92 protein-coding genes and 1 pseudogene (1 of these 93 running past the window's edge) are annotated in these 114,305 nt (G+C 72.3%); 29 read left to right on the top strand and 64 right to left on the bottom strand.

Going from position 1 to position 114,305, the window contains the following annotated elements; translation table 11 throughout:
• Positions 1-429, top strand: the 3' portion of a protein-coding gene (locus ACEZDE_RS15660; RefSeq protein WP_380536789.1) for an ornithine cyclodeaminase family protein. The gene continues 519 nt to the left of window position 1, outside the view; the window shows 429 of its 948 coding nt (coding positions 520-948); the start codon falls outside the window, past its left edge; it ends in the stop codon at positions 427-429.
• Positions 430-447: 18 nt separating this feature from the next.
• On the opposite strand, the gene ACEZDE_RS15655 is transcribed toward ACEZDE_RS15660, so the two are convergent.
• From ACEZDE_RS15655 to ACEZDE_RS15625, 7 genes are read right to left on the bottom strand one after another with little or no spacing between them, the layout of a single operon-like run.
• Complete coding sequence (locus ACEZDE_RS15655) at positions 448-1,698, bottom strand: 4-hydroxybenzoate 3-monooxygenase (protein WP_380536788.1); 1,251 nt, start codon at positions 1,696-1,698, stop codon at positions 448-450.
• Positions 1,695-2,927, bottom strand: coding sequence for a bifunctional 3-oxoadipate enol-lactonase/4-carboxymuconolactone decarboxylase PcaDC (gene pcaDC, locus ACEZDE_RS15650; RefSeq protein WP_380536787.1), 1,233 nt, complete (start codon positions 2,925-2,927; stop codon positions 1,695-1,697). The genes ACEZDE_RS15655 and pcaDC overlap by 4 nt, the downstream gene beginning before the upstream one ends.
• Positions 2,924-4,441, bottom strand: coding sequence for a 3-carboxy-cis,cis-muconate cycloisomerase (pcaB, locus tag ACEZDE_RS15645; protein WP_380536786.1), 1,518 nt, complete (start codon positions 4,439-4,441; stop codon positions 2,924-2,926). The genes pcaDC and pcaB overlap by 4 nt, the downstream gene beginning before the upstream one ends.
• Entirely contained in the window at positions 4,428-5,027 is a 600-nt protein-coding gene (pcaG, locus tag ACEZDE_RS15640) for a protocatechuate 3,4-dioxygenase subunit alpha (protein ID WP_380536785.1), read from the bottom strand. Before pcaG ends, pcaB begins: the two co-directional genes overlap by 14 nt.
• 11 nt (positions 5,028-5,038) lie before the next feature.
• Entirely contained in the window at positions 5,039-5,863 is an 825-nt protein-coding gene (gene pcaH / locus ACEZDE_RS15635; protein WP_380536783.1) for a protocatechuate 3,4-dioxygenase subunit beta, read from the bottom strand.
• On the bottom strand, positions 5,860-6,528 hold the full coding sequence (locus ACEZDE_RS15630; RefSeq protein WP_380536782.1) for a CoA transferase subunit B: 669 nt from the start codon (positions 6,526-6,528) through the stop codon (positions 5,860-5,862). Before ACEZDE_RS15630 ends, pcaH begins: the two co-directional genes overlap by 4 nt.
• Positions 6,528-7,283, bottom strand: a complete 756-nt coding sequence (locus tag ACEZDE_RS15625; RefSeq protein WP_380536933.1) for a CoA transferase subunit A — start codon at positions 7,281-7,283, stop codon at positions 6,528-6,530. Before ACEZDE_RS15625 ends, ACEZDE_RS15630 begins: the two co-directional genes overlap by 1 nt.
• 144 nt (positions 7,284-7,427) lie before the next feature.
• Here ACEZDE_RS15625 and ACEZDE_RS15620 point away from each other — a divergent pair, with 144 nt between their 5' ends.
• Positions 7,428-9,164, top strand: a complete 1,737-nt coding sequence (locus ACEZDE_RS15620; RefSeq protein WP_380536780.1) for an IclR family transcriptional regulator domain-containing protein — start codon at positions 7,428-7,430, stop codon at positions 9,162-9,164.
• Between the two features lie 48 nt (positions 9,165-9,212).
• Here ACEZDE_RS15620 and ACEZDE_RS15615 read toward each other — a convergent pair whose 3' ends face one another.
• Positions 9,213-10,319 carry a GNAT family N-acetyltransferase gene (locus ACEZDE_RS15615; RefSeq protein ID WP_380536932.1) on the bottom strand — a complete coding sequence of 369 codons (1,107 nt, stop codon included), beginning with the start codon at positions 10,317-10,319 and terminating at the stop codon, positions 9,213-9,215.
• Between the two features lie 172 nt (positions 10,320-10,491).
• Positions 10,492-11,220 (bottom strand): PRC-barrel domain-containing protein, encoded by a 729-nt coding sequence (locus tag ACEZDE_RS15610; protein WP_380536778.1) that lies wholly within the window; start codon positions 11,218-11,220, stop codon positions 10,492-10,494.
• A gap of 161 nt (positions 11,221-11,381) precedes the next feature.
• Between ACEZDE_RS15610 and ACEZDE_RS15605 the strand changes: the two genes are divergently transcribed.
• Complete coding sequence (locus ACEZDE_RS15605) at positions 11,382-11,762, top strand: hypothetical protein (RefSeq protein WP_380536777.1); 381 nt, start codon at positions 11,382-11,384, stop codon at positions 11,760-11,762.
• 40 nt (positions 11,763-11,802) lie between these two features.
• Here ACEZDE_RS15605 and ACEZDE_RS15600 read toward each other — a convergent pair whose 3' ends face one another.
• From ACEZDE_RS15600 to rhaI, 19 genes are all read right to left on the bottom strand, one after another.
• Entirely contained in the window at positions 11,803-13,320 is a 1,518-nt protein-coding gene (locus tag ACEZDE_RS15600) for a GDSL-type esterase/lipase family protein (RefSeq protein ID WP_380536776.1), read from the bottom strand.
• 121 nt (positions 13,321-13,441) lie between these two features.
• On the bottom strand, positions 13,442-13,723 hold the full coding sequence (locus tag ACEZDE_RS15595; RefSeq protein WP_380536775.1) for a DUF732 domain-containing protein: 282 nt from the start codon (positions 13,721-13,723) through the stop codon (positions 13,442-13,444).
• Positions 13,724-13,927: 204 nt separating this feature from the next.
• Positions 13,928-14,824 (bottom strand): NAD(P)-dependent oxidoreductase, encoded by an 897-nt coding sequence (locus ACEZDE_RS15590; protein ID WP_380536774.1) that lies wholly within the window; start codon positions 14,822-14,824, stop codon positions 13,928-13,930.
• A gap of 16 nt (positions 14,825-14,840) precedes the next feature.
• Positions 14,841-18,827, bottom strand: coding sequence for a family 78 glycoside hydrolase catalytic domain (locus ACEZDE_RS15585; RefSeq protein ID WP_380536773.1), 3,987 nt, complete (start codon positions 18,825-18,827; stop codon positions 14,841-14,843).
• Complete coding sequence (locus ACEZDE_RS15580; protein WP_380536770.1) at positions 18,824-21,409, bottom strand: alpha-L-rhamnosidase-related protein; 2,586 nt, start codon at positions 21,407-21,409, stop codon at positions 18,824-18,826. Before ACEZDE_RS15580 ends, ACEZDE_RS15585 begins: the two co-directional genes overlap by 4 nt.
• A 57-nt stretch (positions 21,410-21,466) precedes the next feature.
• Positions 21,467-24,223 carry an alpha-L-rhamnosidase-related protein gene (locus tag ACEZDE_RS15575; protein WP_380536768.1) on the bottom strand — a complete coding sequence of 919 codons (2,757 nt, stop codon included), beginning with the start codon at positions 24,221-24,223 and terminating at the stop codon, positions 21,467-21,469.
• A 22-nt stretch (positions 24,224-24,245) separates the two neighbouring features.
• Positions 24,246-27,107, bottom strand: coding sequence for an alpha-L-rhamnosidase-related protein (locus tag ACEZDE_RS15570; RefSeq protein WP_380536767.1), 2,862 nt, complete (start codon positions 27,105-27,107; stop codon positions 24,246-24,248).
• A 133-nt stretch (positions 27,108-27,240) separates the two neighbouring features.
• Positions 27,241-28,260, bottom strand: a complete 1,020-nt coding sequence (locus ACEZDE_RS15565) for a LacI family DNA-binding transcriptional regulator (RefSeq protein ID WP_380536764.1) — start codon at positions 28,258-28,260, stop codon at positions 27,241-27,243.
• Between the two features lie 99 nt (positions 28,261-28,359).
• Positions 28,360-28,680 (bottom strand): L-rhamnose mutarotase, encoded by a 321-nt coding sequence (locus tag ACEZDE_RS15560; RefSeq protein WP_380536763.1) that lies wholly within the window; start codon positions 28,678-28,680, stop codon positions 28,360-28,362.
• An 86-nt stretch (positions 28,681-28,766) separates the two neighbouring features.
• Positions 28,767-29,864 (bottom strand): rhamnose ABC transporter substrate-binding protein, encoded by a 1,098-nt coding sequence (gene rhaS / locus ACEZDE_RS15555; protein WP_380536762.1) that lies wholly within the window; start codon positions 29,862-29,864, stop codon positions 28,767-28,769.
• A gap of 104 nt (positions 29,865-29,968) precedes the next feature.
• A complete protein-coding gene (locus ACEZDE_RS15550) occupies positions 29,969-30,997 on the bottom strand; it encodes an ABC transporter permease (protein ID WP_380536761.1) in 1,029 nt (342 codons plus the stop codon).
• Positions 30,990-32,033 (bottom strand): ABC transporter permease, encoded by a 1,044-nt coding sequence (locus tag ACEZDE_RS15545; protein WP_380536760.1) that lies wholly within the window; start codon positions 32,031-32,033, stop codon positions 30,990-30,992. The genes ACEZDE_RS15550 and ACEZDE_RS15545 overlap by 8 nt, the downstream gene beginning before the upstream one ends.
• Entirely contained in the window at positions 32,030-33,550 is a 1,521-nt protein-coding gene (locus ACEZDE_RS15540) for a sugar ABC transporter ATP-binding protein (protein ID WP_380536757.1), read from the bottom strand. The genes ACEZDE_RS15545 and ACEZDE_RS15540 overlap by 4 nt, the downstream gene beginning before the upstream one ends.
• A gap of 425 nt (positions 33,551-33,975) precedes the next feature.
• The gene (locus ACEZDE_RS15535; RefSeq protein WP_380536755.1) at positions 33,976-34,605 is read right to left on the bottom strand and encodes a LutC/YkgG family protein; all 630 of its coding nucleotides are present in this window, start codon (positions 34,603-34,605) and stop codon (positions 33,976-33,978) included.
• Positions 34,602-36,026 (bottom strand): LutB/LldF family L-lactate oxidation iron-sulfur protein, encoded by a 1,425-nt coding sequence (locus ACEZDE_RS15530; protein ID WP_380536754.1) that lies wholly within the window; start codon positions 36,024-36,026, stop codon positions 34,602-34,604. The genes ACEZDE_RS15535 and ACEZDE_RS15530 overlap by 4 nt, the downstream gene beginning before the upstream one ends.
• A complete protein-coding gene (locus ACEZDE_RS15525) occupies positions 36,023-36,778 on the bottom strand; it encodes a (Fe-S)-binding protein (RefSeq protein WP_380536751.1) in 756 nt (251 codons plus the stop codon). Before ACEZDE_RS15525 ends, ACEZDE_RS15530 begins: the two co-directional genes overlap by 4 nt.
• A gap of 79 nt (positions 36,779-36,857) precedes the next feature.
• Positions 36,858-38,345 (bottom strand): rhamnulokinase, encoded by a 1,488-nt coding sequence (locus ACEZDE_RS15520; protein ID WP_380536749.1) that lies wholly within the window; start codon positions 38,343-38,345, stop codon positions 36,858-36,860.
• An 18-nt stretch (positions 38,346-38,363) separates the two neighbouring features.
• Positions 38,364-40,430 carry a bifunctional aldolase/short-chain dehydrogenase gene (locus tag ACEZDE_RS15515; protein ID WP_380536748.1) on the bottom strand — a complete coding sequence of 689 codons (2,067 nt, stop codon included), beginning with the start codon at positions 40,428-40,430 and terminating at the stop codon, positions 38,364-38,366.
• 399 nt (positions 40,431-40,829) lie between these two features.
• Positions 40,830-41,996: an L-rhamnose isomerase gene (gene rhaI / locus ACEZDE_RS15510; RefSeq protein ID WP_380536747.1), complete on the bottom strand. Its 1,167-nt coding sequence runs from the start codon at positions 41,994-41,996 to the stop codon at positions 40,830-40,832.
• Positions 41,997-42,224: 228 nt separating this feature from the next.
• Here rhaI and ACEZDE_RS15505 point away from each other — a divergent pair, with 228 nt between their 5' ends.
• The 5 genes from ACEZDE_RS15505 (at position 42,225) to ACEZDE_RS15485 (ending at position 46,158) form a co-directional block, all read left to right on the top strand.
• Complete coding sequence (locus ACEZDE_RS15505) at positions 42,225-42,944, top strand: hypothetical protein (protein ID WP_380536745.1); 720 nt, start codon at positions 42,225-42,227, stop codon at positions 42,942-42,944.
• A gap of 7 nt (positions 42,945-42,951) precedes the next feature.
• Positions 42,952-43,515: a TetR/AcrR family transcriptional regulator gene (locus tag ACEZDE_RS15500; protein WP_380536744.1), complete on the top strand. Its 564-nt coding sequence runs from the start codon at positions 42,952-42,954 to the stop codon at positions 43,513-43,515.
• A gap of 113 nt (positions 43,516-43,628) precedes the next feature.
• Positions 43,629-44,048 (top strand): YciI family protein, encoded by a 420-nt coding sequence (locus ACEZDE_RS15495; protein ID WP_380536743.1) that lies wholly within the window; start codon positions 43,629-43,631, stop codon positions 44,046-44,048.
• Complete coding sequence (locus ACEZDE_RS15490; protein ID WP_380536742.1) at positions 44,048-45,364, top strand: RNA polymerase sigma factor; 1,317 nt, start codon at positions 44,048-44,050, stop codon at positions 45,362-45,364. Before ACEZDE_RS15495 ends, ACEZDE_RS15490 begins: the two co-directional genes overlap by 1 nt.
• 26 nt (positions 45,365-45,390) lie before the next feature.
• The gene (locus ACEZDE_RS15485; RefSeq protein WP_380536740.1) at positions 45,391-46,158 is read left to right on the top strand and encodes a class I SAM-dependent methyltransferase; all 768 of its coding nucleotides are present in this window, start codon (positions 45,391-45,393) and stop codon (positions 46,156-46,158) included.
• Between the two features lie 17 nt (positions 46,159-46,175).
• Here ACEZDE_RS15485 and ACEZDE_RS15480 read toward each other — a convergent pair whose 3' ends face one another.
• The 6 genes from ACEZDE_RS15480 to ACEZDE_RS15455 all read right to left on the bottom strand — a co-directional run bounded on the left by ACEZDE_RS15480 (position 46,176) and on the right by ACEZDE_RS15455 (position 54,963).
• A complete protein-coding gene (locus ACEZDE_RS15480) occupies positions 46,176-46,487 on the bottom strand; it encodes an ArsR/SmtB family transcription factor (protein WP_380536930.1) in 312 nt (103 codons plus the stop codon).
• A gap of 41 nt (positions 46,488-46,528) precedes the next feature.
• Entirely contained in the window at positions 46,529-46,900 is a 372-nt protein-coding gene (locus ACEZDE_RS15475) for a hypothetical protein (protein ID WP_380536739.1), read from the bottom strand.
• A 102-nt stretch (positions 46,901-47,002) separates the two neighbouring features.
• Entirely contained in the window at positions 47,003-49,153 is a 2,151-nt protein-coding gene (locus ACEZDE_RS15470) for a cellulose binding domain-containing protein (protein WP_380536738.1), read from the bottom strand.
• Between the two features lie 125 nt (positions 49,154-49,278).
• Positions 49,279-52,089 (bottom strand): glycoside hydrolase family 48 protein, encoded by a 2,811-nt coding sequence (locus tag ACEZDE_RS15465; RefSeq protein ID WP_380536736.1) that lies wholly within the window; start codon positions 52,087-52,089, stop codon positions 49,279-49,281.
• Positions 52,090-52,273: 184 nt separating this feature from the next.
• Positions 52,274-53,914, bottom strand: a complete 1,641-nt coding sequence (locus ACEZDE_RS15460; RefSeq protein WP_380536735.1) for an MFS transporter — start codon at positions 53,912-53,914, stop codon at positions 52,274-52,276.
• 20 nt (positions 53,915-53,934) lie between these two features.
• A complete protein-coding gene (locus ACEZDE_RS15455) occupies positions 53,935-54,963 on the bottom strand; it encodes a LacI family DNA-binding transcriptional regulator (RefSeq protein WP_380536734.1) in 1,029 nt (342 codons plus the stop codon).
• Positions 54,964-55,235: 272 nt separating this feature from the next.
• On the opposite strand from ACEZDE_RS15455, the gene ACEZDE_RS15450 reads away from it, so the two are divergent.
• Entirely contained in the window at positions 55,236-55,982 is a 747-nt protein-coding gene (locus tag ACEZDE_RS15450) for an SAM-dependent methyltransferase (RefSeq protein WP_380536733.1), read from the top strand.
• 222 nt (positions 55,983-56,204) lie between these two features.
• On the opposite strand, the gene ACEZDE_RS15445 is transcribed toward ACEZDE_RS15450, so the two are convergent.
• Positions 56,205-57,011: a COG4705 family protein gene (locus ACEZDE_RS15445; protein ID WP_380536732.1), complete on the bottom strand. Its 807-nt coding sequence runs from the start codon at positions 57,009-57,011 to the stop codon at positions 56,205-56,207.
• 392 nt (positions 57,012-57,403) lie between these two features.
• Here ACEZDE_RS15445 and ACEZDE_RS15440 point away from each other — a divergent pair, with 392 nt between their 5' ends.
• A complete protein-coding gene (locus ACEZDE_RS15440) occupies positions 57,404-59,065 on the top strand; it encodes an alkaline phosphatase family protein (RefSeq protein WP_380536730.1) in 1,662 nt (553 codons plus the stop codon).
• A gap of 27 nt (positions 59,066-59,092) precedes the next feature.
• Here ACEZDE_RS15440 and ACEZDE_RS15435 read toward each other — a convergent pair whose 3' ends face one another.
• Positions 59,093-60,298: a sensor histidine kinase gene (locus tag ACEZDE_RS15435; protein ID WP_380536729.1), complete on the bottom strand. Its 1,206-nt coding sequence runs from the start codon at positions 60,296-60,298 to the stop codon at positions 59,093-59,095.
• A 157-nt stretch (positions 60,299-60,455) separates the two neighbouring features.
• Between ACEZDE_RS15435 and efeU the strand changes: the two genes are divergently transcribed.
• Positions 60,456-62,693, top strand: a complete 2,238-nt coding sequence (gene efeU / locus ACEZDE_RS15430; protein WP_380536727.1) for an iron uptake transporter permease EfeU — start codon at positions 60,456-60,458, stop codon at positions 62,691-62,693.
• Positions 62,693-63,991: an iron uptake transporter deferrochelatase/peroxidase subunit gene (gene efeB, locus ACEZDE_RS15425; RefSeq protein ID WP_380536726.1), complete on the top strand. Its 1,299-nt coding sequence runs from the start codon at positions 62,693-62,695 to the stop codon at positions 63,989-63,991. Before efeU ends, efeB begins: the two co-directional genes overlap by 1 nt.
• On the opposite strand, the gene ACEZDE_RS15420 is transcribed toward efeB, so the two are convergent.
• The 6 genes from ACEZDE_RS15420 to ACEZDE_RS15395 all read right to left on the bottom strand — a co-directional run bounded on the left by ACEZDE_RS15420 (position 63,931) and on the right by ACEZDE_RS15395 (position 70,030).
• On the bottom strand, positions 63,931-65,031 hold the full coding sequence (locus ACEZDE_RS15420; protein ID WP_380536725.1) for a bile acid:sodium symporter family protein: 1,101 nt from the start codon (positions 65,029-65,031) through the stop codon (positions 63,931-63,933). The two genes, efeB and ACEZDE_RS15420, sit on opposite strands and share 61 nt — an antisense overlap.
• A 248-nt stretch (positions 65,032-65,279) precedes the next feature.
• Complete coding sequence (locus ACEZDE_RS15415) at positions 65,280-65,948, bottom strand: response regulator transcription factor (protein WP_380536724.1); 669 nt, start codon at positions 65,946-65,948, stop codon at positions 65,280-65,282.
• A 4-nt stretch (positions 65,949-65,952) separates the two neighbouring features.
• Positions 65,953-66,516 (bottom strand): FMN-binding protein, encoded by a 564-nt coding sequence (locus ACEZDE_RS15410; protein ID WP_380536723.1) that lies wholly within the window; start codon positions 66,514-66,516, stop codon positions 65,953-65,955.
• 33 nt (positions 66,517-66,549) lie between these two features.
• A complete protein-coding gene (locus ACEZDE_RS15405) occupies positions 66,550-67,983 on the bottom strand; it encodes a ferredoxin reductase family protein (RefSeq protein ID WP_380536722.1) in 1,434 nt (477 codons plus the stop codon).
• A 97-nt stretch (positions 67,984-68,080) separates the two neighbouring features.
• Entirely contained in the window at positions 68,081-69,310 is a 1,230-nt protein-coding gene (locus ACEZDE_RS15400; protein WP_380536721.1) for an FAD-dependent monooxygenase, read from the bottom strand.
• Positions 69,311-69,397: 87 nt separating this feature from the next.
• A complete protein-coding gene (locus ACEZDE_RS15395) occupies positions 69,398-70,030 on the bottom strand; it encodes a GTP cyclohydrolase II (RefSeq protein ID WP_380536720.1) in 633 nt (210 codons plus the stop codon).
• Positions 70,031-70,131: 101 nt separating this feature from the next.
• Here ACEZDE_RS15395 and ACEZDE_RS15390 point away from each other — a divergent pair, with 101 nt between their 5' ends.
• From ACEZDE_RS15390 to ACEZDE_RS15375, 4 genes are all read left to right on the top strand, one after another.
• Positions 70,132-70,617 (top strand): MarR family winged helix-turn-helix transcriptional regulator, encoded by a 486-nt coding sequence (locus tag ACEZDE_RS15390; RefSeq protein ID WP_380536718.1) that lies wholly within the window; start codon positions 70,132-70,134, stop codon positions 70,615-70,617.
• A 188-nt stretch (positions 70,618-70,805) separates the two neighbouring features.
• Positions 70,806-71,762, top strand: a complete 957-nt coding sequence (locus ACEZDE_RS15385; protein ID WP_380536716.1) for a thaumatin family protein — start codon at positions 70,806-70,808, stop codon at positions 71,760-71,762.
• Positions 71,763-71,859: 97 nt separating this feature from the next.
• Positions 71,860-73,083 carry a cytochrome P450 family protein gene (locus tag ACEZDE_RS15380; RefSeq protein WP_380536715.1) on the top strand — a complete coding sequence of 408 codons (1,224 nt, stop codon included), beginning with the start codon at positions 71,860-71,862 and terminating at the stop codon, positions 73,081-73,083.
• An 82-nt stretch (positions 73,084-73,165) separates the two neighbouring features.
• Positions 73,166-75,133, top strand: coding sequence for a Xaa-Pro dipeptidyl-peptidase (locus ACEZDE_RS15375; RefSeq protein WP_380536713.1), 1,968 nt, complete (start codon positions 73,166-73,168; stop codon positions 75,131-75,133).
• A 71-nt stretch (positions 75,134-75,204) separates the two neighbouring features.
• On the opposite strand, the gene ACEZDE_RS15370 is transcribed toward ACEZDE_RS15375, so the two are convergent.
• The 7 genes from ACEZDE_RS15370 to ACEZDE_RS15340 all read right to left on the bottom strand — a co-directional run bounded on the left by ACEZDE_RS15370 (position 75,205) and on the right by ACEZDE_RS15340 (position 82,729).
• Positions 75,205-75,561, bottom strand: a complete 357-nt coding sequence (locus tag ACEZDE_RS15370) for an SH3 domain-containing protein (RefSeq protein WP_380536710.1) — start codon at positions 75,559-75,561, stop codon at positions 75,205-75,207.
• Positions 75,562-75,641: 80 nt separating this feature from the next.
• A complete protein-coding gene (locus ACEZDE_RS15365; protein WP_380536709.1) occupies positions 75,642-75,833 on the bottom strand; it encodes a hypothetical protein in 192 nt (63 codons plus the stop codon).
• Between the two features lie 111 nt (positions 75,834-75,944).
• Complete coding sequence (locus ACEZDE_RS15360; protein ID WP_380536707.1) at positions 75,945-77,726, bottom strand: putative Ig domain-containing protein; 1,782 nt, start codon at positions 77,724-77,726, stop codon at positions 75,945-75,947.
• 155 nt (positions 77,727-77,881) lie between these two features.
• Positions 77,882-78,637, bottom strand: a complete 756-nt coding sequence (locus ACEZDE_RS15355) for a class I SAM-dependent methyltransferase (protein ID WP_380536704.1) — start codon at positions 78,635-78,637, stop codon at positions 77,882-77,884.
• A gap of 95 nt (positions 78,638-78,732) precedes the next feature.
• Positions 78,733-80,217: a DUF2254 domain-containing protein gene (locus tag ACEZDE_RS15350; RefSeq protein ID WP_380536701.1), complete on the bottom strand. Its 1,485-nt coding sequence runs from the start codon at positions 80,215-80,217 to the stop codon at positions 78,733-78,735.
• 22 nt (positions 80,218-80,239) lie between these two features.
• Positions 80,240-81,157 carry a C40 family peptidase gene (locus ACEZDE_RS15345; RefSeq protein ID WP_380536698.1) on the bottom strand — a complete coding sequence of 306 codons (918 nt, stop codon included), beginning with the start codon at positions 81,155-81,157 and terminating at the stop codon, positions 80,240-80,242.
• Between the two features lie 21 nt (positions 81,158-81,178).
• Positions 81,179-82,729 carry a DUF1906 domain-containing protein gene (locus ACEZDE_RS15340; RefSeq protein WP_380536696.1) on the bottom strand — a complete coding sequence of 517 codons (1,551 nt, stop codon included), beginning with the start codon at positions 82,727-82,729 and terminating at the stop codon, positions 81,179-81,181.
• Between the two features lie 266 nt (positions 82,730-82,995).
• Here ACEZDE_RS15340 and ACEZDE_RS15335 point away from each other — a divergent pair, with 266 nt between their 5' ends.
• Together ACEZDE_RS15335 and ACEZDE_RS15330 are read left to right on the top strand one after the other, a co-directional pair.
• On the top strand, positions 82,996-83,670 hold the full coding sequence (locus tag ACEZDE_RS15335) for a sigma-70 family RNA polymerase sigma factor (RefSeq protein WP_380536695.1): 675 nt from the start codon (positions 82,996-82,998) through the stop codon (positions 83,668-83,670).
• Positions 83,671-83,857: 187 nt separating this feature from the next.
• Positions 83,858-84,205 carry a chaplin gene (locus ACEZDE_RS15330; protein ID WP_380536693.1) on the top strand — a complete coding sequence of 116 codons (348 nt, stop codon included), beginning with the start codon at positions 83,858-83,860 and terminating at the stop codon, positions 84,203-84,205.
• A 203-nt stretch (positions 84,206-84,408) separates the two neighbouring features.
• Here ACEZDE_RS15330 and ACEZDE_RS15325 read toward each other — a convergent pair whose 3' ends face one another.
• Positions 84,409-84,981, bottom strand: a complete 573-nt coding sequence (locus ACEZDE_RS15325) for an AAA family ATPase (RefSeq protein ID WP_380536691.1) — start codon at positions 84,979-84,981, stop codon at positions 84,409-84,411.
• A gap of 404 nt (positions 84,982-85,385) precedes the next feature.
• On the opposite strand from ACEZDE_RS15325, the gene ACEZDE_RS15320 reads away from it, so the two are divergent.
• Complete coding sequence (locus tag ACEZDE_RS15320; RefSeq protein ID WP_380536690.1) at positions 85,386-86,738, top strand: ricin-type beta-trefoil lectin domain protein; 1,353 nt, start codon at positions 85,386-85,388, stop codon at positions 86,736-86,738.
• Between the two features lie 144 nt (positions 86,739-86,882).
• On the opposite strand, the gene ACEZDE_RS15315 is transcribed toward ACEZDE_RS15320, so the two are convergent.
• A complete protein-coding gene (locus ACEZDE_RS15315; RefSeq protein ID WP_380536689.1) occupies positions 86,883-87,680 on the bottom strand; it encodes a DUF429 domain-containing protein in 798 nt (265 codons plus the stop codon).
• Between the two features lie 140 nt (positions 87,681-87,820).
• Here ACEZDE_RS15315 and ACEZDE_RS15310 point away from each other — a divergent pair, with 140 nt between their 5' ends.
• Entirely contained in the window at positions 87,821-89,179 is a 1,359-nt protein-coding gene (locus tag ACEZDE_RS15310; protein ID WP_380536688.1) for a YhgE/Pip domain-containing protein, read from the top strand.
• 118 nt (positions 89,180-89,297) lie between these two features.
• The gene (locus ACEZDE_RS15305) at positions 89,298-89,906 is read left to right on the top strand and encodes a GNAT family N-acetyltransferase (RefSeq protein ID WP_380536687.1); all 609 of its coding nucleotides are present in this window, start codon (positions 89,298-89,300) and stop codon (positions 89,904-89,906) included.
• Here the strand turns inward: ACEZDE_RS15305 and ACEZDE_RS15300 are convergent.
• A complete protein-coding gene (locus tag ACEZDE_RS15300) occupies positions 89,876-91,483 on the bottom strand; it encodes an LCP family protein (protein WP_380536686.1) in 1,608 nt (535 codons plus the stop codon). The two genes, ACEZDE_RS15305 and ACEZDE_RS15300, sit on opposite strands and share 31 nt — an antisense overlap.
• A 218-nt stretch (positions 91,484-91,701) precedes the next feature.
• Entirely contained in the window at positions 91,702-92,550 is an 849-nt protein-coding gene (locus ACEZDE_RS15295; RefSeq protein ID WP_380536685.1) for an NAD(P)H-binding protein, read from the bottom strand.
• A gap of 127 nt (positions 92,551-92,677) precedes the next feature.
• On the opposite strand from ACEZDE_RS15295, the gene ACEZDE_RS15290 reads away from it, so the two are divergent.
• Positions 92,678-93,265, top strand: a complete 588-nt coding sequence (locus ACEZDE_RS15290; RefSeq protein ID WP_380536684.1) for a MarR family winged helix-turn-helix transcriptional regulator — start codon at positions 92,678-92,680, stop codon at positions 93,263-93,265.
• Positions 93,266-93,412: 147 nt separating this feature from the next.
• Here the strand turns inward: ACEZDE_RS15290 and ACEZDE_RS15285 are convergent, their stop codons facing one another.
• The 6 genes from ACEZDE_RS15285 to ACEZDE_RS15260 are packed head-to-tail and all read right to left on the bottom strand — an operon-like array spanning position 93,413 to position 100,277.
• On the bottom strand, positions 93,413-94,114 hold the full coding sequence (locus tag ACEZDE_RS15285) for a FadR/GntR family transcriptional regulator (protein ID WP_380536683.1): 702 nt from the start codon (positions 94,112-94,114) through the stop codon (positions 93,413-93,415).
• Positions 94,101-94,979, bottom strand: coding sequence for an amidohydrolase family protein (locus ACEZDE_RS15280; RefSeq protein ID WP_380536682.1), 879 nt, complete (start codon positions 94,977-94,979; stop codon positions 94,101-94,103). Before ACEZDE_RS15280 ends, ACEZDE_RS15285 begins: the two co-directional genes overlap by 14 nt.
• Entirely contained in the window at positions 94,976-96,151 is a 1,176-nt protein-coding gene (locus tag ACEZDE_RS15275; RefSeq protein ID WP_380536680.1) for an ABC transporter permease, read from the bottom strand. The genes ACEZDE_RS15280 and ACEZDE_RS15275 overlap by 4 nt, the downstream gene beginning before the upstream one ends.
• A 23-nt stretch (positions 96,152-96,174) precedes the next feature.
• Positions 96,175-97,806: a sugar ABC transporter ATP-binding protein gene (locus tag ACEZDE_RS15270; protein ID WP_380536679.1), complete on the bottom strand. Its 1,632-nt coding sequence runs from the start codon at positions 97,804-97,806 to the stop codon at positions 96,175-96,177.
• Positions 97,807-97,831: 25 nt separating this feature from the next.
• Entirely contained in the window at positions 97,832-98,986 is a 1,155-nt protein-coding gene (locus ACEZDE_RS15265; protein ID WP_380536678.1) for a sugar ABC transporter substrate-binding protein, read from the bottom strand.
• 58 nt (positions 98,987-99,044) lie between these two features.
• Complete coding sequence (locus ACEZDE_RS15260) at positions 99,045-100,277, bottom strand: enolase C-terminal domain-like protein (protein WP_380536928.1); 1,233 nt, start codon at positions 100,275-100,277, stop codon at positions 99,045-99,047.
• Positions 100,278-100,824: 547 nt separating this feature from the next.
• Here ACEZDE_RS15260 and ACEZDE_RS15255 point away from each other — a divergent pair.
• Entirely contained in the window at positions 100,825-103,854 is a 3,030-nt protein-coding gene (locus ACEZDE_RS15255) for a glycosyl hydrolase family 95 catalytic domain-containing protein (protein WP_380536676.1), read from the top strand.
• A 72-nt stretch (positions 103,855-103,926) separates the two neighbouring features.
• Positions 103,927-104,715: a nucleotidyltransferase domain-containing protein gene (locus ACEZDE_RS15250; RefSeq protein WP_380536675.1), complete on the top strand. Its 789-nt coding sequence runs from the start codon at positions 103,927-103,929 to the stop codon at positions 104,713-104,715.
• 29 nt (positions 104,716-104,744) lie between these two features.
• Here the strand turns inward: ACEZDE_RS15250 and ACEZDE_RS15245 are convergent, their stop codons facing one another.
• Positions 104,745-105,209, bottom strand: coding sequence for a hypothetical protein (locus ACEZDE_RS15245; protein WP_380536674.1), 465 nt, complete (start codon positions 105,207-105,209; stop codon positions 104,745-104,747).
• A 248-nt stretch (positions 105,210-105,457) separates the two neighbouring features.
• Between ACEZDE_RS15245 and ACEZDE_RS15240 the strand changes: the two genes are divergently transcribed.
• A complete protein-coding gene (locus ACEZDE_RS15240; RefSeq protein WP_380536673.1) occupies positions 105,458-106,531 on the top strand; it encodes a hypothetical protein in 1,074 nt (357 codons plus the stop codon).
• A gap of 40 nt (positions 106,532-106,571) precedes the next feature.
• Here ACEZDE_RS15240 and ACEZDE_RS15235 read toward each other — a convergent pair whose 3' ends face one another.
• Together ACEZDE_RS15235 and ACEZDE_RS15230 are read right to left on the bottom strand one after the other, a co-directional pair.
• Positions 106,572-107,360, bottom strand: coding sequence for a site-specific recombinase (locus tag ACEZDE_RS15235; protein ID WP_380536672.1), 789 nt, complete (start codon positions 107,358-107,360; stop codon positions 106,572-106,574).
• A gap of 315 nt (positions 107,361-107,675) precedes the next feature.
• Entirely contained in the window at positions 107,676-108,419 is a 744-nt protein-coding gene (locus ACEZDE_RS15230; RefSeq protein WP_380536671.1) for a transglycosylase family protein, read from the bottom strand.
• 641 nt (positions 108,420-109,060) lie between these two features.
• Here ACEZDE_RS15230 and ACEZDE_RS15225 point away from each other — a divergent pair.
• The gene (locus ACEZDE_RS15225; RefSeq protein WP_380536670.1) at positions 109,061-109,744 is read left to right on the top strand and encodes a hypothetical protein; all 684 of its coding nucleotides are present in this window, start codon (positions 109,061-109,063) and stop codon (positions 109,742-109,744) included.
• A 124-nt stretch (positions 109,745-109,868) separates the two neighbouring features.
• Here ACEZDE_RS15225 and ACEZDE_RS15220 read toward each other — a convergent pair whose 3' ends face one another.
• On the bottom strand, positions 109,869-111,119 hold the full coding sequence (locus tag ACEZDE_RS15220; RefSeq protein WP_380536666.1) for a ThuA domain-containing protein: 1,251 nt from the start codon (positions 111,117-111,119) through the stop codon (positions 109,869-109,871).
• A gap of 225 nt (positions 111,120-111,344) precedes the next feature.
• Here ACEZDE_RS15220 and ACEZDE_RS15215 point away from each other — a divergent pair.
• Together ACEZDE_RS15215 and ACEZDE_RS15210 are read left to right on the top strand one after the other, a co-directional pair.
• A pseudogene (locus tag ACEZDE_RS15215) lies at positions 111,345-112,592 on the top strand (alginate lyase family protein); the annotation flags it as partial.
• A gap of 3 nt (positions 112,593-112,595) precedes the next feature.
• On the top strand, positions 112,596-113,024 hold the full coding sequence (locus tag ACEZDE_RS15210) for a ricin-type beta-trefoil lectin domain protein (protein WP_380536926.1): 429 nt from the start codon (positions 112,596-112,598) through the stop codon (positions 113,022-113,024).
• A 69-nt stretch (positions 113,025-113,093) separates the two neighbouring features.
• On the opposite strand, the gene ACEZDE_RS15205 is transcribed toward ACEZDE_RS15210, so the two are convergent.
• Entirely contained in the window at positions 113,094-113,372 is a 279-nt protein-coding gene (locus ACEZDE_RS15205) for a helix-turn-helix domain-containing protein (protein WP_380536663.1), read from the bottom strand.
• 62 nt (positions 113,373-113,434) lie between these two features.
• Here ACEZDE_RS15205 and map point away from each other — a divergent pair, with 62 nt between their 5' ends.
• Positions 113,435-114,202: a type I methionyl aminopeptidase gene (map, locus tag ACEZDE_RS15200; RefSeq protein WP_380536660.1), complete on the top strand. Its 768-nt coding sequence runs from the start codon at positions 113,435-113,437 to the stop codon at positions 114,200-114,202.
• Positions 114,203-114,305: the final 103 nt, after the last annotated feature.

Below are 114,305 nucleotides of genomic sequence, written 5' to 3'. Positions count from 1 at the left end.
CCGCACGCCACCGCGGACACCATCGAGGCGGCAGTACGCGGCTCCGAGGTCGTCCTCTGCTGCACCGGCGCCCGCACGCCGGTGGTCGAGGCGGGCTGGCTCGCCGAGGGCGCGCACATCAGCTCGGTCGGCGGCTCGTCCGGGCCCGAGCTGGGCCCGGACGTGGTCCGGGACGGCACGCTGTTCGTCGAGTGGGAGGGCGCGGTGTCGTGCGCTCCGCCTGCCGGAGCACACGAGTTGCAGGGCCTGTCGCCCGAGCGGGCCACCCTGCTCGGGGCGGTGCTCGACGGCCGACACCCGGGCCGCCGCGACACGTCCGAGCTGACCGTGTTCAAGTCCACCGGCCATGCCGCGCTCGACGTCGCAGCCGCCGCGGTGGTCCACGCCACCGCGCGCGAGCGGGGGTTGGGCAGCAGCGTCGATCTCTGAGCAGGTCCCTGTGCTCTTTCAGCCGATCGGGAGTCCGGCGTAGTTCTCCGCGAGTTCCGCCGACGCCTGCGGTGAGGCTGCGATCCGGTCCAACTGCGAGAGCTGCAGGCGGGTTTCGAACTCGCTCTGGTCCGGGTCGGTGTGCAGCATGGTGGTCATCGACCAGGAGAAGTGCTCGGCCCGCCACACCCGGCGCAGGCAGGTGTCCGAGTAGGCGTCCAGCAGCGCCGTCGAGCCGTCGGCGGCCTGCGCCGCGAACGCACGGGCCAGTACGACCACGTCGGAGGCGGCCAGGTTCAGCCCCTTCGCACCGGTCGGCGGGACGATGTGCGCCGCGTCGCCGGCCAGCAGCACCCGGCCCCAGCGCATCGGCTCGGTGACGAGGCTGCGCATCGGCAGCACGGCCTTCTGGGTCACCGGTCCGCGGTTCAGCGTCCAGCCGCCGTCCCGCGCGAAGCGGGCGTCCAACGCGAAGCGGGCGTCCAGTTCGTCCCAGATCCGCTGGTCGGGCCAGTCCGCCGGGTCGGTGCCGTTGGGCACCTGCAGGTAGAGCCGACTGACCGTGGGCGAGCGCATGCTGTGAAGGGCGAAGCCGCGCGGCGAGTGGGCGTAGATCAGCTCGTCGCTGGACGGCGGGACGTCGGCCAGCATGCCCAGCCAGGAGTAGGGGTAGACCTTCTCAAGGGTGCGCAGCACTCCGTCCGGCACCGCACGGCGGGTGACCCCGTAAAAGCCGTCGCAGCCGACCACCCAGTCGCAGACCAGGGTGCGGTCCCGGCCGCCGTGGGTGTAGTGGATCACCGGCCGCTCCTGGTGCGCGCCGGTGACCTGCCGCACCTCGGCGTCAAACAGCAGCGGCGGACCGTCGTGGAGCTGAAGCGCGATCAGGTCCTTGACCACTTCGGTCTGGGCGTAGACCCAGACCCGGCGGCCACCGGTCAGGGAGGGGAAGTCGATCCGGTGGCGGCGGCCGTCCCAGCGGAGTTCGACCCCGTCGTGCACCAGGCCCTCGCGCTCCAGCCGCGTGGCCGCTCCACAGCCGCGCAGTGCGTCGACGGTGCCCTGCTCCAGGATCCCGGCCCGCTGGCGCTGCTCGACATAGGCCCGGTCCCGGCTCTCCAGCACCACGCAGTCGACACCGGCCCGGTGCAGCAGCCGGGCCAGCAGCAGACCGGCGGGGCCGCCGCCGACGATGCCGACGGTGCTGCGGGCGGGGACGGCCTGGGCGGCGTGGTCGGCGGGGTCTGCGGGCTCTGCGGCACGGGTCATCGGTTGGTCCCCTCCTCGGCGAGGACGCGGTCGGCGACGGCGAAGGCACTGTTCGCGGCCGGGACGCCGCAGTAGATCGCGGACTGCAGCAGCACTTCGCCGATCTCCTCGGGGGAGAGTCCGTTGCGGCGCGCGGCGCGGACGTGCAGGGCCAGTTCGTCGAGGTGGCCCCGGGCGACCAGCGCGGTCAGCGTGATGCAGCTCCGGGTGCGGCGGTCCAGGCCGGGACGGGTCCAGATCTCTCCCCAGGCGTAACGGGTGATCAGATCCTGGAACGGCGCGGTGAATCCGGAGGCGCTCGCGACCGCGCGATCCACATGCGCGTCGCCGAGGACGGCGCGGCGGACGGCGGTGCCCGCGGCGTGGCCATCGGCGGCGGTGGTGCCGGTGCCGGTGCCCGTGGTAGCGGCGGCGGTCGTGCGGCTGCTGCCACCGGGCCCGTCCAGGTGGGTGAGCAGGGCGGCGAGGACCTGCTCCGGTTTCTCGGCCGGGGCGAGGTGGGCTGCGGTCGGGATCTCGACCAGGGCGGCGCCGGGGATGCCGTCGGCGAGCTCCCGGGCGTGCGCGGGCGGAGTCGCCAGGTCCTGGCGTCCGGCCACGACGAGGGAGTTCGTTTGGATCTTCGACAGCTCGTCCCGCAGGTCGAACCCGGCCAGAGCGTCACAGCAGGCGGCGTAGCCGACGGGGTCGGCGGTGCGGTGATCCTGAACCAGCGCAGCTCCGAGGGGCGTCCCGGCGAAGCCGCCGCCGGAACCGGGAGCCGCCCCCACGGTGAACCAGCGGGTCGGGGCGGTGTCCGCCAGGGCGTCGAGGCCGTCGGCGCGGACTGCGGTGGCGCGGTCGCGCCAGGCTGCCGGGTCGCCGAAGCGGGCGGAGGAGCAGACAACGGCCAGCGAGCAGACCCGGTCCGGGTGGTGCAGCGCCAGCCAGGTGCCGACGGCGCCGCCGAGCGAGATTCCGGCGTAGTCGAAGCGCTCGACGCCGAGTTGGTCGGCGAGCGCCAGCACGAGTCCGCCGAGGTCCGCGACCGTGGTGCGGCCCGGAGCGGGGTCCGGGAGGACGGATGCGGGTGTGCCGCCGTGACCGGGCAGGTCCCAGCGGATCACCCTCCTGCTCCGGGCCAGGGCCGGAACCAGCCCGTCCCAGACCCGCAGGCTGGTCCCCAGGGAGGGCCCGAGCAGCAGCGGGGCCGCGTCAAGCGGGCCGTCAATGCGGTGATGCAACGTCATGTCCACTCCTTGGCACGGCGGGTGAGCGCCCGATCGGTAAGGGCGGCAGCCGCCCCGAGATAGCGCCCGGGGTCGAGCAACTCGCGCAACTCGCCGACGGCGAGTCCCCCAGCGCACGGCCGGAAGCCACGGCCTCCGGCCCCGGCCCCGGCCCCGGCTCCGGCTCCAGCTCCGGCCTCGGCTCCGGCCCCGGCCCCACCTCCGAGCAAGTCGGCCAACGCGGGCTCGGCAGTGAGGGCCTGTTCCAGCGGGACACTGGCCGCCGCCGCGGCCCCCGCGGCTCGGGTCAGTACCCGCCGCGCCTCCTGACGCCCCAGCAGCGGCTCCAACGCCGTGACCAAACGCTCGGAGACGACCAAACCCTCGGTGAGATCGAGGTTCGCCCGCATCCGGCGGTCCCGCACCCGCAGACCCGCGACGAGTTCCGCCGCGTCCCGTGCGGCCCCGCCGGTCAGGCGCAGTGCCTGCCGCAGTGGCTGCCACTCGGCGTGCCAGGCTCCGGCCGGACGCTCGTCCTCGGCCACCATCGAGGCCAGCAGGACCGCTGCGAGCTGCGGCAACTGCCTCGCTGCCGCGGCGATCAGGGTGGCCAGGACCGGGTTGGCCTTGTGCGGCATCGCCGACGAACCACCGCCGCCACCGCTCCCCCCAACCCCACCACCCCCGCCCTCCGCCAACTCCGCAATCTCAGTGCGGGCGAGCAGCAGCACATCTGCGGCGATCTTCCCCAGCGCACCCCCAGCCAGGGCCAGCGCAGCGCCCAGGTCGGCGACCGGGGTGCGCAGCACATGCCACGGCAGCAGCGCTTCGGACAGCCCTACCTCGGCGGCGAACCGTGCGGACAGCGGCAGCGCCTCCTCCCCGAACGCAGCCAATGTTCCTGCCGCACCTCCGAGTTGAGCGGGCAGAACGACCCTGGCGAGCCGGTCCCGGGCGTCCAGGACCAGTTGGCGCCAGCCGGCCGCCTTGAGCCCGAAGGTGGTGGGGACCGCGTGCTGGGTGAGGGTGCGCCCCGGCATCGGGGTGTCCCGGTGTTCGGCGGCGAGCCGGGCCAGCGCCGCCGCCGTCCGGTCGAGGTCGGCGAGGATCAGCACCCGGGCGCGTCCGGCCAGCAGCATCAGCGCGGTGTCCAGGATGTCCTGGCTGGTCGCGCCCCGGTGCACCTGGTCGGCCGCAGCGTCACCGCCGCTGCCGCGCCGTACCTGCGCGGTGAGGTCGGCGACCAGCGGGATCACCGGGTTGCCGCCCTCCCAGGCGCGCAGCGCCAGCGAGCGGACGTCGTAGCGCTCGGCCCGCGCCGCCGCGGTGACCGCGACGGCGGCCTCGGCCGGGACCAGGCCCAGCCCGGCCTGAGCGCGGGTCAACGCGGCCTCGGCGTCCAGCAGCACCTGGAGCAGTGCACGGTCGCCGGTGGCCGCCTCGACGGCCGAACCGGCCCAACCGGGCGTGAGCAGCCCGAGATCCTCGGACGGCAGTTCGGAGAGCGACTCAGGCGGATTCTCATCGGAACTCAAGGAAGACCGTCTCCTCATCGGCTCCGCCCTGGAGCCTGAGATCGAAGCGATAGCGGCCCGCGCGTTCCTCCACCGCGAGCAGCGTGGCGCGCCGCTCCGCCGGGAGCGAGCTGAGCAGGGCATCGTCGGCGACCACGCCGGAGGCCGTTCCCGGCAGGTACACCCGGGTCTGCAACTGGTGCAGCAGACCGCGTGCGAACAGCACCACCGCCAGGTACGGGGCATCGTCGGCCGGGGGCAGGGTGCGCAGCACATAGCGCCCGTCGGCGTCGGTGGGGACCCGGCCGAAGCCGGTGAAGTCCACCCCGTCACGACCGAGCACCGCGCCGGTCACCGGGTCGCGGCGGAGCGATCCGGGCGCTCCGGCCCGTGAACCGTCCGGACCGGCCTGCCAGAACTCCAGCAGCGCGTCCGGGATCGGCTCCCCCGCACCGTCCAGCACCCGTCCGTGCACGGTGACGGTCCGGGGGTCCCCGGTCGGCGCGACCTCGCCGCCGCCCGCGAACGGGAGGGCGTAGCCGTAGAAGGGGCCGATGGTCTGCGCCGGTGTGGCGTCGAGCCGGACCGGCCCGGGGGAGGTGGTCATAGGGGTAACGGTCACGAGGCCTGCTCCTCCTCTGCTGCACTGTCCGGCTCGGTCCAGGTGGCCGACGGGCCGTCGAGGACGATGTCGAAGCTGTAGCCGAGGGACCACTCCGGCTGGGAGAGGTCGTGGACGTACGCGGCGACCAGCCGTTCCCTCGCCGCCGGGTCGGTGACCGACTGCAGGATCGGGTCGTAGCGGAACAGCGGGTCGCCCGGGAAGTACATCTGGGTGATCAGCCGCTGGGTGAAGGCGGTTCCGAACAGCGAGAAGTGGATGTGCGCGGGCCGCCAGGCGTTGCGGTGGTTCCGCCACGGGTACGCGCCCGGCTTGATCGTGGTGAACCGGTAGCCGCCCTGATTATCCGTCAGGGTGCGTCCCACGCCGGTGAAATGGGGGTCAAGCGGGGCCGGGTGCTGGTCCCGCTGGTGCGCGTACCGGCCGGAGGCGTTGGCCTGCCAGATCTCCACGAGCTGGCCCCGCACCGGACGGCCGTGCCGGTCCAGCACCCGCCCGGTGACGGTGATCCGCTCGCCCTGCGGCTCGCCCTGGTGCTGCCGGGTGAGGTCGCTGTCCAGGTCGGTGACGTCGGTGCGGCCGAAGACCGGGCCGGTCAGCTCGACCGCCTCGGGGTCCCGCAGCGCCACCAGCGGCTGCCGCGGATGCCTCAACGCGCTGCTCCGGTAGGGGGTGTAGGAGCGCGAGGGGTGCACCCGACCGCCGCCGGGCACGCCTGCGGCTGTGGTCTCCGCCTCCGCCGCCACTGCTGCTGCCGCAGCCGCCGCCGCGATCTCCGCGTCGATGGCGCCCTGGTCCGGAACCGCGTCCGTCGCACTCATCGCGCCTCCAGGACTCTGGCCGCAGTACGGGCCCGCAGCTCCTCCGCGCTGACGCCGGGGGCGAGTTCGACCAACCGCAACCCGCCCTCGCCGCCGTCCCCATCGGTGGCGTCGCCCTCCCCCATGACGTCGAGCACGCCCAGGTCGGTGATGATCCGGTGGACGCAGGCCCGCCCGGTGAGCGGCAGCGAGCACTCCTCCAGGATCTTCGGGCTGCCGTCCCGCGCGGTGTGCTCCATCAGCACGATCACCCGGCGGGCGCCGTGCACCAGGTCCATCGCACCGCCCATGCCCTTGACCGTCCGGCCGGGGACCATCCAGTTGGCCAGGTCGCCGCGTGCGGAGACCTGCATCGCACCGAGCACGGCGGCGTCGATGTGGCCGCCGCGGATCATCCCGAACGAGGCGGCCGAGTCGAAGAAGGATGCGCCGGGGTTGACCGTGACCGTCTCCTTCCCGGCGTTGATCAGATCCGGGTCAAGCTCGGCCTCGGTCGGGTAGGGGCCGACGCCGAGGATGCCGTTCTCCGAGTGAAGTACCACATCAACGCCCGGGGGAAGGAAGTTGGGGATCAGCGTCGGCAGTCCTATGCCGAGGTTGACATACGAGCCGTCGGTCAGCTCGCGGGCCGCACGCGCGGCCATCTGGTTGCGGGTCCAGGGCATCAGCCGGTCACCGTCCGCTTCTCCACGCCCTTGTCCACGGCCTGACTTGGGGTCAGTTCGACCACGCGCTGCACGAAGACGCCGGGGATGTGCACCTGGTCGGGGTCGATCTCGCCGGGCTCGACCAACTGCTCGACCTCGGCGACGGTGATCCGCCCGGCCGCCGCGGCGAGCGGGTTGAAGTTGCGGGCGGCCCGGTGCAGCACCAGGTTCCCGTGCCGGTCGCCGCGGGCCGCACGGATCAGGGCGTAGTCGGTGGTGATGCCGCGCTCCAGGACGTGGTCACGCCCGTCGTAGCGGCGCACCTCCTTGGCCGGGGACGCCACCGCGACCGTGCCGTCCGGGTGGTAGCGCCAGGGCAGCCCGCCCTCGGCGACCAGCGTGCCGACCCCGGCCGGGGTGAAGAACGCGGGGATTCCGGCGCCTCCGGCACGCAGTCGCTCGGCCAGCGTGCCCTGCGGGGTCAGCTCCAACTCCAGCTCCCCGGACAGGTACTGGCGGGCGAACTCGCGGTTTTCACCGACGTACGAGCCGGTGACCCGGGCGATGCGTCCGGCCGCGAGCAGGATGCCGAGGCCGCCGCCGTCCACGCCGCAGTTGTTGGAGACCACGCCGAGCCGGCTCGCGCCCTGCCGGAACAGGGCCTCGATCAGCACCTCGGGCACGCCGCTGAGGCCGAAGCCGCCGACCGCCAGCGACGATCCGTCGCCGATGTCGGCGACGGCCTCGTCGGCCGAGCTGACCACCTTGTCCATGGGTTGTCGTCCCATCGGTTCGCCTGGTGAACTAATGTTCACAATGAATGTCGGCAGAGTCTCCGTCCCGGATCTCCGCTTGTCAACGCCCGGCGACCCGGCGACAGCCCGGTACGGTTCCTCCCAGCACACAGACAGAGAGCGATGCCCCAGATGCCGCCCACCTCCGCCGACGCGTCGGTCGGCCCGCTGGACCGCGGGCTGGCAGTGCTGCGCGCACTCGCCCACGCCCCCGGCGGACGGATGCGGGCCAGTGACCTGGCTCGCGCCACCGGCCTGGCCCGCTCCCCGGTAGACCGGATCGCCACCACCCTGGTCCGCCTCGGCTACCTGCGCGAGGAGGACCGCGAGCTGGTGCTCGCGCCCCGGCTGATCCGGCTGGGCAGCGCCTACCTGCGCAGCAGCGGCCTCCCCGGCGCGCTGGCCGGGCATACCGTCCTACTGGCCGACGAGCTGGACGAGTCGGTGTCGCTCGCCGTCCCCGACCGGGACGCGGTCCGCTTCGTCACCCAGGCCACCCGCCGCCGCGCCCTGTCCGTGTCCTTCCGGATCGGCGACGCGCTGCCGGCCGAACGCTGCGCACCCGGTGCGATCTTCGCCTCCGGCTGGGACGGCGAGCAGTGGGCCGCCTGGTCGGCCCGGCACCGGGCCGACCCCGAGGACGCCGGGTTCCCGGCCGTACCGGGACGGCGACCCGGCGGGGCGGGCGGGTCAGACGGGTCCGGCCAGGAGAGCGCGGACGGCGGGGACCGTATCGGGGGGGAGTTCCCGCGCCGTGCCGCCGAGGCCGCCGAGCGGGGCTGGGCTGTGGACGACCAGCTGATCGAACCGGGCCTGGTCGCCGTCGCGGTCCCGGTTCGCGACCGGGCCGGGCGGCTGCTCGCCGCGCTCAGCGCGGTCAGCCACACCAGCCGCCATTCGGCCGACTCGCTACGCGACTACGCCCTGCCCGCACTGCTGCGGACTGCGGAGCGGATGACGGAGGCCCTGGCCGAGGAGACGGCTGCGCCGCCGTCGGAGCGGGACGGGACGACGGCCGCGCCGACCCTGTCGCAGGACCCCTCGCGGGACACCTCGCTGGACCCCAAGCGCGAGCTCGGCCCCGAGTACCTGCAGTCGCTGGCCCGTGGCCTGGCCGTGCTCGCCGCGCTCGGCGACCTGCCCGGCGGGATGACCCTGTCCGCCGTGGCCCAGGCCACCGCGCTGCCCCGGGCCACCGCCCGGCGCTCGCTGCTGACGCTGCAACAACTCGGCTACGTCACCGCCGACGAGCGGCTGTTCAGCCCGCTGCCGCAGGTGCTCGACCTCGGTTACCCGCTGCTCTCCGCGCTCCCGCTCGGCGAACTGGCGCAGCCGCATCTCGCCGCGCTGGTCCGCCGGGTGCACGACTCCGCCTCGGTCGCCGTCCTGGACCGGGACGACATCCGCTACGTCGGGCGGGTCGCGGCCGGGCGGATCATGAGCGTCAGCATCGCCGTGGGCACCCGCTTCCCCGCGCACGCCACCGCGATGGGCCGGGTGCTGCTGGCCGGCCTGTCTGCCTCCGAACGCCAGGCCTGGCTGGAACGGGCCGAGTTGAAGCAGCTGACCGACGCCACTGTCACCGACCGGGCCCAGCTCGCGGCCGAACTCGACCGGACCGCCCGGGACGGGTTCGCCCTGGTCGACCAGGAGTTGGAGGAGGGCCTGCGCTCAATCGCGGTCCCACTCCACGGACGGGACGGACGGGTGCTCGCCGCGGCGAACGTCTCGCTGCACGCGGGGCGGACCTCGCTCCAGGAGGCCAGGGAGACGATCCTCCCCGCCCTGCGCGAGGCCGCGGCGGCGATCACCGCCGACATCGCCCTGGTCTCCGACAGTTCACCACTCGCCCTGGACTGACATGCCGTCAATCCACTGACACAGGAGCTGTTGTCCCGCCGCGGCGGGTCAGCAGCAGCCGCGCAGCGCGCCGTAGCGGCGGAGGGTGGCGCGGGTTCCGCTGCGCAGCCGGGGGCGGGAGGTGATGAAGTCCCGGGCCGCCGACCCAGCGCTATCGCGCGCCAGGCAGGCCATCGCGGTGATCCCGGGACGCCACAACAGCCCGTGTGGGAGCGCGAGTTGACTGGTCATCAGGGCCTGCTTGTACTCCTGGTCGCCCTCGCCCAGATCGACGGTGGCGATGCCCAGATCCGCTGCTGACTCGATGATCCGACCGAGCAGGACGGTGCCCGGCGAGTGGGCCGCGTGCCGCTGGTTGTAGCCGGTGACGCAGCAGGCCATCGTGTTCTGCGAGCGCAGGGTGAGCGCGACGGCGGCCGGTTCGTCGCCCAGGTAGAGGACCGAGACCGCACCGGTGCAGCCCGGCGACCGCAGTTCGGCCAGCGACCGGGCGAGGTCGGCGCCGCGCGCGGCGGCCAGCGGGTCGGTCCAGCCGCTGGCCCGGTACTGGGCGTTCTTCCAGTGCAGCATGACCTCCAGGAGCCGTGGGTCCCGCTCCTCGAAGACGTAGCGCACCGGGGCGTCGTCGTCCCGGGCGAGGCGGCGCTCGTGCTTGCGCACGGTGCGCAGCGAGGCGGGGGCGTGTCGGCGCAGGTGGGCCAGATGGGCCTGGTAACCGGCACTGAGGTCGATCACGGGGTTGGGCGCGTGGCCGAGCAGCCGGGTTCCGGGCGGCGGCGGCCCGGTCAGCGGTCCGGCTCCGGGGTCGGCCTGGACCAGCCGCCACACCGCGAGACCACAGGCCCTGAGCAGCTGGTGGCAGTCCGGCACGGGCAAGCCCGGTTCGATGGGCAGCCCGCCCACGTCCGTGAAGCCCTTGCCGATGACCTCGCCGACGACGCCGCGGCGTCCGCGCGGCTCGAACGCCAGCCATCCGTGCAGGTCACCATCCCTCAGCACGGCGATCCTGGCCTCGGGCCTGACCCGACCGACCGCCGTGGCGAAGTCGGGCGACAGCACCGGGTGGACCGGACGGCCGCCCTCGGCCAGCGCGCGGCGCCAACGCGCGGCCTCGGCCTCACCGAGCGCGGAAGCGGGCAGCAGCTCGACATCCATCACTGCGCCCTCCTCTCGCTTCGGCTTCGGCTTCGGCCACAGGCTTTCCCGGCCGCAGGCTCCCGGCCCGCACCGACCGCTGCCACCAGGTTTCCACCTACCCGCCCCACGCGCGTCCCGGGACCTCTGGCTGATCCACGTGCGAGCGTCCGCGCAACTGCGCAGAGGCCCGTCACAGGGCGACGTCGACCGGCGGGAGATCGCCCAGCTCCGCCTTGGACAGGTCGACCAGTACGCTGCCGCCCACGTAGCTGACCGTACCGATCGGGACAGCCACGGTCTTCTTTCCCCACAGGTGCCCCTCCTGCAGGAGAACGTGGGTGACCCCGTGGTCCCTGGGGTCGATCACCAGACCCTGGACCCGGCCGATCTCGCCGTCGGTGGCCTCGACCCGCTCGCCCCTGCGGATCTGCACCTCGCCGCTGGGCACCCGGTCGTACGTCGTCGCCCGCGGACCGCCGGGGGCCGCGGCGACTCCCGGGGCGCCCATCCCGATCGCCCCGGTCACTGCACCCGGGCCCAGGCCGTAGTACGGCCACACGATGATCTGTTCCGGACCGTAGCCGAGGTGCTCCTCACCGGCGGGCAGGAAGCCGGTCTCCTCGGCCGGTTCCAGCGCCTCGAACGCGATCCGGTCGCAGCGCAGCCGCAGCTCCCCGGCGCCGTCCCAGTGGCTGCCGTGGCCCGCGCGGTCCGCACCGCCCCCGCGGCCCGCGCCGGTTTCGTCCACCAGTTCGACTGGCACCAGTCGGCGCGTGCCGTGGCCGGGGTCGACCACCAGGTGGGTGAGCCGGCCCGCCACCGGGTCGACCACCACCCGGTCCATCCGCCCGCACGGGCCGTCCGTGCAGCGGACCTCGGCCCCGATGGCGTACCGCGTCTCCGCTCCGGTGTCGCTCATGCGCCCGTCCTTCCTGCTCAGGTCACTACCGCCCGCATAGTTCGCCTTCCCTCTCACCAGCCTCCGACACGCACGCCCGGACGTAACCTGGAACGACGGACCGACGAACCAAGAACGACGGCACCACAGGTGACCGCCTCCGTACAGGAGGGACCGCGTCCATGAACGACCACAGCCCCGACCCCGGGCAGAGCCCCGGGACACCTTCCGAGCAGCGGCCCGACCCGCCGCGCACACCCGTCCGAAACAGCAGTTCCAGGGCGCTGATCCTCGGCGCGGTCCACAGCGGGGGCATGGCCGAGCTGACCCGCATCCTGCTGCACGCCCGCGGTGGCGACCAGGCCGCCGCCGACACGACCATCGGCGAGCTGGTGCGCGCTCTGCCGGACACCGGCTGGCTCGCCGCGTACGACCTGCTGCACTACGCCGACGTCCCGGAGGGCACCCGGGTCGGCGACCTCACCCCGATGCAGCGCGGCGCACTGTCCAACGCCCTGTCCCGACGGGACGGCCTCCGCACCGCCGGAAGGACCGCCGACTGACGCCACAGCCCAGCGGCCCGGCCCGGCTCGGCGCCCCGGCTCAGGGGCTGGACGTCCCGGTCGGGCTCGCGGCGGACGACGGAGCTGACGGTGCAGACGGAGCCGACGACGCCGACGACGTCGGCTCCGGGTTGCCCGCGAAGCCGGGCAGGGTGTCCAGGGCTCGCTGGTCCGCCAGGGCGATGGCGAGGTCGCCCGCCGCCGTGGGGTGCAGCGGCGCCTGGTCCGCCGTGTTCTGGACGTACGGCTGGTCGCTGCACAGCTGGTGGCCGGTGAAGTCCGGCATGGCGGAGGCGAAGTGGAAGGTCTGCGCGCCCTGCTGGAGCACGGTGTTGACGTCGGCCAGGCGCGAGCGCAGCACCGCTGTCTTCGCTGTGGTCAGCCCCTCCTTCTTCAGGCAGTCGGTGTTCGGCCCGAACGGCTCGTAGTAAGCGTTCACCAACACCGCCGGGTGCCGCGGCAGCGTGGCGAGCTGCTGCAGCAGGTCGTAGTAGTTCTGGGTGAAGGTCGCCAGCTGCTCCTGGAAGTAGGCGGTCGAGGCCTTGTCGTCGCAGACCGGGGCCGCGGCGCACAGGCCGGTCAACACCGACCAGTTCATGTCATTGGCGCCGATGCTCACGATGTACGCGGCGGCGCCGGTCGCCCGCTGGGCCACCGCGAGCTGCGGCGCGGCCACCTGGCTCCCCCGGATCTGCACGCCCACGATCCCGTCGCCGATGGTCGCCCCCTGGCAGGCCAGGTTCAGCACGTTCCAGCCGTTGACCGCGGCCAGGTCGGCGGCGTACGAGTCCGCGCTGCGCCCGCAGGCCTTGTCCAGCGCGGTGGCGTGGGCGACCGGGCGGTTGCCGAGGCCCGCCGCCGTGGAGTCGCCCAGGACCACCACTTTCACCCCGGACAGGGCCGGTCCCTTCTCGGTCGGCACCGGCTCCGCGAGGGTGCGTCCGACCAGGTCGTCGATGCTCCGGACCTGCCGCAGCGCCCGCGGCGTGCTGGAGGCCAGCAGGTAGACGCCGACGGCGTTGACCGCGCAGACGCCGACCACCCCCACCGCGAGCAGCTTCAGCACGGTGCGGCCGTGCGCCCGGCGCACTCCGGCGGCGGCGATCACGATCACCGCCGCGCAGCCGGCCGCGATCACCGTCTCCCAGACGCAGTACCGGATCCAGCCGGAGGCCAGCTGCCGACTGACCGTCAGTTCGAGACTGTCCCGGCCGCCCGCCCCCACCATCTGGTTCACCTGGGAGTCGATGGTGATCTGAGCCAGTTTCAGCCGCGGCCGGATCGGCCCGTCGAAGCGCGGCCTGGTCGGCATCGCCTGCCCGAACAGGTCCAACTCCCCCGGCCCGGACAGGCTCAGATCCGGCTGCACCGCGCCGACCTGGATACTCTGCCCGGCCGCTGAGACCGACTGCACCGGGGTGATCCGCACCGCGAGCCAGATCGACACCGCGCAGAGCAGCGCCAGCAGGACCACCCCGACCAGCCCGACCCGGCCCCACCGCAGCCCGCGTGCCCACCCCCGGCTCGACCCTCGCCCCCACCACGACGACACCCGCATCCGTCTCCTCACCGGCCCGCGCACCTCGCGCACCTGCCCCGGGGCCCCTACCCCGATTCGCCGGGCCGCTCTCGTCCGGTGCCGCCGGACGGGTGTCGGTGCGTGCGCTGTCCGGAGCGGTTCAGCTCTTCGGCGGGGTGCTCAGCCAGGCGCGGTACGCGGCGAGGGTGTCCGGGCACAGCACCTGGACCGCGATCTGCTCCACCGCGGCCTCGTCCCCGGCCGAGTAGCCGTCGGACTTCAGCGCCGAGTAGGCGGCGTCCGGCTTTCCGGACCGCAGCGTGCCGCAGGCGGCGTCCCCGTCGTCGGCGATCTGGGTGTCGGAACGCGAGGTGTGCTTGCCCGGGAGCGGCGCCAGCGCGGCACGCACCTGGGTGACGAACGAGGACTCCTTCGCGCTCAAGGAGCGCTTCGGCACCGCGCCGTCGCTGCCCGAACAACCGACCAATACGGCAACACAGGCCCCCAGCAACGCAGTTGCCCACACAACCTGCCCGCTCCTGTACCCGACCATGCTTCCCCCTGAACTCGTCCGTCTTCGCCATCGGCGCCAACCGCCGAAGGCTACCGCTTCCGAATCAACCACAGGGGCACGGGGCTTCGCGGGTCAGCGGTCCCGGTCCCGGAGCAGGGTCCCTGCCTGTTCCTCCAGCAAGGCGACCGCCAGGAGTTCGCCGTCTGCTGGGCCGTAGCGGGTCAGGGCGGCGTGGTGGAGGGCGCGGACTGCCTCGGTGATGGTGTGCGGGGTGCCGAGGTCGCGGGCCAGGGCGGTGGTGGTCGCGAGTTGCTCGTGGATGTGGTCGAGGCCGAACGAGGCCAGGTAGTCCCCGGCGAACAGCGACGGCAGGTCGCGGTGGATGAAGGCGCTGCTCGCCGCGCTGTCGGCGAGGGTGCGGCGGAGTACGCCGGGGTCGATCCCGGCCCGCTGGCCGAGCAGCAGGGCCTCGGCGGTGGCCGCCGCCTGGCCGAACCACAGCAGGTTGACCAGCAGCTTGGCGGTGTAGCCGGTGCCGGGGCCGCCGAGGTGGGCGATCCGGTCCGGGTCGGCGACCGCCGACAGCAGCGGCCGGAGCCGTTCCAGCAGTGCGGCGTCCCCGCCGACGAACAGCCGCAGCGTGCCCGCCGCCGCGTCGTCGGGGCCGCCGCCGATCGGCGCTTCGAGGACCTCGACGCCCCGGGTCAGCGCCCGTTCCCGGATCGGCGCCGCCGCGCCGGGCGCGTTGCTGGACATGTCGATCCAGACCGCGCCCGCGCCCAGCGCGTCCAGGACCGCGTCGTCCATCACCTCCGCGACCTCGGCGGCGCCGGGCAGCACGGTGATCAGCACGTCCGCGGCCCCGGCGGTCTCCGCCGCCGAGGAGCGCCAGTCCGCGCCGCTGCGACGTGCGGCCCGTTCACGCTCGGGTCGCACGTCGCAGGCGGTCACCGGGTAGCCGGCGCTCACGAGGTTGGCGCAGATGGGCGTACCCATCCGGCCGGTTCCGACCAGTCCGATCCGCAGCACCAGCGGATCGTAGGCCCTACGGGGTCAGTTCGGCGACCCTGGTGTAGCCGTCCTGGGTGGCCGTCACCACCAGCCGGACCTGACTGGTGGTCACCCCGGCGGCGAACGGGATCCAGCGGGACAGCGCTGTGTTGCCGGAGACGTCCGCCTGGGTCACCCACTGGCTGCCGTCCCAGGTCTGCACGGTGAAGGCGGTGGGGACGCCGTCGGAGATCGAGGCGAACCCCACCCCGTGCAGCGTCACCGCCGTCGGCGTGCTGACGGTGAGGGTGTCCGGGTACTGGCCGAAGGTGTCGTCGTTCCAGAAGGTCGCGAGGTTCCCGTCGATCGCGTTGCCCGCGAGATAGGTACGGGTCGCGCCGTCGACCACGTTGGGTGCGTGCTCACTCGACGCGCTCGCGGTGGTGCCCGCGGGCCAGCGCCCGAAGACCGACACCTGGACCGTCTGCTTCGCCACCGTCCCGTCCGGCGCCTTCACCGTCACCGTGACCGGGTACGCCCCGCCCGCGGTGCCGCTCGGCACGGTCACCCGCAGCGTCGCGTGGACGTCCGTGGTGGCCGGGGTGAGCGGGACGGACGCCGGGTTCGACGTCGCCGACCAGCCGGCCGGCAGGGTGGCGCCGACCACGGCCGAGCCGCCGCCGGTGGACCGGCCCTCGACCACGGCGGCGAGGTCGCCGCTGCCGCCCGCGGTGATCGGGCCCGGCTGGGCCACCGTCACCGACACCCGGCTGAAGGACGTCTTCGGCGGGGTGACCGTGAAGGTGTAGTCGCCGGAGCCCGCGGTCAGCGTCAGCGTGTCGTCGGTCGCCGGGCCGGTGGTGAGACCGGGGTCGGACTGCTGCCGGTGCCCGGCCGCGTAGACGGTCCGGCCGCCCTCGCGGACGGTGGACTGCGCGCCGCCGAGCAGCGGCAGCCGGATCGTCGCGGTCGCGCCGACCGGGACCACCGCGTGGTAGGTCAGCGTGGACCCGTCGCGCTGCCAGGAGCTGACGACCGTGCCGCGCGCCGTCTGCTGCTTCCCCGAGGCCGAGGTCAGGTCGCCGACCACGCTGGGCGCCAGGGTCAGCGTCCGGTAGCCGGAGCCGGAGCTCCCCGGCTGGATGCCGGCCAGTTGCTGGTAGAACCACTGGCCGATCGAGCCGCCGAGGCCGATGTGGTCCTTGGAGGAGGTCCCGTCCGGAGCCGAGGAGTTGGGCCACTTCTCCCAGATGGTGCCGGGGCCCTGGCTGACCATGTAGCCGAAGCTCGGGTAGTCGGTGCGCTCGGCGACGGCCAGCGCGACGTCGTCGCGCCCGGTCAGGCCGAGCGCCTGGAACACCAGCGTGGTGCCGACGAAGCCGGTGGTGAGGTGGTCGTCGTGGGCGGTGATGTCCTGCACCAGCCGGTCCGCGGTGGTCTGCTGGTGACCGGCCGGGACCAGCCCGAACACCAGCGGCATCGCGTAGGACAGCTGCGTCCCGGTGCCGAACACGCCGGTGTCGGCGTTGAAGTAGCGCTTGGTGAACCCGGCGGCGATCTGCGCCGCCAGCGCGCTGTAGTGCTGCGCGTCGGCCTTGTTGCCGATCACCGCGGCCATCTTCGCGAGCAGGGTGGTGTCCAGGTAGGAGTAGCCGGTCTGGAAGTAGTCGTGCGGGGTGCTGACCGAGGCGACCCAGTCATCGCCCCAGGAGGTCGGCGAGTTCACCACGATGTGGTCGGCGTCGCTGATCGTGCCCAGGTAGTCCACCCACGCCTTGACGTGCGCGTAGTTGGCGGTGATCGGCGCGGTGCTGCCGTACTGGGTGTAGCTGTCCCAGATGATCTGCGGATACGCGGTGCCCCAGGCCGGGTCGGTGGCCCAGGAGCTCTGGCCGCCGTTGGCCGGCGCCACCGAGGGGATGCTGCCGTCCGGGTTGATGCTGGTCGCCACGTCGCCGAGCCACTTGGTGTAGAACGACTGCATGTCGTAGTTGCTCATCGCCTCGATGTCGGAGTCCGCGGCGTCGCCGAGCCAGCCGTGCTTCTCCCGGGTCGGGCAGTCCAGCGGGATCGACTGCAGGTCGTTCAGCTGGGTCTGCGCGACGGCGGCCTGGATCGAGTTCAGCAGCGGGTTGGAGCTGCTGAACTGCCCGGTGGTGGCCACGTCGGTGTGCTCGACCTGGGCGGTGACGGTCACCTCGGCGTCGTCCGGCAGGCCGGTCAGCTCGGCGTAGCGGAAGCCGGAGTAGTTGAAGTGCGGCGCGTAGCTCTCGGTCCCTGAGCCGCTGAAGGTGTAGTGGTCGGTCTGCCGGGGCGGGTCGCTCGCCGAGAAGCTGATGTTGGCGGTGGAGACCTCCCCGGACGGGTCGAGGATCTCGCCCTTCTTGATGTCCACCGTGGTCCCGGACGGCTGGGCCGCGGTGACGGTCACCCAGCCGGTGACGTCCTTGCCGAAGTCGTAGACCCGCTTGCCCGCGGCCGGGCGGGTCTCCTTGACCGGGGTGAGCGTCTGCACCACCTCGGTCGGCGGGGTGCTGTCGACCTGCAGCCGGGTCACCCCGGAGTAGCCGATCGCCGGATGCGCACCGTAGACGCCGAGTTCGGCCAGCCGGAAGGTGCAGCTGCTGCCGATGCAGCGCAGCACGGTCGCGGTGACCCGGACGTAGCGGCCGGTGGCGTCGGTGTCCAGGACCACCGGTGCGGTGCCCGGCGACGGCTGGTCGGCGCCGGTGCGGTCGGCGACCGTGGTCGCGGTGGCGAAGGTCGGGTCGTCGCTGACCTGGACCAGGTAGCGGACCGGGAACCCGGCCGCCGGGAAGTCGCCGGCCGGGTCGTTGGTCGGCCGGGCCGGGAACAGCCGGATCTGACGGATCGCCTGGTCGCTGCCGAGGTCGGTCTGCACCCACTTGGCCGTGTCGGCGCTGGACTCGATCGCCGAGTGGTAGCCCTGCGAGGCGTCGGTGGAGCCGTCGATCCCGTCGGTCAGCGCGGACGGCGACCAGCCGCAGCAGACCGTGGCGTCCAGCGAGGTGACCGGCTTGCCCTGGGCCAGGCTCACCGGGTGCGACGCGGGGGCCACCGCGTGCGCCGCGGCCCAGCCGCTGTCGTCGAAGCCGGCCGTGTCCCAGCCGGTGACGGCCTTGCGGGCGTCGTAGGTCTCGCCGTAGTAGAAGTCGTCGCCGGTCACCGGACCGGCGGCGGTCCTCCAGGTCGGGTCGGTGCCGAACACCGCCCTGCTGCCGTCGGTGTAGGTGACGTCCAGCTGCGCCACGAACGTCGGGCGTCCGCTGGACTGGCCCTTGCCGGCCATGAACGCCAGCGCGTTGGCGCCCTGGTGCAGCTTGGCGGTGACGTCGAGGTCGCGGTAGAGGACCCGCGACCGGTAGTCCGTCACCGAGGAGTCCAGCACCTCGTTCGGGTCGACCCGCGCCCCGTTCAGGTGCGGTTCGACGATGCCCTGCGCCGCGAAGTAGAGCCGCGCCCGCGCCACCGGCTTGGTGATCCGGACGTCGCCGCGGACCAGGGCGCCGTCATCGACCTGCAGCCACCAGGCGGACCAGTCGGACGGGTCGAGCAGCCCGGTGTCGAACGAGGCGGGCGCCGACCACGCGGACGCCTGCCCCTCCCGGTTCCAGGTCCGCACCGACCAGACGTAGCTGTGGTCGCTGCTGAGGGCGGGCCCGGCGTAGCCGACCTGGGTCGAGTTCGACGAGCTGACCTTGCCGGAGTCCCAGCCGCCGCTGCGTCCCGAGCCGAGGCGGACCTCGTAGGCGGTCTGGGTCTCGGCCCGCCCGGAGTCGTTGACGGTCCAGGAGAGGGTGGGCCGGGACTCCCCGGCCGGCAGGCCGGGCCCCTGGCCGTCGATCCGCAGCCCGGTCGGCGCCAGCGCGGTGCCCGCCCCGTGCGGGGCCCGGTGCTGCGCGTCCGGGACCGCCGAGGCGGCGGACGCGGCGGACGGCACCGCCGCCACCGCCGCCAGCACGGTGGCGAGCACCACCAGCCGGGACCGCAGCCGGCCGCGGAAACCGCCGCGGGCGCTCATGAGGTCACCGTCACGGTGTGGCTGCCGGCCGCGACGGCGGACAGGGTGACACAGCCGTCCTTGAGCACGGCCCCGGAGCCGGAGACGGCGGCGGAGCCGTTCCACACCGTCCTGCCGTCCACCCGGACCACGGCCTTGCCGCTGACCGGGACGGCGACCGAGCCCGAGGTGCCCTTGGGCGCGGTCACGGTCAGGCTGAACTTCTGCGATCCCTTGCCGACGGTCCAACTGACCGTCAGCGGGCCGTGCGGCGTCGGGAGTTGGCCACGCGCCCAGCTGACCGTGCCCGGGTGCGGCTGCACGCTCCAGCTGCTGAAGCCCGGTCCGGTCGGGGTGGCCCCGAGCAGGTCGTTGGTCAGCGCCGGGACGACGCCGGTGGACCAGCCGTGCGCGGCGGAGGTGTAGCCGCCCTCGTACATGGACCCGCCCGCGCCGATGCCCTCCCAGTCGGTGATGCCGGGGCCGTGGCCGGCCATCCAGCCGTACAGCCGCTTGATCTCGTCGATCGCGGAGCCGGCCTGGCCGCTGAGGAAGCGGGCCTGGATGTCGGGGTAGCTGGTGAAGGCGTAGACCCGCTGGGTCCCGTCGGAGACCAGGGTGTCGTTGTCCATGAAGGAGTTGCCGTACGGCAGCGCGGTGTTCTTGGCCAGGTAGTCCAGCGACGAGGTGGCCTGCGCCGGGGAGGCCACCCCGGCGACCACGGCCAGGCCGTTGCCGTCCTGGGCGTGCCGGACCGGTCCGGTCGCCGAGTCGAGGTAGGCGCCGGTGGCGCTGTCCCACAGGTGGGCGTTGATCGCGGTGCTGACGGTCTGCGCCCGCGCATCCCAGCGGTCGGCGTCGGCGCCGTGGCCGAGCGAACGGGCCATCGCCGCGGCGTCCTTGAGCGCCTGGACGTACAGCGCGTTGTAGTAGGTGACCTCGCCGGTCCGGCCCAGGAAGGCGTAGTCGCCGTAGCCGCCGGTGCCGTTGAGGCCCTTGGCGAGCAGGCCGTTGGCGTCGGTGACGCTCGGGTACCAGTCGTCCAGCACCTTGACCAGGTTGGGGTAGTACCCCTGCGCGTAGGCGGTGTCGCCGGTGTAGAGCACGTAGTCCCAGCTGCTGGTGACCCACCACATCGGGTAGTCGAACAGCGGGAGGGTGTAGTTGTTGATCGAGGCCGGCGGGATCCAGCCGTCCGCCCGCTGATGGTTCGCCAGGTCGGCCAGCACGTTGCGGGCGGCGACCGCGGTGTCGTGGGTGAGGTAGGTGGTCCGGCCGGAGACCGCGATGTCGCCGACGTACGGGTCGCGGTCCCGCTTGGCGCCGTCCTGCAGCACCAGCTTGCCGTCCAGGCCCGGGGTGTCCGCGCCGCGCGGGTCGACGTCGTCGGACCGGAAGGTGTCGGTGACCAGCTCGTTGGTGTAGGAGGCGTCGTACCAGTACTGGTTCAGCTGCTTGTCGGAGGACTCGAACCAGCCGGTGTAACTGCTCGGGGTGCCCAGGAACGGGGTGAAGTCCAGCGAGACGCCGTTGATCTTCACGGTGCCGAAGGCCTGGTCGATCGGGGCGTCCGCGGCCAGCGCGTCCAGGCTGATCTTCAGGTAGCGGAAGCCGTGCAGGCCGTCGGCGCAGACCTTGCTGCCGCTGACGCAGCCCTTGGTGTCGGTCCAGATCCCGCCCTGCTGCGGCACCGCGTACTGGTCGGTTCCGGGGCCGCCGCTGACGTCGGAGCGGGTGAAGTCGGAGCGGTCGGTCAGGTACTGCAGCGTCTCCGAGAAGGCGAGCCGGACGCCGGGGCTGTTCCCGGAGGCCCCGGCGAAGCTGATCCTGGGGTAGCCGGACACCACCTTGCCGAAGTCCAGGGTGATGCTCGGGGCCACCGGGTCGGCGGCGACCAGGCCGGGCCAGACCTCGTTGATCCTGGTGTACTCGCCCTTGGGGCTGGCCTCGTCCTTGGTCACGTTGATCCGCACCTGGGTGGTGCTGACCGGCGCGGCGAAGGCGACCGCGCGCTGTACGTCGGAGTTGCCGGTGACGGTGGCCTGGGTGGTCCAGGCCGCGCCGTCCCAGGTCTGCACGGTGAAGTCCTGCGGCATGCCGTCGCTGTTGGAGAGCACGGTGATGCCGGGCAGCTTCACCGCGGTCGGGCTGGTGATCTGCAGCCAGGCCGGGTAGGTGGCGGCGTTGGCGTCGTTCCAGAAGGTGTCGGTGTTCCCGTCCACGGCGTTGCCGGGGAGGTAGGTCCGCGGCTTGTTGTCGTTGCCGTTGTTGCCGTCGTGGTACGAGGAGGCGGTCGCGGTGGTGCCGCTCGGCCAGACCGGCTTGGGCGCGGGGGCCGCCCGGTTGAGCACCGCGGTGCCCCGGCCGAGGGCGCCGGTCGGGTGGCTGACGTCACCCGTGGTGGCCACCACGGTGACCGGCTGCACCGAACGGCTGGACGGCGCCTGCACGTACTGCTGCCAGCTGGGCGCGGACGCGCCGGTGTGCGCGGAGGCGGGACCGGCGACGGCGAAGGTCGCGGTCAGCGCCCCGGCCACGGCTATCGCCTGGACGGTGCGCGCCACCCGCGGGGACGGGCGCGCCGAGGACATGAACGAGGGCATGAGGGCTCCAGGATGGGGTGGTGCCGGTGAATTGACGAATGGTCAGAATCGGGGGAACTACGGGGTGAGTTCGGCGACCCGGGTGAAGTTGCCGTTCTGGGTCTGCGACCCGGTGACGACCAGGCGGACCTGCGTGGTGGTGACCGGCGTGCTGAACGGGATCCAGCGGTCGACCGCGCTGTTGCCACTCACCTCCGCCTGGGTGGTCCAGCCGGTGCCGTCCCAGGTCTGCACGCTGAAGTCGGTGGGCACGCCGTCCACGATGGAGGCGAAGCCGACCCCATGCAGGGTGACCGGCGCCGGGGTGGTGACCGTCAGCGTGTCCGGGAACTGCCCCGGGGTGTCGTCGTTCCAGAAGGTGCCGAGGTCGCCGTCGATGGCGTTGGCCGCGTCGTAGGTACGGGTCTGGCCGTTGAAGACGTTGGGCGCGTGCGCGCTGGAGGCCGCGGCGGTGGTTCCCGTCGGCCAACTGCCGAACACCAGCACGGGGGTGCTGACCCGGGCGGTGACCCGGCCGACCGCCGCGGTGACGGTGATCGACTGCGGCCCGCTGCCGGCCCCGGCCGGCGCGTGCACGGTCAGCGGGACCACGGTGTCGGTCGGCCCGTAGCGGGTGTCCAGGGTGAAGCTCGCCGGGTCGGCGGTCCAGCCTGCGGGCAGGGCCGCGTTGAGCTTTCCCCTCAGCACGGTGTCGCCCTGGGCGCTGACCGTGACCGGAACCGTGAGCGTGTGCCCGGCCTGCACCGGTGCGGTCGTGGTCGACGTCACCGCCGCGCTCAGCGTGGTGGCGACCCGGCCGACCGCCTGGCTCCGGATCACGGCGTGGGCCGGGACGCCGGTCAACTCCACGTAGCCGTCAGCGCTGTGGGCGCCGTAGCCGTGGCCGTGGCGGCCGTCCCAGACCGTCCGCCCGTTGACGGTGACCCGGGTGGTGGCGCCGAAGGTGGGCACGTCGACCTCGGTGACCGCCGCGGTCGGGGCGTCGACCTGCTCGCTGAAGCTGCGGCTGTCGACGTCGTGCCGCCAGGAGAGCTTGATGTCGCCGAGCGGCGTCTTCAGCGAGCCCTCGGCGTTCTTGAGGTCTCCGGGCTGCGGTCGCAGCGCGTAGCCGCCGCCGACCGACTCGGGGTGGATGCCGAGCACGTCGAAGGTCAGCGCGGAGGTCGGCCCGGTGGCCCAGCCGTGCGAGGCGCTCATGTAGGCGCCGCCGTAGCCGAACTGACCGTTCGCCAGATAGCCCTCCCAGAAGGTGCTGCCGGTGCCGAGCGGTGAGTTGAGCATGTAGCCCCACTCGCGCCGGATCAGGTCCAGCGCCTGGGTGGCGTCCCCGGCCTGGAGGTGGGCCTGGATCTCCATCGAGCCGGGGAAGGTGGCGATCTCCGAGTTCTTCTCCGGGGTGGTCGCGCCGTACTGGTTCCAGTTGGTGGTCAGCGCGGCACTCACCCGCTTGGCCCGGTCGGCCGGGGCCAGACCGAACCAGACCGCGGCCGAGTTGCCGTCCTGCGGGTGCAGGTCGCTGGTCGGGTTGTCCCGGTACTGGCCCGCCGCGTCGTCCCAGAGCAGGGAGTTGACGGCGGCGCGGAGGGCGGCGGCCTTCGCGGTCCAGGCCGCGGCCGAGGCCTGGTCGCCCTCGGCGGCTGCCAGCTCCGCACCGGTCACCAGGGCCTGGTAGAGCAGCGCGTTGGCCTCGATGTTCTCGCCGCCCTGGTCGCCGCGGGCCCAGTCGGCGGTGCCGGTGACGTTCATCAAGCCGTCAGGGCCGACCTTGGCCAGCGAGAAGGCCAGCGCGCGCTGGTAGTTGGACCACTCGCCGTCCAACCAGCCCTTGTCGTGCGAGTACTGGTAGTAGTTGGCGGTGCCGATCAGGGTCCACAGGTGGTAGGTGTCGGAGCCGTAGAAGTTCACCTCCGGTCCGGCGAAAGGCAGTTCACCGGACGCCGCCTGGTGCTGGTAGAGCGTGGTCAGCGCATTGCGGGTGGGGGTGAGATCCCCCAGCGAGGCGTACTCGGTGGGCACCGAGACGCCCAGGTCGCCCGGCCACACCGTGCGGTCCCGCTTGGCGCCGTCGACCAGCACGGTGTCCCCGGTGCCGACCGTCCCGCTGTTGTCCCAGCCGCCGGCCGGCGGGCCCCAGACCCGGCCGGTGGTCGGCGCGATGGTGTTGGTCTGCACGGTGTAGGCGCCCGCGTACCAGATCCGGTTCAGCAGCGGGTCGCTGGAGTAGAAGTAGTTGTCGTAGTCGCGCAGGTTCGCCGTGGTCGGCGCGAAGGTGATGTCCAGCGAGACGTGGTCCAGCGAGATCGGACCCCCGGTCCTGGAGAACAGCGTCAGGTAGCGGAACCCGCCGCGCAGCGAGGCCTGCGGCACGGTCCAGCCCGTGCCCGGGGCGACGTCCGCGTAGATCGCGCCGTCGCTGCCGCCGCCCCCGTTGCTGGAGTCGCTGTCGGGGCCGATGTACTGGGACGACTCGCTGAAGGCCAGGCCGAGTTGCTGGCCCGCGGTGTTTCCGGCGCCGAAGTGCAGGCTGGTCAGCCCGCCGACCTCCTTGCCGAAGTCCAGCGTGATCGACGAGCCGGCGCCGGTCAGCGTGACCTCCTTGCCGGTCAGCACCCCGCTCGCGCCGTCGACCGTGCCGGTGGTCCTGGTGACCTTGACCGGGGTGACCGTGCGGCTCGCGGGCGAGAGGTTGTAGGCGTCCCAGGGCCGGGGTGCGGGTGCGCCGTGGGCGGCGGCGTGCGCGGCGGGCAGTCCCGCCACCGCCGTGCCCAGCAGGGCCAGGGCGATGCCGATGCGTCGCTTGTGGGGCGTCGTCATGAGGGTCTCTCCGTGAGGGTTGTCAGGACGTGAGGTAGCAGGACTTGGCGACGCCGTAGAGCGGGTCGCTGCCGAAGGCGGTGCTGGTGCAGGACGCGCCGCCGGTGAAGGTGCGGTAGAGGAAGTCGCCGTCGGCGCCGTAGGCGACGGTCCGTTGGCCGCTGAACGAGCAGCTGCCGTTCTCGGCCGAGCAGGTGGCGCCGAAGCCGGCCGGGGGCCCCGACGGCGCGTAGCAGGTCTTGGCCACGTCGTAGACCGGGTCGACCCCCATGGTGGCGTTGCCGCAGGTGGTCGTGCCGTTGGAGCGGCCGAGCCAGAACGCCCCGTCGGCGCCGTAGGCGATCGGCTGCGCGCCGGTGACGGCGCAGCTGCCGCTCTCGGCGGCGCAGGCGGTCCAGCCGCCGGGCGGCGCCCCGGCCGGGGCGGCCCAGCAGGTCTTGGCCACGTTGGGCAGCGGGTCGGTGCCGAAAGCGGCGCTGGTGCACGGGGTGCTCCCGGTGACCACCTGGAACCGGTAGGCGCCGTTGAGGCCGTAGGCGACCTCACGGGTCCCGCTGACCGTGCAGCTGCCGTTCTCGGCGGCGCAGGCGGTGTAGCCCGCGGGCCCGCCGGCCGGGGCCAGGTAGCAGGACTTCAGCACCCCGAACGCCGGGTCGGTCCCGCCGAAGGACGAAGTCCCGCAGGCGGTCGTCCCGCTGACGGTCCGGTAGCGGTAGCTTCCGGCGCCGTAGGCCATGACCTGGGTGCTGCTGGGGGTGCAGCTGCCGCCCTCGGCCGCGCAGAGGGTGTAGCCGGCCGGGAGGGCGCTGCCGGTCACCGAGGTGGCGAAGGGCGTCTGCGGGCCGAGGCCGGTCGCGGTGACGGTGTGGCTGCCGGGGGCCGCCCCGGTCAGCCGGAGGTAGCCGCCGGCCGAGGAGCCCCCGGTGAGCCCGGCCCCGGCGTGGAACGCGCCGCCGCTCCACACCGTGGCGCCGTCCACGGTGACGCTGACGGCGGACGAGCCGTAGGTCGGCACGCCGATCGTGCCGCTGGTCCCGGCCGGGGCGGTGAGCGTCCCGCTGAGGGTGCCCGCGGCGGCGGCGTAGTTCCAGGAGCCGGAGACCTTGCCCTGCGGCATGGTGATGCTGCCCTCGGCGTGGGTCAGGTCGCCGGGGTGCGGGGCGAAGTCGTAGCCGCTGGTGCCGGTGGGCAGCAGGCCGAGGACGTAGGAGGTCAGCGCGGAGGTCGGTCCGGTGGCCCAGCCGTGGGCCAGGCTCATGTAGGTGCCGCCGTAGTCGAACGAGCCGTCCGAGCGGAAGCCCTCCCAGAAGGTGCTGCCGGTGCCCAGCGGCGAGTCGAGCATGTAGCCCCACTCGCGCCGGATCAGGGTGAGCGCGTCGATGTCGTCCCCGGCCACGAAGTGCGCCTGGACCTCCATCGAGCCGGGGAAGGTGCCGATCGCGCCGCCGTCCTTCTCCGGGCTGGCCGCGCCGTACTGGTTCCAGCGGGCGGCCAGGCCCTGGACGATGCTGCTGTTCTCGGCGGTGCTGTCGGTCAGCCCGTACCAGACCGCCAGCGAGTTGCCGTCCTGCGGGTAGAGGGTGCTGGTCGGGTTGTCCCGGTAGAGGCCGACGGCGCTGTTCCAGAGCCGCTGGTTGGCCGCCGCCTTGAGGGTGGCCGCGCGCTGCTGCCAGTCGGCGGCGTCGGTGCCGTCGCCCTCGGCCGCGGCCAGCGTCGCGCCGCCGGTGAGCGCCGCGTAGAGCAGCGCGTTGGCCTCGATGTTCTCGCCGCCCTGGTCGCCGCGGGCCCAGTCGGCGGTGCCGGTGACGTTCAGCAGGCCGTTGCCGTCGATCTTGCCGGTGATGAAGGCCATGCCGAGCTTGTACCTGCTCCAGACCGAGTCCAGCCAGGCCTTGTCGGCGGAGTAGGTGTAGTAGCTGGACGTCCCGATCAGGGTCCAGGTGTGGTAGGTGTCGGAGCCGTAGAAGTTGACGGCGGGTCCGCCGTACTCCAGCTCCCCGGTGGAGGCGTTCTGGTGCTGGTAGAGCGCGGTCAGGGCGTTGCGGCTGGAGGCGGTGTCGTCGGTGGAGACGTACTCGGTGGGCAGCGAGATGCCCAGGTCGCCCGGCCACACCGCGCGGTCCCGCTTGGCCCCGTCCACCAGGACGCCCGCGCCCGCGCCGACCACGGCGTCGTTCTCCCAGCCCGAGGCAGGCGGCGGGTAGGCGCGGCCGGTGTCCGGGGCGATGGTGTCCATCTGCACGGTGTATGCGCCCGCGTACCAGATCCGGTTCAGCAGCGGGTCGCTGGAGGAGAAGGAGTTGGCGTAGGCGCTGGGGTCGCTCATCCCGGCGGCCCCGGTGAAGGCGAGCGAGACGCCGGTCAGGTCGACCCAGCCGGACGAGGAGAGGAAGACGGTCAGGTAGCGGAAGCCGCCGCGGAGCTTGTCGGTCGGCATGGTGTAGCTGGTCGCGCCGTTCACGGTGGTGGAGAGCGCGCCGTCGGTCCCGCTGCCGGAGTAGACGGTGCCGCTGCTGAGGTCGCTGGTGGGGCCGACGTAGAGCGAGGACTCGCTGAACGCCAGGCCGACCTGGCGGCCGCTGCCGCTGGCGCCGCCGAAGGTCAGCGTCACCAGCCCGCCGACCTCCTTGCCGAAGTCGAGCACCAGGGAGGAGTTGGCGCCGGAGATCCGGGTGGCGGCCCCGGAGAGCACGTTCTGCGGGGCGGTGACCGTCCCCGAGGTCCCCTGCACCGCGACCGGCGCCAGCGTCCGGGTGGACGGCGCGAAGCCCGCGGCGGACGCGGCGGGAGCCGCAGTAGGGGCCGCGGTGGCGGCGGGAACGGCGGCCAGGCAGCCCGCCACGCACGCCGCGACGGCGGCTAGAACGATCCAGATTCGGCGCATGACCCCGGCCTTTCCTAGGCGTGAGAGTGCATGAAACGTTTCAATACTGCAACACGTAGGAAATGTATGAGAGCGCCCTTTGCGCGTCAATGACTTGGGCAGGACTCAGCGCGCAGGACTCAGAACGCAGGACTCAGCGCGGAGCGAGCGAGGAACTGCGCACGACCAGCTCCGGCTGCAGCACCACGCGCTGGTGCCGGTGCTTCTCGGCGTCGTCGTCGGTCTCCTCCAGCAGCAGCTCGGCGGCCAGCGTGCCCATGGTGAGGGCGGGCTGACGGACCGAGGTGAGCGGGACGGCCGCCGCGGCGGCGAACTCGATGTCGTCGTAGCCGACGATGGCGAGCTCCCCGGGGACGCTCACCCCGGCCGCGTAGAGCGCCTGCAGTACCCCGAGCGCCAGCAGGTCGTTGGCGCAGAAGACCGCGGTGGGCCGCCGGGTCAGCCCGAGCAGTCTGGCCCCCGCGTCCCGTCCCGCGGCCACGTCCAGGCCCTCGGTGGGCAGGTCCTGCAGGGCCTCCGGCGGCAGCCCCGCCTCGGCCAGCGCGGCCAGCGCGCCGAGTCGGCGGTCCTTGATCTGCTGCAGGTGGCCGGGGCCGCTGACGTAGCCGATCGAACGGTGCCCGGCCGCGACCAGGTGCCGCACCGCCAGGGTGCCGCCGACCACGTCGTCCACCGAGACCGAGCACTCGGCCGACCCGGCCGCGACCCGGTCCACCAGGACGAAGGGGATCCGGTGGCGGCGGAAGGAGTCCAGGTTGCGCCCGCTGGCGTCGGCCGGGGTGAGCAGCACGCCGCGGACCCGCTGCTCGGCGAACAGCGAGAGGTACTCGGCCTCCTCGGCGGCGCTCTGGCCGCTGTTGCAGACCATCACGCCGAGGCCGGCCGCGCGGGCGGCCCGCTCGGCGCCGCGGGCCACGTCCACGAAGAAGGGGTTGCCCATGTCCAGCACCAGCAGCGCCATGATCCGGCTCTGCCCGGCGCGGAGCTGCCGGGCGGACTCGCTCCGGACGTAGCCGAGGCGCTCGATCACGGCCTGGACCCGGAACCTGGTCTCCTCGGAGACCATGTCAGGACGGTTGATCACGTTGGACACCGTGCCCACCGAGACCCCGGCCTGCCGGGCCACGTCCTTGATACCCACCATCTGTGCCACGCGCCCGTCCTGCCGCCTCGCGCCGACACCGGGGTTCCGGACCACCGGTGACTGCTCATCGTATGGGGTCGCGCCCGGGTCCGAGCGCCGTGTCCTGGCTCAGGCCAGGTGGAACACCTCGGTCAGCGGAACCATCGCGGTGTCCGGGGCGGCTCCGTCCAGGGCCTCGAAGAACTCCGCCATCTCGGCCTGCCAGCGGGCGTTCACCTCGGTCCCGGCCATCGCCGCGAGCGAGGCGTCGAAGTCCTCGGTCTCCAGGTAGCCGACCAGGAGCCCGTCCTCGCGCAGGAACAGCGAGTAGTTCCCCCATCCGGCCGCGGTCAGCGCGGCCCGCATCTCCGGCCACACCGCCCGGTGCCGGTCCCGGTACTCGTCCAGCCGGTCCTGACGGACCTTCAGCAGAAAGCAGGCGCGCCGCACGGGCACTCCTCCTCACAGGGGCTGCGGGGTCCGGCCGGGCGCCGCCCAGCGGTGGCGGCGCCCGGCCGGACCGGAATCGGGACCGGTCAGAAGTTGAACTGGTCGATGTTCGCGCTGTCGAACACGGTGGGCGCGCCGAGGACCACCACGCCCTGCGCACCGACGGTGAAGGTGCCCAGGTCACCGGCCTTGAAGGTCTGCCCGGTGGCGCCGGTGATCTGGCCGGAGGCCAGCGCGGTGGCGGCGTAGGCGGCGAGGCTGCCCAGCTTGGCCGGGTCCCACAGCTCGAAGCCCTGGACCGTGCCGTTCTTGACGTAGGCGCGCATGTCGTTCGGGGTGCCGAGACCGGTCAGCAGCACCTTGCCCTTGTACTTGGACCCGGCCAGGTACTGCGCGGCGGCCTTGATGCCGACCGTGGTCGGGGAGATGATCCCCTTCAGGTTCGGGTACTGCTGCAGCAGGCCCTGGGTCTGCTGGAACGAGGTCTGCGCGTCGTCGTTGCCGTAGGCGATCTTGACCAGCTTCATCTTGGCGAACTGGGGCTTCTTCAGCTCGTCCTCCATGAAGCCGATCCAGGTGTTCTGGTTGGTCGCGGTCTGCGCGGCCGACAGGATCGCGATGTCGCCGGTGTAGTTGAGCTGCTTGCCGAGCAGGTCGACCTCGCTCCGGCCGAGCGCCTCGGAGCTGGCCTGGGAGATGAACAGCTGCCGACAGCCGGGGTTGGTGTCCGAGTCGTAGGTGACCACCTTGATGCCGTTGGACATCGCCTGCTTGAGCGCGGTGCACAGGGCGCCCGGGTCCTGGGCCGAGACCGCGATCGCGGAGACCTTCTGCTGGGTCAGCGTGTTGACGTAGGAGACCTGGCCCGCGGTGTCGGTGCCGCTGCTGGTGCCGACCTCCTTGTAGGTCTCGCCGAGGGAGGTCAGCGCGGCCTTGCCGCCGTTGTCGGAGATGGTGAAGTAGGGGTTGTTGACCTGCTTGGGCAGGAAGGCCACGGTCAGGCCGGTCTTGGTGGGGGCGTTCGGGTCGGCGGTGGCGCTCCCGGCCGCGGCCGGGGCCGAGGAGGCCGCCGAGTCGGTGGACTTCTTGGTGGTCCCGCCGCAGGCGGTCATGGCCAGGACGACGGAGGCGGAGACGGCGAGGGCCACGCCGAGGCGGCCGGCGGGGGCGTATCTCTGGGACATGGTGGTGGTTCCTCTCGCTGCCGCGGCAGCACATGGGCAGGCCGAAGCCTGGATGAGGGGTCGGGCAGGGACGGTGAAGGGAGAAAGCGGAAGGGGAGGGCGGGTCAGCTGCCGCCGACCGGGGCGGGCGCCGGGGCCGGCAGCCCGATCGACTGCCGGCGGGCGCGGGCGACCGCGAGCTGCCGGGCGACCCGCGGGCCGAGGACGGAGGTCACCAGCAGCACGCCGGTGACCACGATCTGGGACTGCGCCGAGACGTTGACCAGGCTCATCACGTTCTGCAGCGCGCCGAGCAGGAACACCCCGGCGACCGCGCCGCCGAGGGTGCCCCGGCCGCCGTCGAAGTCGATCCCGCCGAGCAGGACCGCGGCGACGACCGACAGTTCCAGGCCGGTGGCGTTGTCGTAGCGGGCGCTGGCGTAGTGCAGCGCCCAGAACACGCCGGTCAGCGCGGAGACGAAGCCGGTGGCGACGAACATGGACAGCTTCAGCCGCTTGACCCGCACCCCGCTGAACCGCGCCGCCTCCTCCGAGGCGCCGACCGCGAACAGCGAGCGGCCGATCGGCGTGGCGTGCAGCACCAGCACGGCGGCCAGCAGCAGCACCGCCCAGGGGATCGCGGCGTAGGGGATGAAGGTTCCGGCGATCCGGCCGGAGCCGAAGTCCAGGTACTGCTGCGGGAAGTCGGTCACCGAGTTGGCGCCCAGCACGATCTGGGCGATCCCCCGGTAGGCGGCCAGGGTGCCGATGGTGACGGCCAGTGAGGGCAGCCCGAGCCGGGTCACCAGCAGGCCGTTGACCAGCCCGCAGACGATCCCCAGCAGCAGGCAGATCGGGATGATCAGCTGGATCGAGTAGCCCGCGTTCCACAGCGCGCCCATGACCGCCCCGGACAGGCCGGCCGTGGAGCCCACCGACAGGTCGATCTCGCCGGAGACCACCAGCAGCGTCATCGGCAGCGCGATCAGCGCGATCGGCAGGGTGTTGCCGATCAGGAAGGACAGGTTCAGCGCGTTGCCGAAGTTGCCCACGAAGGAGAACGAGCAGACCAGCAGGACCACCAGCAGGGCGGCGACGACGGTGTCCCAGCGGACCGCTCCGCGCAGCCGGGCGGCGAGTTCGGTGTCAGCCATGGCGGGCGCTCCTCGTCTCCGCTGCCCGCTTCCGCAGCACACCGGCGACCCGCAGGGCCACGATCCGGTCCACGGCGATGGCGGTGAGCAGCAGGATTCCGTCGATGGCCTGGACCCAGACCGAGCTGACGCCGATCGAGGGCAGGACGCTGTTGATGGAGGTCAGCAGCAGGGCGCCGAGGGCGACCCCGTAGACGCTGCCGGAGCCGCCGGTGAAGGCGACGCCGCCGACGACCACGGCGCTGACCACCGTGAGTTCGTAGCCGGTGCCGGTGCCCGAGTCGACGTTGCCGAAGCGGGCCAGGTAGAGCGCGCCGGCCAGTCCGGCCAGTGCGCCGCAGGCGATGTACGCGGTCAGGATGCGCTTGCGGACCGGGACTCCGGCCAGTCCGGCCGCCTCCGGGCTGGAGCCCAGGGCGTAGGACTCGCGTCCGCTGCGGTAGTTCCGCAGGTAGTAGGCGACCGCGACCAGGACCACGGCGGCCAGCACGGCCAGGTAGGGGATCGCCGACACCCCGTCGTGGCCGAAGCCGGTGAAACCGGACGGCAGGTCGCTGGCGGTGATCTCGCGCGAGCCGACCCAGATCGAGTCGATGCCGCGGATGATGTAGAGCGTGCCGAGGGTGACCACCAGCGCGGGCACCTGGCCGATGCTGACCAGCAGTCCGTTCAGCGCCCCGAAGGCCGCGCCCAGCGCCACCGCCAGCAGCACCGCGACGAACGGGTTGCCGCCGCCCTGCAGGAAGTTCCCGGCGGCGAAGGCGGTGATGCCCAGCACCGAGCCGACCGACAGGTCGACGTTGCGGGTGACCACCACCATCGCCTCGCCGACCGCGACCAGCACCAGGATGGTCGCGTTCAGCAGCAGGTCCTTGATCCCCTGCACGGACAGGAAGGCGCTGTTGTCGATCTGGGTGGCGACCAGCATCAGCACCAGGACGGCGAGGATGGCCAGTTCGCGCATCTTCAGCACCCGGTCCAGCAGTCCCCCGGAGGCGGGGGCCGCGACCCGGACGGGTTCCAGAGTGGTGGTCATGCCGCCCTCCTCGTGACGCCGGTGGCCGCCGCCATCACCGACTGCTCGGTGGCCTCGGCCCTGGGGATCTCGGCGGCGATCCGGCCCTCGTGCATGACCAGCACCCGGTCCGCCATCCCGAGGATCTCCGGCAGGTCGGAGGAGATCATCAGGACCGCGACGCCCTGCGCCGCGAGCTGCGAGAGCAGCCGGTGCACCTCGGCCTTGGTGCCGACGTCGATGCCGCGGGTGGGCTCGTCCACGATCAGCACGGCGGGCGCGGTGGCCAGCCACTTGGCCAGCACCACCTTCTGCTGGTTGCCGCCGGACAGGGTGCCGACCACGTCGCCCAGCCGGGCGTACTTGACCTGGAGCCTGACCGCCCAGTCGACGGCGCGGCTGCGCTCGCCGGAGCGGTTCATCACCCCGGCCCGCGAGGTCTCGCGCAGCCCGGTCAGCCCGATATTGCGTTCGATGGACATGTCCATCACCAGGCCCTGCGCCCTGCGGTCCTCGGGGACCAGGGCCAGACCCGCGGCCATGGCCAGGCTGGGGGCGCCCGGCTTCAGCGGCTTTCCGGCCACCTCGACCGTGCCGCCGTCCCAGCGGTCCACGCCGAACACGGCGCGGGCCACCTCGCTGCGGCCTGCTCCGACCAGTCCGGCCAGGCCGACGATCTCGCCGCTGCGGACCTCGAAGGAGACATCGGTGAAGACGCCCTCCCGGGTCAGCCGGCGCACGCTCAGCGCGACCTGGCCGACCTCGGCGGGCAGCTTGGGGTAGAGCTCGTCCAGGTCGCGGCCGACCATCCGGCGGATCAGGTCGTCCTCGCCGAGGCCCTCGACCGGCTCGCTGGCGATCCAGCCGCCGTCCCGCAGGGTGGTGACCCGCTGGCACAGGGCGAAGACCTCCTCAAGGCGGTGCGAGATGAAGAGGACGGCCGCGCCCTGCTCGCGCAGGGTGCGCACCACGCCGAACAGCCGGGCCACCTCGCTGCCGGTCAGGGCGGCGGTGGGCTCGTCCATGATCAGGACCCGGGCGTCGAAGGACAGCGCCTTGGCGATCTCGACCAGCTGCTGGTCGGCGATGGACAGGCCGCGGGCGGGCTGCTCCGGGTCCAGGTCGACGCCGAGCCGGCGGAACAGGTCGGCGGTCGCGGCGTGCACGGCCTTGTGGTCGACCCGGCCGAACGAGCGGCGGGGCTGGCGGCCCATGAAGATGTTCTCGGCCACCGACAGGTCGGGAAAGAGGGTCGGCTCCTGGTAGATGACGGCCACGCCCGCGTCCCGGGCGTCGGCGGGACCGTGGAAGACGACGGGCTCGCCGTCCAGCATCACGGTGCCCTCGTCCGGCCGGTGCACCCCGGCCAGTGCCTTGATCAGTGTGGACTTGCCGGCGCCGTTCTCACCCGCCAGGGCGTGCGCCTCTCCCGCGTACAGGGCCAGGGAGACCCCGCGCAGGGCGCGCACGGCACCGAAGGACTTGCTCACCCCCTCGAGCGCGAGGACCGGAACCAGGTCCGGTTCGGGGTGGGTCATGGGGAGTCTCCTGGCTCTCCGGGCCACTGCGACCCGGGCTGTGAAATGTTTCAACGGAGTTGCCGTGAAGTTAGCTTCGGCCCCGGGGTGCGTCAAGGGATGCTCGCGACCCCAGCACGCTACCCAATCCGGGGACGGGCGCCCCGACCGGCCCCGACACAAACCCCGACCTGCGGAAACGTGCGCAGCAAGGGTGCTCGGCATCGATTGACACGATTCAATAACGTGCCCGAAATCGAGTCGGCCAAGGGCCTTCTCGGCCCTCCGGCCCCGCTCTCCCGGGGCCTGTCGGCGCCCCTCGACGGCCGGGCAGAATTGAAACGTTGTTCATCCGCCGTCCGGACATGCCGACGGCCCGGCCGCGGCCCGCGGCCCCCTCGGGGGGACGCGGACGCGGCCGGGCGTTGGCGGTGGGGGCCCGGGGGTCAGCCGAGCAGGACGACCTCGAGGGTGCGCGGGCCGTGCACGCCCTCGACCCGGTCCAGCTCGATGTCGCTGGTCGCCGACGGCCCGGAGATCCAGGTCTGCGGACGCGTCGGATCCAGCCTCGGCACCGCCCGCGGGACCGAGGCCACCACCTGCTCCGGCACCCGGACCACACAGAGGTGGTGGTCCGGGACCAGGGTCAGCGCCCGGCGGCCCTGGCCCGGCCCGGCGTCCAGGACCACCGTCCCGGTCTCGGCGATGGCCAGGGCGCAGCCGGTCAGCACGCTGTCGACGGCGTCCAGCCGGTCCGCGCCGAGCGGGGGGTCGTCGCGGAGCAGCGGGACCCCGCAGTCCGCGGTCCAGGCGTCCGGGAGGCCGTCCGGGACCAGCAGCGAGCGGGAGCCGCGCCGGGCCAGCAGCCGGGCGATCAGCGCGGGCAGCTCGGGCTCGGTGCAGCGGTGCACCAGGGCGCGGTAGTCGGCGAGGTTCTCGGCCAGCAGGTCCGCCAGCGCCCCGGGGTCGTCCGGGGCATGGCTGTCCCGGTAGTCCCGCGGCACCGGCGCGGGCTCCGGGGCGTCCTGGACGGCTGCCCTGATCCGGGCCAGGATCTGGTCGCGTGCGGAGGTCATCGGCGGTTCTTCCTCCACCAGTCGCGGAACGGTTCTTCGGGGAACTCGGGCAGGTCGCGGCTGTCGGTCCAGGCCTTGGCCGGGCCGACCGGGAGCTTCCTGGGATGGAGCCGGCGGGTCTTCGCGGCCAGCCGTTCGGCGGCGCCGAGGGCGGCCGGGTGGTCCAGCAGCCAGGTCGCCGCCCTCATCCCGACCCGTTCGCCGCGGTGGCCGGGGCCGCCCTGGTCGGCGACCTGCTCGCGCAGGTGCACCAGCACCTCGGGGATGTCGATGGCGACCGGGCAGACCTCGTAGCAGGCCCCGCACAGGGTGGAGGCGAACGGCAGCGAGGCGTCGACCGCGCTGGCCGTGCCGCGCAGCTGCGGGGTCAGGATGGCGCCGATCGGCCCCGGGTAGACGGAGCCGTAGGCGTGCCCGCCGGCCCGCTCGTAGACCGGGCAGACGTTGAGGCAGGCCGAGCAGCGGATGCAGCGCAGCGCCTGCCGGCCGACCTCGTCGGCCAGGGTGGCGGTGCGGCCGTTGTCCAGCAGCACCAGGTGGAACTCCTCCGGGCCGTCGCCGTCGGTGGTGCCGGTCCAGGTGGAGGTGTAGGGGTTCATCCGCTCGGCGGTGGACGAGCGCGGCAGCAGTTGCAGGAACACCTCCAGATCCCGCCAGGTCGGGATGACCTTCTCGATCCCGACCACGGAGATCAGCGTCTTCGGCAGGGTCAGGCACATCCGGCCGTTGCCCTCGGACTCCACCACCACCAGCGTCCCGGTCTCGGCGACCAGGAAGTTCGCGCCGGAGACGCCGACCTCGGCCCGCAGGAACTTCTCCCGCAGGTGCAGCCTGGCCGCCTCGGCCAGCTCGGCCGGGGCGTCACCCAGGCCCTCGGGGGCGGGGCGGCCCCACTCCCCCATCTTCTCGGCGAAGATCTCACGGACCTCGCCGCGGTTCTTGTGGATCGCCGGGACCAGGATGTGCGAGGGACGGTCGTCGCCGAGCTGGACGATCAGCTCGGCCAGGTCGGTCTCGTAGGCGGCGATGCCCTCGGCGGCCAGCGCCTCGTTCAGCCCGATCTCCTGGGTCGCCATCGACTTGACCTTGACCACCTCGGTCCGGCCGGTCGCCTTGACCAGGTCGGCGACGATCCGGTTCGCCTCCTCGGCGTCGGCGGCCCAGTGCACCGTGCCGCCCGCGGCGGTGACCGCCGCCTCGGCCTGGAGCAGGTACCGGTCCAGCTGACGCAGCGTCTGGTCCTTGATCTGCTTTCCGGCCTCGCGCAGCTGGGCCCAGTCGTCGAGCTCGGCGACGGCGCGGGCACGCTTGTCGCGGATGGTGTGGGTGGCGTGGGTGAGGTTGGCCCGCAGCCGGGCGTCCTTGGTGGAGGCCTTCGCCGCCTCAGGGAACGCGGGCATGCCGAGGTAGGTACCGCTCATCGCAGGGGCTCCGTCCGGGTGGAGGCGAGGATCTCGGCCAGGTGCACGGCGCGCATCGGCGCCGCGTCCCGGCGCAGGGTGCCGTCCAGGTGCAGCAGGCAGGAGTTGTCCGCCCCGCAGAGCACCCCGGCCCCGGTGGACAGGGCGTTGCGGACCTTGTCCGCGCCCATGGCGGCGGAGACATCCGGGTTCTTCACAGCAAAGGTGCCGCCGAAGCCGCAGCACTCCTCGGCCCCGGGCAGCTCGACCAGTTCCAGGCCCTCCACCGCCTCCAGCAGCCGCCGCGGCCGGTCGCCGAGGCCGAGCATCCGCAGCCCGTGGCAGGACGGGTGGTAGGTGACCCGGTGCGGGTAGTAGGCGCCGACGTCGGTCACCCCCAGCACGTCCACCAGGAACTCGGTCAGCTCCAGCACCCGCGGCAGCAGCGACTCCGCCGCCTCGGCCAGCGCGCCGCCGCGCCCCTCGGCCCGTGCCTTGGCGCCGATCCGCGGGTAGTTGTCGCGGACCATCGCCGTGCACGAGCCGGACGGGGCGACCACGTAGTCGTAGCCGTCGAAGACCTCGGCCATCCGCCGCAGCAGCGGCTCGGTCTCGCGCCGGTAGCCGGTGTTGTACTGCGGCTGGCCGCAGCAGGTCTGCCCGGCCGGGAAGTCGACCTCGACGCCAAGCCGTTCCAGCAGCACCGTCACGGCCCGGCCGGTGCGCGGATGGATCGCGTCGTTGACGCAGGTCAGGAAGAGTGCGACACGCATCGCGGCTCCTTCGGGCGGTCGGCGGGCGGGTCGTCGGTCATCGGGCTTCGGACGTAAGAGGTGGTCGGGCGGGCGGCGGTCATCGGACCAGGCCCGCGCGGGCGGCGGCGGCCGACCACGCGGACGGGTCACCGCGCGGAGTGTAGCGGCGCAACCGCTGGGTGTCCGCGACCAACCGCCGCATCTCGGCCCGGTCGTGCACCAGCCCGTGGGCGCGGGCCTGGACCAGGACGTTGCCCAGCGCGGTGGCCTCGGTCGGCCCGGCGACCACCGGCAGTCCCGCGGCGTCCGCGGTGAGCTGGCACAGCAGCTCGTTCCGGCTGCCGCCGCCGACCAGGTGGATCACCTCGATGTCGCGTCCGGCCAGCTCGGCGGCCCGGCGCAGGGTGCGCGCGTGCGCCAGCGCCAGCGCCTCCAGCACGGTGCGCACCAACGAGCCCTGGTCGGCCGGGGGGCGCTGCCCGGTCCTGACGCAGAAGGCCTCGATCCGGGCCGGCATGTCGCCGGGGGCGAGGAACTCCGGGGCGTCCGGGTCGATCACGGCCGCGTGCGGCCGGGCCCGCGCGGCCTGTTCCAGCAGTGGGCCCAACTGGTGCGGCCTGCCCTGCGCCTGCCAGCTCCGCTGGGTCTCGCTGAGCAGCCACAGGCCCATGATGTTGCGCAAGTAGCGGGTGGTGCCGTCGATGCCCAGCTCATTGGTGAAGTTCGCGGCCCTGGACTCCTCGCCGAGCACCGGCGCGTCCAGTTCCAGACCGGCCAGCGACCAGGTGCCGCAGGAGACGTAGCCGAAGTTCGGCCGGTCCGCGGGCACCGCGACCACCGCGGACGCGGTGTCGTGCGAGGCGACCGCGGTCACCGGGGTGCTCTGCGGCAGCCCGGTGGCGGCGGCGGCCTGCGGCAGCAGGGTGCCGCAGGGGTCGCCGGGCTGCCGCAGCGGCGTCAGCAGCCCGGGATCGATCCCCACTGCCCGTGCGAGCTCGCCCGACCAGGCCTGCCCGGTGCTGTCGTACAGGCCGGTGGTGGAGGCGTTGGTGGCCTCCGCGCCGATCGTCCCGGTCAGCCAGTGCGTCAGCAGGTCCGGGATCAGCAGCAGCCGTCGGGCCGCCGCGGACTGCGGCGTGCCCGCCTCGGCGGCCAGCTGGTAGAGGGTGTTGAAGGGCAGGTGCTGCAGTCCGGCGATCCGGTAGAGCCGGCTCGCGCCGATCGCCTCGCGGGTCCGCTCGGCGACGCCCTCGGTCCGCGGGTCGCGGTAGTGGTGCGGATTGCCCAGCAGCGCCCCGGCGGCGTCGAGCAGGCCGTAGTCCACGGCCCAGCTGTCCACCCCGATCGAGGCGACCGGGCCGGACCGGCCGGCCGCGCGCAGCCCGTCCAGCACCCCCTGGTAGAGCCCGAGGATGTCCCAGTGCAGCCCGGTGGGCAGCTGGACCGGGGTGTTGGCGAAGCGGTGGACCTCCGTCATGTCGATGCTGCCGTCGCCGACCCGGCCGACGACCACCCGGCCGCTGGTCGCGCCGAGGTCGGCCGCCACGAAGGCGGCCGGGGATGGTGGGGAGGAGGAGGGGTTCACGTGCTACCTGAGGGGGTGTCAGCGCAGGAACGCGGCGGCGACGCCGGCGTCCACGGGGATGTGCAGGCCGGTGGTGTGGGTGAGGTCGCCGCCGGTGAGGGCGAAGACCGCGGCGGCGACGTGCTCGGGCAGCACCTCGCGCTTGAGGATGGTCCGCTGGGCGTAGAACTCGCCGAGCTTGTCCTCCTCGATGCCGTAGGTGGCCGCGCGCTGCGCGCCCCATCCGGCCGCGAAGATCCCGGAGCCGCGCACCACGCCGTCCGGGTTGACCCCGTTGACCCGGATCCCGTGCTCGCCCAACTCCGCTGCCAGCAACCGGACCTGATGCGCCTGGTCGGCCTTGGTGGCGGAGTAGGCGATGTTGTTGGGACCGGCGAAGACCGCGTTCTTGGAGGCGATGTAGACGATGTCGCCGCCGAGGCCCTGCTCGGCCATGGTCCGGGCGGCCTCGCGGGAGACCAGGAAGGAGCCGCGGGCCATGATGTCGTGCTGCAGGTCCCAGTCCTCGGCGGTGGTCTCCAGCAGCGGCTTGGAGATGGAGATGCCCGCGTTGTTGACCACCAGGTCCACCCCGCCGAAGGCCAGCGCGGCGGCCTTGAACGCCGCGGCGATCTGCTCCTCGCTGGTGACGTCCACGGGGACGGCGACGGCCTTGTCGGCGCCGCCCAGCTCCTCGGCGACGGCGGCGGCGTTCTCCGCGTTCAGGTCGGCGACCACCACGCAGGCGCCCTCGGCGACCAGCCGGTGCGCGATGGCCTTGCCGATGCCGCTGCCGGCGCCGGTGACCAGGGCGACCCTGGTCGCCAGCGGCTTGGCCGCGGGCATCCGCCGCAGCTTGGCCTCCTCCAGCGCCCAGTACTCGATGGCGAACTTCTCGGACTCCTCGATCGGGGCGTAGGCGGACACCGACTCGGCGCCGCGCATCACGTTGATCGCGTTGAGGTAGAACTCCCCGGCCACCCGGGCGGTCTGCTTGTCCTTGCCGAAGGAGAACATGCCGACCCCGGGGACCAGCACGATCGCCGGGTCCGCACCGCGGATCGCCGGGGAGTCGGGGGTGGCGTGCCGGTCGTAGTAGGCCTGGTAGTCGGTGCGGTAGGCGGTGTGAAGCTCCGTCAGCCGCGCCTTGGCCAGCTCCAGCGGGGCGCCCGGCGGCAGGTCCAGGACCAGCGGGCGGACCTTGGTGCGCAGGAAGTGGTCCGGGCAGGAGGTGCCCAGCGCGGCCAGCCTCGGATGCTCGGCCCTGGCCAGGAAGTCCAGCACCGGTTCGGTGTCGGTGAAGTGGCCCACCTGCGGGTGGTCGGTGGAGGCCAGCCCGCGGATCAGCGGGGCCAGCGCGGCGGCACGCTCACGGCGCTCCTCCAGCGGCAGCGGCCCGTGGCCGTCCAGCAGCGGGCCGAACGGCTCGGCCTTGCCCCGGGCGGCCAGGAAGGCCTCGGCAGTGCGGATGATGTGCAGCGAGTTGGCCTCGGCCTCGTCACTGCTGTCGCCCCAGGCGGTGATCCCGTGCCCGCCCAGGACGCAGCCGACGGCCTGCGGGTTGTCCCGCTTGATCGCGGCGATGTCCAGCCCGAGCTGGAAGCCGGGACGGCGCCAGGGCACCCAGGCGACGGTGTCGCCGAAGCACTCGGCGGTCAGCTTCTCGCCGTCGGCGGCGGTGGCCAGCGCGATGCCCGAGTCCGGGTGCAGGTGGTCCACGTGCGCAGCCTCGACCAGGCCGTGCATCGCGGTGTCGATGGACGGGGCGGCCCCGCCGCGGCCGTGCAGGCAGTAGTCGAACGCGGCGACCATCTCGTCCTCGCGCTCCACCCCCGGGTACACCGCGGCCAGCGCGCGCAGCCGGTCCAGCCGCAGGGCGGCCAGGCCGGACTCGGTCAGGGTGCCCAGGTCGCCGCCGGAGCCCTTGACCCAGAGCAGCTCGACCTCGCCGCCGGTGGCCGGGTCGACAGCGGTGCCCTTGGCGGAGGTGTTCCCGCCGGCGAAGTTGGTGTTGCGCGCATCCGACCCCAACCGGTTGGAACGCGCGAGCAGCGCGGCGACGTCGGGGTGCGGCAGGGGCAGCGGGTGCGGGTGCGGGTGCGGCATGGTGGCAGTCCTCGATGCAGAGTGTCGGTGTGTGGTCGAACGGTGAACGGCCCCCGGGGGAAGGGCCGGTGTCACGGCGGTGCAGGACGGGACGGGCCCGGATCGCCCTCCGGGCGGCGAGCGTCGGTGGGTGGCGGGGGCACCGCGCGGCGGGCGAGGTCAGGGTCACCGGGCAGGGCCCGGAGGGCGAGTGCGGCATTCACCGGGCTCACCGGGCCCAACAGGCCCGCCGCAGGCGCCGCAGGCGCCGCAGGCAGGGTGCGCCCCGGCGCTCCGTGACGGGCGTCGCGACGCGAGCCCGCCGCGGCTCCCCCCGCCCCCGCCGCCCCGCTCCCCCGCCGAGGCTCCCCCACCGCCCCGATCACCTCCGCCAACCCGCTCACCTCTGCGGCCCCGCCGCTACGCGCCCCAGCCGGCCTGCGCGCCGCCGACCCTTTCGGCGACGATCCGCTGCTGCCAGCCGCTCGCGGCATACCCGGCGACCGGGTCCGGGTTCAGCCCCTGCTCCTCCCGGACCTCCCGCAGCAGCGGCCGCACATCCGTGTTGTAGGCGTCCATCAGCACCGCGTTCGCCCCCAGCACGTCCCCGGCCTGCTGCGCAGCAGCCAACGCGGCCGAGTCGACCAGCAGCGCCTTCGCCGTGGCCTCCTGAACGTTCATCACCGAGCGGATCACCGCCGGTATCTTCGCCTCGATGTTGTGGCACTGGTCGAGCATGAACGCCACGCCCCGCTCCGGCGCGAAGCCGCCGTTCCTGACCACCTCGTGCAGGATCCGGAACAGCTGGAACGGGTCCGCCGCGCCCGCCATCAGGTCGTCGTCGGCGTAGAAGCGGGAGTTGAAGTCGAACGCGCCGAGCTTGTCCTCGCGCAGCAGGAACGCGACGATGAACTCGATGTTGGTGCCGGGCGCGTGGTGCCCGGTGTCCACCACCACCTTGGCCTTGGGGCCGAGCCGCAGGCAGTGGGCGTAGGAGGTGCCCCAGTCCGGCACGTCGGTGGTGTAGAAGGCGGGCTCGAACAGCTTGTACTCCAGCACCATCCGCTGGTCCTCGCCGAGCCGGGCGTAGACCTCGTCCAGTGCCTCGGCCAGCCGGTCCTGCCGCCCGCTGATGTCGTCCTGGCCGGGGTAGTTGGTGCCGTCGGCGAACCACAGCTTGAGGTCCCGCGAGCCGGTGGCGTCCATGATGTCGACGCAGCGCAGCAGGTGGTCCACCGCCTTGCGGCGGACCTTGGGGTCGGGGTGGGCGACGCTGCCGAGCCGGTAGTCGTCGTCCTGGAAGGTGTTGGAGTTCACCGCGCCCAGCACCAGGCCGCGGTCCGCGGCGAACGCCGCCAGCGCGGCGTAGTCGTCGACGGTGTCCCACGGGATGTGCAGCGACACCCGCGGCGCCACGCCGGTCGCGGCGTGCACCTGGGCCGCGTCCTCCAGCTTCTCGAACGGGTCGCGGGGCACGCCCTCCTGGGCGAAAACCTTGAACCGGGTACCCGAGTTGCCGTAACCCCAGGAGGGAGTCTCGATCTCCTGGGCCTTCAGCGCCGCCTTCACCGCGGACAGATCCGTCATGGGATTTCCCTGTCATCCATTAAATGAATCGTTTCATGCACGGGCAATGTAGCCCGGCCCGGCCCGGCCGTCAAGGGAAGCCGAGAAGCACAGGAGCCGCACTGAACAACGATTCAAACCACACGGCAAGCGCCAGGGTCGGGGCAGCGGCAGCCCTTGCGCTCGTCGGTTAATAGGGATAACTTATGGCTAGTGACATTAACCAACCCGACCGGGGAGCCCACCGCCATGACCACGCTGATCACAGCCACCGCAGCCACCGCATCCGCCACCCGCGCCACCGACCCGCGCACCCGCCGTCGCGGCCTGCTGTCGCTGCCCGCCCTCGTCGGCGTCGGCTACTCGCTCTCCTGGGTCGCCGCGCTGTCGGTCGGCCCCGGGAACCTCGCCGCCGACGCCACCGGCGCCCAGGTCGCCGCCGCCTACCTGGGCCACGGGGCCGCCGGCGCGGCGCAGTACGTCCTCTCCGAGGGCCTGCCCGCTGCGGGCCTCGCGGTGATCGGGCTGGCCCTGGCCGCCGCCGCGCGACGGGACGGCCGGATCCGCGCCACCCGGACGGTCGCCGTCGGCGCGCTCGCCGCCGCGGCGATCTCCGCCGTCCAGTGCCTGCTCGGCCTGCTGCTGGTGCTCTCCGCGGTGCCCGACGCGGCGCACGGCGGCGGCACCGGCCGGGCGCAGCTGCTGTTCGAACTGGTCAATAGGATGGACGGCGTGAAGATGCTCGTGCTGGCCGTGCTCGCCCTCGGCGCCGCCGCCCTGGCCAGGACCGGACTGCCGGCCCGCTGGCTGCGCCACCCCGACTACGCGCTGGCCGCGACCATTACCGCGTCCGGCGTCGGCTACCTGCTGCTGCAGGACGGACTGGCCCTGTTCGCCTACCTCTCGCTGCCGCTGCTGATGCTCTGGGCCACCGGCACCGGCCTGGCCCTCGCCCGCAAGGGCCGGTGACGGCGGGATGCCGCGCCCCGGCCTGACCCGTCCGCGCATCATCGCCGAGGCCGCCGCCGTCGCCGACGAGACCGGGCTCGAACGGCTGACCCTGGCCGCCGTCGCCAAGCGCTGCGGGGTGTCGCTGCCCGGCCTCTACAAGCACATCGACAGCCTCGACGCAGTCCGGCGCGACCTCGCCGTGCAGGCGGTCCAGGACCTCACCGCGGCGATGGCGATGGCCGCCGCGGGCCTGGCCGGACGGGACGCGCTGCACGCCGTGGCCGCCGCCTACCGCGACTTCGCCGCCGCGCACCCGGGCCTGGCCGCCGCGGGCGTCCGCGCCCCCGCCCCCGGCGACGCCGAGCACGCCGCGGCCGGGCTCGGCGCGGTCACCGTCCTGGCCTCGGTGCTCAAGGGCTACGGCATCGAGGGCGACGACGCCACCGACGCGATCCGCAGCCTGCGCGCCGTGCTGCACGGCTTCACCAGCCTGGAGGCGGCCGGCGGCTTCGGCCTCCCGCAGTCGGTCGACGGCAGCTTCACCCGGCTCGTCGACGGGATGGACGCCGCCTTCCGGCAGTGGGTCTGAAATCTCCGGCGACATTCTCCGCCGACGCCGTGTCGATCCGCGGCCGTCCCGTTCGACCTTGGTAGTGAGAGGGTCGAACGACGACCCCGGCAGTGATGACGAGGAGAACCACGATGGCGAAGTACATGCTGATCATGCGTGGCACGGACGAGTCCATGGCGAAGATGATGGAGACCCCGTTCGAGCAGATGCTGGAAACGGTCGGACGCTTCAACGAGGAGCTGATCCGGGCCGGAGTGCTGGTCGCCGCCGAGGGTCTGGACGACCCGTCCCAGGGCGTGGTGGTGGACTTCGACGCGGAGACCCCGGTGGTCACCGACGGTCCCTACGGCGAGACCAAGGAGCTGTTCGGCGGCTTCTACCTGATCGACGTCGCCTCCAAGGAGGAGGCGGTCGAGTGGGCCAAGCGGCTCCCCGCGGTCACCGGCTCCAAGTGCGAGATCCGCCGGGTGCCGAGCATCGACGAGTTCCCGCAGGACAACGAGTGGATCACCAAGGAGCGGGCCTGGCGCGAGCAGACCGGCCAGCTCTGATGCCCACCCCCGCTGACGGCCCGCCGAGCAGCGAGTCTGCCCGGCGGGCCGTCGAGGCCGTCTGGCGGATGGAGTCCGCCCGGATCGTCAGCGCGCTGGCCCGCTACACCCGGGACTTCGAACTCGCCGAGGACGTCGCCCAGGAGGCGGTGGCCGAGGCGCTGGTCGCCTGGTCCCGGGACGGCGCCCCGGCCGACCCGGTGGGCTGGCTGCTGGCGACCGCACGGCGGCGGGCCATCGACGGCTTCCGCCGCCGGTCGGCGCTGGACCGCCGCTACGCCGCGCTGGCCGGACAACTCGCCGAGGGCGAGGCCAACGCGGGCGCGGTGGCGCAGCCCGGACGGTCGGACGAGCTGCCGTGGGATCCCGACCGGGTCGACGACGACGTCCTTGCCCTGGTCTTCATCGCCTGCCATCCGGTGCTCTCGCCCGAGTCCCGGGTGGCGCTGACGCTGCGCGCGGTGGCCGGTCTGACCAGCGATCAGATCGCGCGGGCGTTCCTGGTGCCGGTGCCGACGGTCCAGGCCCGGATCACCCGGGCGAAGAAGACCATCGCCGCGGCGGGCGTCCCGTTCGAGCTGCCGCCCGCGGAGGAGCGGGGCGCGCGGCTGGGCGGGGTGCTCAGCGTGCTGTATGTGATCTTCACCGAGGGTTCCACTGCGACGTCGGGCGGCCACCTGCTGCGCCCGGACCTCGCCTACGAGGCGATCCGGCTGGCCCGGACGCTGGCCGCGCTGCAGCCCGCGGAGCCCGAGGTGTTCGGGCTGCTCGCGCTGTGCGAGCTCACCGCCGCGCGCTTCCCGGCCCGGACCGGGCCCGACGGCGAGGCGGTGCTGCTGGAGGACCAGGACCGCCGGCTGTGGGACAGGTCGGCGATCCGTCGCGGCCTGGCCGCGCTCGGCCGCGCCGCGACGGTCGGCCGCGGCCTCGGCCCGTACGGGCTGCAGGCGGCGATCGCCGCCTGCCACGCCTCAGCGCCCTCGGTGCCGGAGACCGACTGGGAGCGGGTGGTGCTGCTCTACGAGGCGCTGGGACGGGTGGCACCATCGCCCGTGGTCGAGCTCAACCGGGCCGTCGCCGTGGCGATGGCGAGCGGCCCGGGGCAGGCACTGGCCATCGTGGACGAGCTGGTCGCCACCGACCGGCTCTCCGGCTCGCACCTGCTCCCCAGCGTGCGCGGCGAACTGCTGTCCCGACTCGGCCGAACCACCGAGGCCCGCACCGAACTGGAGCTGGCCGCCCGGCTCTGCGGCAACGCCCGCGAACGAGCGGTACTGCTGCGCAAGGCAGCGGCGCTGGGGCGACCCGACGGCTGAGCCCCGCCCGTGTCACGATATTCGGCATGTCCACTCGTGCACTGAGCTTCGGAACGATAGCGGAAGCATACGAACGGTTCCGGCCGGGGTATCCGGTGGAACTCTTCGACACGGTGACGGCCTACGCAGGCCGTCCGATTCGGACCGCCCTTGAGATCGGCGCCGGGACGGGCAAGGCGACCCGCTTGTTCGCCCGGCCAGGGACCACGGTCACCGCGACCGAGCCCGACGGATCCATGCTCGCCGAGCTGCGCAAGCAGGTGCCCGCACACGTCAGGACGGTGCGGGCCGCGTTCGAGGACCTGCGACCGGGCGAGCGGTACGGGCTGGTCTATGCGGCAGCGGCACTGCACTGGACCGACCCGGAGGGACGCTGGTCACGCATGGCCGCGCTGCTGGAGCCGGGCGGCGTGTTCGCCTCGTTCGGCGGGCCGGTCCAGCTGGCCGACCCGGCCGTGGCGGAAGCCGTCCGCGCGGCACGGGCGCCGTTCCTGGACAGTGACGACATCCCGTCCCCGGACGGGACGCCCCCGGAGCACGCGATGCAGTGGCCGGGTACGGAGCTGCAACGCTCGGAGTGGTTCACCGATGTCCAACAGTCCGTGGTCGAACGGCGCTTGACGATGAGTGCTGGCGACTACATCGGCCATCTGTCGACCGTCTCGGCCTATCTGGTACTGCCGGCCTCGGCGCGGGAGCAGGTGTTCAGCCAGATCACGCAGGTCCTGCCGGAGACGGTCGAGTTGGCCGCCGACATCACCGTCCATCTCGCGCGCCGGGGCCACGGGCAGTAGCGCGCACCGGCCGGGTGTCAGCCGACCGGGTGTGGGTCCTCACGTTGTGCCTGGCGTAGTTGCTCCAGTACCTCGCCGCGTTCGGCGAGCATCACGGTGAGGATCTGCCGGGCCGCCCGCAGCAGGTCCTTGACGTCGGCTCCGGCCAGCGCGTAGCAGACGCCGGAGCCCTGGCGGGAGGAGACCACGATGCCCGAGCGCCGCAGCACCGCGAGCTGCTGCGACAGATTGGACGGCTCGACGCCGATCTCGTCCAGCAGGTCACGGACCGTCAGCGGCCCGTCCTGCAGCAGTTCCAGGACCCGAATCCGGACCGGGTGGCCGAGCATCCGGAAGAACTCGGCCTTGACCTGGTAGAGCGGGGGCTGGGTCACAAGTCGAGCCCGGCCTCGACCATCTGCAGCTGACGTCGGGCCAGCGCCAGGTTGGCACGCCTGCGGTCCAGCACCAGGTAGAGGAACAGGCCCGCGCCGCTCTGCGCGGTCAGCGGACGGATCACGTGGTACTGACTGGTGAGGGTGGTCAGGATGTCCTCGATGGTGCCCTGCAGACCCAGCATCTCCATCACCCGCAGCTTGGCCCGCACCAGATCGGTGTTTCCGGCCGCGGCGACCCCCAGATCCAACTCCTTGCCGCCGCCCATGACCCCGAGCGCCATCCCGCTGTTCACGTCGACCAGGGCGACGCCGAGCGCGCCCTCGATCATCATTGCTTCCTTCAACGCGATGTCTGTGTTCGCCATGCCAGTGACGGTAGGCGACTGATCCGCTACGGAAGCGGTGAATTGCAGAACTCTGCAATTCACCGCTTCCGTAGGTGTACCTTGCCCCACCCGCCCCGCTTCTCAGTGTGTGGTGCAGGTGGCGTCGGGGAGGGAGGTGGGGGTGGCGCCAGTGCCCAGCAGGCCGAAGGTGGTTGAGCCGCCGGGCGGCAGCGCGCCGTCGTAGGACTCGTTGGCGACCTTGACCGTGGCGCCGGACTGGGTCTCGGTGGCGCTCCAGATCTGGCTGACGGTCTGTGAGCCCGGCCAGGTGAAGACGCTGTTCCAGCCGGTCGTGGTCGTCGGGCCGGTGTTCTTCACGGTGAAGCCGAGCTGGAATCCGCCGCTCCAGGCATTGGTCACCGACCAGGTCAGCTGGCAACCGCCGGTCCCGGTGGCAGTCGCGGTCGCGGTGGGCGTGGGCGTGGGGCTCGCGGTCGCGGTGGCGCTCGGCGTCGGGGTGGGGGTCGGGGTGGGCGTCGGGCTCGCCGTGACCGTCGGAGTCGGGGTCGGGGTCGGGGTCGCCGACGGCGGGGCTCCGGTCGCGTTCGTGAGGACCACGACCGACTCCGCCGGGAGCGTGACCGAGGCGCCGGTCAGGCTGCCGGTGACGATGGACGGGTCGGCCTTGTCGTAGGTGTACTCGGTCTCCGCCGACCCGGTGATCCCCAGGGCGGCGGTGTTCACGGTGTAGCCGCTGCCGGGGTCGGCGTTGACCAGCATCACCGCGTAGGAGCCGTCCGGCAGGTCCGAGTAGTAGCTGTAGATGTTGGGCGTGGACACCGCCAGCGTGCCCACCTTCGCCCCCTTCACCGCGAGCTTCGCTGCCAACGCGTAGCCGTAGTAAGGGGCGTAGGGGGTGTCCACGGCGGGCTCGCCGCCGCTGCCGGAGGAGAACATGCCGAAGTCGGCGGTCGGCGTGCCGTAGTTGTGGACGTCCCACCAGTCCACGCTCTGGGCTCCGTTGGCGAGCCACTCCAGGTTGTTCGCGGCGGCGAACAGCGCGCCGACCGGCTCCTCGTTCCACTCGTTCGCGGTCTGCGAGATGTTGGTCTCGCCGACGATGAAGTCCGCGGTGGGGTCGTGGGCGGCCAGGGCGGTGTGGATCTCGGCCGCCGCGGCGGGGATGTTGTCCACCAACTCCATGATCGACTGGACGCTCTCGGTCGGGGTGCCGTTCACCGGGTACCAGTGCACGTCGGCGCAGTCGATGTCGGCCGAGTCCGCCTGCAGGACGGTGTCGTTCCAGTTCTGCCAGTCCGTGGCGCCGGAGCCGGGCGCGAGGCCGCCGTCCATCGCGTAGTCGTAGCAGATCTTCGCGGCCGGGTCGGCTGCCTTCATCGCCTGCATGTAGGGCAGCGCGTTGCTCGCGTACGAGGCGGCGGTGTGCGGCGCCGCGTGGTTGTCGGTCTCCCAGGAGCCGTACTCCTCGTTGCCGATCTCCCAGAGCGTCGCGCCCTGCCCGGCGGTGGCCTTCGCCTGGGCGACCCAGGCCGCCGCGCTCTGCGGGGTGTCCGAGCCGTAGTTGACCGTGACCAGCTTCTGACCGTTCGTCACCTTGTCGACCTGGCTGGAGAACTGAGCGTAGTCAACCGGCTGGACGGCCCCGGCGACGCTGTTGCTCTGCCAGGCGTACTGGTCCGCCCAGGAGCCGCCGGGGTAGCGGATCAGCCCGATGTTCGCCGCCGAGAGGTCGGTGGCGATGGCCGGGTCGACGAAGTTGCTGTCCCAGGAAGCGGTGTTGACCCCCAGCGGGTCCAGCGGCCCGGAGAGCACCGCCTGCGCGGAACCCTCGCTTGGCCCCGAACAGCTGATCGTGGGAACAGGGTTGGAGCTGCCGTTCCAGGTCCCGTGGAAGCCCCAGGTGGTGCTCGCCCCCGGCGCCAGCGTGGCGTTGTAGCTGCCGGCCGGGGTCGCGGTGACGGTCGAGCCGTTCTGGGTCACGATCGCGCTGTACGGGCTCCCGGCGATGACGGTCTGGCCCGCGCCGTAGGTCCAGCTCGCCGACCAACTGCTGATCGGGTACGAGGCGTTGTCGGTGATGGTGACGGTGGCGCCGAAGTCCGGCGGGCTGTCGGTCGGCGTCTGCCAGCCGATGCTGTAGACGGCGCTGCAGGCGGCCCCGGTGTCGGCCGGCGCGCTGGTCGCGCCCAGCGTGACCACCGCCGCGGCGGACGCCGCGACCAGGGCGAACGCCAGGGCGGGGCTGCCCCAGCGCCTGGAGAGGACGGTCATTGCTCTCGCTCCTCGGGGCTCGATTCCTACCTGGGACTCGATTCCTGACTGACACTCAATTCGCTTATTGACGACGGCCTCCGGGTGCGGGGGTTTGGCCCCGCACCCGGAGGCCGCGAGTCAGGTCAGGGCTCGGTGCCGTAGGCGAGCGTGCCGTTGACGTACACGGTCACCTTGGTCCAGTCGGTGTAGGAGGTGTTGGTGCCGTAGCTGTAGTCGTTGGTCTCGTTGAAGTTGGACCAGTCGGTCTTGTTGAACCGGCACTGGATGTCGCCGGAGGAGGCCCCGGCCGCCAGGCTGCCCGCGCCCGAGGTGAAGCCGACCTCCAGGTAGTGGTCCGCCCCGGTCTTCGCCGTGGTCATCGTCACCACCTTCTCGGTGATGTTGGACGACCCCAACTGCGCGTAGTCGCACCAGGTGCTGAACGTGGACGCGCCGCCGTCGGCGGTGAACCAGTAGCGCAGGGTCACCGTCGCCAGGCTCACCGCGCTGGTCCCGGTGTTGACCAGTTGCAGGCCGGGCTTGATCTGGTTGTCCTGCGGCGACGAGTCGTTGTTCTTGTACTGCACCTTGAGCGTCCCGGTCCCGGTGCCGCCGCCGGAGGAGGCGAGGGTGGTCCCGGACACCGCGCTGGAGGCCGCCGAGAGGTTCCCGGCCGCGTCGGTCGCCTTCACCGTGTAGCTGTACACGGTGGACGCGGTCAGCCCGGTGTCGGTGAACGCGGTGGCGGTCACCACCCCCGCCAGCACCGCGCCCCGGTAGACGTCGTAGCCGGTCACCCCGACGTTGTCGGTCGACGCCGTCCAGGACAGCGACACGCTGCTGCTGGTCGTCGCGGTCACCGTCAGGCCGGTCGGCGCCGACGGCGGGGTGGTGTCGCCGCCGGTGCTGCCGCCCCCGGCGAACAGCTCGCCGTAGACCGCGTAGGCCATGGCGATGTCCGCCTGCGCCCAGAACCGGTGGTAGGTGAAGGACGGCGCGGAGCCGCCGCTCAGATAGGCCTGCACCTTCGGCCAGTCCGGGTCGTTCTTGTACCAGGAGCGGATGGACAGGAAGGTCGCCCCGGGCGCGATCGGGTCGCCGTTGGGCATCTTCCCGGACCAGCCGGACGGCACGTACACGGTGTCGTTGAAGCGGCTGTAGTCGGTCCTGGTCTCCGGGACCGCGATGCCCTTGCTGTCGGCGAAGGTGGCCATCACGTCGAGCAGACTCTTCGCCAACGCGCCTGACGCAGTGTCACCGGACTTGGCGGAGTAGTACATCAGCGTCTTGGCGTAGGCGGCGGCGACGCCGACGTCATTGCTGTAGTCGACGATCGAGACGTGCAGACCGGCGTTGGTGCCCGGGGTGGTCGGGTTCCAGGTGTCCGGCTGGCCGGTCCAGCCGAGCGTGGACGGGATCTTGAAGGTGCTGGCGGTGACCGTGGTGTTCGCCGAGGCCCAGGCGACCCACTTGGACACGATCGCCTTCGCGGTGGTGTCGCCGGTGACGTAGTAGTACTCGGCGACCCGCTCCATCGACCAGGCCTGGAAGCCGAACCAGTTGTTGCTGGGCGGGTCGTGGTAGACCGGCTCCCAGTCGTAGGCCATGCCGTAGAAGGTCGAGGTACCGGCCGGCGGGGTGCCGTACTGGCCCTCCCAGCTGTTGGTGCAGCCGCCGGCGATGGCGCCCTCGGCGGACTGCAGCCAGCGGTAGAACTCCAACTGCCGGTTGAGGCTTCCGCTCCAGTCGCTCTGCGCGGTCGGCGACTGCGGGGTGAGCGCCGCCACGGACGACATCGCCCAGACCGCCAGCGGGTTCTGGTAGCCCTGGTGCGAGGCACCGTCGCCGATCCGCCAGGCCCAGCCGCCGCCCGGCTCCGCGCCGCCCCAGGCGTAGTACCAGGACAGCAGCCGGTGCTCGGAGCCGCGTCCGCTGCCGGCCGCGCAGCCGGTGGCGCTGGTGCAGTTGCCGATCTGCTTGAAGTACTTGTCGAACAGCGAGTACCGCAGGTAGTCGCCCATCTTCGCGGCCTTCGCCACCGAGGCGGCGACCTGCCCCTGCGCGCCCTGGGCCGAGGCCCAGCGATAGGCCCAGTACGCGGCCTGGACCGCACGGGAGTCGGCGTCCGGGGCGTTGGTGTACTTCCACTGCTTGGAGTAGCTGCTGTCCTTGACGAACAGGTCGAGGTAGCCGTTGGGGCCGCCGTACGCGAACAGGTCGGTGGTCGGCTGCGGGATGGTCTCCCAGACCGACTCCTGCGAGCCGCGCTGGTAGCTGTTGATGAAGGAGGGTCCGGCCGCGGTGGGCCCGGCCTCGGCGCCGGTGCCGGGGGTGTTGCCGTAGCCGTACTTGTTGTCGACGTCCATCAGCCAGTGCATGCCGTAGATGTCGGCGGTGCCGTAGGTCGAGGTCAGCTCGGAGGCCAGCGGGTCCTGGCCGACCGGAACCGCGGTGTTCAGCGGGCTGGGGTAGTCGCTCGGGTCCGGCCACTCGGGCGCGTAGGTCGCGGGGGCGGACGGGTTGTACGAGCTGTTGCTCGGCTGGTCGGCGTGCGAGGGGATCAGGTAGTGCTCGGCGGTGGCCCAGGCGTTGTTGAAGGCGGTCCAGTCGCCGGTCACCCGGCCGTAGGTGGCCTCCAGCCACATCCAGAAGCTGAACGCCTCGGAGGTGGTCTGGTGCCCGTAGTCCGGGGCCTCGACGATCAGCGTCTCTACCGAGTGGTAGGGGATTCCGTTCGGACTGAAGTAGCCGTTCGCGGCGCTCTTGATCTTGTTGTACTGGGTCAGGAACTGCTGGGTGTACGCGTCCGTGCTCGCCGCGGCGGCCTTGGCGACGTCGGTGGACGTGGCGGACTTGGCGGCGGCGGCTCTGCTGAGCGTGGGGGTGGCGGCCACTGCCATCAGCGCGCCGCCGACTGCGGTGGCGAACCGTCTCCGGGACAGGGGTTGGGACATATCGGGCCTCCTTGGGGTTGGGAGCGCTCCCATTTTGTGCGATCACTGCGCGCGTACACGTGGCGCCCAAGCCACGTGACACTGGGTCGGACGACTGGGAGCGCTCCCGATACTCAACTGCTTCTGAGGGGGCGTCAATACTCTTGTCCGAGGTCGGTCGAATTAACTCGCCCTCAACTCGCCGTCAACTCACGTCAGTCAGACGGGACATGGCGGCCAGACCGAGGACGGCGAGGCATCCGAGCAGCGCCGGGAAGAGAAAGACGCGAGGCAGCCCGATCGCAGCCGACCCGATGCCTCCGGCGGCCCCGCCCAGCGCGGAGGCCAGCGCGGACGAGCTGAGGAACACCGCGGACGCGGTGGCCACGGCGGTGGGGAGCAGCCGCTGCGCCACGATGATCCCGAGTGCGGCGAAGACCCCCCACACGCCGCCCATCAGGATCTGACCGGCGAACAGTCCGGCGGCGGTGCCGGTGGTGGCGAAGCAGACGTTGGCGGCGACGCCGAACCCCGCACCGACGACCATCAGCCGCATCATCCCGGTCCTGCGGGCCACGATCACGGCCAGCGGCATCAGGATGATCTCGACCAGCGGCTGTATGCCGATGATCGCGCCGCTGAGGCCTGCGGGGAAGCCGAGTTGGCGGTTCATGTAGAGGGGGAGGTAGGCGTACTTGATCGGCTCCCCGGCGTAGACGAGGACGTAGAGCGCGGTGAAGGAGAGCAGCGGCAGCATCGTCCGCTGCGCGGGGGGCGCGGGCGGCGCGGGCGGCGCGGGCGGCGCGGGCGGCGCGGGCGGCGCGGGCGGCGCGGGCGGCGCGGGCGGCGCGGGGCGCGCCGGGGGTGTGGGGTGCGGCGGGGGTGCGGGGCGCGCCGGGGGTGCGGGGCGGGGCGTGGGTGCGGGGCGCGGCGCGGGTGCGGGGCGCGGCGCGGGTGCGGGGTGCGGCGCGGGTTGCGCGGGGCCCGGCGCGAGGGGTTCAGGCTGCGGCGCGGGCTGCGCGAGTGATCCGGATCGCGCGGGCGAGGCGGGCTGCGTGGGCTGCTCCGGCGTCTCCTCGGCCGAGGGCGTGGCCGTGGCCGTAGGCGTGGGCGTTGGCGTGGCCGTAGGCGTAGGCGTGGCCGAGGCCGTAGGCGTGGCCGAGGGCGTGGGCGTGGCCGAGGGCGTTGGCGTGGGCGTTGGCGTGGCCTTGGCCGTGGGCGTGGCCGTAGGCGTGGCCGTGGCCGTGGGCGTGGACACGGCTGCCGTGGCCGGGGGGCGGAGGGTGCCCAGTGGGAGCAGCTGCGCCAACGTGCATCCCGCTGTGGCCAGCAGCATCGTGCGCAGCGAGGTCTCCGCGGCCAGGAACGATCCGGCGGCCGGGCCGATCACCCAGCCGCCGGTCAGGGCCATCCGGACCACAGCGACGACTCCGTCACCTCCCTCGCCGGGGTGCGCGGCCGTCTCGTCGTGGATCGCGGCGAACAGCTGCGAGGTGGCGGCGCCGGCGAAGCCGAGTACCACGGCGCTGATCACGTACGGCATCCACAGTCGCGTCGACAGTCCGATCGCCGCCCAACCGAGGAACCCGGCGACCGCGCAGACCCGGAACAGGCCGAGCCGTCCGCCGACCCGGTCCGACCGTGACCCGACCAGGTAGCCCGCCACCGGCGCGGTCAGGCTGGTGAGATAGAAGAGTCCAGCCGCGGTGAGCGAGCCGCCGAGGTCGTTCACCAGGAACGAGGCGATCTGCGGAGCCGCCGCCGACGCCCCGAGACCGGACAGGAACAGGGCCACGGTGGCGCCCCGGTACAGCGGGGACGCGAGGACGAACCGGAGCGCCGACATGCTTTTTCCCTGACCGCCGTTCAGTTCTGAGTGGTCTGAGTGGTCTGAGTGGTCTGGCGGGTGACCAGCTCGACCGGGAAGCGCTGCCGGTGGCCGGAGGCCGGGGTGCCGTCCAGGAGGAGCCGGGTCGCGGTCGCGGCCATCTCCTCGACCGGCAGCCGCATCGTGGTCAGCGGCGGATTGCTGCACACGGCGGCGATGCTGTCGTCGAAGCCGATGATGCTGACGTCCTCGGGCACCCGTCGGCCGGTGGCGGTGACGGCCTGGACGGCTCCGGCCGCCATCAGGTCGCAGGCGACGAACATCGCATCGAGGGCGGGGTCCTGTTCGAGCAGGCGCAGCGCGGCGGCGTGACCGCCCTCGCGGTAGAAGTCGCCGTCGGCGGTCAGCCCGGCCAACGCGGTCAGGCCCAGGTCGTCGAGGGCGCGCAGGCAGCCGGTGCGCCGGTCGATCGCGCAGGGGTTGCCGGCGGGCCCGTGGACGGCGGCGATCCGACGGCGGCCGAGCCGGTGGAGTTCGGCGACCGCGGCGTACGCGCCGCCGACGTTGTCGGCCTCCATGCCCGGCACGGAGCCGGCCGTGGGCACCATCGACACCACCCGGCGGCAGCGCCGGTGGAACCGGGTGGCCAACTCCGGGGTGGCGTCGGCGAGCACCGCTCCGAGCGTCGCCTGCGCCGCGATCTCCCCGATCGCGTCGGCGGCGGTCCCGTGCGGCACCACGTGCAGGCGCAGTTGCGCGTCGACGCCTTCGAGCACGGGCATGATGCCGGCCAGAACCCGGCTGAAGTACGGGTGGGTACCGAGCCATCCGACGTCGGGGCCGTTGGTCACCGCGATGACGTCGACGGCACGCTGCCGACCGGAGGCCAGGGCTCGGGCGGCCGAGTTGGGCTGGTACCCCAGCTCGGCAACGGCGGCGTGGACCCGTTCGCGCAGCGGCCCGGACGCGCCCGGGGCGTTGTTGATCACCCGGGAGGCCGTCGCCCGGGACACCCCGGCCGCACGCGCGACGTCATAGATCGTGGGCCTGAGCCCGGTCGTCGGCATCTGCACTTCCCCACCACCATGCGGTTCGCGTCGTCGTCGGAGCAGTCCGGACCCTAGGCCCGAGAGCGCTCTCAGGGTAAGCCGCGAAAACTGTTGGACATGGCGGGTCCAGCCGTCCTAGCGTCGCGGGGACCGCTCCGGTCACTCCCCCGATGTCCTCCCCGATCTCCCCGATGAGGTGCTTCTGATGACGGTCCAGGCAAGCGCGGCCGACCACGGCCGGCCGCCCGCCACCGCTGCCATGACCCCGTCGACTCGGAGGAACCCCAGAAGTGGACCTTCCACGTAAGTTCACCATCCGCGAGAGCGGCCACCGCATCCACAACCCGATCACTGCCGAGAAGCTGGCCGTGCTCGGCCGGGCCCTCGGCCTGGCTCCCGGCACCCGGGCGCTCGACCTCGCCAGCGGATCCGGCGAAATGCTGTGCACCTGGGCACGCGACCACCTGATCACCGGGACCGGAGTGGACATCAGCACGGTCTTCACCGAGCAGGCCCGCGCCCGCGCCGTCGAACTGGGCGTCACCGGGCAGGTCGAGTTCGTCCACGGCGACGCGGTCGGCCATGTCTCGGCGGAGCCGGTCGACCTGGCCGCGTGCGTCGGCGCGACCTGGATCGGCGACGGCGTGCCCGGCACGGTCGGGCTGTTGCGGCGCAGCCTCCGTCCCGGCGGCCTGATGCTGATCGGCGAGCCGTACTGGCGCAAGGAGCCGCCGGACCAGGAAGCGGTCGAGGGCAGCCACGCCCACCACAGGGACGACTTCCTGCCGCTGCCGGAGCTGATCGAGCAGTTCGCGGCACTGGGGCTGGACGTGGTGGAGATGGTACTCGCCGACCAGGACAGCTTCGACCGCTACCGGGCGGCGCAGTGGCTCACCACCCGGCGCTGGCTGGACCGCAACCCGGACGACGCGATGGCCCCGGCGATGCGGGCCGAACTCACCGCGGAGCCGGCCCGGTACGTCCGCTACCAGCGGGAGTACCTCGGCTGGGGGATCTTCGCGCTGATGGACCGCTGAGGCCCCCCGGCGGGGCGGGTGCCCGGAGGCAGGGCCCCCGCCCCGCCGGATGTTCGTCCCGGGAGGATGTCCGTCCCGGGAGGATGTCCGTCCCGGGAGGATGTCCGTCCCGGGAGGATGTCCCTTCCTGACGGGTGTCCGTCCCGGGAGGGGCCTCTCCCTGGACGGGGGCTCCTCTCGGGAGGGGGTGGGACCGCACCCGCGCCCCGCGCTGAGGCCGCGTCAGTCCGCGACCGCGGTGTCCGCCGTCGCCACGTCCTTGCGGGAGAGCGCCAGGTAGACCACGAAGCCGAGGATGACCACCGCCCAGGCGATGCTCACCGGCCCCGCCCCCCAGGCGAGCCCGCCGCGGACCCGGGTGACCGCCATCCAGTCGGCGAAGGACGCGCCCAGCGGGCGGGTGATGATGTAGGCGAACCAGAACGCGGTGATCGGGTTGAGCCCGAACCGCCAGTGCGCGACGGCCGGCACCGCGATCAGGACCGCGAAGACCACGCCCGAAGTGAAGTAGCCCAGGTGCAGGCTGGTCGCGGTCCAGTCCCCGGCCGCGGTGCCGAGCGCGAAGGTGGTCACCACGGTGGCCCAGTAGAAGGCCTCCCGGCGCTTGGTGTGGATGCTGTGGATCGACAGCGTGCCCTCGACCTTGTACCAGGCCACCAGCACCGCGGCGAGCACGACGGTGAAGAAGCAGGTGGACACCACATAGGGGATGCCGATGGCGACGTGCAGCACGTCGGCGGCCATGGTGCCGAACACGCTGACCATCACCACCGTGGTCCAGTAGACCCACGCGGTGTAGCGGCGGGCCGAGAACTGCAGCGTCAGCGCCGCTGCGAAGGCGAGGAAGCCCAGCGCCACCGCGATCACCTGCGGCAGGGTCTGCGCGAGGTAGTCCGACGTGGTCTCGCCCATGCCGGTGGTGAGGACCTTGGTGATCCAGAAGTAGAGGGTGACCTCGGGGACCTTGCTCAGCGCGTGCCGCGCCGGGGCGGCATGCCGGGGCGCGCGGAGCTGACCGGTGGTCGGCATGGCGGAAATGGTGCGTACCTCATTCGTCAGGACGGCGTCAGGACGGCCAGCGGGAGATGTACCACAGCAGTACGGCCTGGGCGGCGAACAGCAGGGCCTCTCGGCCGTCGACTCCGCGCGGCCATCGTCGGCGGCGCTTGCTCGACATGGCCCTGCTCCGGTCCTCGTACTGGCTGGTGACCGCACAAGCCTGTCCCATCGCACCTAACACTGAGGTAACACGCCCAACTTGTCAGCGCCCAGGTGTCGCAAGGACCGCGCGGACACGAACGATCGGTGAACTGTGGCCCCGGGCCCTGCCGTCGGCGCGGCGGACGGGTCAGGATCACGGCCGGGACCGGTCCACCCGCGAGATTCCACCCGCATTCCACCCGCGACATGTTGGAGTACCTGTGAAGCGTCACCACCTTCGGCTCGCCGCCGTGCTCAGCGCCACCGGACTGCTCGGCGGGGCCGCGCTCAGCCAGGCCAGCGCCACCCCGGCACACGTCTCGTCCCCCGGTCGCGGCGCCGCCGCCAAGCACGTCCTGCTGATCTCGGTGGACGGGCTGCACCAGTCCGACCTGGCCTGGTACGTGGCCCAGCACCCGGCGTCGGCACTGGCCCGGCTGGTGAAGGGCGGCGTGAGCTACACCCACGCGCAGACCACCACCCCGTCGGACAGCTTCCCCGGGATGGTCGCCCAGCTCACCGGCGGCGGGCCGGGCACCACCGGGATCTACTACGACGACACCTACAACGCCGCGCTGCTCCCGGCCGGGACCACGAACTGCAAGGGCGTCAAGCCCGGGGTGGAGGTGGACCTCACCGAGGACCTCGACCGCGACAAGACCTCGATCGACGCCGGGCAGGGCCTGGCCGGGCTGCCCGGCAGCATCCTCTCGATGACCGGCGACCCGACCAAGCTGATCGACCCGGCCAAGCTGCCGGTGGACCCGAAGACCTGCAAGCCGGTCTACCCGCACTCCTACCTGCAGGTGAACACCGTCTTCGAGGTGGCCAGGCAGGCCGGGCTGCGGACCGCCTGGTCCGACAAGCACGCCGCCTACGAGATCCTGAACGGCCCGTCAGGGACCGGGATCCAGGACCTGTTCACCCCGGAGATCAACTCGGACGCCCTGGGCTACCCGGCCGGCAACGACTGGACCACCGACAACAAGGCGACCCAGCAGTACGACGGCTACAAGGTGCAGGCCGTGCTCAACGAGATCGACGGCTACGACCACTCCCGCACTCACAAGGTCGGCACCCCGGCGATCTTCGGCCTCAACTTCCAGTCGGTCTCCACCGCGCAGAAGCTGCCCAGCTCCGAGGGCCTGACCGGCGGCTACGTCGCCAAGAACGTCCCCGGACCGCTGCTGCGGAAGAACCTCGACTTCGTGAACACCGAGATCGGCGCGCTCACCGCGGAGATCCGCAGGCAGCACCTCCAGGACAGCACCACGGTGATCCTCTCGGCCAAGCACGGCCAGTCCCCCACCGACCCCTCCGCGCTGACCCGGGTCGACGACGGCCCGCTGCTCGACGGACTGGACGCCGCCTGGAAGAAGCTGCACCCGTCCGCCCCCGACCTGGTGGTGCACGCGGTGGACGACGACGCCATGCTGCTGTGGCTGTCCGACCGCTCCAAGACGGCCACCGACTTCGCCAAGAAGTACCTGCTGGCGCAGAGCGGAACCGGCACCGACATCAACAAGAACTCCAAGCCCTTCACCCACGGCGGCCTGAGCAAGGTCTACGCGGGCGCCGACGCCGCGCACTTCTTCGGCGTCAAGCCCGGCGACGCCCGGGTCCCCGATGTCTACGGGGTGGCCCAGTACGGCGTGGTCTACACCGGCGGCACCGGAAAGGTCGCCGAGCACGGCGGCGCGCACGCGGACGACCTGGACGTCCCGCTGGTCGTCTCCGGCCCCGGCACCCCGGACCAGGTCACCGACGCTGCGGCGGTCCACACCACGCAGATCGCGCCGACCATTCTGGCCCTGCTCGGCCTGAACCCGGAGAAGCTCCAGGCCGTCCGCGAGGAGGGCACCGCCGTCCTGCCGGTGCGGTAGCGGCTTCGTTCGCCGACCCGCTGCGTGCTACCGGCCCTGCAGGCGCAGGGTGACGGTCAGTCCGCCGCCGGGGCGGGACACCGCCTCGGCCCGGCCGCCGTGGGCGCGGGCGACGGCGCGGACGATGGACAGGCCCAGGCCGGTTCCGTCGCCCGCGCCGTCGCTGCGCCGGGTGTCCCGGCCGCGGTGGAACGGCTCGAACAGCTCGGCCACGCTGTCGGCCGGGATCTCGGGACCGTCGTTGGAGACGGTCAGCTCCACCCAGTCACCACCGCCGTTCCCGCCGGGGCCGCTCCCGCCGCTCCCACCGCTCCCACCGCTCTCACCGTCGGTGGCGGTGTCGGCGCCGTACGCGGTGACGACCCGCAGCAGGCCGCCGTCCCGGTTGTAGGTGACCGCGTTCTCCAGCAGGTTGGCCACCGCGCTGCCCAGCAAGGTCAGGTTTCCGCGGACCGGAGTGGGAGCCAGCTCGACCTCCAGCCGCAGGTCCCGTTCCCGGCAGCGGACCGCGATCCGGTCCAGGGCCTCGGCGGCGAGGTCGGCCAGGTCGTCGTCCTGCGGGTCGGTGACGCCCTGTTCCGAGCGGGCCAGTGTGAGCAGCGCGTCGATCAGGCGCTGCGCCCGCCCGGTGGACTCGGCCACGTCCGCGGCCATGGTCCGCCACTGCGCCTCGGTCGCGGTCGGCTTGGCCAGGGTGACCTCGACGGCGGTCCGGGTGAGAGCCAGCGGTGTGCGCAGTTCGTGGCTGGCGTTGGCGACGAAGCGGCGCTGGGTGGCGAAGGAGGCGTCCAGGCGTTCCAGCATCCGGTCGAAGGTGTCGCCGAGTTCCTTCAGCTCGTCCGGCGGCCCCGGCAGGTCGAGGCGCTCGTGCAGGTTGGTGTCGTTGGCGCGGCGGGCGGCGGCGGTGATCGCCGCGATCGGACGCAGCATTCGCCCGGCCACCCACCAGCCGACCAGCGCGGAGACGGCGACCACCAGCAGCAGCAGGACCATGGCGATCCGCAGCAGGTGGGAGGCGGCGGCGTCGCGGATCTGGTCGGAGAGCCCGATGAAGTGGTCATGGTCCGGATCCAGCACGCTGGGGATGGCGTTGTCCGGCAGCGGTTGGAAGATCAACCGGTAGAAGGCGGTGGTCAGCGCGAGCACCAGGGCGCCCCCGCCGAGGGTGAACAGCCCGGCGTAGGTGAGGGTCAGCCGGGCACGGATGGTCAGCGCGGGCGCTCGCATTCGCATCTCCGCATCCTCCCCCGAGCCGGACCGGAGGTGAGAAGGCACCCCGGGCGGTGTGACGAATCTCTTGCCGAACTCAATTGTCTACAGCGGCGTAGACAGGTCGTGAGGAGGCGCTAAGGTATGCCTAAGCTAAGCGTGCCGAGCAGAGGGATCATCCATGTGGGACGACGCGTTCCCGAGTTTTCTGATCGGGCTCAGGGAGGGACTTGAGGCCGGACTTGTCGTCTCCATCCTGGTCGCCACCCTGGTCCGGGCGGACCAGAAGTCACGGCTTCCGCAGGTGTGGACCGGTGTGCTGGCCGCGATCGGACTCTCCCTCAGCTTCGGCGCCGTTCTGACCTTCACCGCCAACAGCCTCTCGGCCACCGACCAGGAGGCCTTCGGCGGCTCGCTGAGCATCATCGCCGTCGCCTTCGTCACCGCCATGGTGTTCTGGATGCGGCGCAACGCCCGCAACCTCTCCGGCGAGATCCGGGAGAGGGTCGGCGCGGCACTGGCGGTCGGCTCCGGGATGCTGATCGCCACCAGCTTCCTCGCGGTGGGCCGCGAGGGCCTGGAGACGGCACTGTTCATCTGGACCACCGCGCAGTCCGCGGGCGAGTCCACCGGGCCGCTGATCGGGGCCGCGATCGGGCTGGTGCTGGCGACCGGGCTGTGCTGGGCGCTGTACCGGCGGGTGCTGCGGATCAACCTGACCCGGTTCTTCACCTGGACCGGGGCCGGACTGATCGTCATCGCCGCGGGTGTGCTCGGCTACGGGCTGCGGGACCTCCAGGAGGGCGGCGTGCTGCCCGGCGGGCACGCCTTCGCGATCGACCTCAGCGGCAGCGTGGACGCCAACTCCTGGTACGCGACCCTGGTGCAGGGGGTGTTCAACCTGACCACCCAGATGACCTGGCTGCAGCTCAGCACGTACGTCGTCTACCTGGCGATCGTGATGGCCCTGTTCCTGGCCGGGGTACGCGCCCCCAAGCCCGCCGCGGTCGCGGCCGGCGCCGAGGCCGCGGGGTCCGAGGCCGCAGCCGCAGCCGCCAAGGCGGGTGTCGGGGCCGCCGGTACAGCAGCGGCAGGTGCCGCAGCAGCCGAGGCGGGGGCTGCCGAGGCCGGTGCCGCAGCCGCCGAGGCCGCAGCCCCCTCCGCCGCCTCCGTCCCCACCTCCGTCCCCGCCTCCGCAGGCACGGGCAGCTCCGCAGGCGCTGGCACCGCCGAAGGCGCGGGCGCTCCCCCGCGTCGTCGCGAGCGGCCGCGCTGGTTGGTGCCGGTGGCCGCGGTGGCCGTCCCGGCCGTGGTCGCCGCCACGGTCATCGCCGCCAGCAGCGGCAAACCCGCCGCCGCCGCGACTGTCTCGGTGTCACCGACCGACTGCGGCAACGGCTTCACCGCGCCCAAGCCCGGCCAGCAGACCTTCCAGATGCACAACACCGGCAACGCCACCTCCGAGGTCTACCTGATCGACCCGTCCAGCAGCGCCGTCTACGGTGAGGTGGAGAACCTCGCCCCCGGCACCACCCGGGCGCTCACCGCCACCATAGGCAGCGGCAGCTACGCCTGGCGCTGCGTGCCGACCGGCGGCAAAGCGGTCACCTCCGCCGTGGTGAAGGTCAGCGGCGGCAAGCCGGTGCAGGCGGTGCTGCCGCTGGCCGCCGCCGACCTGGACGCGCCGCTCGCCGCCTACAAGGCCTACGTCGACGCGGGTCTGGCCACTCTCACCACCGAGACCGCCAAGCTCCAGGCCGACCTGCACCGCGGCGACCTCGCCACGGCCAAGGCCGACTGGCTCACCGCCCACCTCCAGTACGCCTCGCTCGGCGCGGCCTACGGCACCTTCGCCGACTTCGACAGCGCCATCAACGGCCGCGCGGACGGACTCCCCGGCGGCGTCCAGGACAAGGACTTCACCGGCTTCCACCGGCTTGAGTACGGGCTGTGGCACGGCCAGTCCGCGGCGACCCTGGCCCCGGTCGCGGACAAGCTCACCGCCGACGTGGTCGGACTGCGCAAGGCGTTCCCCACCCAGGACTTCGACCCCGGCGACCTGCCGCTGCGCACCCACGAGATCCTGGAGAACACCCTGCAGTTCGAGCTGACCGGGGACACCGACGAGGGCAGCGGCAGCAACCTCGCCACCGCCCAGGCCAACCTGGCCGGCACCCGCGAGCTGCTCACCGTGCTCCGCCCGCTGATCACCGAGCGCAGCCCCGCCCTGCTCACCGGTGTGGACGCGGACATCACCCGGCTCTCCGGCCTGCTGGACTCGGCTCACCACGGCACCGTCTGGACCCCGGTCGAACAGCTGGAACCGACCCTGCGCGCCGAGATCAACGGCGCGACCGGACAGCTGCTGGAAGACCTCGCCCCCATTCCCGACCTGCTCGAGATCCGGAAGTCCGCCTGATGACTGATCAGCCCCAGCTCCAGCCTCAGCCCTCGACCGGGACCTGCCCCTTCGGCTTCGGCGCCTCGCGCCGTACGGTGATGAAGTCCGCGCTGAGTGCGGGCGCGGTCGGCGCGGCGGTCGCCACCGGCGCGGTCACCTTCGGCAGCGGCTCGGCCTCGGCCACGACCGCCGAGTCGTCAGCCGCGCCGGACAGCGGCGCGGTCTCCTTCCACGGCGCGCACCAGGCCGGGATCACCACCCCGGCCCCGGGCTTCGCGCTCTTTCTCTCCTTCGACGTCATCGCCCAGGACCGGGCCGCCCTGGAGCAGTTGTTCCGCACGCTGACCGACCGGATCCGCTTCCTCACCTCCGGCGGCACCCCGCCCGACCTGGGTGTGGGAGCGCCGCCGTCCGACAACGGGATCCTCGGCCCGGTCGTCCCCACCGACAGCCTGACCGTCACCGTCGGCGTGGGCGCGTCCCTGTTCGACTCCCGTTACGGGCTGGCCGCGCAGCGCCCGCGCAAGCTGACGCCGATGCGGACCTTCCCCAACGACAACCTCAAGGCGACCGAGTCGCACGGCGACCTCTCGCTGCAGATCTGCGCCGACCGGCAGGACACCGTGCTGCACGCGCTGCGTGACATCGCCAAGCACACCCGCGGCCAGATGCAGGTGAAGTGGCGCATCGACGGCTTCCAGAACACGCCCCGCCCCACCGGGGCGCCGCGCAACCTGCTCGGCTTCAAGGACGGCATCGCCAACCCGGACACCACCTCCAGCCGGGAGATGGACCGGCTGGTGTGGGTGGACGCGGGCGGCGGCGAACCAGCCTGGGCCACCGGCGGCAGCTACCAGGTGGTGCGGATCATCCGGATGCTGGTCGAGTTCTGGGACCGGGTCTCGCTCACCGAGCAGGAGCTGATGTTCGGCCGACGCAAGGACACCGGCGCGCCCCTGGACGGGGCCGTCGAGACCGACATCCCCGACTACGCCAAGGACCCGCAGGGCAACGCGATCCCGTTGGACGCCCACATCCGGATGGCCAACCCGCGCACCGCCAAGACCGACGACTCGCGCATTCTGCGCCGGGGCTACAACTACGACCGCGGCATCGACCCGGTCGGCAACCTCGACATGGGACTCGCCTTCTGCTGCTACCAGCAGGATGTGCAGCGCCAGTTCGAGGCGGTGCAGACCCGGCTGATCGACGAGCCGCTGGTGGACTACATCTCGCCGACCGGTGGCGGCTACTTCTACGTGCTGCCGGGCGTCCTGAACGACACCGACTGGCTGGGCCGCACCCTGCTCGCCTGACCCTGTGCCAGGGCCGGGCCCGGGTCTGGGTCCGACTCGTCCAGCAGGTCCGGCGGGTCCGGCAGGTCCGGCGGTGGCAGGAGCCGGTGGACCGAGCCGGCCAGCACCTTCTGCAGCATGCTGTAGGCCAGGATCGGCAGCAGCACCAGCGGGTGGTCCGGTATCCGGGTCGCCGCCAGGACCGCGCCGGCGCTGCTGTTGTTCATCCCCGACGCGTAGGTCAGCGCGATCGCGTCGGGGCGGCCGAACCGCAGCCGCCCGGCCACCACCCAGCCGGTGAGGAAGGAGACCCCGCACATCGCCGCCGCCGCCAGCACCACCAGCAGCAGGAAGTCCGGGTCGGGCCTGCGGACCACCGGTTCCAGCGCACCACAGGCGTTGGTGTAGCTCAGGGTGATCACCACGATCAGGTTGAACAGCCTGACCGCCGGCAGCACCGGCGTCAGTTCCAGGCCGAGCAGCGCGACCAGACGGCCCGTCAGCAGGCCGAGCGCGCACGGCAGCACCACCGTCAGCGTGGTGAACAGGCTGCCCGCCGTCCGGGCGGACTCGTGCAGGTCCGCGGCGTAGTCACCGGTCGTCAGGAATCCGCCCAGGTGCAGGCCGAACGGGATGGTCAGCGGGCTGAGCAGGGTGGACCCCACGACCAGGCCCAGCGTCAGAGTGGCGTTCCCCTCGCCGCCCTGGGCGTAGACGGTGGCCCCGGCGGCCACCGGCATCGCCCCGATCAGCGCCAGCCCGACCAGCAGGCTCTGCGCCTCGCGCTGGCTGTGCCAGCCCTGGGCCGCCACCGACCCCGCGGCCAGCAGCAGGGCCGGCAGCAGCGCGTTGACGGCGATGCCGAGCAGCAGCGGACCGGGCCGCCGCAGCAGCGTCGGCAGCAGTTCGGACCTGGCGGTCAGCCCGGCGTTGAAGACCACCAGCGCCAGCAGCCCCGCCTGCAACGGGAAGCCGACGCCGCCGAACCGGCCGAGCGGGACCGCCCGCAGGCTCTCGCCCGGCCCCGGCAGGACGGCGGCGAGGGTGTACGTCACCAGCATGATCCAGAGCAGGTGGCGGTGCAGGGCGCCGCCGACGGATCGAAGGACTCGGGACAGGTGTGCGGACGGACCGGCGGACAGAGTGGCCGACGGACGTGTGGACGGGTTCGCGGGCATGGCGAATACCCCCGTTCGGGACGGCGGGGCGATGAGGGTGGTGGTTCGTGAACACCCCATCACGCCGACGTCAACCCGGTCGACCCGCCCCCGGAAAGGTCATCACAACGGGTGACGGTGACCACGGTGAGTCACGACGACGAGGCGGTGATCCGGTAGCCGGCCCCGACCAGGGTCTCCACCAGGTCCGGCGCCCCGAGCTTGCGGCGCAGCCGGTTGACGGTGACCCGGACCGTGTTGGTGAAGGGGTCGGCGTGCTCGTCCCAGGCCCGTTCCAGCAGCTGTTCATGGCTGAGGACGGCGCCGTCGGCGGTCAGCAGCACCTGCAGGACGGCGAACTCCTTCGCCGTCAGCGCGATCGGTCGCCCGGACCGGTGCACCGTCCGCCGCAGCGTGTCCATGGTGAGATCGCCGCAGGTCAGTGCGGCCGGATGGGAGCGGCCTCGGCGGCCGAGCGCCTGGATGCGCAGGGTCAGTTCGGCGAAGGAGAAGGGCTTGCCGAGGTAGTCGTCCGCGCCCAGGGTCAGCCCGTCCACCCGGTCGTCGGTGCCGGACAGCGCGGTCAGCATCAGGATCATCGGGGAGTCGGGCCGCCCGGTCAGCTCGCGGCAGACGTCGTCGCCGGAGCGGCCGGGCAGGTCGCGGTCCAGGACCAGGACGTCGTAGGCGCCGTTGATCTCGACCTTGGCCAGGGCGTCGTCGCCGTCGTGGCTGACATCCACGGCCATGCCCTGGTCGCGCAGCCCCTCGGCGATGCGCTCGGCCAGCCGCCGTTCGTCCTCGACCACCAGAATCCTCATGTGCTCATCCTCTCCCGGCGGCGTCGAGCGCCGCCTGCAGGGACCGGGCGTAACCGGCCGAGGTGTAGGTCGCGCCGGAGACCACGTCGATGTCCGCGCCCTGCGCCTTCAGCGCCTCGGCCCGCAGCACCGGAAGGGCGAACGAGTCGATGTCCTGGCTGCGCCCGCCGTCGGTCTCCTGGAGCACGACCACGTCGGTCAGTCGCCCGGCGGTGAGGACCGCCTGGACCTGGACGGTGCCGTAGCGGGTGTCCACCGCCGCCCCGGTGAACCGGCCGCTGCGCCCGGCCGGGGTCGCGGCAGCCCCGGCGGCCGGGCCGGAGCTCGGGACGGTGCTCGGACCGCCACTCGGTCCGGTGCTGGATCCGGCGCTCGCCGTGGGCCGGGCCGTGGGCGCCCCGTGGTTCGATCCGACACCGGGGCCGCCGCCGATCCTGACGCCGCCCCCGCCACCGCTGTCGCTGACGCCCAGCGCGGAGCGCGGCGCCCCGGCCGACTCCGCCTTGACGCCGACAACCAGGGCTATCCCGGCCGCCGTGGCCGCGAGGCCGATGGTGATCCTGCGCATCGCCGCTTGCCTTCCTCGCCCCTGCGACGGGGCCTAGAACTCGAACGCCTCGGTGTGGATCCGCCGCGCGGGCACTCCGGCCAGGAGCAGCCCGCGCCGGGCCGCGTCGGCCATCCCGGCCGGGCCGCACAGAAATACCTCACGCTCCCTCAGATCCGGTACCACCCGCCGCAGTTCCTCGGCGCCCAGCGGATCGCGACCCTGCCCGTCCCGGCCGCCGCGCCCGTCGCCGCCCCCGTCGCCGCGCGGGCCGACCAGCGGATGCAGGCCGAACCCGCGCCGGGCCGCTATCGCCGCCAACTCCCGGTAGAGCACCAGATCCTGTTCCCGCGAGGCGCGGTAGAGCAGCACCACGTCGGCGCCGTGCCCCGGCAGCGTCTCGTAGAGGGCGCGGATCGGAGTGATTCCCGCGCCGCCCGCGATCAGCAGCACCCGGCGGCCCCGCTGTCCGCGGTGCGCGGTGAACGTCCCGTACGGGCCCTCGAACCAGACCCGGGTGCCGGGGCGCAGCCGGGCCAGCGAGGCACTGCCGTCGCCGAGGTCCTTGACCGTGATCCGCAGCCGGTCGCCGCCGGGCGCGGCGGAGAGCGAGTACGGGTGCGACTGCCACCAGTGCCCGGCCGCGAGGAAGCGCCAGCGCAGGAACTGCCCCGGGCGCGCGTCCAGCCGGTCGAGGTTCCGTCCGGCCAGGTGCAGCGAGAGCACGCCGGGGCCCTCGGCGACGACCTGGGTGACCCGCAGCCGGTGCCGCAGCGAGCGCGCCAGCGGGAGCCCGATCCGGAACAGCAGTACGGCGGCGGCCACCGCGGCGTGCGCGCCGGACCACAGCAGCCGGTTCCGCGCCGAGGTGGAGAAGTCGGCGCCGACCGCGAACTCGTGGGCGAAGGCGAGCCCGGCCGCCAGGTAGACCAGCAGGTGGACGTGGTACCAGGTCTCGTAGGAGAGTCTGCGCCGCACCGCGCGGGCGGAGAGCACGCCGACCAGGAGCAGCAGGCCGAGCGCGAGCGCGGAGAGCCAGACGTCGGTGTAGTCGAACACCACCGTCACGCTCTCCGTGACCGGGTTCCTTCCGCCCTGCCAGGCGTAGCCGGTGATGATCAGCACCGCGTGGGCGCAGGCCAGCACGACGGTGTACTCCCCCAGCGCCCGGTGGTAGCGGGCGACCACGTCCGAGCCGATCCGGTTCTCCAGCCACGGCACCCGTGCCATCAGCGCGACCAGCACCAGGATCAGATAGGCCGCCAGCAGCCCGGCGACCCGTCCGGCGGCGGTCAGGCAGGCCGCGCCGGTGTTCAGCGAGCCGGGGATGGTGTTCTGCCACCACAGGAACAGCACCGGGCCGACCCCGGCGCAGAGCACCGCCAGCAGCGCGGCCGACCACAGCCGACCTGTCCCGGGCAGCGCCGACCGCCGCGGCCCGGCCCGGTGCCGGGCCGACCGCGCGGGCGGCGAACTGACCGTGGACACGGGGGCGGCTCCCAGGCGGGCGGCGGACGGCGGACACAGGCGGGACCGCCCACTCTCACCGGCCGGGCCTAACGCTGCCGTAACAGGCCGCCGCAGCTCACACCCGGTTCGGGCCCGACTGGGCCGCCTCCCGGGCATGCAGGGTCCGGACCACCCGGGGGCCGAGCCACTTCCGGAACTTCCGCAGCGCGGTGAACTCCTCGGCGGCCTGGTTCACCCAGTAGTACATCTGCGGCGGCACATGCGGCAGCAGCGGTGAGTGCCGCTGGCCGAGCAGCGCGAAGAGCTGGGTCGGCTTCAGCCGGAGGTAGCGGTCGATGTCCTCGTACCACTGGGCGCTGTAGCGGGCCGCGCTCTGGGTGGACAGGATGGCGGCCTTCCGCTCCTGCTGGTAGGCCGCGAGCGCGGACGGCAGGTGCTCCGGGTGTGCCCGCAGCGCGCGGGCCAGGCCGATGGCGTCCTCCAGCGCCAGCGTGGTGCCCGCGCCGACCGAGTAGTGGGTGGTGTGCGCGGCGTCCCCGATCAGCACCAGGTTGTCGTGGTGCCAGCTGTTGTTGGTCATGGTCCGGAAGCTGAGCCAGGGGGCGCTGCCGACGCCGTCCGCCCGCATCAGCAGCGGGTGGCCGTCGAGTTGGCGGGCGAAGATCCGTTCCAGCAGGGCGAGGCTCTGGTCCTCCCCGAGCGTGCCGAATCCCAGCCCGGCCCAGGTCTCCGGCGAGCACTCGACCACGCAGGTGCTGCGGTCGTCCTGGAACCGGTAGCCGTAGAACCAGATCCAGCCGTGCTCGGACTCGACGAAGGCGAAGGTGAACGCGTCGAACACCCGGCTGGTGCCCAGCCAGATGAACCGGTTCCGCCCGTTCGTGACCTCGGTCCCCAAGTGCTCCGCGTGCTGTCGGCGGAGTCGGCTGTTGACCCCGTCACCGGCCACCACCAGGTCCGCGTCCGGGAGTTGGTCCAGGCTCGCGATCTCGCTGCCGTACTCGACCCGCACCCCGAGCTCGGTCGCCCGCTCGGCCAGGATGTCGAGCAGCCGCTGCCGTCCGATGCCGAAGCTCTCGTCCCCGCGGTGGGTCGTCACCTCGTCCCTGATGTGCGCCTCGCCGTCCACCCAGCGCACGGACTCCGCCCCGATGGCCGCCGCGGTGGCGGGGTCGCCGTCCCGGAGCTTGTCGAGCAGGTCGCTCCAGTAGGTCACCCCCCACCCGTAGCTGGACCCGGCCGGATTCCGCTCGTGGACGGTGATGTCGTGGCCCGGGTCGAACCCCTTCATCACGATCGAAAAGTACAGACTGGCGGGCCCTCCGCCGACGCACGCGATCCGCATCTGCTTCCCATGATCCTTGTCGGTCACCGTATGTGATCAATCGCATACGCTAGCAGCCGCACAGGATGCTCACAGGGAGCGCCGAGATCAGCCCGCGAGTTCGGCCAGTTGGATGGTGTGCCGGGTGTGCTCGACCTTGGCCCGCAGGTAGCGCAGGTTGCTGGCGGTGACGTGGGCGTCGGTCGGGACGCGTTCGGCGATGTCGACGCCGAGGGCGGCGAGCTGCTCCGCCTTGTCCGGGTTGTTGGACAGCAGGCGGATCCGGTCCGCATCCAGCGCGGCGAGCATCTGGGCGGCGGCGCTGTAGTCGCGGGCGTCCTCGGGCAGGCCGAGCGCGGCGTTGGCGGCGTAGGTGTCGAGACCGTCGTCCTGCAGGGCGTAGGCGTCCAGCTTGTTGTAGAGGCCGATGCCGCGGCCCTCCTGGCGCAGGTAGAGCAGGTAGCCGCCGGTGGCGGCGATCCGCTCGACCGCTTCGCGCAGCTGCGGACCGCAGTCGCAGCGGGCCGAGCCGAAGACGTCGCCGGTCAGGCACTCCGAGTGCAGGCGCACCAGCGGCACGTCGGCCGCGGCGGGATCACCCAGCACGACCGCGAGGTGCTCGGCGCCGTCGACCAGTCCGTGGAAGGTGACCATCTCCGCGTCCACGGTGTAGCCGTCGCCGAAGCGCAGCGGCACCCGGACCCGGGTGCGCACGGTCGCGGCAGGAAGGTTCTGGGACATGGTCGGCTCCGCTCAATCCTGGTTTGTTCGAATCTGAACCACATCGAACACGGCGACCCTACCCCGTGCTTCAAATTTGAACAACGGGGTAAAGTGGGAATATGACCGCCGAACCCCGATGGCTGGACGACCAGGAGCGTGCCGCCTGGATCGCCTTCCTGGCCGCGAGCAACCTCGTCGCCCGGAAGCTGGAGCAGCAGCTCAAGGAGGAGGCCGGGCTGTCCCACACCCAGTACGAGGTACTGGTCCAGCTCTCCGCCGCCGAGGGGCGCGCGCTGCGGATGACCGAGCTGGCCGACCTGCTGATCACCTCCAAGAGCGGGCTGACCTACCAGATCACCCAGCTGGAACGGGCCGGCCTGGTCTCCCGGCGCTCCTGCCCCAGCGACGTCCGCGGCGTCATCGCCGAGCTGACCGACCAGGGCATGGACGTGCTGCGGCGGGCCGCGCCCGGCCATGTCGAGGCCGTGCGCGAGGCGTTGATCGACGTGCTCACCCCCGAACAGCGGGACCACCTTGCCGAGGGCCTGGGCGAGGTCAGCCGCAGGCTGCGCGGTGTCGGCGGCCGGGCCGACCTGACGCCGTAACCCGCGCATCCCGTTCGCTGGGTGCCGCCGGCAGCCCGGCGGCGTTTTTGTGTTGTCGGGTGGCCGCTCACTCCGTCTCCTTGTCCGGAACCGCCGGTGACGGCGACGAGCGGAGCGGAGAGGCGGCCATGGGGCGCAGGCGACACCGGGCAAGGTCGGTACGAGGGTGGTCGGCCGCCGTCCTCGCGATGGTGGCCGCGATCGTGACCGTCTACTGGGCGGCTTCGCCGTCCGGGCCGGTCGGCGGCACGGCGGTCAGCGGCGCAGCGGTCGGCCGGTCCGCAGCCGCCGTCGGCAGCGCCGGTCCGTCCGGTTCCGCGGGCGTGGGCGTCACGGCGGACCCGTCGCGGTCCGGGCGGCCGAGCCCGTCGTCCGCCCCGGCCTCCGGCGCGGGCGGGCAGACCACCCGTCCGTCCGCCAGGACGTCCGCCAAGGCGACGACCGCCACGACTGCCGGCGGCACCGCGCCGACCGGCAGTCAGCGCGGCATCACCCTGGTCAACCACACCCAGCAGACCATCTGGGCCGTCGTCAGCAACACCTCGCTCTACCCCGACGGCCGCAAACTGGCACCGGGGCAGAGCACCTCGCTCACCGTCGGCAACAGTTGGGGTGGCCGGATCTGGGGACGCACCGGCTGCACCACGGACGCCCACGGCAGCTGTCTGACCGGCGACTGCACCACCAGCTGCTCCGGCCCGACCACGCCGACCACGCTGGGCGAGTTCACCTTCAACGCCTTCGACGGCATGGACTTCTACGACGTCAGCATGGTGGACGGCGCCAACCTCCCGATGTACATCAACATCTCACACACCGTCACCACCGACCCGGTGAGTGCCGCGGGCTGCTACAAGGGGAGTTGCACCCGCCCCGTGGTCTGCCCGAGCGCCATGCAGGCGGTGAACGGCGGCCAGGTCATCGGCTGCAAGCCGCCCTGCGCCGCGTTCGGCGGGGACACCTACTGCTGCCGGGGCGCCTGGGCCGGACGGGACAACTGCGTCCCCGCGAAGTGGCCGGTCGACTACACCCAGGTCTTCAAGAAGGCCGAGCCCTACGCCTACTCCTACGCCTTCGACGACTCCGCGACCATGGCCTGCAAGGGGCAGTGCTCCTACCGGGTCACCTTCGGCACCACCGGCTAGCGCCGCCCCCGGACGTGGCGCCCCGCCCCGGGCACGAGTGTCCGCACGCGCGTGTCGCCGACCTCCGGTGGGCGGCGGCAGATGCAAGGGTGGGGCCATGACCGACCCGGCCCAGCACCCGCGACCGCACCCGGCTCAGCCCCCGCACTCCCCCGACGACCCCGCCGCCCCCTACTCCGGCTACGCCCGTATGCGATCCGGCTGTCCGGTCCAAGCCCTCGCCGCCGACGGCCCGTCGGCGGCCGGGCCCGGCAGCTACCTGGTCACCGGATACGACGAGGCCCGGCAGGCGCTGGCCGACCCCCGGCTCTCCAAGGACACCGCCGCCTTCTTCGCCGACAAACCGTCGCAGCGGCAACTGCATCCGGCGGTGGCGCGGACCATGCTGGCCACCGACCCGCCCGAGCACACCCGGCTGCGGGCGCTGGTCACCCGGGCGTTCAGCACCGGCGCGGTCGCCCGGATGCGCCCCTATATCGCCTCGGTGACCGAGGAGTTGCTCGACCGCTGGCCGGTCCGCGGCCGGGTCGACCTGGTCGCCGACCTGGCCGTGCCACTCCCGGTCACGGTGATCTGCGAGCTGCTCGGGGTGCCGGAGGCCGACCGGGCCGAGGTCAGGATCTGGTCCGCCGAACTCTTCGCCGCCGGGCAGCCCGAACGGATTGACGCCGCGTCCCACGCCCTGGCCGACTACCTGTCGGCGCTGATCGCCGCCCGTCGGCGCGCACCCGGTGACGCCCTGCTCGACCAGCTCATCGCCGTCCGCGACGGCTCGGACCGGTTGACCGAGGAGGAACTCCTCTCCCTCTCCGTGCTGCTCCTGGTCGCGGGGCACGAGACCACCGCCAACTTCCTCGGCAACGCCGTGCTCGCGCTGCTGCTGCACCCGGACGAACTGGCCGGGCTGATCCGGGAGCCCGCGCGGATCCCGGACGCGCTGGACGAGTTGCTCCGCTTCGACGCCCCGGTCAGCACCGCCACCTTCCGCTACGCCGCCGAACCGCTCACCCTCGGCGGCGTGCACATCCCGGCCGGGGCGCCGGTGCTGGTCGCGCCGGGGGCGGCCAACCGCGATCCGCTGCGGTTCGCCTCCCCCGACCGGCTCGACCTGACCCGGGACGCCTCCGGGCAGCTGGGCTTCGGCCACGGCATCCACCGCTGCCTGGGCGCACCGCTGGCCCGAGCAGAGGGGGAGATCGCCCTGCGGGCGCTGCTGGCCCGCTTCCCCGGGCTGCGCCTCGCCGTCCCGGCGGACCAACTCGCCTGGCGCCGCACCCGGCTGATGCGGGGTCTGGTCAGCCTGCCGCTGCAGACCGGCTGAGGATCACATCGCTGTGAAATTCTTGTTCGTGTCTTGTCAAATCTCTGTCGGGGCAGACCGCCGCCAACTACCTTCGTCGCTTGTGATTACTCGCCGCTCACGCGCGCTCACCGTCGTCACCACGACGCTCATCGCGCTCACCCTGGCCCTGCTCGGCTCCCCACCAGCCGGAGCGAGCACCGCTCACCCGCCCACCGCCGCTACCGGCACCGTGCAGAACGGCGTCAGCCAGCCGCTCTACTCCTACGCCAACGCCGTCCGGGAGACCGTCTGGGTCGACACCGGGCTCGACGGCGACGGCGACGGCCGCACCGACCGGGTGGCCGCCGACATCATCCGGCCCAGTGAACCCGCCGCGGCCGGACTGAAGATCCCGGTCATCATGGACGCCAGCCCGTACTACTCCTGCTGCGGGCGCGGCAACGAGGACCAGCTCAAGACCTATGACGCGCAGGGGAAGCCGGTCCAGTTCCCGCTGTTCTACGACAACTACTTCGTCTCCCGCGGCTATGCCGTGGTGCTGGTGGACCTGGCCGGGACCAACCGCTCCGACGGCTGCGTGGACGTCGGCGGCCCGTCCGACGTCACCTCCGCCAAGGCCGTGATCGACTGGCTGAACGGCCGCGCCACCGGCTACTCCGCCCGCACCGGCGGCAGCAGCGTCACCCCGACCTGGGCCAACGGCTCGGTCGGCATGATCGGCAAGTCCTGGGACGGGACCATCGCCAACGGGGTCGCCGCGACCGGCGTCGCCGGGCTGAAGACCATCGTGCCGATCTCCGCGATCAGCTCCTGGTACGACTACTACCGCTCGGACGGCGCGCCCCTCTACAGCGGCACCCCTGCCGACCTGGCCGGAGAGGTGGAGAGCTCGACCGCGGTCGCGCACTGCGCCGCCGTGCAGAAGCAGTTGGCGGCGGGCTCCCCGGCGAACGGCAACTGGTCGGCGCTGTGGCAGCAGCGGGACTACGTCGCCTCCGCCGCGAACGTCAGGGCCAGCGTCTTCGTGGTGCACGGGATGCAGGACCTGAACGTCCGCGACATCAACTTCTCGCAATGGTGGACGGCGCTGGCGCAGACCGGTGTCGACCGCAAGATCTGGCTGTCCCAGACCGGCCACGTCGACCCGTTCGACTACCGGCGCAGCGCCTGGGTGGACACCCTGCACTCCTGGTTCGACCACTACCTGTTGGGCGTCGACAACGGCGTCCAGAACGGCCCGGTCGCCGACATCGAGCGAGCGCCCGACCAGTGGACCCAGGACGCCACCTGGCCCGCTCCGGGGACGGTGACCAGCACGCTCGACCTCAAGCCGGGCGCGCTCACCACCGCGGCCGGCAGCGGAACCGCGAGCTTCACCGACAACCCCAAGCTCGGCGAGGACGACTGGGCCGCGGACGTGAACAGCACCACCAAGGAGAAGACCGCCTTCACCACCGGCGCGCTGACCTCCGACCTGCGGATGTCCGGCGGCGGCACGATCACCCTGAGCGTGAAGTCGTCCACCAGGAGCGCGCACCTCAGCGCGGTGCTGGTGGACCTCGGCCCGGCCACCATCCGGAACTACGAAGGCGCGGGGGCCGGGATCACCACGCTGACCACCCGCTCCTGCTGGGGCGACAGCACGGCCGGGGACAGCGCCTGCTTCCTGGACACCGCAGCCGACACCGAGCAGGTCGGCTACACGATCTTCAGCCGCGGCTGGGCCGACCTCGGCCACTACGCGGGGCTGAACCAGACCTCCACCATCACCCCGGGCACCTCCTACTCGATCACCTTCAACCTGGCCGGCACCGACCACGTCGTCCCGGCCGGGCACCGGCTGGCGCTGATCGTGGCCGGGACGGACAACGGGCTGCTCAACCCGCCGTCCACCAAGCCGACCATCACCCTCGACCTGGCGCACTCGTCCCTGCACCTCCCGCTGGTCGGCGGCGCCGGCACGCTGCCGCAGGCGGTGGTGCCGGCGACGACGGCGACCGCGCCGCTGCTCAAGGGCCTGAGCGAGGGTCAGCAGGGTTTGGCCGCGGGTGAGGAGGACTTCCGCTAGGCGCGGTTCCCGGTCCTGGCAAGCGCCGCCTCGGCCGTCCCGCCGCCTCGGCAAGGCGGCCGAGGCGGCGGCTATGCGAAGGTCCGGCACTCCTGGGCGGCGGCCAGGTAGCGGGCCGCGACCCAGCCCGTGGTCCGGTCCGGGAGCCCGCGTCCGGACCGGCCCGACAGGGTGACCCGGACCCAGCCGCCGGAGCGGGCGCCCGAGGTCAGCCTGTCCCCCGGGTCGAGCAGCCCCAGCACCGTCCCCGCGCCCGTGGACGGCGCGGAGCGCAGCCGGAGCGCGTCGGTGGTGGCGTGCAGGCCGCACCAGTTCCACGGGACGAACGCCTCCGCCGCGGAGGCGGCCGGAGCGACGGCGACGACGGAGGCGGAGAGGGCGGCGGCGGCCAGCGCGGAGGCGAGCAGGACACGGAAACGGATACGCATGCCCTGAACAACGCCCACGACGGACCGGCGTCACGGCGCGGGTCCGTGCAGGCCGGTTCAGCCCCGACCGGCCCCCGCCCTCACCCCGCGAGCCGCTCCGGCAGGCCGAGTCGGGGCCGCCCCGCGCAGTGGCAGGCGAGGCAGGCGACGACGGTCGCGCCGCTGCCCGAGTCGCTGTGCACCACGGCGACCACGATCCCGACCCGGGTCCACCGGTGGCAGGCGTGGCAGGCGCCGGGGTGCACCCCGGTCGGTCGGTCGAGCTCGTCCATCGCTACCCCCATGGCGTGTACACCATCAGGTTAGGATCCTCGCCCGCGAGAACGACCCACCCGCACCGGAAACCGCATATGCCGATTCCCGCACCAGCCGGGCGGACCGGCTCAGCCGACGTTGAGGCTGGTGTCGTCGAGGACGAACGAGGTCTGCTTGGTGTAGTCCTCGGCTCCGGTGAACTTCAGCGTCACCGTCTGCCCGGCGTAACCGGCCAGGCTGAAGCTGTGCTGGAGGTAGCCGCCGGCCGCGTTGGTGTTGGAGTAGGTCGCCAGCGTGGACAAGACGGTGCCGGCGGAGTTCAGCACCTGCACCTTGAGGGTGTCGTAGGCCGTGCTGCCGGTCTCCGCGGTGTTGATGTGCAGCCAGAAGCTGAAGGTGTCGGTGGCGCAGCCGCTCGGAATGGCCACGGTCTGCGCCAGGGTGTCGGTGGTGGTGGTGCCGTAGCCGTCCAGCCAGGCGTCGTAGCTGCCGGTGCGGGCGGGCTCGGCGGTGGTGTGGCTGACCAGGCTGCCGCCGGAGGGGTGGGTCTCGGTCCAGGGGGCCGCGGTGCCGGTCTCGAAGCCGGGATTGGCCAGCAGTTGCCCGGCGGTGCAGCCGCCACCCCCGGCGGCGGTCACGGTCCAGGTGAAGGTCGCCGATCCGGCGGGCCCGGTGGAGTCGGTGGCGGTGACGGTCACCGAGCTGCTTCCGGCGGTGGTCGGGGTGCCGCTGACCAGCCCGGTGGCCGGGTTGACCGACAGCCCGGCGGGCAGGCCGCTCGCGGTCCAGCTGACGGTGCCTCCGGCGGTGTCGCCCGCGGCCAGTTGCAGACTGGTGGCGGTGCCGACGGTGGCGGTCCTGGTGCCGGGGTTGGTGACGGTGACGGCTCCGCCGCCACCGGTGCCGCCCGAGCCGGTGGAGAGCCAGTTGGTGGCGTTCAGGGCGAGTGCGGCGTCGGTGCCGCCCGGGTCGTCCCAGCCGTTGTAGAGGGTGTTGCCGCTGCTGCCGGTGCCGTCGTCGACCGGGGAGCTGTCGCCCCAGATCGCGACCCGGCCCGCACCGAAGGTGCTGGTCACGAAGAAGGCGTTGGTGTTGCCGCCGGTGGCGCCGGTGGTCAGGTAGAGCAGGCCCTTGACCGACGGGTTGTCAGCGGGCTTGAGGGTGAAGGTGGTGCCGTCCGCCAGGATGCTGCCGGTGACCGTGCCGAAGGGCCCGTGCAGCACCGGGTCGGTGGCGTCGGTGATGGCGCGCGGGTCGTCTTTGGAGATGTCCTTGAGGTCGACCGAGAAGCCGAACGGGTCGGTGTTGTCGACGCCGTTGCTGGTCATCAGGTCGTTGATGATGGCCGGGGAGTCCCAGCCGTCGTTGTTGCGGTCGCTGCCGTTGTGGTCGGAGATCAGGAACAGCCCGCCGCCGTGCTGCACGAACGTCATCACCGCGGTCTTCTCGGCGGTGCTGAGCCGGATGTTGGGCTCGTCGATGACGAAGGTGTCGAAGTTGGACAGGTCCAGCGCGTTGGAGGTGCCGTAGGTGATGGTGTTGCCCGAGGGCAGGGTCTTCAGGCTGTAGTCGCCGGTCTTCTGCAGTGCCACACCCCAGGCCGACAGCGCGCCGGTCCAGCTGCTCTCGGAGGTGGGGTTGGGGTTCTGGGCCAGCGGGTCGGGCTGACTGGTGCTGATGACCCAGTCGGCGTTCCCCGCGGTCTCGGCCTTGGTGTTGTCGAACAGGACGCGGTGCTGAGCGGTTGCGGCGGGGGCGGCGGGGGCCACGGCAGGGGCAGCAACGGCGGCGGTCGTGGTGCGGGCCAGCGCGGGATGCCCCGCGGCGACCAGCGCGCCGAGCGCGGCCAGGGTCGCGACCGTGCCGAGTGCGGCCCGGCGGGGACGGGTTGCGGTACCGGTTCTGATCATTCGTCGAACTCCTCGGCTGGAGGTCTGAGGTTTCGCTACGCGCGTAGGCGAACGGCCGTCAAGCAGCATGGGGGTTCTCCATGGCGTGTTCCCCCATGCTCCGGCATCCAGCACTTGAATGGAACATGGCAAAATAGGCGGCGCTGTCCTGCGTGTCAGTCCGCGCGGCGGGCCACGACCAGGCGACAGCGCGGGCTGCCGTCCTCCAGGAAACCGAGTCCGGGCAGCGCGGCCGTCTCCACGGTGAACCCAACCTGCTCCAACTCGGCACGCACTGAAGTCAGTTGGAAGGTGCGGTAGTACATGGTGAACGGCGGGCGGAGCAGCACGTTGCGTGCCTGCATCACCGCGTCGAAGCCCCAGAGCGCCCAGTACAGCGGCGAGCAGACCCGGGCCGGCGCGACCACCGGGAAGGCGAACCGGCCGCCCGGCCGCAGCGCGTCATGGACCTGCGCGAACAGCGCGGGCCGCTCCTTCGGCAGGAAGTGGCCGAACGCCCCGAAGCTCACCGCGAGGTCGAACGCACGGCCGAAGGGAAGCCGCCGTACATCCGCACGGACCCAGTCCACCACCGGCCCTGACGCTGCTTCGGCCGCTTCCGCGGCTCCCGTCGCTTCCGCCGCGCGGCGGCCCGCGGCGAGCATCCCCGCGCTGAAGTCGACCGCGACGACCCGCTCGCGGCAGAGCTGTCGCAGCACGTCCACGCCCGCGCCGGTGCCGCAGCAGAGGTCGATCCCGGCGTCGAACGGGCCGAGCCGGGTGAGGACCGCAGCTGCTTCGTCCAGGACCCGGTCCGGTGTGCGGAACGGGGTCTCGTCGAACTTGGGGGCGAGCAGGTCGTATCCGCGCTCGGTGGAGGAGAGCGCCTGGACGGCGAGTTCGCGGAAGGTCGGACCCTGCGGTGTGAACACCCCGGCAGCCTAGCCCCAACCGCCGTCGCTTCCCGGCAGGTTCGGGCACGGATTCAGGCTCGGGTCCACGTTCGGGTTCAGGCTCGGGTTCGGGCTCAGGCCAGGTCGGTGCCCGCCTCGGAACCGAGCCCCTGCGCGTCGGGCCGTCCGGCCAGCCTGCGGTCCAGGGCCTGGGACCAGTGGCGGCCGGCGTGGGCGTCCATCGCGGCCAGCCGGACGGTCAGCGCCTCCGCCTGCTCCTCCGAGCAGATCCAGGCCAGCCGCTCGAACAGGGCCCGGAGCCGGCGCAGCACCTGCATGCTGTCGGCGGCGAAGTGCCGGACCTCGTCGGTGCCGACGCAGACGTAGTCGGCCCAGGTGCGGACCGGGTGGCAGAACCGCGCGTCCCCGCTCATCCCCGCGCCCGGCGGCGCCACCGGGACCAGCAGCACCAACAGGTCCTCGATGTGGTCCAGCGCCTGGACCGCGCGGGCCGGATCGTTGATCGCCGGGGACATCGCCTTGAGCGCCACGTCGACCAGGGTGCGCAGCGCACCGGCCGGATCGGCCTCCGGGCTGTAGCACTCGGCGAAGAGCAGGCAGCGCAGCAACTGCTCCGGCTTCACCGCGTCGTTGGCGCCGTGGACCAGGAACAGGGTGCTCCGCAGGGCGATGAAGTCACCCGGGTAGGCGCACAGTTCCAGCCCCACCCCCCAGCGCTCGGCGAGGCGGCGCAGCCGGGGCTCGTTCCAGGCCAGCAGTACCTGCCCGGTGCGCGGAGGGCGGGCCAGGTCGACCTCCATCGCCTCGGGGTCCCGGACCGGCCGTACTCCCCCGTACGGCCGCGCTCCCCCGGTCGGCGGGGACAGCCGCACCACCGCCCTGCTGCCCTGGCCGCCGACCCGGCGCAGCAGCGCGCCGGAGTTCAGCACCAGCGCCACCCGGGTGACCAGGGCGAAGAACAGGCAGGCGGAGAGGATGGTCAGCCCCAGCGCGAAGATCGTGGACAGCACCGGCCGGTAGTCCTGCTGACGGACCGCCAGCCGGATCGCGATCAGCAGCGAGTAGAGGAAGGTGGCCATGAAGGTCCCCATGGACCAGCGCATCACCGCGTCCTGCTGGAGCATCGGCACCACCCGGACCGAGAGCTGGGTCGCGCCGAACTGCATGGCCAGGGTGATCGCGGTGAACACCAGGCCGGTGAGGGTGATCATGCCCCCGGCGATGGCGCCGAGCAGCGTCGCCATACTGCCGGTGTCCAGCAGCGGGAACAGCCGTTCGCCCACCTCCTGGGAGGCGTCGTCCAGCCACCGGTCCAGCGCGGGCAGCAGCCAGGACAGCAGGACGGCGGCGGCCAGCAGCGCCATCGGGACGGCCCAGGGCTTGCGCTGACGCATCCTGCGCCGGGCCCTGCGCCACTGCGCCCGCGGGGACGGCGCGACGGACGGGTGCCAGGGAGCGGGCCGCGCGGCCGTCATCGCCGCGCGGCGGGACGCCTCGAAGGTGTGGTCATGCTTCGCATGATCATCACTGAACCGCCGTCGATCAACCAGCCGCGCCGACGGCGGGCCCGGGAACCCGCCGTCGGTCGCGGTCAGCACGCGGTCAGCGCACCCGGCCCGCTCAGCAGTTCGGGATCACGATGCCGTTGTTGTCGTCGGCCTGGTCGTTGCCCCAGAGGGTCAGGTAGTAGGCCGACACGTACTGACCGGCCGGACCCACGTCCGGATCGGTCCGCAGCCACCAGTGGTTGTAGACGCTGCTGTTGCCGATCATGCGGCCCCAGACCTTGCAGTACACGTAGTTCGTCCCGGCGTAGAGCGTGCCGGTCTGCGCGGTGCTGGTCGCCGAGGCGTACACCGGGGCGTTCGGAGCGGTGTCCGCCCAGTAGTGGACCGAGGTGGCCGCCGTGCCGGGGTAGAGCCGCACCGCCGCGTAGTAGTCGGAGTGACTGCTCATCGGGGCCACCTGGACGTAGCCGCCCGAGTACGGCGACTCCACGATGTACCCCTGGCCGAGGTAGATCGCCACATGGTGCACGCCCGCCGCTGTCGTCCCGAAGAACACCAGGTCACCGGGCAGCAGCGGGGCCGTGCCGTCACTCGCGTAGAAGTGCGCGACCTGGCCGGCGTTCTGGATCTGCTCCCAGGTCGGCCCCGGCACGACGTCCGTGCCAACGGCGAGGTCGTACGCGTAGCGGACCATGCCGGAGCAGTCCAGACCCACCACGTTGCAGTCGTTGGGTGCGCCGTTCGCAGGGTCGCAGACGCCGAGGGTCGGACCGGGGGTCGGACCGTGGCCCCCGCTCCAGGAGTACGGGGTGCCGAGCAGCCCGCAGGCCTGCGTCACCGCCGCCTGGGCCTGCGGCGCGGCGCCCGGGGCGAGGACCCCGCAGACGGGGGCGGCGGCGTGGGCCGGTTGCACCCCGGCCGCCGCCCCGGTGACCAGGCAGCCGATCAGCAGGGCCGCGAGCGCTATCAGTCTCACCGCGGTCGCGGCGGGGCCGTTCCGTGCGGGTTGAGCGGGTTGATATGTCGTCATCTCATCCTCCGGGACAGGGGGTCAGCAGTCGGGGATGACGTTGCCGTTGTTGTCGTCGGCCTGGTCGTTGCCCCAGAGGGTCAGGTAGTAGGCCGACACGTACTGACCGGCCGGACCCACGTCCGGATCGGTCCGCAGCCACCAGTGGTTGTAGACGCTGCTGTCGCCGACCATGCGGCCCCAGACCTTGCAGTACACGTAGTTCGTCCCGGCGTAGAGCGTGCCGGTCTGCGCGGTGCTGGTCGCCGAGGCGTACACCGGGGCGCTCGGAGCGGTGTCCACCCAGTACTTGGCGGGCGGGGGCGGCGGCGTGGAGCCTCCTCCGTCGACGTCCAGGTAGTCGCCGTCCACGTTGATGGTGACGCCGCCCCAGGTCTCGTCGGCGCCGCCGTGGTACTGGTGGATGCGCTGGTGGTCGGCCCAGTCGGCGGCGGGGACGTAGCTCCCGGCGTCAGTGTCGGCCACGTTGTTCCACCAGGCGAACCAGATGTGGTCCGGCAGGGTGTAGGCCCCGGTGGTGTACTGGCCCGCCAGGTCGCTGATCCCGGATCCGGCGCTGGAGTAGACCCCGGAGAGGTAGCCGCGTGCGTGCAGTTCCTGGGTCCACCCGGACAGGTAGTTCAGCACCCCGATGCGGCAGGAGCTGTTGCTGCTGTCGTACCCCTCCATGTCGTCGTACAGGGCGCTGCCCCCGGGGATGCCCAGGGACTGGGCCTGGGTGACGGCGTCGTCGGCCTCCGCCGCACCCTGCGCACTGGCCGTCGCGGGATCGGTGGACACCAGGTGCCCGAAGCTGTTGCACGGCGCCTGCGAGCCCACGTAGATCGGCATGATGTGCCAACCGCCCGCCGTCACCGTGCTGACCCAGCCGGCGGTGAGGTTCGGCTGGTCACAGGCCCGGCTGTTGCCGCCGATGTAGACGCCCACGCCCCGGTACGGGGAGGCCGCCCACGCGCTCATCTGGGCGGTACTGGGGGCGGCGCAGGCCTCGAAGCCGCTGCCGGTGTAGCCGCCGGGCTGCACCGGCACATCCTGCGGAACGGCCTGGGGAACCGCCGCCGCCCTGACCGCCCCGGCACCGGGCCGGGGGGCCGGGACGGCCACCGCGTCGCTGCTGAGGCCGCCCGAGCGGAGCACCTGCTCGACACCGGCGCTGCTCGCCCCGAACGAGGCGGTGACGAGGACCCCGGCGGCGGGCACGGCCAGGTGGATCTCACCGCCGACCGGGGCGACACCCTCGGGACGGTAGGTGGCGGTGCCCTGCGGCGCGACCTGCGTGTCCTGGCCGCTGCTCGCCTCGCTGACGGCGTCCAGCGGTTGCAGCAGCAGCGCGTCGGTCCGACCGACGAGGTGCGAGGGGCAGTCCGCCTGGCTGCCGGGGTGGCCGAGGTAGACGGCGTGCACGTCGAAGCGCACGCACGCCCCGGGGGTCCTGGCCAGGTCGACGACCGGCCAACCAGCGGGGACCCGCAGGTGGTAGCCGTGATAGCCCACCACCTGCGTACTCGGACTGGCAGCCTGCGCGCCGACCGCGCCCAGCAGCGAGGACACCACCGCCAGGCTCGCGGCCACAGCCGCACCCGCCAGGCGTTTGACTCGGACAGTTCCAGCCCTGTGCATGCGAACCTCCAGGAAGGAAGGACGGTGATCACTTCAGACGGGTCGTCACGTTCCCCCGCCATTAAGAACGAAGCTATCCACCACTGGCAAGTCCTTGAGCGAAAGTTATTAACGGCGCGATCGAGGGTACCGAGGGTTGTCCATCGAACGGGTGAGGAACGCACCGGACGGCCTCAGACGCCCAGACGTGGCCTGACGGGCCATTAGGCTCCGAACCGATGAACAACTCCACGCCGTCACCCACCACGACCCGCGCCATGAGCCACGGCGACCGCACCAGCCGCACCGACCGCCCGGAGCGTGTCGACCGCACCGACCGCGTCGATGAACTCGCCCCGTGGATGCGCGCGTGCGCGGCGGGCGACGCACACGCCTTCGCCGTCCTCTACACCTCCCTGTTTCCGCAGATCAGGGCCACGGCATGGGCAGTGCTGCACGACCGGGCCCAGGCCGAGGAGGTCGCCCAGGACGTGATAGCCGAAGTCTGGCGCGGCGCGGCCCGGTTCGACTCCCACCGCGGGCAGGTGACCCCGTGGGTGCTGACGATCGCCCGGCACCGCGCGACCGACCGGGCCCGCTCCCGGGCGACGGCCAGGCACCACGAGGAACGCTACGCGCACCTGACGCCGAATCACGCCTTCGACACCGTGGCCGAGGAGGTCCTGAACCGCCTCGACGCCCACCAGGTGCGCGGGCATCTGGGGCAGTTGAGCGACCTGCAGCGGCAGGCACTGGCCCTGGTCTACCTGCACGGCTCCACGCACGCGGCCGGCGCCCGGACCCTGGGCGTCCCGTTGGGCACCTTCAAGTCCCGCGTCCGCGACGCGCTGACCCACCTGCGCCGCGAACTGCACCCGGCAGCCACTGAGTTCACTCCTCCGGACGATTCGTAGGACAAGCGACCGCGGTGCCGGCACCGGCCGACCGCGGGACGGGCCGCTGGCCCATCGGGGTGAACCTGCCGTGTGGCAGCCGTCCGCTCGGGCGCGGGGAGCGAAGTATCCGCAACAGGACGACACCACCGCCGCGGTGCGCCGAACACGCCACCGGGCCCGGTGTTCCACCTCTCGAAGGAGATCCATGATCAACCGTTCGGTCCGTACCGCAGCCGTGCTCACCGGTGCCGCCGGCGCCCTGGTCCTGGCCGCGGCCGGCACCTCCAGCGCCGACAGCAACGCCTACGGAGCCGCCTTCGGCTCCCCCGGCGTCCTGTCCGGCAACGTCATCCAGATCCCGATCGACGTGCCGATCAACGTCTGCGGAAACTCCGTCAACGTCATCGGCGCCCTCAACCCGGCCTTCGGCAACCACTGCAGCAACGGCGGCGGCGACTACGGCCACGGCGACATGGGCGGCTGGCACGCCACCGGCTGGCAGCACACCTGGCACCACGGCGGCGACGACAACAACTGCGACTCGCAGGACTGATCCCGGCCCCCGGCATCCGCGGCAGACGCGGTCGCGTACGGCGCGGGTGAGGTGAGGCCAGGTGGCGGGCGAACGGCTCTTGGGGCCGGTCGCCCGCCACCGCCATCTCCGTAGCCACAGCCGTCGCCGTCGGCAGCCCGGCGCTCAGAGCAGCTTGACGGCTGTCGTCGAACCCGGCGCACGTTCCAGAGCCCGCCCGCGCGTCATCGAGAATCGCGGCCGAAGGTCGCACGCGTGGCAAATGCGACGATTCCGTCCAGGGCAGGCCTCCAGTCCCGCGTGGTGTCCACCAGCAGGCAGGGCACGTCGAGTGCGATGGGGACCCACGACTCGATCGGCCGTTCGCCCGTCGCGATGCGGTGCAGCAGATCGGCGTCCGCGTGAACGGCACGCGAGGGGACTTCGGCGGCGCGGCGCCTGATCCGCTCGTGGGCGAGTTCGGGAGCGACGGCGCAGCGTACGACGCGGATGTCGGCCAGGTCCGCGAACGGCTCCAGGCCCGGATGCCACAGGCGGTCCTGGAACGCGGCCTCCGCCACCGCATTCGCCCCCGACTCCACCAGTTCACCGATGGTGCGGAAGAAGACCTCCAGCACCCTGAGGTCCAGGGGGCGTCCGGCGGAATCGGAACCGCCGCCGCCCGCGGCCATCCGTTCCTTGATCTCGTCGCGGCAGACCGCCGGCCAGCCGAGGGCGTCGGCCAAGGCGTGGGCCAGCGTCGTCTTGCCCGACCCGGGCGGGCCACTGACCGCGACCAGCGTGGGGTGTCGCCTCATACCGCGCCGCCTCCCGTTCGACCAGGACACCATTCTCGGCGAGCGCGGCGCGGTCGTGCCCCAGCACTCAGCTTCGTTCCACCTTGTGAACGCACAGCTCAGCAGTACCGGGTACGCGCGTACGAGAGTTCGGCTTTTGAATGTTAGGAAACTTTCCTGACATACCTATTGACGCCATGTCATGGACGCTAGTTAACTCTGGCCGGGCAAGCGCATGTGCTTCCGCCTGGAACCGGTTCCGGAAATTGGTCCAGACCCCGACCGGGCCCGCGCAGCGCGCCTGCAGTCACGGCCGAGGGGCGAGCCGCCCATTCGTTCAACTCTTGAATGCAGCCTGCCCACCGGCCGGGATACCGAGCACCTCGGAAGCACCCCCACTTCCACCTTCCCCCAGGAGGAATTCCATGACATGGGCACGCCGTAAACGAGCCCTCGTCGCCTCGGCACTGCCCGTGGCGGCGGTGGCCATGGCCATCACCGGCGCGGGACAGTCCCAGGCCGCGAGCAGCTTCCCGGCTCACTACGCCGCCCCGTACCTGCAGATCTCCAGCGGCACCGCGGGCGACATGGCAGCGGACATGAACGCCACCGGGCTGAAGAACTACACGCTGGCCTTCCTCATCCCCAAGTCCGGCTGCACCCAGCAGTGGGAGGACGGCGGCGACTCCGTCGGCGCCTTCAGCTCCCAGATCAACTCGCTGAAGTCGGCCGGCGGCAACGTCATCGTCTCCTTCGGCGGCGCCGAGGGTGGGGAGGTCGCCCAGACCTGCACCTCCGTCTCATCGCTGACCGCCGCGTACGCCAACGTGGTCAACACCTACGGGATCACCCGGCTGGACTTCGACATCGAGGGCGGCACGCTGGGCGACACCGCGTCCAACACCCGCCGCAACCAGGCTCTGGCCGCACTCCAGGCGCAGAACCCCTCGGTCGAGGTGGACTACACCCTGGCAGTGGACCCGACCGGTCTGCCGTCCCAGGAGCTGGGCGTCCTGCAGAGCGCCAAGAGCGCGGGCGTCAACGTCAGCGTGGTCAACATCATGACCATGGACTTCGGCGACGGGCAGAACGCGTTCAACGACGCCGAGTCCGCCGCCAAGGCGACCGCGAGCCAGCTCGCCAACCTCTACGGCATCTCCACGTCGGCCGCCTACGGGCGGCTCGGGCTGACCCCGATCGCCGGGCAGAACGACGACAACGAGAACTTCACCCAGGCCAACGCCACCGCACTGGAGAGCTTCGCCGCCTCCAACGGCGTCGCCGAGCTCTCCTTCTGGGAGGTCGACGGCTACGACAAGGGCACCGGCTACGCCTACTCGCGGATCTTCAACCAGATCACCGGGGGCGGCACCACCCCGCCGCCTCCGCCGACCGGCACCGGTCAGATCACCGGCTACGGCGGCAAGTGCGTCGACGTGGCCGCCGCGAACAGCGCCAACGGCACCGCGGTGCAGCTCTACACCTGCAACGGCACGAACGCGCAGCAGTGGACGGTGGCGTCGAACGGGACGCTGCAGGCGCTGGGCAAGTGCATGGACGTGACGTCGGCCGGCACCGCGAACGGCACCAAGGTGCAGTTGTACGACTGCAACGGCACGGCCGCGCAGACGTGGACGCACCAGTCCAACGGCGAGCTGGTGAACTCCGGTTCGGGCAAGTGCCTGGACGCGACCGGCCCGAGCTCGGCCGACGGGACCAGGCTCCAGATCTGGAGCTGCACCGACGCTGCGAACCAGCAGTGGACCCTGCCGAGTTGACCGACCCCGGCCGCCACAGCGGCTGACCCACCGAGCGTCCCCCGGGCCCGCCTTCACGGCGGTCCGGGGGACGCCTTTCGGCAGCCCGACCCGTGGTTCCCCGTCCACACGTTCACCGGTCCACCCGTTCACCGGTCCACCGGCTCATTGCTCCAGCAGGTCGGCGAGCGGACCCCGCGGCAGGTGGATCCAGCCCTCGGTCTCCGCGCAGGCCTCCTCCGCCGCGCTCCCCGGGTACCCAGTCGCTCCCACCAGGGCCGCGCGGGCGACCAGCGCGCAGATCAGGGCGTCGAGGTCGTCGTGACTGCGCCGGCACCGCTCGCGCACCTCTCCGCCGAAGGACCGCCCCAGCCCCTGCTCCAGTGCGTCGAGGATGCCCGCCCGGACGGCACCCGCCTCGGGTCGCGCGTTCTTGTAGCTGCCGTCCGCCACGATGCCCCATCCGCGCAGGGCCGCCGCCGGATACACCTCGGCCAGCCGCCCGGAGCCGTCCCGAGGCACCGGGCAACCCCTCTCCTGGAGCGCCGCGAGGACATGGGCGGCGCGCAGCGCGACCACGCCCAGCAGGTTGGTGGACACCGAAAGCGGCGGCCGGGCCTTGGCGGCCTTCCAGGTCAGATCGTCCGTCAGACGGAAGCACAGCCGGTCAAGGCCGGGCCGGCCGTCCGGGTGCGGGTCGTAACGCCCCCGCGGCGGGAGCGGTAGGCCCCGGTCGTGGGCCGCCAGCAGGGCGACGAAGTCCCTGGGCCAGCCGAGCGGACAGTCCAGCCCGGTCTTGTCCGCGGCGAGGATCGCCGCCACCAGTTCCCCGTCCTCCGTGGAGTCGAGGAATGCGACGTCGAGCCCGTCCGCGGCCCAGACCACCCGGCAGGCGGAGGTGCGCTCGGAACTGCTTGCCAGGTCGACGCCGAGCGTCACCGGTCCGTCAGATGCGTTTGCCATGGCCGCCCCTATACTCCTCTGCTCTCCTCCGCTCCGCAAAGGCCTGGGGAACACCGGGGAGTTGACGGGTGGAAACCTATGGTCTGCACTATTTTGAGGACTTCGAGGGTGGCCGACCTACCGCAGAAGGGGCGCATGCCGTGGCAACCGCGCAGGAGCCGCCGTCCGGTCCGCCCTCGGGTCCGCCGCCGTCCGGGCCGCCGCCCAACCCGCCGTCCGGGCCGCCGCCGAGTCCGCCGGGGGTCACCGCGCGGAAGATCCTCGGGAAGTGGCCGGTGTGGGTCTTCCCTGCCGTACTGGTGACCCTGGTGTCGTTCGCGCTCGCGCTGGTCTACTCCGGCGGGATCGGCAACCCGCAGGGCTCCACCCACCACCTGCCGATCGGCCTGGTCAACCAGGACGCGGGCCCGCTCGGCGGGCAGATGGTCCAGGGGATCGCCGACGCCCCCGACCCGGACCAGCGGGTCGACTGGAAGATCATGAGCCCGGCCCAGGCCAAGGACGCCTTCGACTCCGGCCGACTCTACGGGGCCATCTCCGTCCCGGTCGGCTTCACCGCCTCGCTCGAAAGCATCATCGCCCCGGCCGGATCGCCGGTCCTGGCCAAGCCGCCGCAGGTCACCCTGCTGACCAACCCCGGCGCCGGCAGCCTCGCCTCGTCCCTGGCCACCGGCGTGGAGCAGCAGGCTCTGCGGGCCGCGTCGGCGCAGATCGGCGCCCAGCTCGACACTCGGCTCCGGGCCACCGGCGCCCAGCCGAGCACCGCGCAGACCATGCTGCTGGCCGACCCGATCAGCACGACCACGGTGCCGGGGCACGCCCTGGCGACCCGTACCGGCCTCGGCCTGACCGCTTTCTACGTCGCCCTACTGGTGGTGATGTCGGGCTTCCTGGGGGCGAACATCATCAGCGGCGGGGTGGACTCCGCCCTCGGCTACGCGCCGAGCGAGCTGGGTCCGCGACGCCAGGTGCGGACCGCGGTGCCGATCAGCCGGTTCCAGACCCTGATCGTGAAGATGGTGATGTCGGCGGTGCTCTCGCTGGTGACGGCCAGTGTGGTGGTGCTGGCCACGGCGGCGGTGGTGCGGCTGGACATGCCGCACCTGCCGCAGCTGTGGCTGTTCGCCTTCTGCGCCAGCGCGGTGGTCGGGGTGGGCGTGCAGGCGGTGATCGCCGTCTTCGGCGGTCTCGGACAGGTCGTCAGCATGTTCTTCTTCGTCGCCCTGGCCATCCCCTCCGCCGGGGCGACCATCCCGTTGGAGTCGCTGCCCGGCTTCTACCGGTTCATCGCCCAGTTCGAACCGATGCGTCAGATCAGCGGCGGAGTACGGGCGATCATGTACTTCGACGCACGCGGCGACGCCGGGCTGCAGCGCGCCTGGATCATGCTCGCGCTGGGACTGGCCGTCGCCCTGCTGCTCGGCCTCGGCATCACCCGCTGGTACGACCACCGCGGCTACCACCGCATCCATCCGAGCGACCGGCTCCCCGCCGCCTGAACCGGTCTCGCCCGCCGGCCGCATCCGCCGACCAACGCTGAGCACCGAGCCCACACCGAGAAGGCGATCCGGACGTCCGCAGTTGCCACAAGCCCGGCCGCCTGCTCGAATCGCCACCGTGGACACCTACCTGGAAACCGAGCGCATGACGCTTCGCCGTTTCACTCGCGCCGACGTGGACGACCTGGTCGTCCTGCACGGCGACGCGTCCGTCATGCGGTGCATCGACAACGGTCGACCGGTGCCCCGGGCCGTAGTCGAGCAGCAGCAGCTGCCGGGCATTCTGCGCGAGTACGACGAGCTCCCCGTCGGCCTGGGCTGCCTGGCCGCGGTCGAGAAGGCGTCGGGGAACTTCCTGGGCTGGCTCTCGCTGCGGCCGGCGACCAGCGTCGGCCTGACCGGCGGAACGGAGCTGGGGTACCGCATGCTGCCGTCGGCCTGGGGCCTGGGCTATGCCACCGAGGGCGCCCGGGCGCTGGTGCACTACGCGTTCACCGAGCTGGGCGTGGACCGGGTCGTGGCCACCACGATGACGGTCAACACGGCTTCCCGGCGGGTCATGGAAAAGGCCGGCCTGCGCTTGACCCGCACCTTCTTCGAGCAGTGGCCCGAGCCCATCGAGGGCGCTGAACACGGCGACGTCGAGTACGCCCTCACCAGGGAGATCTGGACTCGCCAGCACGATGCGGCGCACCCTCAGGGGGCCGAGTTCGGGCGCTTGGAGTAGATGTCGAACATCTCCTCGGGCGTCTCCCCCGGGCTGTTCCAGGCGGAGCCGGTGCTGAGGCCGAGCTTGTTCTCCGTGTACTGGGTGCTGACCTGAACGCACTCGCTCTTGCCGCCGTTCTGCGAGTGGGTGTTGTTCAGCGCGACCGAGGTGCTCACCGGGGCCTTCGAGGGCGTCGATCCGGGGAAGCTCTTGCCGCTGGTCCAGTCGAGGCCGATCTCCAGTTTCAGGCCCTTCGCCGTGCCCTGGACCACCTGCTTGGCCGGCAGGCCGAGGACCGCCGCCACGGCCTTCGCCTGCGCCGACTCCCCGGGGCCGTAGGTCAGCGAGCTGGTGGCGGGGTGCGGCGAGGTGTGGTCGGTGTTGGCGCTGCTGTCGTGGCTGTATCCGGCGCTCTCCAGCACGGACACGATGTCGCCGGCCCGGTTCAGCACTCCGCTGCCGTTCCAGACCGACACGGCCGTGTCGGCGGGCTTCACCGCGGGCGCGGTGCCGGCGGACGCGCCCGCCGTCGCACTCCCGGCGCCGCTGTTCGCACCGGTCGCGGTGGTCAGCGACTGGTCGTTGGCTATCGCCGCGAACAGGGTCTGCGCCCCGGCCGCCTGGAGCACGTGGCTGCCCATGTTCGGCGCGGTGTCGGGTGTGTTCTGCATGGTGGTGAAGGTGATCCGGTCGGACTTCACCGCGTTCAGGTTCCGGGCCAGGTCGAGCAGTTCGGCGGGGGTGTGGATGTCCGGGCTCACCGTCAGTGCGTTGGAGGCCGCGTTGGCGATCGAGAGCATGGCCGGGATATTGGTGATCGTGCCCGCGTTCTTCAGCTTGTTGATCATCTGGGTGAAGAAGACGTGAGTCGCCGTGGTGCGGCCCACGTTGTCGCTGCCGTCGCCGAAGGAGTCACGGGTGCGCAGGAACTGCAGCGCCGCCTGCCCCTTCAGGACGTGGCTGCCCTGGGTCAGCTTGAGGCCCGAGTTGATGTCGTAGAACCGGTGGGTGAAGCACAGGTTCACGCCCCCGAGGGCGTTGGACATGGAGACCACGCCGGAGAAGTCCACCATCATGAAGTCGTCGATGGGCACGCCGGTGAGCTTGTGCACCGCCATCGCGGTGCAGGAGGGCCCGTACTGCAGGGTTCCGTTGATCTGCCCGAAGCCGCCGGGCGTGCTGGTCTTGCCCGACGGGTCGGTGCAGGCCGGGAGCTGGGTGTAGAGGTCGCGCGGAATGCTCATCACGGTGATGTTGCTGCGGTCGGCCGAGAGGTGGACCAGCATCTCCACATCCGCCCTGGCCCCGACCGCGGTCTTGCAGGCCCCGCCGTCCTTGCAGTTGGCGGCGCCGATGCGGGTGTCCGAACCGATCAGCAGCAGGTTCAACGGGGTCCGGCCCAGCGGGTCGGCCTTCTCCGTGCCCACCGCCTTGGCCTTGTCGTTTCCGGTGTACAGCGCCGCCGTCTTGATGTTGCCCGCGAGATGGCTGTACAGGTAGTAGCCCCCGCCCACACTGGCGACCACCAGGACCGCCAGTGACCAGGCCACGATCTTCAGCCAGCGCCGACGGGGCTTGCGCCGGGCTCGCCGCATCGCCGCACGCCCGCCCTGCGACGGCACACCGCCGGGCCCGTCGGTCGCGCCTCCCGCCGTCTCAGGGACAGCGTCATCGTAGGAGGGCGGCCTCTGCACTGTTCTTCCTCCACGCCGTGTCGTTGGGGGTAGGACCCACCTACCCCCAACTCAGACGTACGAGAACTGAACAAAGTTGCGCGGCGATATGAACATTGACTCTGCGCACCCGCACCGTCTCAGCCGGTGAGGCCGGTGAAGGCGGCCAGGTTAGCGTCGACCCACTGCCCGAAGGTGCGGGCGGGAGTGCCCAGCAGGGTCGCGGTGGTGTCGGCGATCCGGGCCGGGCCCGCCGTGGCGCGGAGCCAGAGGTCGAGCAGGGAGGCGACCATCGGGTCGGGCAGGAAGCGGCCCATCTGCTCCTCGGCCTCGGCCCGGGTGATCTGCTGGACCGGGACCTCCCGGCCGAGCCGGTCGCCGATGAGGGCGAGCTGCTCCCGGAAGGACAGCGACTCGGGGCCGGTGAGATCCAGGATCCGGCCCTCGAACACCGGCCCGGTGAGCGCGGTGACGGCGAGATCGGCCAGGTCCTCGGGGTGGATCGGGGCGACCTGTGCGTCCGGGTAGGCGAGTGGGACCGGTGCCTGGGCCCGGATGGCATGGCTCCAGCCCAGGGCGTTGCCGGCGAAGGCGTCCGGCCGCAGCACCGTAGCGGGCAGCGGGGACGCGGCCAGGGCGCGTTCGACCAGCAGGTGCGGGAGGGCGACTGCGTCCGTCTCGGCCTCCGGCCCGGCGACCGAGGACGAGGAGAGCAGCACCACCCGCTCGACCCCGGCTGCCTCGGCGGCCTTGAGCAGCTCCTGGACGCCCGAGGGCTCGGGATAGAGGAACAGCTCACGAACGCCGCGGAGCGCGGGCTCGAAGGTCTCCGGCCGGGACAGCCCCAGCTCGACCGCCTCCACCCCGGACGGGACGTCGAGCTGGGCCGGGGAGTTGCTGCCCGCGCGGACGGCGCGGCCCTCGGCGTGCAGGCGGCCGATCACGGCCTGCCCGACCTTGCCGCGAGCGCCGGTGACGAGGATGGACATGAGTGCTCCCTGGGTGGGGTTGAGTGCGGTCGGCTTTTTGAGCCATCATGCATATGCATGCTCTCATGCATATAACGACACGCTAGCACATGCCTGCGCATCCCCACAGCGCTATAGGATGAATCCCATGCAGCCCCCGTTGACCGACGTCGAAGCCGCCGCCCTGCTGGACGCCGTCGGCCCGGCCTTCTCCCGGCTGCGGCGCAGCGTGCTGCTGGAGGTCCAGAACCCGGTCTCCCCCAAGGACATGGCCAGGACCCTGGTCCTCGGCATCGTCGAGGCAGCGGAGGCGGCGGGAGCGGCGGGCGCCGCGGGAGCCGCGGGAGCCGCGGGAGCCGCCAAGGGAACGGGGGCCGCCGACGGAACGGGCGCCGCCGAGGAGCAGCTGCCTCGGGAGATCACCGTCGGCGCGGTCGCCGAGCAGCTCTCGGTCGACCCGTCGGTGGCCAGCCGGATGGTCTCCGACTGCATCGGCGCCGGCTACCTGGAACGGGCCGCCTCCCAGCAGGACGGCCGACGGACGATCCTGCGGCTGCGCCCGGAGGGAGCGGCGATGATGCGCCGCTTCCGGCAGCACCAGCGCGAGGCGTTCGAGTACATCACCGCGGACTGGAGCGAGCGGGACCGGCTGGAGTTCGCCCGGCTGATGCTCCGTTACGTGGACGCCCTGGCCGAGGTCCGGCACCGCAGCGCGATGGCCGAGCCCCCGCGCTGACTCAGCGTCCCACCGGCCGCCCCGCGCCGACGACCCCGCTGCCTCAGCACTCCCGACCGGCTCAGCACCGCGATCGGCTCAGCACCCCGACCTGCTCAGGGCTCAGGGCTCCGGGCTCCGGGTCGACGACCCAGGCCCCCGACCCGCTCAGGGCTCCCGGCCCGGCTCCGCGGGTTGGGCCAGGGTCGTGCGCAGCCAGGACTCGATCCCGGCCACGTGGATGGTGGCGCAGGAGCGGGCCAGGTCGGCGTCCCTGGCCTGGATCGCGTCGTAGATGGCCCGGTGCTCGGCCAGAGTGCGCGCCAGCGCGCCGCGCTCGGTCATCCCGCGCCAGACCCGGGCCCGGCTGGTCGGCCCGGACATGTTGTCCACCAGCGACGCCAGCACCGGGTTCCCCGCGCCCAGCGCGATCTGCCGGTGGAACTCCAGGTCGGCGGCCACGAGTTCCTCGACCGGGGTGTCGGCGGTGACGGCTTCCAGCACCTTGCGCAGGTTCTCCCGCTCCGGCTCCGACATCCGGTGCGCGGCCATCGCCGTCGCGGCCGGTTCCAGGATCCGGCGCACCTCCAGGAAGTCCAGCACAGTGTCGTCGCGGTGGAAGTCGATGATGAAGCTGAGCGCCTCCAGCAGCAGCGAGGGCGCCAGACTGGTCGCGTAGGTGCCGTCGCCCTGACGTACGTCCAGCACGTTGACCAGGGTCAGCGCCTTGACCGCCTCGCGCAGCGAGTTCCGCGACAGGCCCAGCTCCGCGGCCAGGTCGGCCTCGCGCGGCAGCTTCTCCCCCGGCCGCACCCGACCGGAGATGATCATTTCCTTGATCTTGCCGATCGCTTCGTCAGTGAGTGCCACGCATGCCTCCGTTAGCCCCGCCGTCCAGATACACCCGCGCCGCCGTGGCGGCGAAGACCGCCGCGCGCTCCGCCCGGTCGAGCCCCAGCCCGGCCACCAGCGCGGCGGCCAGGTCGAGGACCTCCAGGTAGCCCGCGGTCGGCAGGCACACCGGCCAGTCGGAGCCGTACATGGTCCGCCCCGGTCCGAACGCGTCGAGTATGACACGCGCGTAAGGGGCGAATTCGGCCTGTCCGGCGCCCGGTGCGGCCTCGGTGACCAGGCCCGACAGCTTGCACACGGTGTTCGCCCGCCCGGCCAGGGCGCGCAGCGCGCCCGCCCACGGCTCCAGCGCGCCGCTGGCGATCGGCGGTTTCCCGGCGTGGTCCAGTACGAACACCAACTCCGGTACGGCCGCTGCCGCGTACGCCGCGGCGGGCAGCTGCGGCGGCAGCACGACCAGGTCGTACACCAGCCCGGCCGCGGCCACCGCGCGCAGGCCGCGCAGCACGTCGGGGCGGCGCAGCCAGTCCGGGTCGGCCTCGCCCTGCACCTGGTGCCGGATGCCGACCAGCCGCTCCCCGCCGGGCAGGGCACGCAGCCGGGCCAGGGCGTCGGCGACCCCCGGCGCGGTGAGGTCGGTCCAGCCGACCACCCCCGCCACCAGCGGGGCCGACGCCGCCAGCGCGAGCAGCTCGGGCGTCTCCTCCGGCACGCAGACGGTCTGCACCACGATGGTGGCGCCGACGCCCGCCGCCGCGGCGAGCGGGCGCAGGTCGTCCAGGCCGAAGCTGCGCCGGATCGGCGCCAGCTCCGGGCCGGTGATCCACTCCTGGTCACGGACCGTCAGGTCCCAGACGTGGTGGTGCGCGTCGATCAGGTTCATTCGGCGGTGGCCTCGCCGCCGATCACACGGGCCAGGAACAGCGCGAACAGGATCACCGCGCCGTCGATGGCCTCGATCCAGTAGTTGGAGACATTGGCCAGGTCGAGGATGTTCTGCACCAGGCCGAGCAGGATCACCCCGGACGCCGCGCCGACCATGTTGCCGCGCCCGCCCTTGAGGCTGACGCCGCCGATCACGGCCGCCGCGAACACCGAGAAGATCAGACCCTCGCCGTATCCCTGCTGCCCGGTGACCGCGGAGACCCGGCCCGCCTCCATCAGTCCGCCGAGCGCGGCCAGGACGCTGCCGGCCACGTAGACGCCGATCCGGATCCGGTCCACCTTGATCCCCGCGGCCCGCGCCGCGGCCGGGTTGCCGCCGACGGCGTAGATCGCGCGTCCGCTGCGGTGGTAGCGCAGGAACAGCCCGACCAGCACGAAGATCACCGCCGCGACGATCAGCGAGACCGAGACCTTGCCGAACGAGGCCGCGCCCAGGTAGGCGAACGCGCTCGGCAGCCCGAACAGCGTCTGTGCCTTGACCACGCCGTTCTGCAGCCCGGCCAGCACGATGGTCATGCCGAGGGTGACGATGAAGCCGTTCAGCCGTCCCTTGACGATCAGCAGCCCGTTCACCAGCCCGACCAGCGCGCCGACCGCGAGCAGGATGCCGATGCCGAGGTAGGGGTCCAGCTTCCAGCCGTTGCCGAAGGCGGTGACCGGCAGGATCAGCCAGGCCGCGACCATCGGCGCGAGCCCGTAGGTGGACTCCAGCGACAGGTCCATCCCGCCGATCAGCAGGATCAGGCTCTCGCCGACCACCACCACGCCCAGCGCGGAGATCTGCTGGCCGATCCCGGCGATGTTGGACACGGTGAAGAACACCGGGCTGACCAGCGCGCCCACCACCAGCAGCAGCACCAGCACCGGCAGCAGCGCCACCTCGCGCAGCGCGCCCACGTCCAGCCCGCGGAGCCGGCCCGCCAGGCCGCCCACGACGCCGACCGAGCGGGCGGTCGGGGCCGTCGGGACCGGGCCGTCGGGACCGACGGCAGCCGGGTCCGCGGCCGAAGCCGGGTCCGCGGCCGGGTCCAGGTCCGGGGCCGATTCCGCGTCGCCCTTGCGCTGCCCCGGTACGGCGGGTTCGGTGTCGGGGGTGGATCGGGGGAACATCCTCGTGCCTCCTCGGCGCTGGCTCATCGCGGGTCCGCCCCACTCGGGCTGGGCTCGGTGCTCTTCGGATACGGGGCGGCGGCGGCAGACCGGCCGGTCGGCGCCAGGCCCTCGGTCGCCACGATCAACTGGTCGCGGTCGAACGGCGGTTCGGTGAACTCGGCGAACACCTCGCCGCGCACCAGCACCACCACCCGGTCGCACAGCACCAGGTCGGAGAGTTCGTCGCTGCACAGCAGCACCCCCGCCCCGGTGGTCCTGGCCACGTCCGCCAGCGCGCGCAGCAGCAGCGCCTTGGACGCCACGTCGACCCCGCGGGTGGGGGTGATCGCCACCACCACGCCGGGGTCGTGGGCCAGTGTGCGGGCCACGGTGACCTTCTGCTGGTTGCCGCCGGAGAGTTCGCCGACCGGCTGGCCCGGCCCCGAGGACACCAGCGACAGCGCGGTGGTGAGCGGTTCGGCGGCGGCGGCCCTGCGGCCGGGGCGCATCAGCCCGAACCGGTCGGTGAGCCGGTCGGTGATGGTCATCGTGGTGTTCTCGGCCACCCCCAGGTGCGCCACGAACCCCTCGGCCAGCCGGTCCTCCGGGACGTAGCCGACACCGGCCCGCTGGGCCAGGTCCCGGCGGCCCGAGCGGACCGCCCGTCCCCGCACCGTCACCGTCCCGCCCTGGTACGGCTCGGCCCCGGCGACCACCCGGCCCAGGGTGGCCACCCCGGCGCTGAGCAGGCCGGTCACCCCGACCACCTCGCCCGGGGCGACCGCGAGCGACACCCCGGAGAGCCGTCCGCGGGCCGAGGCCGCGGTCAACCCCCGTACGGTGAGCACCGGTTCGGCCGCCCGGTCGACCGGAGCGGCGCGCTCCGCGGGCTGCTCGGCGACCGGCGCGGCGCCGATCATCGCCGCCACCAGCGCCTCCCGGTCCAGCTCCGCGACCGGTGCGGAGAGCACCAGTTCGCCGTCGCGGAGCACCGCGACGTCCTGGCAGATCTCGAAGACCTCCTCCAGGTGGTGCGAGATGTAGAGGACCGCGACCCCGCCGTCGACCAGGCCGCGCACCCGCTCGAACAGCCGCCGCACCGCGTCGCGTTCCAGCGCCGCGGTCGGCTCGTCCAGCAGCACGCAACGGGCGCCGCGGGCCAGCGCCCGCGCGATCTCGACGATCTGCAGCTCCTCGACGCTCAGGTCGCGGCAGTAGGCCTCGGCGTCGATGGCGTAGCCCCACTCGGCCATGATCTCGCGGGTGCGGGCGCGCATCTCGCGCCAGCCGACGAAGCGGCTGCCGTCGCCGAGGAACACGTTCTCCGCGACGGTGAGGTCCGGCACCACCATGGAGTGCTGGAACACGGTGGCGATCAGCTCCCGCCACCGCGTCACATCGCCGACCGGGGGCGCGGGGCGGCCGTCGAAGCTGACCGTGCCGCCGTCCGGGGCGGCCAGGCCGGACAGGACGGACACCAGCGTGGACTTCCCCGCGCCGTTGCGGCCGACCAGTCCCAGGCAGCGTCCGGCCTCGATGGACAGATCGACGCCGCGCAGCGCGCGCGTGCTGCCGAAGCGCTTCTCGATGCCGCTGACCTGGACCGACGGCGGGCTGACCGATGGCGGCCTGGCCGACGGCGGGCTGGCCGACGGCGGGCTGTTGGAGGCCATTCCTGCTGTCCCTTCGTCGTCCTGGCTAGGAGGCGTTGCAGACGCCGCCGTGGGCGGCGCCGTAGACGTTGCCCCACAGGGTGCTGTCGGAGACGGGCGTGGAGTTCAGCCCGGTCGGGAAACCGGCCTGCGGGGTGCTCAGGGTCAGCGGCTGCTGGGTCTTGGTGACGAAGGGCGCCACGATCGGGTCGGAGAGGTTGGTGTCGCCCTGGTAGGTGACGTTCTGCAGGGTCGGCGCCCCGCCACCGGGCTGACCCGCCGTCAGTTTGACGCCCTTGGCCGCGTCGACCGCGTAGCTGAGCGCCCACTTGGCGTAGAGGTCGGCCGGCTGCGACTGTGAGGCGTCCACGCTGCCGCTGCCGATGTCGCACATCTCGAACGGCACTCCGTCGTCGCTGACCAGCAGCACGTGGTCGGGCGAGCCGGGGCCGAGGCCCTTCTTCTGCAGCAGCGGGATGATCCCGGTGTCCGGGCTGGACCACTGCGCGTAGATGGCCTTGAGCTTGCTGCCGTAGGCGTTGATCGCGTTCTGCGCGTCGGTGACCGCGGTGGCGTCGTTCCACTGGGTCGGCTTTCTCAGCACGGTGACGCCGGGGGCGTTGGCGGCCATGCAGGAGTCGAAGGCGCTGGTGCGGTCCGCGCCGTTGGAGGAGGTGAGGTCGCCCTCCAGGTCCATCACATAGCCGGAGGTCACCTTGGACGAGATGAACGCACAGGCGTCCTGCCCGTACAGGGTGTTGGAGGCGCGGACCACCATGTAGACGTGGCCGCTGCTGACGACGGTGTCCACCGAGACCAACTGGACGTGGTGCGCGGTGGCGTAGGCGATGGCCGGGCCGAGGCTGGCCGCGGTCTCCGGGTTCACCACGATCGCCTGGGCGCCCTCGTTCACCAGGGTCTGGATCTGGGTGTTCTGCAGGCTCGCGTCCGACCCCGCCAGCAGCGGGCCGAGCAGCTTGATGTTCATGTCCTTCGCGTACTGCTGCTCGTAGTTGACATAGGCGGACCAGAACGCGGTGTTGTTGAAGGTCAGGTCGACCCCGATGGTGATCTGCCCGGATCCCGCGGGCTTCCCGCCACCGCCGCTCGCGGTGGTGGTGCCGCTGGACCCGCAGGCGGCGAGCAGCAGGGTGCCGGCCGCGGTGGCTGCCGCTGTGGCCAGCAGGCGCTTTCTGTTCATGGCTCTCCCAAGTGCGAGTGCGAGTGCGGACAAGCAGACAATGGGGCAGTGCGGTGGCTCATCCGACGCGGAGTGCCCGCCAGACCGCCCCGTCGGGAAACTCGTGCGCGCGCAGCGAGCCGGGTTCGAGCGTGGACGAGAAGCCGGGTTCGGTCGGCGCCAGGTAGTGCCCGTCGACGACCAGCGCGGGCGCGGTGAAGTGCTCATGGAGGTGGTCCACGTACTCGATGACCCGGTCGGAGGTGGTCGCCGAGACCGCGACGAAGTCGAACATCGCCAGGTGCTGGACCAGTTCGCACAGCCCGACGCCGCCCGCGTGCGGACACACCGGCACCCCGAACTTCGCGGCCAGCAGCAGGATCGCGATGTTCTCGTTGACGCCGGCCACCCGGCAGGCGTCGATCTGCAGGAAGTCCAGCGCGTCGGCCTGCAGCAGCTGCTTGAAGACCACCCGGTTGGCCACGTGCTCGCCGACCGCGATCTTGACCGGCGCGACTGCCCGCCGGATCGCGGCCAGTCCCAACACCTCGTCCGGGCTGGTCGGTTCCTCGACCCAGTACGGGTTCCACGGGGCCAGCGCCTCGATCGCGGCGACCGCCTCGGGCACGCTCCAGCGCTGGTTGGCGTCCACCGCGATCCGGATGTCGGGGCCGACCGCCTCCCGGGCCAGCGCCATCCGCCGGGCGTCGTCGGCACGGTCGGCGCCGACCTTCAGCTTGATCTGGGTGAAGCCCTCGGCGACGGCCTCGCGGGCCAGCCGCACCAGCTTCTCGTCGGAGTAGCCGAGCCAGCCGGGGGTGGTGGTGTAGGCCGGGTAGCCCTGGCGCTCCAGGGTGGCGATCCGCTCCTCCCGGCCGATCCGGCCGGCCCGCAGGATGGCCAGCGCCTCCTCCCGGGTGAGCGCGTCCTCCAGGTAGCGGAAGTCCACGAGTTCGACGATCTCCTCGGGCTCCAGGTCGGCCAGCAGCCGCCACACCGGCTTTCCGGCGATCTTCGCGGCGAGATCCCAGGCCGCGTTGACCACGGCCCCGATCGCCATGTGGATGACCCCCTTCTCCGGCCCCAGCCAACGCAGTTGACTGTCCGTCACCAGATCGGCGCTGAACGAGCCGAGGTCGCGGACCACGTCGTCGGCCGGTCGGCCGACGATGAAGGGGCAGAGCGACTCGATCGCGGCGACCACCACGTCGTTGCCGCGCCCGATGGTGAAGCAGAGGCCGTTCCCCTCCAGGCCCGGCAGGTCGGTGCGCAGCACCACGTAGGCGGCCGAGTAGTCCGGGTCCGGATTCATCGCGTCCGAGCCGTCGTGCTCCAGCGAGGTGGGGAACCTGACGTCGTGACACTCCAGCGCCACGATGCGGGCCGACCGCGGCGTGCTGTCCACGACAGCCGGGGATCCCGCTCGCGCCTGCGTCACCGGGGCACCGCTCTCCAGGTCACTCTCTTGAAACATCCGCTCCATAGGTCGGATGTATAGGCGGTGCGCCGCGCGGCGCACAAGGGGGCTGCACTATCCGCCCCGGATCGGACCACGCTCCGGTCCTGCCCGACTCCTCGACGACTGCGCTATCACGGCAGGTAGAGGCCGATATGCCGAACCATCCTGGCGCGACCGGGCGCATGTCACGTTTTGGAAACAGCCGCGCTGTCGAGTGACCCGATGACTCGCAGGCCGGCTGAGTCGATCTCCCGTCATATGTGCAGGAAGAGAAGAGATATGACGCCAACCCTGGACGCTTCGAGGGGTCACGACTATAGGTACATCCGATGTATCCGGTATCCATCCCATGTTTCCAGCACGTTCCGTCACCGCTCCTCCCCCACCCAAGGAGATCCAGGTGTTCCCACGAACCACGCTGCGACGTGCCGTCGCCACCGCGGCGACCGCCGGACTGGCCGCGGCGCTGACGCTCGCGGTCGGGCCCGCGCCGTCCGCGAACGCGGCCACCCTCACCACCGCCTGGCAGAACGGCGCGTTCTCGCAGAACGCCGCTGGAGTCGTCGGCCGCTCGGACATCGTGCTCGGCCGACCCAACACCGCCGACACCCAGTACCTCCCGCTCGGCAACGGCACCCTCGGCGTCGCCGAGTGGGCCGCCGGCGGCTTCACCGCCCAGCTCAACCGCAGTGACACCATGCCCGACCGCAAGTCCCCCGGCCAGGTGCAGATCCCCGGCCTGGCGGCGATGACCTCGGCCCCCGACTTCAAGGCCGTCCTGGACCTCTACAACGGGGTGCTCGACGAGTCCGGCGGCGGGATGACCGCCAAGGTCTGGGTCGCCTCGAACAAGGACGAGCTGGTGGTCGACGTCACCGGCGCCGACCCGGCCGGGACGCAGACCGCGACCGTCCACCTCTGGTCCGGACGCAGCCCCTCCGCCGCCGTTTCCGGCAGTGTGGCGACGCTCGCCGAGACCTGGGTCGACAACTCCGGCAGCGGCGCGTCGGGGCAGACCTTCGGCTCGCTCGCCGCGATCACCGCGGGCGGCCGGAACGTCTCCGCCTCGGTGGTCGACTCGACATCGGTGCAGGTCAGTTTCAAGCCCGACAGCAACGGCTCGTTCCGGGTCGTGGTCGGCGCCCCGGCCTGGACCGGCGGCAACGCGGCGACCACGGCCGCCGCCTTGCTCGGCTCGGACGCCACCGCCGCCGAGTCCTCGCTGCTGGCCGCCCAGACCGCGCACTGGAACGGCTTCTGGGGCGGCACCGGGCTGATGGAGATCTCCTCCGCCGACGGCTCCGGCGAGTACCTGGAGAACCTGCGCACCCTGTACCTCTACGACGAGGCCGCCTCCACCGCGCCCACCGCCGGCAGTTACGGCGGCAGCCAGGCCGGGGTGGCCGACCTGTTCAACTTCGACCAGGACCACCAGGACTGGTTCCCGGCCGGCTACTGGCTCTGGAACCTGCGGGCCGAAATCGCCGCCAACATGAGCTCGGGCAACTTCGCGGAGAACCTGCCGGTCTTCAGCATGTACCTCGACGACCTGCCCGCGATCGAGTCCTGGACCAGCGCCCAGATGGGCGGCAAACCCGGCGCCTGCGTCCCGGAGACGATGCGCTTCAACGGCAACGGCTGGTACAACGGCGGTACCGGCAACGCCTCGTGCAGCCTGGCCTCATCTCCCAGCTACAACGCCGAGAACGTCACCTCGGGCGCCGAGATCGCGCTCTGGATCTGGCAGCAGTACCAGGACACCGGCAGCCTCTCCTTCCTGCAGACCTACTACCCGGTGATGGAACAGGCCGCGACCTTCCTCCTCGCCTACCAGAGCGTCGGCTCGGACGGCTTCCTGCACGCCACCGCCAACGCCCACGAGACGCAGTGGGCGGTCACCGATCCGACCACCGACCTCGCCGCCGACGCCGCGCTGTTCCCGGCCACGGTCTCCGCCGCGACCCTGCTCGGCAAGGACTCCGCCCTGGTCGCCCGACTCCGCACCGCGGAGCAGCAGATCGAGCCGTACGCCCGCACCGACCAGGCGACCAGGACGCAGCTGCTCACCCCCGCTGCCGACGCCTCCGGCGCCGACGTGATCGCCGACTCGTTCCAGCCCTCGGCCCCCCTGCGCAACGGCGAGAACATCGGCCTTGAGCCGGTCTGGCCGTACGGCCTGATCGGTGACAGTTCGTCAGCAACGCTCACCGCGCTGGCCGACCGCACCTACACCAGTCGGCCCAATGTCTCCGGCAACGACTGGAGCCTGGACGCGGTCGACGCGGCCCGGCTCGACCTCGGCAGCCAGGTGTCGGCCGACCTGGTCAGCACGGCCGAGCACGACCAGGGCTTCATTTCCGGCGCGGCCGACCTCTCCGGCGCGGTCGCGGGCGACGAGCCCTACCTCGAACACTCCGCCACCGTCGCCACCGCCCTGGACGAGGCGCTGGCCACCGACTACGACGGCACCCTGCGCTTCGCGCCCGCCTGGCCTCCCGGCTGGAACGGCTCCGGCACCGTCTACATCCAGAACGGCTCCAAGGTCGAGGTGCAGGTGCAGAACGGCACCCTCACCACCGCGGCGCTGGTCGCGGGCACGACCGGCGCGATGACCGTGCGCAACCCCTGGGCCGGGCGGTCCGGCCACTCGGCCGAGGTCGTCAACGGCTCCACCGGGGCGGTGGTGCTCGCCGGGACCACGGCGACGACCTTCTCCCTGCCCGTCACCGCCGGGAGCTCCTACCTGGTCGAGGACACCGCCTCGCCGACCACCTCCTACCCGTTCGCCCAGGTCACCGGAAGCGCCGCCACCGCGGACAAGCACCTCGGCCCGGTGCAGATCGGCCTCGACCCGGCCACCCGCGCGCCCAGCCTCGCCGCGACCTTCAACGACGTCGGGATCAGCGCCGACGACAACACCGCCCCGGGCGACTTCGACGGTGGCAACGCCAGTTACTCGCAGACCGCGCTCAGCGCCGCCGGCGCGGGGCCCGGCGCGTCCGTCACCGCCTCGGGCAAGCACTTCACCATGCCCGGCGCCGCGGCCGGCGCCGCGGACAACACCGTCGCCGACGGACAGACCATCAGCATCGGCGGCTCGGGCGGTTCCCTGGGCTTCCTGGTCTCCGGCAGCTACGGCCCGGCCAGCGGGACCGGCACCGTCACCTACACCGACGGCACCACCCAGAGCTACTCGCTCAGCGCCCCCGACTGGTTCTCCACCACGGCGCCGACCGGCGGCGCGGTCGCGGTCACCTCGGCCTACCAGAACCGCCAGGGCAACACCGTCTACCAGCACACCGCCGACCTCTTCTCGCTGACCGTCGGCCTCGACCCAACCAAGACCCTCGCCTCGGTCACCCTCCCCGCCCTCGGCACCCTCGCCGCGGGCAGCCCGGCCCTGCACGTGTGGGCGATCTCGCTCAACTGACCGCCCCACCACGCCGTGCGCCGTGCGGTCGGATTCCCCGGGTCCGACCGCACGGGCCCTATCCTCGCCTCCATGGACACGGACAGCGACCACGACTTCGTCGCCCACGTCGGCACCCGGCTGGCGGGCCTGCCCGGGGTGGAGGCCGTCGCCCTCGGCGGCTCACGCGCCGTCGGCAGCCACCGTCCGGACAGTGACTGGGACTTCGCGCTCTACTACCGCGGCGGGTTCCGCCCGGACGACCTGCGCGCCCTCGGCTGGGGCGGCGAGGTCTCCGAACTCGGCGGCTGGGGCGGCGGCGTGTTCAACGGCGGGGCCTGGCTCGGCATCGGCGAACGCCGCTTCGACGTGCACTACCGGGATCTGGACGACGTCGAGCACCGGCTGTCCGAGGCCCGCGCAGGCCGGTTCGCGATCGAGCGGCTGATGTTCCACCTGGCCGGGATCCCGACCTATCTCGTGGTCGCCGAACTGGCCGTCAACCAGGTGCTGCACGGGGAGTTGCCGAAGCCCGAGTACCCCGGGGAGCTGCGGCTGAGCGCCCCCGCGCAGTGGTCGGACGCGGCCCGGCGGACCCTCGGCTACGCCCGCGCCGCCCACGCCGAACGCGGGCACCTCAGCGACTGCGCGGGGGCGATCGCCACCGCTGCCTGCCAGGCGGCGCACGCGGTGCTGGCCGCGCGGGGCGAGTGGGTCACCAATGAGAAGACGCTGCTCGACCGGGCCGGTCTGCGCGGTGCGGACCGGGTCCTGACCGGTCTGGCCCCGGAACCGGCGCTGCTCACCGCCGCGGTCGACGCGGCGGACACGCTGTTCACGGACGCGGTCCAGGCCGCCGTCGCCCAGGCCGAGGTCGCGTAGGAAGCCGCCGCCCAGGGAAGCGCCGTGGCTCAGGACGCCGCGGACCAGGCGTGCAGCGGGCCCACCCACACCGCCGTGATCCCGCTGACGTAGCGGGCGCCGCAGGTGTCCTCCGGGACCACCAGCTGCGGACCGGCCGCGTCCAGCGGACGGCCGTCGATGCTCGTGGCCAGCAGGATGCCGCGACCGCTGAACTCGGGGTCGATCTCGGCCCAGGACAGTACCGCGAAGTGCCCGTCCGCGCCGGTGACCGTGAGCAGGTGCCCGAGCCGGGCCTTGCGGGTGCCGGAGTCCGCCCGGGGCTTCGCCGCGTGCAGCACGTCCCACAGCTTGGGCCCCTGGAAGCTGTGCCGCTGCGGCCCGCTGGTCCGGCAGTCGAAGCTCACCTCCGCCCGGTGGCAGGGAAGCTCGCGCAGCTGGCGCACCGTCAGCTCGGTGGGACGGTCCAGGTGCCCGTGCAGCAGGACGGCAGGGGCGGTGGTGGTGCTGCTCATCGGGGACCCCTTCCCACGCGGCGCGATACGGCTGCGGTGGGGATACCCGGGCCGGAGCGCGATGAATCGCATCTGCGTCACCGTCGTCGGCACAGTCGTGGCAGCTGCAAACACCGGACCGCACGAGCCCTCGCAGCTGCGGCCGGGGCAGGCCCTCCGCGCCACCCCTCCGCACCTCCCCTTCCCGCCGGTCACGGCCGTGCCGGTAGGCTGCTCCCCGGCCACGGTCGGTGGAGAGGGGGCAGGGGATGAGCAGCACATTCAGCAGGATCGCCGCAGGTCTGGGCAGACGTCGGCGCCGTGCGGCCCGGCTGATCCGCTGGCTCGGCACCACTGCCCTGATCATCATCGGGATCATCGTCTTCATCCCGGGGACCGACGACAGCAACCCCACCGACAACATCTCCTTCGCCGCCGCGCTGCCGATCTGGCTGTTCGCGCTGACCTGGCCGGTCTGGCGGGCCCCTGAGCGGGAGGCTCCCGACGGCCGACGCTGGCGGCTGCGGCACCGCCGGATCTGCTGGCGGGCCTCCGTGCTGATGCTGTTCGGCGCCTGCTTCTGCCTGCTGAGCTGCGGCTACTGGGAGTACCGCCGCGACCAGGGCTCCGACTACGGGCAGTACGACCACCTCAACCACCTCGCGGCCATGAGCGGCACCACCGCCCTGTGGCTGCTGCTGCTCTGCCCGCTGCCCGCGCTGCTGGACTTCCCGCTGTGGCGGCTGTGGCCCGCCCCGGTCCGGCGGGCGGCGCTGCTCGGCCGGATCGCCGAGAAGCTCAGCGAGCCCAAGCGCTACCTGCTGATGGCGCCCGCGATGATCCCGCCCCCGGGTTTCGACCCGGACCAGGGCTGGCTCGGCCGTCCTTCGCCGGTCTTCGAGAGCCTCCCCGGGCCCCGGCACGGCGACCCGGTCACGGTCGGTCCCGGTGCCCCGCGGACCGGCCCCGGCTGGTGGGACGACCCCTTCGTCAAGGGCCCCTACCCGCACGCTTCCGTCTCCTGGGACGGCGAGACGATCACCTTCACCGACTTCCACCGACGGGGCACCGGCATCCCGGTGGCCCGGGTCGCCGAGCTCGTGGACGTCCGCGAGACCGCCGCCCGCAGCGCGCACAGCGTGCTGATGCTGCTCGACGCCACCGGCAGGGCCGTACTCAGCCTGCCGGACCAGGGGTTCCACCGCGACGAGCTGGCGGAGGTGGCGGTCGCCGCCGGGATACCGTTCCGCTGCTACGAACTCGGCCGCTCCGACGGCAGGTCGCTGCGCGACCTGCTCTTCCCGCTCTCCCCCGACGCGGCGCCCCCGCAGCGGCCGTACTGACGCGTCGTCAACCGGGGCCGCCCCGCCGTCCGGCCGACCGTCACCCGGCCCGGCCGAGCTGGTGCAGGCTCCACCCGCGCAGCTCCCCCGCCCGCCGGGCGTCGGCGAGTGGATTGGCCAGCAGCCGGGTCGCCTGCTCGAAGATGTCCTCGGCGTGCCGGTACGGCAGCCGGGTCCAGCCGGTGACCGGGCACCGGTCCCGGGGCCGAACCGCCCACGGACCGGCCAGCGGGCTCAGGAACAGCGGGCCGCTCCGGCGCACGCCGATCAGGCGGGCCAGCGACCGCACCGTCCCCGGCTGCCAGTGCAGCCGATGCCGGGCCCGGTCGTTGGCGGCGGGCAGCACGTCCTCCACGTTCAGCGCGATCACGCCCTCGGGCGGCATCGGGGTCTCGTGGACCAGCCGCCACAGGGTCCACTCACGGAGCGGCGCGTCCAGCCGCCACAGCCGGTCGATCTGATGGGCCGACAGCGGCGGTCCGGCCACCCCGGACGGCGCGGGCCGCTGCTCGATGCCCTGGGTCGGGTCCGCGCTGATCCACCCCTGGCCCCGCCACCAGCGGATCGCCTTGCGCAGGATCGACAGCTCGCGCTGGACCGTGTCCCAGTCCACCGCGTCCGCCCTGGCCGCGGCGAACTCGGCCAGACGGGACGGCAGTCGCGGGTCGTCCAGCAGGGCGAGGGCGATGGCCGGCGGCTCGGCGCCGCGCCGGAACCGTCCGAGCGGAGTGGGCAGCCCGGCCAGCAGCCAGGACCAGTTGATCAGCGAGATGCGGTAGATCCGGGCCGAGCTGACCGAGATCCCGGCCGCGGTCAGATAGCGCTCCACGGCCGCGGCGTAGTCCCGCGGTACGGGCGGGCATCCGGGCGGGGGGACCGCCGGGCGGACCGGCGGCGTCGGCCGCAGCACCGTTTCACGCTCAGGTGCCTGCACCGCTGTCACCCGGTCCCACCCCTTCCAGCTCCGACGCCGAAGGTGAGCGTAGATCGCTGACGGCCGGAATCCGGGGATTGAGCGGCCCCGGACGCCGTCCTTAACCTGTTCAGCGGTGCCGTCACGGGCCGGACACGGCTGCGGCGCGGCACCCCCGGGTGGGGGTGCCGCGCCGTGGCGGTGCTGAGGTGGTGCCGGGGTGCTGCTGGGTCAGCCGATGACGAGGATCTGGCCCGGGTAGATCGCGTCGGCGTTGTTGCCGATGCTGAACTGGTTGGCGGCGAAGAGGTGCTGCCAGTTGGTGCCGTGGGCGGCGGCGATGGCGCCGAGGGTGTCGCCCGACTTCACGGTGTACTGGGTGCCGGAGCTGTGGCCGCCGGTGAGGGCGGGGGTGCTGCTGCTCGCGCTGGAGCTGCTGGAGCTGGAGTCGCTGCCGGAGCTGTTGGAGCCGCTGCTGTAACTGGAGCTGGAGGAGTCGGTGCTGCTGGTGGACGCGCTGCTGCTGGAGCTGCCGGCGTCCGAGCTGCTGGTGTCCGAGCTGCCGCTGCTGGCGCCGCCGCTGCTGGCGGTCAGGCCGGCCTCGGGGCCGCAGACCGGCCAGGCGCCGGGGCCCTGGTCGGCCAGCACGTTCTGGGCGACCGCGATCTGCTGGGCCTTGCTGGCGTCGGCGGCGTTCGCGGCGTACTGGGTGCCACCGTAGGCGGCCCAGGTGGAGGGGGTGAACTGCAGGCCGCCGGAGAAGCCGTTGCCGGTGTCGGCGGACCAGTTGTTGGTGCTCTCGCAGCTGGCGACCTTGTCCCAGGTGGAGGAGGAGTCCGAGGCGGAGGCGGCGGTCGCGGTGACCAGGCCCGCGACCGGGGTGGCGACCAGCACGCCGGTGACCAGGGCGGCACGCATCCGGTTGCGGCCGGTGGTGACGGTACGGACGGCGGTGGTGGCGGTACGCAGGTTCATACAGTCCTCTCGACAGGCCCCGGGGGCGCACCGCGCCGGGCGACCGGCCCCCGTCAGGGGGTTGTCGCGGCTCAGCTGCGGTGCCGCCGGATGCGGACGGGTTCCTCGGAACGCCGGGGTCGGCGCGGGATACCCGTCCGGTGGTCCCCATGTGTGGCCCGATGTCGCTGAACCGTCCGCTCGGACAGGGAGGGGCGGTGGGCACACCCGCAGTCCGTGGTGGGTGCGGGGTGTTGGGCTTGGGGAACCCGGGGGGTGCTCAGTGCACGTCTTCGAAGCTAGGCAACAAACCAGGGTGAATCAACCAATTTGCGAAAGACCCAGGCCAAACCGCTGTTACCTCCGGTATCGACCCCCGAAAGCCGTCCCGAAACCGCCCTAATCGCCCTAAATCACCCCTACTGGCCCCGCTGATGTGACCCGGGGCACAGCCAACCCCCGGTGACCCCCGCCACATCATCCACACACCGTCACCATCCATCATCCCCATGTCACCGACCGGCGCCCCGCGTTGTGACCCACACCCCACCGACCGCTCGGGCCGCACCGATGTCACCGTTTGGCTCCATCCGGTTGCCGTCCGTAGTGAACGCGCGGACGGTGAAAACTGTCCTATTCAGTTCTGCAGTGAGAGTTCACCCATGCGTATCGTTCGTTTTCGTTCCACTCTGACCTGCGCCGTTCTGGCCACCACGGTGATCGGCGGCCTCGCCGCTCCCAGCGCGTTCGCGACCGCGAGCCCGCACGGCCATGCCGCCGCACACCACAAGGCGACCCTCCCCGCGACCCCCGACCCCACCGCGGTCCTGGGCGCGCTGGGCGCCCTCGGCGGCGTGACCGAGGCGGTCTCGACCCTGGTCACCGGCGCGACGGCCACCTCGCCCGCGCCGACCCCGGCCGACCTGAGCGCCAAGCTCGCCGCCCTGGACACCGCGGGCAAGGCCCTGACCGCCGCCCTGCCTGCGGCGCCGGTGCCCGCGCCGGTTCCGGGGACCGCCAAGGGGACCGCCAAGGGGACCGCCAAGGGGACCGCCAAGTCGTCCCCGGCCGACCTGCCGCCGCTGCCCGTCCCGGTGCCCGCACCGCCGGTCCCGGTGCCGGCGCCCCCGGTGCCCGTGCCTGCACCGCCGGTCCCGGCTCCCGTCCCGGTCAGCACCCCTGATGCGCTCGCCACCCTGCAGAAGGACGCGAACGCGCTGGTCACCGCCGTTCAGGCGGCTGACGTCGCGGGGGTCACCGCCGCGGTGACCGCGCTTGCCGCCGACGCGCTCGCCGTGGTCACCAGCACGGTCGCCGCCGTCGGCACGGGCAGCCTGCCGGCCTGACCCGCGCCCACGGGCGGAGGCCCCCTGTCCGGTCCGGACAGGGGGCCTCCGTCTGCTCCGGGTCGGCCGCGGCTGATCAGCCTCAGCCGACCGCTCCCGAAGGCCGGTCACTCCCGGCGACTGCTCAACTCGGGATGTTCCACTGCTGGTTGGCGGAGTCGGCGCAGGTCCAGATCTGCAGCCTGGTTAGATTGGCCGAGCTGGGGCCGGTCGCGTCCAGGCACTTGCCGGAGCCCGTGTTGACCAGTTCGCCGTTGCTCTGGTGGCTCCAGCTCTGCGCCGCCGTGCCGTTGCAGTCGTAGAGCTGCACCTGGGCGCCGTTGGCGGTGCTCGCCCCGGTGACGTCCATGCACTTGCCGAGCGCCTTCAGGGTGCCGTCCGTGCCGACCGTCCAGCTCTGCGCGGCGGTGCCGTTGCAGTCGTAGAGCTGGACCGCGGTGCCGTTGGCGCTGCTGGCCGCGTTGACGTCCACGCACTTGCCGCCGTAGCCGGTGATCGGACCGGTGGGCGAGCCGGGCGGCGGCGGGGTGACGGTGCCCGCGCCGGCCAGCCACCTGAGGCCGTTGATCAGGAAGCTGTCCTGCTCGGCGCTGGCGAAGGTCGACGAGAGCGTGGTGTTGGTGGCGTAGTCCATCGCGTTGTGGCCGAAGTTGGCATACAGCATGCGGTAGTTGCGGTTGGTCCAGATGACCGGGTAGTAGCCGCTGTACCAGGTCTGGTTCGGGTCGGTGCCGACCGGGAAGCCGGACGGGTCGATCGAGGCCAGGATGTCGATGTCCGGGTTCTTCCGCAGGTCGTTGGACCAGCTGTACCACTCGCTCACGGACGAGGTGATGGTCGCCGGGAGCGAGGCGGTGGCCGGGTTGCTGTGGTCCTCGATCTTCAGCGGCTCCGAGGTGGGGCCCCAGCTGTTGGTCTCGAACGCCCCCGAGCCGAGGAAGGTGTTGTAGTACCAGGGCCAGGAGCCCGGGTCGGTGGTGAAGGCGGAGACGTGGAAGCCGAGCCAACCGCCCCCGCCCTGGACGTACTGCTGGAACGCCGTCTGCTGGGCGGCGGTGTGCGGCGCGTCGTCGAGGAACAGGACGACCTGGTAGTTCTTCAGGTTCGCGGTGTTGAGCTGGGTCCAGTCGGTGGTGGAGGTGTAGGTGAAGCCGTTCAGCGCGCCCTGCTGCGGGAACCACTGGTTGGCCTCGTGGTCGAAGCTGATGTGGGCCGCGTCGTAGGTGCCGTCGTAGAAGGCGATCACATGGAACGGCGTGGCGGCCCGTGCGCTGGTGCTGCCGCCCGGGACCCCGGCGGTGCCGAGCAGCAGGGCGAACAGGGCGAGTAATGCCCAGAACGAGCGACGGGTCAGTGGTGGTCCGAATCGGGGCATACGAGGGCCTCCGGGCGTCTCCAGGTACTTTCCTTAAGACTTGATTGAACGGATGCCACATGACCACGTCAATGGTCTGGGCCAATTTTCCCCAGTCGCGCACTCGGCCTTGACGGGCGATTGGTTCAGACCTATCTTCCTGACCTACCATCACAGTTCATGTCAATGATGAGTGTTCAGATCTGTGAACACGGGATCAGTTCCGCCCCCACAGGAAGGCATCCCATGGGTTCATCCCGCATACCCCGCTCGCGCCGCACCGGTTGGCTGACCGGCTTGACCGGCCTGCTGATCGCCGTGCTCGCGGGCATACTCACCGTTCCATCGAGCCAAGCCGCCACGACCACCCCGGCCGCCGCCCCCGTTGCCGCCCCCGCCGTGGCCCCCGCGCCGGCCTCGTTCGTGCATCCCGGCGTCGGTGTCAGCCTGCCCCAACTCGCTTATGTGCGTACCCAGGTGCAGGCCGGGGCGGAGCCCTGGAAGGACGCCTACGCACAGATGATGGCCAGCTCGTACGCCTCGCTGAGCCGGGTGCCCAAGCCCCGCGCCAACGTGGAGTGCGGCCCGGTCTCCAACCCGAACAACGGCTGCACCGACGAGCGCCAGGACGCCATCGCCGCCTACACCGACGCCCTGGCCTGGTACATCACCGGTAACGCGGCGTACGCGCAGGAGTCCATCAAGCTGATGGACGCCTGGTCGGCCACCATCACCGAGCACACCAACAGCAACGCCCCGCTGCAGACCGGCTGGGCCGGGTCGATGTGGCCGCAGGCCGCGGAGATCATCCGCTACACCTACACCGGCGGCTGGCCCAACCAGGCGCGCTTCGGCACCATGCTGAGGAACGTCTACCTGCCCGAGATCATCAACGGCTCCAACAGCAACGGCAACTGGGAGCTGGTGATGATGCAGGCGGCCGTCGGCATCTCCGTCTACCTGGACGACACCGCCGACTACACCAAGGCGATCAACCGCTTCCTGGTCCGGGTCCCGGCCTACATCTACCTGTCCTCGGACGGCGCGCTGCCCAAGACCGTCCCCAGCCAGAACCTCACCACCAGCGCGAAGATCATCTCCTACTGGCAGGGCCAGTCGACCTTCGTCGACGGGCTCACCCAGGAGACCTGCCGCGACTTCACCCACACCGGGTACGGCATCGCCTCGATCTCCAGCGTGGCGGAGACCGCCCTGATCCAGGGCCAAGACCTCTATCCGGAGGTCGGCCCCCGGCTGCAGCAGGCCCTCGGCTTCCAGTCGAAGTACGAACTCGGCGCGGCGGTGCCGTCCTGGCTCTGCGGCGGCAGCGTCAACAAGGGCCTCGGCCCGGTCACCGAGGTCGGCTTCAACGCCCTGCACAACCGCGAGGGCATCGCGATGACCAACACCCAGACGCTGACCGAGGAGAAGCGCCCTCAGGGCACCAACGACCTGTTCGTCGCCTGGCAGACGCTGACCAACGCCGACAACCCGGACGTGGTCCCGACCGGCGGCACTCCCCCGCCGCCCCCGGCCAATCCGACCGGCCAGATCACCGGCTACGGCGGCAAGTGCGTCGACGTCACCTCGGCCAAGACGACCAACGGCACCGCGATCGACCTCTACGACTGCAACGGCACCGGCGCGCAGAGCTGGACGGTCGAGCCCAACGGCACCCTGCAGGCCCTGGGCAAGTGCATGGACGTCACCGCCGCCGGCACCGCCAACGGCACCAAGGTCGACCTCTACGACTGCAACGGCACCGCCGCGCAGGTGTGGACGGCGGGGGCCAACGGCTCCCTGGTCAACCCGCAGTCCGGCAAGTGCCTGGACGCCACCGGGCCCAGCTCCGCCAACGGCACCCCGCTGCAGATCTGGACCTGCGGCGGCTCGGCCAACCAGCAGTGGGCGCTGCCCACCGCCTAGGACAGCTGGTGGCGGGGGCGGTCGGCCTACCGACTGCCCCCGCCACCGCCGTCCGGCGCTTCCGGGCGTTCACGCCGACAGGGCGTGCCCGTCGCAGTCGGTGTCGCCCGTGCCGCAGGCGGCGACCAGGTCATCCAGGGACAGGCTCAGCGCATGGGCCAGCGCCGCCACGGTGAAGAAGGCCGGAGTGGGGGCCCTGCCTGTCTCGATCTTGCGGAGCGTCTCGGCGGACACCCCCGCCGCCGCCGCCACGTCCACCATGCTGCGGTCGCCGCGGGCCTGGCGAAGCAGGGTGCCGAAGCGTTCTCCGCGCTGCCGCTCTTCCGGGCTCAAAGGAACTCTCACCATACCCGTGATACTAATACCGGTATAAGTATTGGGCATCACCGCATGGCAGGGAGTCACGACAGATGGTGGAGATCAAGACCGACACGGCACTGGAGGCGATGCGGGAAGCCGGGCGGGTCGTGGCGCACGCACTCGCCGCCACCCGCGAAGCGGCAGCCGTGGGCCTTCGCCTGCGCGAGCTGGACGAGGCCGCCCGCGCCGTCCTGGCCAAGGCCGGGGCAAGCTCCCCTTTTCTGGGTTACCGGCCCTCCTTCGCGCCCACCCCCTTCCCCGCAGTGATCTGCGCCTCCGTCAACGACGCCCTGGTGCACGGCATCCCCGACGACTACCGGCTCCGCGACGGCGACCTGGTCAGCATCGACTGCGGGGCCGAACTCGACGGCTGGACCGGCGACGCCGCGATCAGCTTCGTCGTCGGCACCCCCCGCCCCGCCGATCTGGCCCTCATCGCCGCCACCCAGCAGGCCCTGGACGCCGGCATCGCCGCGGCCACCGTCGGTCACCGCATCGGCGACATCTCCCACGCCATCAGCACCGTCGCCCGCGCCGCCGAGTGCGGCATGCCCACCGACTTCGGCGGCCACGGCATCGGCCGCCGGATGCACGAGGACCCCCACGTCGCCAACCAGGGACGACCCGGCCGAGGCTTCCCCCTGCGGCACGGCCTCACCCTGGCCATCGAACCCATGCTCATGGCCGGAGGACGCAACGCCTACCGCACCGACCCCGACGGATGGACCCTGCGCACCATCGACGGCAGCCGCGCCGCCCACATCGAGCACACCATCGCCGTCACCGAGGACGGCCCGCGCGTGCTCACCCTGCCCTGAGCAGACAAAGCAGACAGCGGTGCCCCGGAGGGCCGTGAGGCCTCCGGGGCCCCGCTGCTTCGTACGGTCAAAACCGCCTACGGGTTCACGGTGATCGCAAACG

This window comes from Streptacidiphilus cavernicola (genome assembly GCF_042510955.1).
GTDB classification, from domain to species: domain Bacteria; phylum Actinomycetota; class Actinomycetes; order Streptomycetales; family Streptomycetaceae; genus Streptacidiphilus; species Streptacidiphilus cavernicola.
This window is presented reverse-complemented; position numbering and strand designations above follow the sequence as displayed.

Excerpts from the sequence above, each read along its gene's own strand:
- ACEZDE_RS15300 (WP_380536686.1), bottom strand. The coding sequence starts at position 91,483 with ATGCGGCGAGCCCGGCGCAAGCCCCGTCGGCGCTGGCTGAAGATCGTG.
- ACEZDE_RS15485 (WP_380536740.1), top strand. The coding sequence starts at position 45,391 with ATGTCCACTCGTGCACTGAGCTTCGGAACGATAGCGGAAGCATACGAA.
- ACEZDE_RS15435 (WP_380536729.1), bottom strand. The coding sequence starts at position 60,298 with ATGCGAATGCGAGCGCCCGCGCTGACCATCCGTGCCCGGCTGACCCTC.
- ACEZDE_RS15275 (WP_380536680.1), bottom strand. The coding sequence starts at position 96,151 with ATGTTCCCCCGATCCACCCCCGACACCGAACCCGCCGTACCGGGGCAG.
- ACEZDE_RS15320 (WP_380536690.1), top strand. The coding sequence starts at position 85,386 with ATGACATGGGCACGCCGTAAACGAGCCCTCGTCGCCTCGGCACTGCCC.
- ACEZDE_RS15335 (WP_380536695.1), top strand. The coding sequence starts at position 82,996 with ATGAACAACTCCACGCCGTCACCCACCACGACCCGCGCCATGAGCCAC.
- ACEZDE_RS15620 (WP_380536780.1), top strand. The coding sequence starts at position 7,428 with ATGCCCCAGATGCCGCCCACCTCCGCCGACGCGTCGGTCGGCCCGCTG.
- ACEZDE_RS15280 (WP_380536682.1), bottom strand. The coding sequence starts at position 94,979 with ATGAACCTGATCGACGCGCACCACCACGTCTGGGACCTGACGGTCCGT.
- ACEZDE_RS15205 (WP_380536663.1), bottom strand. The coding sequence starts at position 113,372 with ATGGTGAGAGTTCCTTTGAGCCCGGAAGAGCGGCAGCGCGGAGAACGC.
- ACEZDE_RS15245 (WP_380536674.1), bottom strand. The coding sequence starts at position 105,209 with ATGAGCAGCACCACCACCGCCCCTGCCGTCCTGCTGCACGGGCACCTG.
- ACEZDE_RS15345 (WP_380536698.1), bottom strand. The coding sequence starts at position 81,157 with ATGACGACATATCAACCCGCTCAACCCGCACGGAACGGCCCCGCCGCG.
- ACEZDE_RS15600 (WP_380536776.1), bottom strand. The coding sequence starts at position 13,320 with ATGCGGGTGTCGTCGTGGTGGGGGCGAGGGTCGAGCCGGGGGTGGGCA.
- ACEZDE_RS15400 (WP_380536721.1), bottom strand. The coding sequence starts at position 69,310 with ATGCGGATCGCGTGCGTCGGCGGAGGGCCCGCCAGTCTGTACTTTTCG.
- ACEZDE_RS15380 (WP_380536715.1), top strand. The coding sequence starts at position 71,860 with ATGACCGACCCGGCCCAGCACCCGCGACCGCACCCGGCTCAGCCCCCG.
- ACEZDE_RS15455 (WP_380536734.1), bottom strand. The coding sequence starts at position 54,963 with ATGCCGACGACCGGGCTCAGGCCCACGATCTATGACGTCGCGCGTGCG.
- ACEZDE_RS15370 (WP_380536710.1), bottom strand. The coding sequence starts at position 75,561 with ATGCGTATCCGTTTCCGTGTCCTGCTCGCCTCCGCGCTGGCCGCCGCC.
- ACEZDE_RS15550 (WP_380536761.1), bottom strand. The coding sequence starts at position 30,997 with ATGGCTGACACCGAACTCGCCGCCCGGCTGCGCGGAGCGGTCCGCTGG.
- ACEZDE_RS15500 (WP_380536744.1), top strand. The coding sequence starts at position 42,952 with ATGCCGCGCCCCGGCCTGACCCGTCCGCGCATCATCGCCGAGGCCGCC.
- ACEZDE_RS15225 (WP_380536670.1), top strand. The coding sequence starts at position 109,061 with ATGCGTATCGTTCGTTTTCGTTCCACTCTGACCTGCGCCGTTCTGGCC.
- ACEZDE_RS15605 (WP_380536777.1), top strand. The coding sequence starts at position 11,382 with ATGAACGACCACAGCCCCGACCCCGGGCAGAGCCCCGGGACACCTTCC.
- ACEZDE_RS15540 (WP_380536757.1), bottom strand. The coding sequence starts at position 33,550 with ATGACCCACCCCGAACCGGACCTGGTTCCGGTCCTCGCGCTCGAGGGG.
- ACEZDE_RS15505 (WP_380536745.1), top strand. The coding sequence starts at position 42,225 with ATGACCACGCTGATCACAGCCACCGCAGCCACCGCATCCGCCACCCGC.
- ACEZDE_RS15525 (WP_380536751.1), bottom strand. The coding sequence starts at position 36,778 with ATGCGTGTCGCACTCTTCCTGACCTGCGTCAACGACGCGATCCATCCG.
- ACEZDE_RS15360 (WP_380536707.1), bottom strand. The coding sequence starts at position 77,726 with ATGATCAGAACCGGTACCGCAACCCGTCCCCGCCGGGCCGCACTCGGC.
- efeB (WP_380536726.1), top strand. The coding sequence starts at position 62,693 with ATGACTGATCAGCCCCAGCTCCAGCCTCAGCCCTCGACCGGGACCTGC.
- ACEZDE_RS15480 (WP_380536930.1), bottom strand. The coding sequence starts at position 46,487 with ATGCTCGGCCACCCGGTCCGGATTCGGGTCCTGGAACTGCTGCAGGAC.
- ACEZDE_RS15330 (WP_380536693.1), top strand. The coding sequence starts at position 83,858 with ATGATCAACCGTTCGGTCCGTACCGCAGCCGTGCTCACCGGTGCCGCC.
- ACEZDE_RS15545 (WP_380536760.1), bottom strand. The coding sequence starts at position 32,033 with ATGACCACCACTCTGGAACCCGTCCGGGTCGCGGCCCCCGCCTCCGGG.
- map (WP_380536660.1), top strand. The coding sequence starts at position 113,435 with ATGGTGGAGATCAAGACCGACACGGCACTGGAGGCGATGCGGGAAGCC.
- ACEZDE_RS15490 (WP_380536742.1), top strand. The coding sequence starts at position 44,048 with ATGCCCACCCCCGCTGACGGCCCGCCGAGCAGCGAGTCTGCCCGGCGG.
- ACEZDE_RS15475 (WP_380536739.1), bottom strand. The coding sequence starts at position 46,900 with ATGGCGAACACAGACATCGCGTTGAAGGAAGCAATGATGATCGAGGGC.
- ACEZDE_RS15615 (WP_380536932.1), bottom strand. The coding sequence starts at position 10,319 with ATGGATGTCGAGCTGCTGCCCGCTTCCGCGCTCGGTGAGGCCGAGGCC.
- ACEZDE_RS15230 (WP_380536671.1), bottom strand. The coding sequence starts at position 108,419 with ATGAACCTGCGTACCGCCACCACCGCCGTCCGTACCGTCACCACCGGC.
- ACEZDE_RS15465 (WP_380536736.1), bottom strand. The coding sequence starts at position 52,089 with ATGTCCCAACCCCTGTCCCGGAGACGGTTCGCCACCGCAGTCGGCGGC.
- ACEZDE_RS15290 (WP_380536684.1), top strand. The coding sequence starts at position 92,678 with ATGCAGCCCCCGTTGACCGACGTCGAAGCCGCCGCCCTGCTGGACGCC.
- rhaS (WP_380536762.1), bottom strand. The coding sequence starts at position 29,864 with ATGTCCCAGAGATACGCCCCCGCCGGCCGCCTCGGCGTGGCCCTCGCC.
- ACEZDE_RS15410 (WP_380536723.1), bottom strand. The coding sequence starts at position 66,516 with ATGCGCAGGATCACCATCGGCCTCGCGGCCACGGCGGCCGGGATAGCC.
- ACEZDE_RS15460 (WP_380536735.1), bottom strand. The coding sequence starts at position 53,914 with ATGTCGGCGCTCCGGTTCGTCCTCGCGTCCCCGCTGTACCGGGGCGCC.
- rhaI (WP_380536747.1), bottom strand. The coding sequence starts at position 41,996 with ATGACGGATCTGTCCGCGGTGAAGGCGGCGCTGAAGGCCCAGGAGATC.
- pcaG (WP_380536785.1), bottom strand. The coding sequence starts at position 5,027 with ATGACCACCTCCCCCGGGCCGGTCCGGCTCGACGCCACACCGGCGCAG.
- ACEZDE_RS15570 (WP_380536767.1), bottom strand. The coding sequence starts at position 27,107 with ATGCGCCGAATCTGGATCGTTCTAGCCGCCGTCGCGGCGTGCGTGGCG.
- ACEZDE_RS15630 (WP_380536782.1), bottom strand. The coding sequence starts at position 6,528 with ATGCCCTGGACCCGCAACCAGATGGCCGCGCGTGCGGCCCGCGAGCTG.
- pcaDC (WP_380536787.1), bottom strand. The coding sequence starts at position 2,927 with ATGACGTTGCATCACCGCATTGACGGCCCGCTTGACGCGGCCCCGCTG.
- ACEZDE_RS15270 (WP_380536679.1), bottom strand. The coding sequence starts at position 97,806 with ATGGCCTCCAACAGCCCGCCGTCGGCCAGCCCGCCGTCGGCCAGGCCG.
- ACEZDE_RS15580 (WP_380536770.1), bottom strand. The coding sequence starts at position 21,409 with ATGCCCTCGTTCATGTCCTCGGCGCGCCCGTCCCCGCGGGTGGCGCGC.
- ACEZDE_RS15535 (WP_380536755.1), bottom strand. The coding sequence starts at position 34,605 with ATGACCTCCGCACGCGACCAGATCCTGGCCCGGATCAGGGCAGCCGTC.
- ACEZDE_RS15260 (WP_380536928.1), bottom strand. The coding sequence starts at position 100,277 with ATGAATCCGGACCCGGACTACTCGGCCGCCTACGTGGTGCTGCGCACC.
- ACEZDE_RS15655 (WP_380536788.1), bottom strand. The coding sequence starts at position 1,698 with ATGACCCGTGCCGCAGAGCCCGCAGACCCCGCCGACCACGCCGCCCAG.
- ACEZDE_RS15315 (WP_380536689.1), bottom strand. The coding sequence starts at position 87,680 with ATGGCAAACGCATCTGACGGACCGGTGACGCTCGGCGTCGACCTGGCA.
- ACEZDE_RS15415 (WP_380536724.1), bottom strand. The coding sequence starts at position 65,948 with ATGAGGATTCTGGTGGTCGAGGACGAACGGCGGCTGGCCGAGCGCATC.
- ACEZDE_RS15265 (WP_380536678.1), bottom strand. The coding sequence starts at position 98,986 with ATGAACAGAAAGCGCCTGCTGGCCACAGCGGCAGCCACCGCGGCCGGC.
- ACEZDE_RS15295 (WP_380536685.1), bottom strand. The coding sequence starts at position 92,550 with ATGTCCATCCTCGTCACCGGCGCTCGCGGCAAGGTCGGGCAGGCCGTG.
- ACEZDE_RS15625 (WP_380536933.1), bottom strand. The coding sequence starts at position 7,283 with ATGGACAAGGTGGTCAGCTCGGCCGACGAGGCCGTCGCCGACATCGGC.
- ACEZDE_RS15610 (WP_380536778.1), bottom strand. The coding sequence starts at position 11,220 with ATGAGCGACACCGGAGCGGAGACGCGGTACGCCATCGGGGCCGAGGTC.
- ACEZDE_RS15220 (WP_380536666.1), bottom strand. The coding sequence starts at position 111,119 with ATGCCCCGATTCGGACCACCACTGACCCGTCGCTCGTTCTGGGCATTA.
- ACEZDE_RS15445 (WP_380536732.1), bottom strand. The coding sequence starts at position 57,011 with ATGCCGACCACCGGTCAGCTCCGCGCGCCCCGGCATGCCGCCCCGGCG.
- ACEZDE_RS15470 (WP_380536738.1), bottom strand. The coding sequence starts at position 49,153 with ATGACCGTCCTCTCCAGGCGCTGGGGCAGCCCCGCCCTGGCGTTCGCC.
- ACEZDE_RS15530 (WP_380536754.1), bottom strand. The coding sequence starts at position 36,026 with ATGAGCGGTACCTACCTCGGCATGCCCGCGTTCCCTGAGGCGGCGAAG.
- ACEZDE_RS15390 (WP_380536718.1), top strand. The coding sequence starts at position 70,132 with ATGACCGCCGAACCCCGATGGCTGGACGACCAGGAGCGTGCCGCCTGG.
- ACEZDE_RS15250 (WP_380536675.1), top strand. The coding sequence starts at position 103,927 with ATGGACACGGACAGCGACCACGACTTCGTCGCCCACGTCGGCACCCGG.
- ACEZDE_RS15420 (WP_380536725.1), bottom strand. The coding sequence starts at position 65,031 with ATGCTGGTGACGTACACCCTCGCCGCCGTCCTGCCGGGGCCGGGCGAG.
- ACEZDE_RS15240 (WP_380536673.1), top strand. The coding sequence starts at position 105,458 with ATGAGCAGCACATTCAGCAGGATCGCCGCAGGTCTGGGCAGACGTCGG.
- pcaH (WP_380536783.1), bottom strand. The coding sequence starts at position 5,863 with ATGAGTGCGACGGACGCGGTTCCGGACCAGGGCGCCATCGACGCGGAG.
- ACEZDE_RS15385 (WP_380536716.1), top strand. The coding sequence starts at position 70,806 with ATGGTGGCCGCGATCGTGACCGTCTACTGGGCGGCTTCGCCGTCCGGG.
- ACEZDE_RS15495 (WP_380536743.1), top strand. The coding sequence starts at position 43,629 with ATGGCGAAGTACATGCTGATCATGCGTGGCACGGACGAGTCCATGGCG.
- ACEZDE_RS15325 (WP_380536691.1), bottom strand. The coding sequence starts at position 84,981 with ATGAGGCGACACCCCACGCTGGTCGCGGTCAGTGGCCCGCCCGGGTCG.
- ACEZDE_RS15365 (WP_380536709.1), bottom strand. The coding sequence starts at position 75,833 with ATGGACGAGCTCGACCGACCGACCGGGGTGCACCCCGGCGCCTGCCAC.
- ACEZDE_RS15515 (WP_380536748.1), bottom strand. The coding sequence starts at position 40,430 with ATGCCGCACCCGCACCCGCACCCGCTGCCCCTGCCGCACCCCGACGTC.
- ACEZDE_RS15395 (WP_380536720.1), bottom strand. The coding sequence starts at position 70,030 with ATGTCCCAGAACCTTCCTGCCGCGACCGTGCGCACCCGGGTCCGGGTG.
- ACEZDE_RS15585 (WP_380536773.1), bottom strand. The coding sequence starts at position 18,827 with ATGAGCGCCCGCGGCGGTTTCCGCGGCCGGCTGCGGTCCCGGCTGGTG.
- ACEZDE_RS15575 (WP_380536768.1), bottom strand. The coding sequence starts at position 24,223 with ATGACGACGCCCCACAAGCGACGCATCGGCATCGCCCTGGCCCTGCTG.
- efeU (WP_380536727.1), top strand. The coding sequence starts at position 60,456 with ATGTGGGACGACGCGTTCCCGAGTTTTCTGATCGGGCTCAGGGAGGGA.